Annotated in this window: 70 protein-coding genes; 27 read left to right on the forward strand and 43 right to left on the reverse strand. The window is 55.5% G+C overall.

Going from position 1 to position 89,010, the window contains the following annotated elements:
- Window positions 1-151: 151 nt before the first annotated feature.
- The 3 genes from rnc to AC01ZF_RS02750 form a co-directional block, all read right to left on the reverse strand.
- Window positions 152-841, reverse strand: coding sequence for a ribonuclease III (gene rnc, locus AC01ZF_RS02740; protein WP_424676239.1), 690 nt, complete (start codon window positions 839-841; stop codon window positions 152-154).
- Window positions 842-844: 3 nt separating this feature from the next.
- On the reverse strand, window positions 845-2,086 hold the full coding sequence (fabF, locus tag AC01ZF_RS02745; RefSeq protein ID WP_424676238.1) for a beta-ketoacyl-ACP synthase II: 1,242 nt from the start codon (window positions 2,084-2,086) through the stop codon (window positions 845-847).
- A gap of 162 nt (window positions 2,087-2,248) precedes the next feature.
- Entirely contained in the window at window positions 2,249-3,586 is a 1,338-nt protein-coding gene (locus AC01ZF_RS02750; protein WP_428113508.1) for an MFS transporter, read from the reverse strand.
- A gap of 320 nt (window positions 3,587-3,906) precedes the next feature.
- On the opposite strand from AC01ZF_RS02750, the gene AC01ZF_RS02755 reads away from it, so the two are divergent.
- Both AC01ZF_RS02755 and AC01ZF_RS02760 read left to right on the forward strand, forming a co-directional pair.
- Complete coding sequence (locus AC01ZF_RS02755) at window positions 3,907-4,458, forward strand: CvpA family protein (RefSeq protein WP_424676236.1); 552 nt, start codon at window positions 3,907-3,909, stop codon at window positions 4,456-4,458.
- A gap of 78 nt (window positions 4,459-4,536) precedes the next feature.
- Window positions 4,537-6,999 (forward strand): endonuclease MutS2, encoded by a 2,463-nt coding sequence (locus tag AC01ZF_RS02760; RefSeq protein WP_428113510.1) that lies wholly within the window; start codon window positions 4,537-4,539, stop codon window positions 6,997-6,999.
- 21 nt (window positions 7,000-7,020) lie between these two features.
- Here AC01ZF_RS02760 and AC01ZF_RS02765 read toward each other — a convergent pair whose 3' ends face one another.
- The 8 genes from AC01ZF_RS02765 to AC01ZF_RS02800 all read right to left on the reverse strand — a co-directional run bounded on the left by AC01ZF_RS02765 (window position 7,021) and on the right by AC01ZF_RS02800 (window position 18,663).
- Window positions 7,021-7,410 carry a c-type cytochrome gene (locus AC01ZF_RS02765; protein WP_424676234.1) on the reverse strand — a complete coding sequence of 130 codons (390 nt, stop codon included), beginning with the start codon at window positions 7,408-7,410 and terminating at the stop codon, window positions 7,021-7,023.
- Between the two features lie 194 nt (window positions 7,411-7,604).
- Window positions 7,605-8,966, reverse strand: coding sequence for a histidine kinase N-terminal 7TM domain-containing protein (locus tag AC01ZF_RS02770; RefSeq protein ID WP_428113513.1), 1,362 nt, complete (start codon window positions 8,964-8,966; stop codon window positions 7,605-7,607).
- 252 nt (window positions 8,967-9,218) lie between these two features.
- Complete coding sequence (locus AC01ZF_RS02775) at window positions 9,219-11,567, reverse strand: transglycosylase SLT domain-containing protein (RefSeq protein WP_424676232.1); 2,349 nt, start codon at window positions 11,565-11,567, stop codon at window positions 9,219-9,221.
- Between the two features lie 77 nt (window positions 11,568-11,644).
- The gene (locus tag AC01ZF_RS02780; RefSeq protein ID WP_424676231.1) at window positions 11,645-12,040 is read right to left on the reverse strand and encodes a response regulator; all 396 of its coding nucleotides are present in this window, start codon (window positions 12,038-12,040) and stop codon (window positions 11,645-11,647) included.
- A 36-nt stretch (window positions 12,041-12,076) separates the two neighbouring features.
- Window positions 12,077-14,809 carry a hybrid sensor histidine kinase/response regulator gene (locus tag AC01ZF_RS02785; RefSeq protein ID WP_424676230.1) on the reverse strand — a complete coding sequence of 911 codons (2,733 nt, stop codon included), beginning with the start codon at window positions 14,807-14,809 and terminating at the stop codon, window positions 12,077-12,079.
- Between the two features lie 3 nt (window positions 14,810-14,812).
- A complete protein-coding gene (locus tag AC01ZF_RS02790; protein WP_424676229.1) occupies window positions 14,813-15,877 on the reverse strand; it encodes a polyamine ABC transporter substrate-binding protein in 1,065 nt (354 codons plus the stop codon).
- Window positions 15,878-15,880: 3 nt separating this feature from the next.
- Entirely contained in the window at window positions 15,881-16,939 is a 1,059-nt protein-coding gene (locus tag AC01ZF_RS02795; protein ID WP_424676228.1) for an ABC transporter substrate-binding protein, read from the reverse strand.
- Between the two features lie 227 nt (window positions 16,940-17,166).
- Window positions 17,167-18,663: an aldehyde dehydrogenase family protein gene (locus AC01ZF_RS02800; protein WP_476575098.1), complete on the reverse strand. Its 1,497-nt coding sequence runs from the start codon at window positions 18,661-18,663 to the stop codon at window positions 17,167-17,169.
- A 120-nt stretch (window positions 18,664-18,783) separates the two neighbouring features.
- Between AC01ZF_RS02800 and AC01ZF_RS02805 the strand changes: the two genes are divergently transcribed.
- From AC01ZF_RS02805 to AC01ZF_RS02850, 10 genes are all read left to right on the forward strand, one after another.
- Window positions 18,784-19,545: a PP2C family protein-serine/threonine phosphatase gene (locus AC01ZF_RS02805; protein WP_424676226.1), complete on the forward strand. Its 762-nt coding sequence runs from the start codon at window positions 18,784-18,786 to the stop codon at window positions 19,543-19,545.
- A 21-nt stretch (window positions 19,546-19,566) separates the two neighbouring features.
- Window positions 19,567-20,958: an LCP family protein gene (locus AC01ZF_RS02810; RefSeq protein WP_424676225.1), complete on the forward strand. Its 1,392-nt coding sequence runs from the start codon at window positions 19,567-19,569 to the stop codon at window positions 20,956-20,958.
- A 23-nt stretch (window positions 20,959-20,981) separates the two neighbouring features.
- Window positions 20,982-21,533 carry a LysM peptidoglycan-binding domain-containing protein gene (locus AC01ZF_RS02815; protein ID WP_476575099.1) on the forward strand — a complete coding sequence of 184 codons (552 nt, stop codon included), beginning with the start codon at window positions 20,982-20,984 and terminating at the stop codon, window positions 21,531-21,533.
- Window positions 21,530-22,198, forward strand: a complete 669-nt coding sequence (locus AC01ZF_RS02820) for an alpha/beta hydrolase (protein WP_424676223.1) — start codon at window positions 21,530-21,532, stop codon at window positions 22,196-22,198. The genes AC01ZF_RS02815 and AC01ZF_RS02820 overlap by 4 nt, the downstream gene beginning before the upstream one ends.
- 367 nt (window positions 22,199-22,565) lie before the next feature.
- Window positions 22,566-23,258 carry a TFIIB-type zinc finger domain-containing protein gene (locus AC01ZF_RS02825; RefSeq protein WP_424676222.1) on the forward strand — a complete coding sequence of 231 codons (693 nt, stop codon included), beginning with the start codon at window positions 22,566-22,568 and terminating at the stop codon, window positions 23,256-23,258.
- Window positions 23,259-23,290: 32 nt separating this feature from the next.
- Window positions 23,291-24,391, forward strand: coding sequence for a tRNA-queuosine alpha-mannosyltransferase domain-containing protein (locus AC01ZF_RS02830; protein WP_424676221.1), 1,101 nt, complete (start codon window positions 23,291-23,293; stop codon window positions 24,389-24,391).
- Window positions 24,392-24,459: 68 nt separating this feature from the next.
- A complete protein-coding gene (locus AC01ZF_RS02835) occupies window positions 24,460-24,963 on the forward strand; it encodes a HugZ family pyridoxamine 5'-phosphate oxidase (protein WP_424676220.1) in 504 nt (167 codons plus the stop codon).
- Between the two features lie 124 nt (window positions 24,964-25,087).
- Window positions 25,088-25,759: a histidine phosphatase family protein gene (locus AC01ZF_RS02840; protein WP_424676219.1), complete on the forward strand. Its 672-nt coding sequence runs from the start codon at window positions 25,088-25,090 to the stop codon at window positions 25,757-25,759.
- Between the two features lie 4 nt (window positions 25,760-25,763).
- Entirely contained in the window at window positions 25,764-26,291 is a 528-nt protein-coding gene (locus AC01ZF_RS02845; RefSeq protein ID WP_424676218.1) for a DUF3090 domain-containing protein, read from the forward strand.
- A 70-nt stretch (window positions 26,292-26,361) separates the two neighbouring features.
- Window positions 26,362-27,105 (forward strand): SCO1664 family protein, encoded by a 744-nt coding sequence (locus tag AC01ZF_RS02850; RefSeq protein WP_424676217.1) that lies wholly within the window; start codon window positions 26,362-26,364, stop codon window positions 27,103-27,105.
- A gap of 54 nt (window positions 27,106-27,159) precedes the next feature.
- Here AC01ZF_RS02850 and AC01ZF_RS02855 read toward each other — a convergent pair whose 3' ends face one another.
- The 18 genes from AC01ZF_RS02855 to AC01ZF_RS02940 all read right to left on the reverse strand — a co-directional run bounded on the left by AC01ZF_RS02855 (window position 27,160) and on the right by AC01ZF_RS02940 (window position 50,291).
- Window positions 27,160-29,604, reverse strand: a complete 2,445-nt coding sequence (locus AC01ZF_RS02855; protein WP_476575100.1) for a glycoside hydrolase family 3 C-terminal domain-containing protein — start codon at window positions 29,602-29,604, stop codon at window positions 27,160-27,162.
- Between the two features lie 49 nt (window positions 29,605-29,653).
- A complete protein-coding gene (locus AC01ZF_RS02860) occupies window positions 29,654-30,493 on the reverse strand; it encodes a glycoside hydrolase family 16 protein (RefSeq protein ID WP_424676215.1) in 840 nt (279 codons plus the stop codon).
- A gap of 55 nt (window positions 30,494-30,548) precedes the next feature.
- Window positions 30,549-32,408, reverse strand: a complete 1,860-nt coding sequence (locus AC01ZF_RS02865) for a glycoside hydrolase family 3 protein (RefSeq protein ID WP_476575101.1) — start codon at window positions 32,406-32,408, stop codon at window positions 30,549-30,551.
- Window positions 32,409-32,417: 9 nt separating this feature from the next.
- Window positions 32,418-33,482, reverse strand: a complete 1,065-nt coding sequence (locus AC01ZF_RS02870; protein WP_428112531.1) for a carbohydrate ABC transporter permease — start codon at window positions 33,480-33,482, stop codon at window positions 32,418-32,420.
- Window positions 33,482-34,483, reverse strand: coding sequence for a carbohydrate ABC transporter permease (locus AC01ZF_RS02875; RefSeq protein WP_424676212.1), 1,002 nt, complete (start codon window positions 34,481-34,483; stop codon window positions 33,482-33,484). Before AC01ZF_RS02875 ends, AC01ZF_RS02870 begins: the two co-directional genes overlap by 1 nt.
- A 112-nt stretch (window positions 34,484-34,595) precedes the next feature.
- Complete coding sequence (locus tag AC01ZF_RS02880; RefSeq protein WP_428112533.1) at window positions 34,596-36,077, reverse strand: ABC transporter substrate-binding protein; 1,482 nt, start codon at window positions 36,075-36,077, stop codon at window positions 34,596-34,598.
- Between the two features lie 93 nt (window positions 36,078-36,170).
- Entirely contained in the window at window positions 36,171-37,184 is a 1,014-nt protein-coding gene (locus AC01ZF_RS02885) for a LacI family DNA-binding transcriptional regulator (RefSeq protein ID WP_428112534.1), read from the reverse strand.
- Between the two features lie 781 nt (window positions 37,185-37,965).
- The gene (locus AC01ZF_RS02890) at window positions 37,966-38,697 is read right to left on the reverse strand and encodes an ABC transporter permease subunit (RefSeq protein WP_428112536.1); all 732 of its coding nucleotides are present in this window, start codon (window positions 38,695-38,697) and stop codon (window positions 37,966-37,968) included.
- Entirely contained in the window at window positions 38,687-39,631 is a 945-nt protein-coding gene (locus tag AC01ZF_RS02895) for an ABC transporter ATP-binding protein (RefSeq protein WP_476575102.1), read from the reverse strand. The genes AC01ZF_RS02890 and AC01ZF_RS02895 overlap by 11 nt, the downstream gene beginning before the upstream one ends.
- Before the next feature lie 35 nt (window positions 39,632-39,666).
- Window positions 39,667-40,017, reverse strand: a complete 351-nt coding sequence (locus tag AC01ZF_RS02900; RefSeq protein WP_424675515.1) for a winged helix-turn-helix domain-containing protein — start codon at window positions 40,015-40,017, stop codon at window positions 39,667-39,669.
- Window positions 40,014-40,601, reverse strand: a complete 588-nt coding sequence (locus AC01ZF_RS02905) for a hypothetical protein (RefSeq protein ID WP_424675514.1) — start codon at window positions 40,599-40,601, stop codon at window positions 40,014-40,016. Before AC01ZF_RS02905 ends, AC01ZF_RS02900 begins: the two co-directional genes overlap by 4 nt.
- A 178-nt stretch (window positions 40,602-40,779) precedes the next feature.
- Window positions 40,780-41,892: a zinc ribbon domain-containing protein gene (locus tag AC01ZF_RS02910; RefSeq protein ID WP_424675513.1), complete on the reverse strand. Its 1,113-nt coding sequence runs from the start codon at window positions 41,890-41,892 to the stop codon at window positions 40,780-40,782.
- Window positions 41,893-41,930: 38 nt separating this feature from the next.
- Entirely contained in the window at window positions 41,931-43,007 is a 1,077-nt protein-coding gene (hisC, locus tag AC01ZF_RS02915) for a histidinol-phosphate transaminase (RefSeq protein ID WP_428112538.1), read from the reverse strand.
- Window positions 43,008-43,135: 128 nt separating this feature from the next.
- Entirely contained in the window at window positions 43,136-45,325 is a 2,190-nt protein-coding gene (locus tag AC01ZF_RS02920; protein WP_424675510.1) for an ATP-binding protein, read from the reverse strand.
- On the reverse strand, window positions 45,318-46,265 hold the full coding sequence (locus AC01ZF_RS02925) for an NAD-dependent epimerase/dehydratase family protein (protein ID WP_424675509.1): 948 nt from the start codon (window positions 46,263-46,265) through the stop codon (window positions 45,318-45,320). The genes AC01ZF_RS02920 and AC01ZF_RS02925 overlap by 8 nt, the downstream gene beginning before the upstream one ends.
- 124 nt (window positions 46,266-46,389) lie before the next feature.
- Window positions 46,390-47,637 carry an ABC transporter permease gene (locus AC01ZF_RS02930; protein ID WP_424675508.1) on the reverse strand — a complete coding sequence of 416 codons (1,248 nt, stop codon included), beginning with the start codon at window positions 47,635-47,637 and terminating at the stop codon, window positions 46,390-46,392.
- A 97-nt stretch (window positions 47,638-47,734) separates the two neighbouring features.
- Entirely contained in the window at window positions 47,735-49,561 is a 1,827-nt protein-coding gene (locus AC01ZF_RS02935; protein ID WP_424675507.1) for an efflux RND transporter periplasmic adaptor subunit, read from the reverse strand.
- Between the two features lie 208 nt (window positions 49,562-49,769).
- Window positions 49,770-50,291, reverse strand: coding sequence for a MarR family winged helix-turn-helix transcriptional regulator (locus tag AC01ZF_RS02940; RefSeq protein WP_424675506.1), 522 nt, complete (start codon window positions 50,289-50,291; stop codon window positions 49,770-49,772).
- Window positions 50,292-50,496: 205 nt separating this feature from the next.
- On the opposite strand from AC01ZF_RS02940, the gene purB reads away from it, so the two are divergent.
- Together purB and AC01ZF_RS02950 are read left to right on the forward strand one after the other, a co-directional pair.
- Window positions 50,497-51,894, forward strand: coding sequence for an adenylosuccinate lyase (purB, locus tag AC01ZF_RS02945; RefSeq protein WP_428112542.1), 1,398 nt, complete (start codon window positions 50,497-50,499; stop codon window positions 51,892-51,894).
- Between the two features lie 567 nt (window positions 51,895-52,461).
- Window positions 52,462-52,704: an NAD(P)H-dependent oxidoreductase subunit E gene (locus AC01ZF_RS02950; protein WP_424675504.1), complete on the forward strand. Its 243-nt coding sequence runs from the start codon at window positions 52,462-52,464 to the stop codon at window positions 52,702-52,704.
- An 80-nt stretch (window positions 52,705-52,784) separates the two neighbouring features.
- Here the strand turns inward: AC01ZF_RS02950 and AC01ZF_RS02955 are convergent, their stop codons facing one another.
- The 9 genes from AC01ZF_RS02955 to AC01ZF_RS02995 all read right to left on the reverse strand — a co-directional run bounded on the left by AC01ZF_RS02955 (window position 52,785) and on the right by AC01ZF_RS02995 (window position 63,874).
- Window positions 52,785-53,735: an ABC transporter ATP-binding protein gene (locus tag AC01ZF_RS02955; protein WP_424675503.1), complete on the reverse strand. Its 951-nt coding sequence runs from the start codon at window positions 53,733-53,735 to the stop codon at window positions 52,785-52,787.
- Window positions 53,736-53,762: 27 nt separating this feature from the next.
- The gene (locus AC01ZF_RS02960; protein WP_476575103.1) at window positions 53,763-55,649 is read right to left on the reverse strand and encodes a hypothetical protein; all 1,887 of its coding nucleotides are present in this window, start codon (window positions 55,647-55,649) and stop codon (window positions 53,763-53,765) included.
- On the reverse strand, window positions 55,646-57,370 hold the full coding sequence (locus tag AC01ZF_RS02965) for a PH domain-containing protein (protein ID WP_424675501.1): 1,725 nt from the start codon (window positions 57,368-57,370) through the stop codon (window positions 55,646-55,648). Before AC01ZF_RS02965 ends, AC01ZF_RS02960 begins: the two co-directional genes overlap by 4 nt.
- Window positions 57,371-57,463: 93 nt before the next feature.
- Entirely contained in the window at window positions 57,464-58,156 is a 693-nt protein-coding gene (cmk, locus tag AC01ZF_RS02970; protein ID WP_424675500.1) for a (d)CMP kinase, read from the reverse strand.
- A gap of 33 nt (window positions 58,157-58,189) precedes the next feature.
- Window positions 58,190-59,734 carry a glutamine-hydrolyzing GMP synthase gene (gene guaA / locus AC01ZF_RS02975; protein WP_476575104.1) on the reverse strand — a complete coding sequence of 515 codons (1,545 nt, stop codon included), beginning with the start codon at window positions 59,732-59,734 and terminating at the stop codon, window positions 58,190-58,192.
- Between the two features lie 96 nt (window positions 59,735-59,830).
- Window positions 59,831-60,226 carry an isoamylase early set domain-containing protein gene (locus AC01ZF_RS02980; RefSeq protein WP_424675499.1) on the reverse strand — a complete coding sequence of 132 codons (396 nt, stop codon included), beginning with the start codon at window positions 60,224-60,226 and terminating at the stop codon, window positions 59,831-59,833.
- A gap of 135 nt (window positions 60,227-60,361) precedes the next feature.
- Window positions 60,362-61,285 carry a branched-chain amino acid transaminase gene (locus AC01ZF_RS02985; protein WP_424675498.1) on the reverse strand — a complete coding sequence of 308 codons (924 nt, stop codon included), beginning with the start codon at window positions 61,283-61,285 and terminating at the stop codon, window positions 60,362-60,364.
- A 53-nt stretch (window positions 61,286-61,338) separates the two neighbouring features.
- Window positions 61,339-62,559: an MFS transporter gene (locus AC01ZF_RS02990; RefSeq protein ID WP_476575105.1), complete on the reverse strand. Its 1,221-nt coding sequence runs from the start codon at window positions 62,557-62,559 to the stop codon at window positions 61,339-61,341.
- 124 nt (window positions 62,560-62,683) lie between these two features.
- Entirely contained in the window at window positions 62,684-63,874 is a 1,191-nt protein-coding gene (locus AC01ZF_RS02995) for a class I SAM-dependent methyltransferase (RefSeq protein ID WP_428131492.1), read from the reverse strand.
- A gap of 133 nt (window positions 63,875-64,007) precedes the next feature.
- Between AC01ZF_RS02995 and AC01ZF_RS03000 the strand changes: the two genes are divergently transcribed.
- The 6 genes from AC01ZF_RS03000 (at window position 64,008) to hutH (ending at window position 71,458) form a co-directional block, all read left to right on the forward strand.
- The gene (locus tag AC01ZF_RS03000) at window positions 64,008-65,258 is read left to right on the forward strand and encodes a hypothetical protein (RefSeq protein WP_424675495.1); all 1,251 of its coding nucleotides are present in this window, start codon (window positions 64,008-64,010) and stop codon (window positions 65,256-65,258) included.
- A gap of 104 nt (window positions 65,259-65,362) precedes the next feature.
- On the forward strand, window positions 65,363-66,091 hold the full coding sequence (locus tag AC01ZF_RS03005; RefSeq protein ID WP_424675494.1) for an MBL fold metallo-hydrolase: 729 nt from the start codon (window positions 65,363-65,365) through the stop codon (window positions 66,089-66,091).
- 157 nt (window positions 66,092-66,248) lie between these two features.
- Complete coding sequence (locus AC01ZF_RS03010; RefSeq protein ID WP_424675493.1) at window positions 66,249-66,620, forward strand: thiamine pyrophosphate-dependent enzyme; 372 nt, start codon at window positions 66,249-66,251, stop codon at window positions 66,618-66,620.
- 291 nt (window positions 66,621-66,911) lie between these two features.
- On the forward strand, window positions 66,912-68,564 hold the full coding sequence (hutU, locus tag AC01ZF_RS03015; protein WP_424675492.1) for a urocanate hydratase: 1,653 nt from the start codon (window positions 66,912-66,914) through the stop codon (window positions 68,562-68,564).
- 3 nt (window positions 68,565-68,567) lie between these two features.
- Window positions 68,568-69,854 carry an imidazolonepropionase gene (gene hutI, locus AC01ZF_RS03020; RefSeq protein WP_424675491.1) on the forward strand — a complete coding sequence of 429 codons (1,287 nt, stop codon included), beginning with the start codon at window positions 68,568-68,570 and terminating at the stop codon, window positions 69,852-69,854.
- Between the two features lie 44 nt (window positions 69,855-69,898).
- Window positions 69,899-71,458, forward strand: a complete 1,560-nt coding sequence (hutH, locus tag AC01ZF_RS03025) for a histidine ammonia-lyase (RefSeq protein WP_424675490.1) — start codon at window positions 69,899-69,901, stop codon at window positions 71,456-71,458.
- 41 nt (window positions 71,459-71,499) lie between these two features.
- Here hutH and AC01ZF_RS03030 read toward each other — a convergent pair whose 3' ends face one another.
- From AC01ZF_RS03030 to AC01ZF_RS03040, 3 genes are all read right to left on the reverse strand, one after another.
- A complete protein-coding gene (locus AC01ZF_RS03030; protein WP_424675489.1) occupies window positions 71,500-72,555 on the reverse strand; it encodes a M29 family metallopeptidase in 1,056 nt (351 codons plus the stop codon).
- Window positions 72,556-72,566: 11 nt separating this feature from the next.
- A complete protein-coding gene (locus tag AC01ZF_RS03035; protein ID WP_476575106.1) occupies window positions 72,567-75,068 on the reverse strand; it encodes a U32 family peptidase in 2,502 nt (833 codons plus the stop codon).
- 61 nt (window positions 75,069-75,129) lie between these two features.
- Window positions 75,130-76,140, reverse strand: coding sequence for a radical SAM protein (locus tag AC01ZF_RS03040; protein ID WP_428112553.1), 1,011 nt, complete (start codon window positions 76,138-76,140; stop codon window positions 75,130-75,132).
- Between the two features lie 154 nt (window positions 76,141-76,294).
- Between AC01ZF_RS03040 and lepB the strand changes: the two genes are divergently transcribed.
- The 6 genes from lepB (at window position 76,295) to AC01ZF_RS03070 (ending at window position 82,408) form a co-directional block, all read left to right on the forward strand.
- Complete coding sequence (gene lepB / locus AC01ZF_RS03045; protein WP_424675486.1) at window positions 76,295-77,005, forward strand: signal peptidase I; 711 nt, start codon at window positions 76,295-76,297, stop codon at window positions 77,003-77,005.
- A gap of 15 nt (window positions 77,006-77,020) precedes the next feature.
- Window positions 77,021-78,169 carry a glycosyltransferase family 4 protein gene (locus AC01ZF_RS03050; protein ID WP_476575107.1) on the forward strand — a complete coding sequence of 383 codons (1,149 nt, stop codon included), beginning with the start codon at window positions 77,021-77,023 and terminating at the stop codon, window positions 78,167-78,169.
- Between the two features lie 121 nt (window positions 78,170-78,290).
- The gene (tatA, locus tag AC01ZF_RS03055) at window positions 78,291-78,479 is read left to right on the forward strand and encodes a twin-arginine translocase TatA/TatE family subunit (protein ID WP_424675484.1); all 189 of its coding nucleotides are present in this window, start codon (window positions 78,291-78,293) and stop codon (window positions 78,477-78,479) included.
- 310 nt (window positions 78,480-78,789) lie between these two features.
- Entirely contained in the window at window positions 78,790-80,109 is a 1,320-nt protein-coding gene (gene obgE, locus AC01ZF_RS03060) for a GTPase ObgE (RefSeq protein WP_424675483.1), read from the forward strand.
- Window positions 80,106-81,581, forward strand: a complete 1,476-nt coding sequence (locus AC01ZF_RS03065) for a S10 family peptidase (protein WP_424675482.1) — start codon at window positions 80,106-80,108, stop codon at window positions 81,579-81,581. Before obgE ends, AC01ZF_RS03065 begins: the two co-directional genes overlap by 4 nt.
- The gene (locus tag AC01ZF_RS03070) at window positions 81,578-82,408 is read left to right on the forward strand and encodes an alpha/beta fold hydrolase (protein WP_476575108.1); all 831 of its coding nucleotides are present in this window, start codon (window positions 81,578-81,580) and stop codon (window positions 82,406-82,408) included. Before AC01ZF_RS03065 ends, AC01ZF_RS03070 begins: the two co-directional genes overlap by 4 nt.
- A gap of 108 nt (window positions 82,409-82,516) precedes the next feature.
- Here the strand turns inward: AC01ZF_RS03070 and AC01ZF_RS03075 are convergent, their stop codons facing one another.
- Window positions 82,517-83,470 carry a tyrosine-type recombinase/integrase gene (locus AC01ZF_RS03075; RefSeq protein WP_424675480.1) on the reverse strand — a complete coding sequence of 318 codons (954 nt, stop codon included), beginning with the start codon at window positions 83,468-83,470 and terminating at the stop codon, window positions 82,517-82,519.
- 859 nt (window positions 83,471-84,329) lie between these two features.
- On the opposite strand from AC01ZF_RS03075, the gene AC01ZF_RS03080 reads away from it, so the two are divergent.
- Window positions 84,330-86,642 (forward strand): RNA-binding domain-containing protein, encoded by a 2,313-nt coding sequence (locus tag AC01ZF_RS03080; RefSeq protein WP_428112556.1) that lies wholly within the window; start codon window positions 84,330-84,332, stop codon window positions 86,640-86,642.
- A 57-nt stretch (window positions 86,643-86,699) separates the two neighbouring features.
- On the opposite strand, the gene AC01ZF_RS03085 is transcribed toward AC01ZF_RS03080, so the two are convergent.
- Entirely contained in the window at window positions 86,700-87,773 is a 1,074-nt protein-coding gene (locus tag AC01ZF_RS03085; RefSeq protein WP_424675478.1) for a DICT sensory domain-containing protein, read from the reverse strand.
- Window positions 87,774-89,010 lie beyond the last annotated feature (1,237 nt).

Consider the following 89,010-nt stretch of genomic DNA (forward strand, 5'->3'; position numbering starts at 1 on the left):
CCCGCTGGCAGCGGTGAGGTGCGGTGCGCCCGGTGCGGCCCGCTGGCAGCGGTGAGGTGCGGTGCGCCCGGTGCGGCCCGCTGGCAGCGGTGAGGTGCGGTGCGCCCGGTGCGGCCCTGTGTCTCCTCACACACCTTACAACCGCCTTGTGTTACCGGTCTATATCGGCAAGTGCCGCCTGCGCTGCTGCTTTTTTAGCGGCTTTCTTACTGGATCCGGTGCCGATATATTCGTGTCCTTCCACTGTTACCGCCATCACATACTCGCGCTGATGATCAGGACCACGTTCTTCAATCAGGTGGTACTTGGGTAATTGTTTATGTCGACTTTGAACAATCTCTTGTAAACGAGTCGTTGGGTCGAGTAGGGCTGTTTGAATTGTACCGATCCGTTCATGCAGAAACCGCTCAATAAAGGTACGTGCCGCTTCCAACCCTTGATCGAGGTAAATAGCCCCAATCACAGCTTCAAACAAATCGGCGAGTAACTTTGCCCGTTCTCGCCCCTTTGGTGTATCTTCACCGCGTGACAAGAAGGCATACTGACCAAGATTCAGGGTAGCGGCACATTCAGCTAACCCTTTCGTACTAACGAGTGCCGCGCGCCAACCGGTCAGGGTGCTCTCATTCTGATTGGGAAACTGCTGGAATAGCCACGTTGTTGTAACAAAATGCAACACCGAGTCGCCGAGAAACTCCAACCGTTCATTATCGCTAAGGCTACGGAGTAAGTGTGGTTGCTCGTTGAACAGCGAACGGTGCATTAGCGCCGTTTGGAGCAGTTTGCGATCACGAAATGTGATACCGAGCGCCCGTTCAAGCTCTGCTAATCGTTCGACCATACGTTATTCGTGATACTTGCGGAAGGCGAGGCAGACATTATGCCCTCCAAAGCCAAATGAATTGCTTAGGGCTACTTCGATCTGGGCCGGACGTGGCTGATTGGGCACAAAATCTAGATCGCAAGCCGGATCGGGGTTCTGGAGATTGATCGTGGCCGGCAACAGATTATGCTGCATAGCCAACACGGTTACGACCGCCTCAATCGCACCGGCTGCACCGAGGAGATGCCCGAATTGCGATTTGCTGGCGCTAACCGGTGGTGATTGCTCACGTCCGCCGAACACCTGCTTGATCGCCGCTGTCTCCACCGGATCGCCAGCCGGTGTTGACGTTGCGTGAGCGTTAATATAGTCAACTTCACTCGGTGCAATACCGCCGCGTTTCAACGCCAACCGGATCGCTCGCGCTACTCCTTCACCGTCTTCGGCGAGGTTTGAAATGTGGTAGGCATCGGAAGTTGCTCCGTAACCGACAATCTCGGCCAAGATCCGTGCTCCACGGGCAAGGGCAAATTCAAGGTCTTCGAGGATCAGCACCGCTGCACCTTCACCCATCACAAAACCATCGCGCTCGGCGTCGAAGGGGCGCGAAGCGTGGGCATAGTCTGCGTTGCGGGTCGAAAGGGCCCGCATCGCGTTGAAACCGGCCACACCGATGGGGGTAATACTCGCCTCACTACCACCGACGATCATCGCCTTTGCCCATCCGCGTCGGATCGTCTCGGCAGCTTCGCCAATCGCATGCGCCGAGCTGGCGCACGCTGAAGTTACGCAATAACTCGGCCCACGCGCACCGGTGATAATTGAGACCTGCCCCGCAGCAAGGTTGGTGATCATCGCCGGAATGAGGAACGGGCTGATCCGGCCTGGCCCGCGACTACGGAGCACCTCCAATTGCTCAGAGAGGGTGGCAATCCCACCGATCCCGCTCGCAATAAAGACGCCGATCTCATCGTGGTTGGCTGGGGTAATGTCTAACTCGGCGTCGCGCAGTGCCTCTTTGGTAGCGGCTACGGCAAACTGGACAAAGCGGTCGGTGCGGCGCGCCTCTTTGCGATCCATATAGTTGGTTGGATCAAACCCTTTCACCTCGGCGGCAAAGGTCGTATCAAACCCGGTTGGATCGAACAGGGTGATCGGACCGACGCCACTACGCGCGGTGACGATCCCTTGCCAGAGTTCAGCTACACTCAGACCAAGTGGGCTGATTGCCCCTATTCCGGTCACTACCACCCGTCGATCCATAGTGACTCCTTGTGATAACATACAAGATACAAGCTACCAACAACCATATCGGCGCGCATTATAGCACGTCACGACACGAGTGATGACAGCTTGCAGTTGTCCATAGTTGATGAAGTTGAGCAGCGACTACCGCTCTCTCGGTCTGACTATGCAATCCCATCATTAGCGTAAGATTCGCCAAAACACACCGGCCATTACCATCCGACCGAGCATGGTCAAGACAAATAACACGGCCAAACCACCGACTGTCAGTGACCCAAGGTGGAGCGTTGTTTGACTCATCATCTGACCGAGCGCACCTCCGGCTAATGAGGCTATGAGTGTACCAAAGCCGGTGATGAGACTAAAGATCGCCATCGCCGTTCCCCGTTGGGTTGCCGGTGCTCGTTCCATCAGCAGATTGCCGAGACCTTGGTTAACCCCCGGCCAGAAGACACCAGAAAAGATCGAGGTAAGCCATAACGGCACGATATTGTGCGGTATTGAGAGGACCCAACCGAGTGGCAATGGGATCGTCCCGATCACACAAACAGTCACGACGAGCCGGTATCCGTAGCGATCCATCAGCCAGCCGACCAACGGTGAAAAGACGAGCGCCACTGTAGTTGTTACGATACCGGTCAAGGCCAGCAGTGAGAAATCAAGTCGCAAGGTGGTAAGGCCGTAGATATTGAAAAACGGTGCAGCAATACCGGTCACGAGAGCCCACGCCGTAGCCAGCATGGTAAAGCGGCGGAAGGAACTATCGTGTAGCGGACTAAAGAGAAATGTGCCAATTCCTACCCACGGGCGTGGTGTTAAGGGTGGTTCAGGCTGGCGTGCGATAAGCAGGGCCGCGCCAAACGCTGCTACCACTGCGACACCGAAGATCACGGCGTACCCTTGGGCCTCCGCGTGCTTCATTCGAAAGTGATCGAGCGTTAATCCGGCTAGATAGACGCTCACCATGCTACTCAGACCGGCAATCGTATTACGCCAACCAAAATAACTGCCGCGCCGATTGGCCGGCACCAGATCGCTCATCCAGCTCATCCATGCATTACCGGCCATGCCGTTAAGCGCATACGAGCAACCGAGCGCGATAAAGAATATATTCAACTGCCACGCTGCCGGCCAGCCGGTGAAGGGTAACCAAAGGAGAAAGGCCCACACCAAACGTCCGGCTAGCGCTGTATATAACACGATTGGGCGGCGCTTAGCAAAGCGGGTTTCAAGGTACGCACTCAGAAACTGAAAGAACTGTCCGATAAATGGCAAAGCACCGAGGAGGCCGATCTGAAAGGTGTTCGCACCGAGCAAGAGTGCAAACCCGCTGAGAAATACACTGCCGCCGATTGCACCCGTAATACTGATGTGAATGTTGGCAATTGCTCCTTCCCAGATCGAAATGATCATGCCGCGCTGAACTTCTAACGGTGATAGTGGTGTGATCCGATCCGTAACAGCAGGAGAGGTGGATAGTTGCGTAGTTTCGGTTGTAGTGTTGGTGGTGCTGCTCATAACGATACCCTTGCAATCGACAAACAAGCGTTCATAGCGCCAGTGTTAGTGAATACTCTCTCACCGCAGTGAGGTAATGGGCTGAATCTCGATCTCAGGCATAGCAGATCGGTTAGCATTAGTGGAGATGATACCGCACGCAGTACAGCGGTAGCCTGATGCCGGCGTGGTGTCTGTAGGCGTCTCGTTGAGGTTGTGGGGGTGGTTGTTCCATAGATTGTTGCGCTGTCAACCGGAAGAATCGCAAGATAATGTGCTATAATCGCCCAGATGGTTGTTTGGTGCTCAACAACGGTAATTCATACCAAGGAGACTTTCGAATGAATGTTGTTGATCTGTTTTTTGTAATATTATTCTTTGGTGCGTTAGCTGCTGGTTTCCTTAACGGTACGATCCGTTTAGTATTGGTTATTCTTTCTTTTTATTTCAGTACCGTTATTGCAAGTTTATACTACCAAATACTGGCCGATATCTTTGTCCGTGAGCTTGGTGGACAACGTTTTGTTAGCCAATATGTGGCGTTCGCTTTGATTCATCTCCTTTGTTTTGTGGTGCTCACGATTGTCGGTATCTATAGTTTTCGCTATGTACAAACACCACATTCCATCGAAATGATTGACCGGATTGTCGGCTCAGTTCTCGGAGTTGTTGTCGGTGGTCTCGCCATTGGCTTAACAGCAGTTCTGCTTTGGAACCTCTTTATTGTGCGTGGTTTTGCTAATATCGATTACCCAATTACGCGCTGGTTGGGTGGACAAATTGGCACTTCCTTTATGTTACGTTTTTTTGCCAATGCAATTTTGCCGAGTTTGTATGATCTCATTGATCCGATCTTGCCTGATGCGGCTCGGATTATCTTTCAGGTACAATAATCAATCTCCAGGCTGATGGTGTTCACCCCTGATCGGTGATAGGCTGAACGGGGTACATTGCGCTACAACGATACAGCTATGTCGATTCCAGAAACATCGCTTCATACACTTGAATTTGATGCTGTGCGCGACCGTCTCGCACACTATACCGCGTTCTCGGCGTCGCGTGAATTGGCCTTAAGTCTGACGCCGTCCACCGATCTGGACGAGGTACGCCGCCGTCAAGCCCTCACGGCTGAGGCTCGGCTATTGCTCGAAGAATGGCCTGATCTCACGATTGGCGGTGCTCGCGATGTGCGCCGATCTGCTCATCATGCAGCACGCGGTGGGATGCTCGATGGGACGACACTCCGTGATATTGCCGCAACCCTGCGGAGCGCTGCCACGTTGCGCCAACGTCTCAGCCGACTCGATGATCGCTTCCCAAACCTGCGCGATCTCGGCTATACGTTACCTGCGCTACCACATCTGATCGAGGCTATTGAGCAGGCTATCGGCGATGATGGGCAAGTGCTCGATAGTGCTAGCCCGACCTTGGCCCGTCTCCGCCACGAGGTACGAGTGGCGTTCAATCGCTTGCAAGAGCGATTGCAGAGCATGATCCATTCCAGTACGTTGGCTGCTGCTCTGCAAGAACCGATTATTACTGTGCGCAACGGACGGTATGTGATTCCGGTCAAGGCGAGCCATCGCCGTGAAGTGCGTGGCTTGGTGCACGATCAGTCGGGTTCGGGAGCAACCCTCTATATCGAGCCGTTGGCGATTGTTGAGCTGAATAACCGTTGGCGTGAATTGCAATCGGCCGAGGCGGAAGAGGTGCAACGCATTCTCGGCACCCTCTCAGAGCAGGTTGGTGGAACGGTAAGTGCGATTGTTAGTACCGTCAATACGCTGGCCACGCTTGATCTGGCGTTTGCCCTCGCTCGGTACGCAATTGCTACCCGCAGTACTGCGCCGGAGATCGTTGATTGGCGACCCAATGACCCACCGTCGCCTGAGCCGCCGTTGCGCCTGATCCGCGCTCGCCATCCGCTTTTGCCGCCTGATAAGGTGGTACCAATTGATCTCTGGTTGGGTGGCACATTTTCAATCCTGTTGATTACCGGGCCAAATACCGGTGGAAAGACGGTTGCGCTTAAGACAACCGGGCTGCTTGCGTTGATGGCCCAAGCCGGTATGCAGATTCCTGCCGATCAACCTTCACGGTTGCCGGTCTTTCAATACATCTTCGCTGATATCGGTGATGAGCAGAGCATCGAACAGAGTCTGAGCACGTTCTCTTCGCATATGGCAAACATTATTCGTGTGCTCCAGACGCTGACGGAGGCGCAGTCGCTCCCCTCTGCTCCTGCCGATCAGGCATTGTTCGATGATCGGCGACCTGCGGCGTTGGTGCTCTTCGATGAGTTGGGCGCCGGTACCGATCCGGTTGAGGGATCGGCGTTGGCACGGGCGATTATCGGGCGTTTGCTGGAATTGGGTGTGTTAGCGGTTGCAACGACCCATTACCCTGAGTTGAAGGCTTTTGCTTACGCAACACCGGGGGTTGAGAATGCTTCGGTCGAGTTCGACATTGAGACCCTAGCACCGACCTATCGGCTGAGTATCGGTGTTCCTGGTCGCTCGAACGCTCTGGCGATTGCTGCGCGGCTTGGTCTCGATCCGGCGTTGATCGAACAGGCGCGTTCGTTTATCGACCGTAATGAGGCACAGGTCGAAGACCTATTGGCCGGCATCCAGCGTGAACGTGCAGCGGCAGCGGAGGAGTTGCGGCGAGCTGAAGAGTTGCGTGCTGATGCCGAAAAATATCGTGACCGTCTGGCCGCCGAGCAGCAAGCTTTTGCCGCTGAACGTGAAGTAGCACTGGCTGCCGCTCGCCAAGAGATCGAGACGGAGCTACGTGAGGTCCGCCAGCAGTTGCGTCGGTTACGTGAAGAGTATCGTTCGGTGAGCATTTCGCGTCAGTGGTTGGAAGAGGCTGAAAAGCGCTTGGTCGCTACTGCCGAGCAGGCACAGCAGGCTACCGAACGGTTGCAGCGACAAATGGCGCCGTCCGCTCCGCCACCACCTGCCGAGCGTCCGTTGCAGGTTGGTGATACGGTTCATGTGGCATCGGTTGGTCTCAACGGCGAAATTATGGCTATCGATACGGACGATGAGACGGCAACGGTGCAAGTCGGTGGTTTTCGTTTGACCGTCAAATGTAGCGAGTTGAAGCGTGCTAAGACGGCGGACAACGGTGAACACCGCTTTACGCTTCCAGAGCGACAGGTGAATCTGCCGTCAATGCCCGATGTCTCGATGACCTTCGATATGCGAGGCTGGCGTGTCTCTGAAGTGAGTGGTCAGCTTGACCGTTACCTCAACGATGCCTATCTGGCGGGTTTGCACCAGGTTCGCCTCATTCACGGTAAGGGAACCGGGGCTTTGCGCCAGGTGGTGCGTGATGTGTTAGCTTCCCATCCGCTGGTAGCATCGTTTACCGGCGGTGGTCGTGATGGCGGTGATGGGGTGACTATCGCTACGCTCGTGGATCGGTGATGTGGCTTGTGCGCCTATGAGTTATTTGAGACTCGCTAAGTACGCGATAAGTGCCTCTAGTTGCGGTGGGCGAAAATCGGTACCGTAGGTGCGCGGCATCAATCCCGCCGTGTAGCCCGGTGTCACGACGGCATCAGGGTCGATGATCGCACGCCGGAGCCATTCAGTTGCGCTCAGCCCTTCGCTATTGTTGGCAGCACGGGTGCCAATCCCGGCCAACGGTGGGCCAAGTGCAGTAGGCCCTGCCGGATCGAGGCTGTGGCAGCCTAGACAGTAGATGGTGTAGATGCGTTGACCCTCGGTCATTGGATCGGGTGGTTCGGTTTGATTACAGCCGCCAACGACTGCAATGATCATCAGACAAATGCTGTAGGACCTCAGATACTTCAGCAGATCGCGTTGGCCATTCATCGCTGATTCCCTGAGTGATTGGCGCAATGGAGGAAGCGGTGTTCCTTTGCTAAAACCAAATCGATAGCAGTAACCGCTGCTACAAGGCGCAAGAGTCACCGCTTACCGTATCGTGTTGGTTAGCAACGCTTTCACCCCGTCTTGTAACGTAGCAAACGAACGCAGGTCGTTCCATGTCCCACCGGTGTGGATCATCACCTCGGCCAAATCTGGTGGATGCCACACAAGATAATCTGCGTCCCCATCAGACGGGCGCCATCGCGCAGTTGGTACAACGTGTGGGCGAGGGTTTGGTCAAATGCCGTTAATCCGGTGAGATCGACTAACACCGTTTTTGCGTTGCGTTCGGCAATTTCCGGTAGGATGAGTTGAAGTAGGCTTTGACAGCGTGCCGCGTCGAATATACCGATCAATGGTATGACCACCATTGTGGCACTCAGCGGGATGATCGGTAGGCTCAACCGGCGGAGTAACTCGTCACGCTGTTGTAATTCGGCCAACGAACGTTCGAGCTCGGCGGTTCGTTCGGCGAGGACTGCGCGTGAGGCGATCAGCTCGGCCTGCTGTTGCTCCGCGCGGGTCACGTTACGGATGAGCACGACACTCGCGCCACCCTGTGCATCGTTGATCGTCACTTCAGTGGCAAGCAAGATGGTTTGATCGGTAGGTCGGACAAATCGCCGTCGCTGTCGCTCACGATCTTCGGTTGACGTCTGCTCGATGAACCCCACTTGGGCGAGGGCTTGCTCGAAGCTCTGCTGATTTCTATCGTTTCCTGTGATAATGCGTTGCGCCGCACGATTGGCGTAGCGTATCTGTCGTTGCGTGTCGAGCACGAGCATTCCGTCAGGTAGATGTTCGACCGCCGCTTGCAACGCAACTTGCGAAGGGCGAAAGATGCCGTAGCGTAGGGTGACCCACCCAAAAGACAAATGAAGTGGTAGAAGACTGACATAGGTGATGGCGACCATCCCAAGCTCGCGAAACACGTAACCCATCAGGAAGGTCAGCGTGGTACCGCCGATTAGCCAGCCGACCGGGCCGCGGGTTGCCGGATGTTGGACGGCAATAGTGCTCAGCATGATTAGCGGGGTCACAATACAACCGATAATGTAGAGAGCAAACACCGGCCAGAATGCCGGCCCACGCACGAATCTTAAAATACCGGTCTCTTCACGCAATACGTCACTGCCGATAAAGCCGAAGCGACCATACCAGTCGATTGCCAGGATTACCGCCATCAAGAGGTATGGCGCAATCGTGACCCATCGCACGAGCGGTTGGTGGTAACGGTGCGGCATGAACAGAATCATAATGAGCCAAATGAGTAGCCCAAAGATGGCTGCTTGTAATGAGGTAAGTAATCCCGATAGCCACCAAATCTCGTCAGGGTTGCGACTCGCAAATCGCACCGCACCAGCACACGTCAAGAGCAGCGAACTGCCGGTAAACAGGCTAAACAGGCGATTGGCCGTGCCGTGCCAGTCTTGCAGTAAGACGTAAACGATGCTGGCGGAAAGAATGACGAGAGTGAGTAAGACGAGGAGTAATTCCATTCGATACCTTCCTCGGAAGTAACCTTTTATATAACGTGATGGCGACTGACAGGCGAGATACGATTAATCCGATAAGATGGTATGTTCTTAAATGTAAAGGATAACGCAAAGACCCGGTGGGTGTAACGGACGCAGTAGATGGGCGACCGGCACATCGTGTCATCCGCCGAGACAAGTTCTGTGGATGCCCTACCTTGTGAGTTTGTATCATTGTGGTGACAACGTTGCCAACGTAGTAGCGCTCATCACCTATCACGGCCAACGATACAGGCTACAATACACGCCGTAAAATGCATACACACTCCATACGTAGTTGCGTGTCTCATTAAAGTCGATCATCTCGATGAAGCGGTCGGGATCGGTAACCGTATTGCCGCCGGCCCACCGTCGGGCATTCCCTAAGCCACCATTGTAGGCAGCCAGTGCGCCATGCAAACTGCCGTTCATGTCACCGATGCGGCGACCGAGATAGAACGCACCAAAGCGAATACTGATGTATGGGCGATACAGATCATCGAGCTGAAAGTTGCTCATACCGAGGTTTTGCGCAATCCCACGCCCGGTTTCCGGCATGACTTGGGTTAGGCCACGAGCACCCACCCATGAAGTTGCGGCCGGATTGAACAGGCTCTCCTGACGGATGAGGGCATACAACAAGAGCGGATCAACCCCAAATGCCGTAGCTTCCTGTTGCACCGTATCGGCGTATGGGGTAGGGAAACGCAACCGCAGCAGGCTCGTTGGGGGAGAGCCGGCAGTTTCCGGGGCGAGTCGGGCGAGCCGCTCGGCAGCCAGCAGTGCGTAGTATGTTGCACCGGCCTGATACGCGCGTTGCGCCAGATCGAGGGCTAAGACGGGCGACTCACCAATCTGCCGCAAACCGTCGAGCCATTCACCACGCGCTTCGTCTTCTAAGCCAACTTCCGCAAGCAACCGGGCGCGTTCAGCTACTGCGGCAAGGTTTTGGTTGGGAGATTCGGTGGGTGCCCAGCTCTGGACCCATTCTGCTAGTGTAAGCCAATCGTCGGATGCCATTGGTGCAGTGAATGAGATGTAACCGGTAGGAACAGTCCCCAATTCCTCGGCTGCCCGCACGGCATAAAAACTATCTGGCGCGCTTACCTGTGCCTGCTGAAACAACGCCGCTGCCGCCGGATCATCCAACGCTTGGGCCGTCTTACCGGCCCAAAACGCACCCAACGCTTGACCGATCCCTTGTCCGTGACGGGCAAGCGTTTGCCACAGTTCACCGGCGCCGGTCAGATCACCTGCATCGAAACGCGCCAGTGCTACGCGGTGGATCGCAGCGATCCCAAGGGTTGTGGTTGGGTAACGTTGGCCCAATTCGATCCGCACGGCAGTTGCCGTCGCGCTATCGCCGAGCCGGTCGTACAACTGAGCCGCCCGATCAAGGGCGACCGGTGCTCGCGGATCATCGGGCCACTCATCGGCATACTGGCGATACAGCATTGCGGCTTCTGCCGTCATTCCGCTCTGGCCGTAGGTCTGAATCCAATCGAGTGCTGCCTGACGGAAAGTTTCCGGGTTCGTAGCGCGTTCGCGGGCTGTAGCCAGATCGGTCAATGCCCCACTGAAATCACCGAGTGCGCGCCGGGCTAATCCGCGTTGGCGTAATGCCTCGGCAGGGTCTTGACCGGAGGCGATGACCATATCGAGCATTGCGATCACATCATCCCACCGTTCGACCGCGCCGTAAGCTTGGGCGGCAGCCAACGGATCGAACGCTGTGTCTCCAACAGCACGTAAGTCATCAATTGCCTGCACAGCAGCAGCACCGGCATAAGTAGTGATGGCCTCACGCCGCAAGGCACGAGCAGATTCATCATCACCTGCTGTAGCGGCGAGCGCCGCTGCCCGTACCAAGATGCGTGCTCGGTAGTCGGGTTGGGTCGCGAAACTCAAGATAGCACGAGCATACGCGACGCCATCGGCCGGACGATTAGCGATAACGGCAAGCTCAATTGCTTGTTCGTAAGCCGCGGCGCGTTGACCGGCAGCGATGGTGCTTGTCGCTGCGCGTAAGTAAGCGGCTTCTGCTTCGGCCAATCGCCCCAATACCCGTAATTGGGCGGCAGCCCGCAGTGCTGCATACGGCGCCAGGGGGGTTTGCAACGATTCGTACTCGCTGTAGGCAGCTACCGCCGCCTCATGGAGGCCGGCTGCTTCGTTGGCTCGTGCATTGAGGAAGAGAGCCGGTGCATATATTGGCTGCGTCGGATCGGATAACAACGGACGCAACACCGCTGCCGCCGATGTCCACGCGCCACGCTTGGCATACGAACGGGCCAGCAGCAAACGCGCCTGCGGTGCTTCCGGTGCTGCGGGAAAGAGTTGCAATAACTCGCTCGAGAGTTGCGCAGCGCTATCATCATCGCCGATTGTGCTGGCAGCAATGGCACGTTGCCAGAGTTCGATTGCCGTAATCGGCAGTGGTGTGGAGGTCGCCGGTAGCTCAGTCGGAGTGGCTGTAGGGTCTGATGAGGGTTGGAAGGCCGGAGTCGTACAGGCAACAAGCCAGCAACCCAGGAGACCGCAGACCCAAATCACTGCTCGTTGCCGAACTAACCACTTCGAGGCCATACATGCTCCTTTCACTACGGGAGCAGTATAGCATGGGTGATTGGGGCATAACAGGTATGATACGTTGTTTAGAATTTCTAAATAGTATCACCATCCGCTCGGTGGTTTGATCGTGCGAGCATTGCCGACACCTTCTCACGAAACCGTTCGATATCGATCGGCTTCGTCTCGAAATCGTCACAGCCAGACGACAACGCGCGTAGGCGGTCTTCGTTCAGCGCGTAGGCGGTCAGGGCGAGTACCGGGATATGGCTGGTGGTCGGTTGCGATTTGATGCGGTGGGTGGCTTGCCAACCATTCAACACCGGCAAGCCCATGTCCATAATAATCAGGTCGGGTTGCATACTACGGGCCAATGCGACTCCCTGCGCACCATCGTTGGCTAAGATTGGCTCATGGCCCATGAGTTGAATCAGCCGGGCAATCAAGTCGCGATTGTTCTGATCATCTTCTACAATTAGGATCTTAGCCATAGTGAAAAACTTTACCTTTAGGCACAAGAATGCTACTTAGTTAGAGATAATCGTTGATTTGGTCTGTAGAATGTCGCGAATAGACACGACAATCTGCTCGATATCAAAGTGGGCTTTGCTAAGAATAGCGTTGACGCTGCTTGCCAGTTGTTGTCGTTCGTCAGCCGAAAGATCGCGGGCCGTCATCAAAATGACCGGGATGTCCCGTCCAACCGGATCGGCACGTAATGCTTCCAGAAACTGAAGACCGTCGAGTTTGGGTAGCAGATAATCGAGCAAAATGAGACCGGGTGGTTTGCTCCGCACAGCAATCAGGCCGGCCTCACCATCCGAGACCACCTCAGTGTGCCAACCGGCTGTGTGGAGTGTGCGGGCAACCATCTCTGCCAATGCCTGATTATCTTCGACGATCAAGATGTAATCGGTAGCTTCATTGGGCGTGCGACGGCAATGCTGCTGCACCACTTGGATGAGTTTATCCGGTGCTACCGGTTTGACCAGATATTCAGATACGGCGAATGTTAACCCTCGTTGGGCCTGGTCGTCAATGGTCAAGACCACAATCGGAATCTTTGCCAGTGTTGGGTCTTCACACAAGCGTGCGAGTACCTCAATACCATGGAGATCGGGTAAGTTCATATCGAGCACGATCAATTCAGGTATCAAGTCGGTTGCCAGCCGTAATCCCTCGGCACCGGTATGAGCCACGACAACATACGCTTCGGTTTTCGGGATGAGGCGGTTGAACAGTTCACCGATCGTCGGATCATCATCGATGACCAGAATAATTGCCTGACTGATCGGTATTGTTGGATTATCGGCTGCCTCCGATACCATATGCTCATCTGCGCCAGAGCGATCGAGTGAGTGATCGGAGGATACCGGTGTGGGTAGACTCAGGTGGGCAGGCACTTCAATGGTAAAGACCGATCCGACGCCAACCGTACTCTGTACCGTGATCCGACCACCTACCAGCTCACAGAGTCGCTGGCTAAGGGCGAGGCCCAAGCCGGTGCCACCGTATTTGCGGGTCGGCGAATCATCGATTTGCGAAAAGGCCTTGAAGAGCTTGTCGATCTTATCTGGCGGAATACCGATACCGGTATCGGCCACAGTGAAACGAAACCATAACCGGCCCTCATCCTCATAGCGGGTGACGGTCAGCGTAACCGTCCCGTTTTCGGTAAATTTGGCTGCATTACTCAGCAAATTGATGAGTGCTTGCCGTACTTTGGTCGCATCACTGTTAAGCATACCGATGTCGGATGGACAATTGAGTTGTAGCCGGTTGTGGTTTTTCTCCATTTGCGGTAACACCGTATTTACTGCATTACGAACCAAATCGGCGACATCGGCATACTCGGCACTAACCGTCATTCGTCCGGCTTCGATCTTCGAGATGTCGAGAATATCGTTAATCAGGGTCAACAGATGGTTTCCGGCAGCCCGGATACGGCTTACATCATGAGCTACCGTCTCATAAATCCCCTTATCAACCAGTTGTTCTAAGAGTTGGCTATAACCAATGATCGCCGTCAATGGTGTGCGCAACTCATGGCTCATCGTTGCGAGGAAAGTACTTTTGGCGCGTGAAGCAGCCTCCGCAGCATCGCGGGCTCGGATCAACTCTTGTTCAATTCGGCGACGTTCTCGGACTTCAGCCTTCAGGCTTTCAGTCTGACGTACAATTTCAGCGTTACGTGCGCGTAACTGGTGCATCATCGTGTTGAATGCACTCGCCACTTGTGCCACTTCGCGTTCTTGCGGTACCGGGAGGGGTTGCGACAAGTCACCGCTGCCAATTCGTTCAGCTCCTCGACGCAGCTCTGCAAGAATGCGGAATGTGAATCGATCAAGCAGATAGTTGGTAGCGAGTAAAATGACGAAACCAGAAAGAATAAGGCTAATAGTGAAAATAATTCCTGAGCGGGTCGAGAGTTCAGTCGCTTCAGATTCTGGTATCTCGGCGATTAAACGCCATGGAGTAGTCGGGATGTTGAGGGCTACGCCGAGGGTCTCTTCACCGAGCAGGTTAATGTAGAAACGCTGGAAACCGTCAGGCGGAAATTCCCGAAACTCTGGCCGATTGCCGATGGAGGTATAGTTGAGCGCGAGCTGTGGATCTGCATGGGCAATGATAACGCCTTGATCATCAACAATATACGCTTGACCGGTGCGTCCGAAACGAATGGCGGCTACCGTCTCCCATAGTAAATTCATCCGTAGGCGACCGGCGACGACTCCGCCATCGTTGGCCGGGACAGCTACGATGATATACGGTTCGCTATTGAACGTCACCGATAATGGGCCGAGGTAACGCTGACCGGCGCGCGCTTGCTGAAACCAATTAGCCATCGGTATCGTCACCAAATCGCCCAACAACAAACGATCACGGGTGGCTTTGGCAATCACTCTTCCATCTCGGGTGACGCGCACAATCTCAATCCATGCCGGTGCACGCTCAAGCACCGTCGGCAACAATTCCGGCGAAGTAGCGACCTGTTCAGCCGAGAGGGCGCCAACCAGTGCTAATGTGTCTTCGATTCGCCGCAAAAAATCGTCAATGGTGCGGACCGCATTCTGGGCTGCTTCACGTTGCCGACCGGCCCAACCTTCTTGTTCAATCGACTCGATGAAGCGGAAGACGCCAAACGCCGCTACCAGCATAATCATAGTCAACATAAGACTCAGGAAAAACGACAGCTTAGCACGGAGGCTGGTGCTAAGATGTTGATGGAGACGTTGTTGCCATTCGTGCACGGGTTGCACACATCACCTCACACGTTGCGTGGTCGCTATTTGTTCCCAAAGCTGGTGGCGGTATGCCTTGATATCCGCCGGCGGTTCGGTTAAATACTCCGCTTCCAACATTATACGCCCGGGAAAGATCCACGGATGGTCTTGTAAAGCTGGATCGATCAACGGCATTGCTCGTTCGTTGGCCGTTGCGACGTAGATTTCATTAGTAATTTGAGCACTTATCTCGGGGCGTAAGACAAAATTGATGAACTGAAAAGCTGCTGCTTGACGTGTACTAGACGTAGGCACAATCAAGGTGTCGATCCAGAAAATTGGCCCCTCTTCAGGAAAAACGAACTCAACCGCCGGATTCAGAACATGGCCGGCTATCGCGTCGAACGACCATCCATATACAATTGGATACGTGCCATTGGCAAGGAGATCGGCGGCGTTAGGCATCATCGGATCAAGTGCAGTGATGTTAGGTAAGAGCGTGCTGATGCGCTCGGCTGCCTGGGCAAGAACACTGCGATCGGTTGTGTTTACTGGTTGCCCCATCGCTTTCAGGGTAATAGCAAACAGGTCGTCTTCCGTCACCCACATCGCAATTTTACCGGCCAGCGCTGGATCCCACAGATCGGCCCAACGTCTAATCGGCCGGTCGAGCAGGTCGGGCCGAACGATCAACCCACCGACACCCCACTGGTACACGACGGAATAGCGGCTACCCGGATCATAACTCAGATCGTGAAAATTGATGCTAATATTGCGATGGTTCGGAATCTGACCATAATCAAGAGGTGCGAGCAGGCCATCGTCGATCAACCGCGGTAAGAAAAAGCTTCCCATGACGACGAGATCGTAATCGGCGCCGGCGCGTAGTTGTTCAACGACCACTGCTTGGTCTTCGTAGATCACATACTCCACAGCAATGCCTGTCTCGGTGCTAAACGCATCGAGAATCGTTTGTGGCATATATCCGGCCCAGCCGGCAATCACCAGCTTGGTGGCATTTGGGGTGACCGGTGGCGAGACAAATGATCTACCACTGCACGCGGCGAGTATGATGAGTAAGATAATGAAGATAGCACGATACATAGGTTACGATCTCGTCAAGGTGAATACACGCCAAATTTCATGATGAAGTTCTTGGGTTGCCGGATCAAGTGGTACTTCCAATTCTGCGCGCTCGAGGATGGCATTGCTTGGGAAAATGCTGGTATCAGCTAGTAGCTCCGACTTAACCAACGACCACGATGCTTCATTCGCCGTGGCTATTGCCAACTCATTCGTCACGAGTGCGCTCATATCTGGTCGTAAGAAGAAATTAATAAACTGTTCAGCAAGTTTGGGATTAGGACTAGTAGTAGGAATGACGAAACTATCAAGCCAAATGAAGGTGCCATCTTCAGGAATAATAAACGTGATACGTTCATCCTGTTGCATAGCATCGTGAGCATCATACGCCCAAGCGAGAGCGACGGCATATTCGCCGGATACAAGGTACCGGGTAGCCGTCGCCACCTCGCTGTCCACCCAACCAACTCGTTGTGCCAGTGCGGGTGCGCGGGCTAGAGCGGTGGCGAGCTGATCAGTGTCTGTGGTGTTAATCGAGTAGCCGAGCGATTTGAGCAGCACGTTTATCGTATCACGTGGGATCGGCCACAGTAAGATTTTGCCGTCAAGTGCCGGATCCCATAGATCAGACCAACGCTTGATTGGGCGGGTGAGCAGATCGGTGCGCACAAGCAGGCCGGTAATTCCCCACTGGTAAATCACCGAATACCGTTCACCTGGATTGAACGCTAAGTCGCGAAAGGTTGCACTGAGATTGCGGAGATTGGGAATATGTGCTCGATTAATCGGAGCAATAGTACCGTTGTGTATCAATTCAGGGATGAACTGATAGCTTACTATCAATAAATCGTACTGTGCCCCTTGTTGCAACTGAGAAATTGCCTCTTCAGAGTTATCATAGCCGAGATATGTAACTTCGATACCGGTTTCGTTCTTAAAAGCATCGAGCAGTGCGGGCGGCATGTAACCGGCCCAGCCGGTGATGGTGAGTGTCGGCGGCTGAGGTGAAGGATTACTCACCGGTATGAAAGCACAAGCTGTCAGGTAGAATAGACAGATTGTTACAAAGCGTTGGCTGGGCATTTTTACCTCGTTTTTACCACCGTTATTTAGACATAACAAAGCGTACCGTATACGTGTTACCAGAATATTTCCATCGGCAATGTTAGAAGCTGGAAGGAAGTATGGCGGCCTTGCAAAGGTGTTCTCCGGCAGTTGGCATCATTCGCACAGGCGGTTGGTAGTTAGCAAAACTCCCCTTCATACCCGACGATAGTGAAGGGGAGTCGATGTATATGCGAGGAGATAGACTAATCGGCGTTATCAATCTGTGCGCGCTGCAATCTGCCGCTGTAGTCAATGTAGACGCTCTTCCACTCCGAGAAGACATCGAGCATCGTCGGGCCGGCTTCGCGATGACCGTTGCCGGTCGCCTTCACACCACCGAACGGCAGGTGAATTTCAGCGCCGATGGTAGGTGCGTTGATGTAGACGATCCCGGCTTGCAGCGCATGCATAGCGCGGAAAGCAGCGTTAATATCACGAGTATAAATTGCCGAACTAAGGCCATAGGCCACATCATTGGCAATTGCCACCGCTTCATCGAGACTATCAACCTCAATCACACTCAGCACCGGCCCAAAGATTTCTTCGCGGGCGATGCGCATCTGTGGTGTGACGTTGGTGAAGACGGTCGGCGCAATAAAATAGCCGTAGTCGTAATCGCCGCCGGTGAGTCGGTAGCCGCCACAGAGCAAGGTGGCTCCCTCTTGCTTACCAATCTCGATGTAATTGAGCACCCGCTGCATTTGTTTCTCGTTCACTAGCGGACCCATCTCGGTGTTCGGATCGAGACCATTCCCGATGCGGAGCGACTGGGCACGAGCGACGATCCGGTCAACCAGCTCTTTCGCAACGGTACGGTGAACGATCAGGCGACTGGTAGCAGTGCAACGTTGGCCGGTCGTGCCAAACGCAGCCCACAAGACGCCGTCGAGCGCGAGATCGAGATCGGCGTCAGGCATGACAATCAGCGGGTTTTTACCACCCATCTCAAGGCTGACGCGCTTGATCCGGCGTGCGCCTAGCTCATACACGAGTCGGCCGGTTTCGGTGCTCCCGGTGAATGAGATGACCGGTACGTCAGGGTGCTCAACGAGAGGTTGGCCGGCTTTTGGTCCGTAACCGGTCACGATATTGACGACACCAGGTGGTAGGCCGGCTTCCATCAGACACTGTACCAAATTGTAGGTACTCACCGAAGCGTCTTCACCCGGTTTGATGACAACCGTGTTGCCGCAGACAATCGCCGGTAGCATCTTCCACGAGGCAATGGCCATCGGAAAGTTCCACGGTGTAATCAGCCCGACTACGCCGATGGGTTGGCGAATACTCATCTGGAACTTGTTGGGCAATTCTGATGGCGTGGTTACGCCATGCATGCGGCGTCCTTCGCTACCGGCATATTGAGCCATCCCGATAGCCTCAACGATGTCACCACCGGCTTCAAACAGAGGTTTGCCCATCTCGCGGGTGAGATCGCGACTATACTGCTCTTTGCGGGCTTGGAGTAACTCGGCAGCGCGGAGCAGAATCTCGCCACGCTTGGGGGCAGGCACTTTGCTCCATGTGACAAAAGCTGCTTTCGCCGCTTCAACCGCAGCATGAACATCGCGTTCATCACTATCGGCGAACACACCGACCAGATCGCGGGTGTCGGCGGGATTGCGTCGCTCGAAGGTTTTGCCACTTTGGGCCGGTACAAACTCGCCGCCGATCAGATTGTGAAAGGTCCGCGTTGCGGCCATTGTTGTCCTCCTTGACATAAACGTACTTGTGACGTTGAACCGGTAATGTCTTGATTATAGCACGAGGTAAATTGTGGTATGCTGTAACGGATACAGGGCAAGTGAGAGGGGAAGAGTGCAATGGCCGATTTAGAGATGTACGTAGCAGTTGCCAAAGTTCCCCGCTCTGGCGAGCTAGAGAGCGGCGATACGATTGAAATGATCGAGCGTCCGGGAGGCGGTTTTTCGTTTGTCTTGGTTGATGGGCAAGGGAGTGGGCGTGCGGCGAAAACCCTATCGCATCTGGTGGCGACTCGTGCGATCACCCTATTGAAGGATGGTGCTCATGATGGAGCAGTGGCACGTGCTGTCCATGACTATCTCTATACCTACCGGATGGGTCAGGTTGCAGCAACGCTCAACATCCTCTCGGTTGATTTTGCCGCTCACAAAATAATTGTGACGCGCAATAACCCGGCGCCGTTTTTTGTGCTGACGCCACAAGGGATGCGCAGTTTTAGCGCTCCATCGGAGCCGATTGGGTTACAGCCACTGATCAAGCCGCAGATGTGTGAGTTGCCGATTACGGCCTACACGTATGTGGTGATGTTTACTGATGGCTTGTTACGGGCCGGCGAGCGGCGGGGGGAAGATCTGGGATTACCGAACTATCTGGCAGCGTGGCCGGCCCATGAGGGGCGCGATCCACAAACGCTCGTCGAGAGTATTATGCAGCGGGCACTAATGCTTGATGAGGATGAACCGAGTGATGATATGAGTGTGGTTGTGCTCGGTATTTTGCCGGCAGATGATGTGCCCGGTTTGCGTCGGTTGATGGTGAGTGCGCCGATTATTGCGACCGGTCCCTCCGAGCCGCCTGAGGAACCAGATGTGGTAAAGTAGCCGGCTGGGGTAGTAAGGGCTATGGATCGGCGTCATGATGAGCGACAACGATCGGCACGCCTGAGTGCTCGTGAGCGAGTAGCTTATCTGCGGGCGCAACACTGGCGTCGCCGCCGGCGCATCTTGATCGTGAGTGGTCTGGTGCTGGCGGCGTTGTTGGTGATCTGGAGCGGATCGTTGATCTGGCACACGGTTGTGGCCGAGATGCGCTTGCGCGATCCTCGCCCGACGGCAAATGCTGCGGTACCGGCTCATACAGTTTTTCGCCAACCTTTTACCGTGTTGCTGTTGGGAGTCGATCGTCGTGCCGATGGTACCGAGGGTGTGCGCAGCGATACACTGATGTTGGCCTACGTTAATCCCAACGAGCGGTGGGTGAGCTTGCTCTCGATCCCGCGCGATACGGTGGTGATGATCCGGGGGTTGGGTGAGCAAAAGATTAATGCTGCCTACAGTTATGGCTATCAACATGCCACCGATTTGTACGGTGTTGGTACCGATGTGGCCGCAGCCGGTGCGGCGCTGGTTGCCGAGGCGGTCACGACGTTGCTCGATCTGCCGGTTGATTATGTCGCACAGGTTGATTTTGCCGGATTTGAACGGCTTATTGACACAATCGGTGGTGTGGTGATAGACGTGCCCACTCCACTGCTCGATAGTAGTTTTCCGACGGCTGATTATGGGTACGAGCGTATCTTCATCCCTGCCGGTCTGCAAGTGTTCGATGGGGCGACGGCGCTACGCTATGCTCGTTCGCGCCACGGTTCAAGTGATTTTGACCGCATTCGTCGTCAGCAGTTGATTGTGCGTGCAGTGTTTGAAACGGTTCGTTCGCGTGGGTTACTCGAGCAGACCGCAGTGTGGCGGACATTACTCGAAGAAGTACGGCGCAGTGTGAAGACAACACTGCCGATCGATGATCCGACGGCGCTCCGCGAATTGCTGACGTTGGCTCAGACTATCGATCCGAGTCGGGTGGATTCGTTTAGCATTCATCCGCGTGAGGTTGCGGTGGTGGCTGAAATCGGTTCAGATATCTATTGGAATCGACGCGATCTTGCGGCGCTGGTAGCGCGTGTCAAGACCGGGCCGCAGTCGATCATCGAGCAGGCTTATGTCCAAGTCCTTAACGGTACGCCGGTTAATGGGTTGGCAGCACGGGTGAGCCGATCGCTTGAGCAGGTCGGTTTTCGGACGTTACCACCGAGTAATACCGACCGTCGGGAGACAACGGTGTTGATCGACTATACCGGTAATCCGGCAGCTCTGGTCCGTCTTGCTGCGCATTTGGGCTTGCCGGAACAATACGTTTTTGCTACGCCACCCACTGATGCACCACCACAACCGTTGGGGGCCGATATTGTGTTGGTGCTGGGGCGTGACTACAATCCGGCGTGGGCCTTGTCGCCGTGATGAGATGAGGCGGTAGATTAGGTATGTTGTCGGAAACGCTCTTGTGGTTGTTGTTAGCATTGACCTTCGTTGTGCCTACGCTCGGTGCAATCTTGTTGCGGTTGTTCGAGCATCGGATCGGTGACATAGGTATGGTGGTAGGGTCAAGCCTGTTGTTGCTCATTGCAGCGGTAGCATTGCTGACAATCGCCCGCTCTTCGTTGCCACCGCTGCGGATCGGTGATTTTACGCTGTTGCCGGCCTGGTCGCCGGTTGCCGAGATAGAAGAAGATGTCGTTCCGATCCTGCCAACGACCCCACCGTTGCCGACGTTGACGCCACGACCAACGGCAACCCCAGAGCCGACAGTAACTCCAGAGCCGACAGTAACCCCGGAGCCAACAGCGACCGCAGAACCGACAGTGACCCCAGAATCGGCAGGAGTCCCGCGCCGCTACACCGTACAATCCGGTGATACACTACGGATCATTGCCGAGCGATTCGGTGTTTCGATCGAAGCGATCTTACAGGCCAATAATCTCACACCAGCCCAAGGGGACAACCTGCAAGTCGGACAGGAATTGGTGATTCCATGACAACCATTCGAACGATTGAACGACGACCGTTGATTGAGACCGGTCCTGCCCCATTATTGCTGATGCTGCATGGCTTTGGCAGTAACGAGCGCGATCTCTTCGAGTTAGCGGACCTGATCGACGACCGTATGCATATTGTCAGTGCGCGTGCGCCAATCGCTTTGCCATGGGGTGGATTCGCGTGGTACGAGCTGAGTGGCGTACCAGGTCGTCTCGTTCCCGATCCGGTAGGGCGGGCACAAGCCGTCGAATTGTTAATCCAGTTCGTGAGCACCTTGCCGGAACGGGTTGGTACCGATCCACAGCGAACCTATCTCTTTGGTTTTAGCCAAGGTGCGATCCTGAGCCTGGCTCTCGCGTGGCGGATTCCCGAACGCCTGGCCGGAGTTATCGCCGCCAACGGCTATCTCGATCCGGCGCTGGCGATCCAGCCACCGGCGCCAGCGTTAGCTCAGTTGCCTATCTTGCAGTTGCACGGTACGTATGACGATGTCATCCCGGTGGAGCAGGCCCGTGCAACTCGTGATGTGCTGGCTCAGCATGCGCTGCGTCACCGTTATCACGAAGATCCGGTTGGGCATAGTCTGCATCCCAATGGTCTCAGCCTGTTGCAGCATTGGTTGGCCGAGCAACTCGATGGGCCGCCGCCTCATGGCGATGGGTGATGGTTGGTTACAAAGCCGTATACTTTCTATAATGTGGTTCGGGTGTCATTTCGAGGGCGCGCCAGCGCCCGAGCCATCTTCCGTGTGGAAAGATGGCTTGCTGCGCTCGACATGACAGAAGGGGACGCGCGCGAACCGTCTTGTTTGTCATTTCGAGGGCACGCCAGCGCCCGAGCCATCTTCCGTGTGGAAAGATGGCTTGCTGCGCTCGACATGACAGAAGGGGACGCGCGCGAACCGTTTTCTTTGTGAGTGTGAGCGACTGCGCAATCTTGGATTGAAAGTGCTATGCTATCTATTAGGTGATACGAGCAGACGATGTACCTTTGTTGCGTGACAAAGTGCATCATCGGTCAAGGATATGGCTATGGTGGTCGATCACACGCGCTGTGCCAGTTGTGGTCAACCGTTAACCAACGGTTACTACGTGTTGCTTGATCGGCCTGAGCGATTTTGCCCCCAGTGTATTGCGACCCGACCGCGCTGTGATACGTGTGGTGCACCGTTGAGCAATCGATTCTGGCAGTTGCACGATGGTCGCCGCCAGTGTGATACATGTCATGCAGTGGCGGTCTATCATCCCGACCACGCTGAGCAACTGTTTCGGCAGACGGTAGGAATGTTAGCCGAGGGGATGGGATTACGCTTGAGCGTGGGCGTAACATTTCGTATGGTGGATGCACTAACAATGGTCAAGCTGCGTGGTCCCGCGATCGACACTCAACATACCCTTGGCTTGTATCAGCGCCAAGGTCATCTACGGATGATCTACCTGCTCTATGCCTTACCGATGCTGATCTTTCGCATTACGGCGGCTCACGAATATGCCCATGCGTGGCAAGCCGAGCATTGTCCACTGTTGCGCAATGACTTTCTCCGCGAGGGCCATGCCGAATGGGTTGCCTATCACCATTTGCAACAATTGGGAAGCCACAAGGCGGCGGCGCGGTTGCTCGATGAGCATCAGCCGTACCATCAACCGTTGCGGTATTTCTTGCAACTAGAGGCGCAGATGGGTGTGGCGGGCGTCAATACATATCTGATGCGGGTTGATGCGTAAAGGGAAGGACCTCGCTGGTGCGAGATAATGCTATGCACATCTGGTGGATCGATCCGTTTCATGGTGGATCGCACGCGGCAGTAGCAACCGGTTATGCCGCGCACAGCCAACATCGTGTTACCCTCATTACGTTGAGTCAAGCCGGGGGGTGGCGGTGGCGTATGCGCGGTGCCGCGTTGACCTTGGCGAGGATGGTTAGCGAACGGCACGATGTGCCCGACCTGATCGTCACGACCGATATGCTCGATCTGGCGACGTTTCGGGCCTTGACCCGGCGCTGGTTGGGGCACGTGCCGATGGTGATCTATTTTCACGAAAATCAACTGACCTACCCATTACCGCCGGGCCGTAAGCGTGATGATGCGTTTGCGTGGATCAATCTGACCAGTGCGTTGGTTGCCGATGCGGTGATCTTCAATTCAGAGTTTCATCGGCGTGATTTTTTGACGGCGCTGCCGAGCCTGTTACGACGCTATCACGATTATCATGAACTCCAGACGGTTGGTCAGATTGCAGCAAAAGCGCTGGTCTTACCGCCAGGCCTCGATCTGCCGCCGTTACCGCCACGACCACCGCGTGATCCGACGGCTCCGCCGGTCATTGTTTGGAATGCACGTTGGGAATATGACAAACAACCGCAGGTCGTGATGGCAGCGCTGGAGTATCTGGCAAGACAGGGGATCGACTTTCGCCTCATCGTCACCGGCGAGCATATCGATCCCGTAGCCGATGATTTGGTGGCGGCGCGGCAACGGTGGGCGGCACAGACGATCCACTGGGGGTACGCTGTAAATCGTGCAGCGTATCTCCATTTGTTGCAACAAGCCGATATTGTAGTTTCGGCGGCTATCCAAGAGTTTTTTGGTCTGGCCATTCTCGAGGCGATGGCGTGTGGGTGTGTGCCGGTACTGCCGGCGCGGCTCAACTATCCTGATCTGATTCCACCAGAATGGTACGCCGACTGTCTGTATGCCGACGATACCGAGTTACCGACGACATTGGCGCGCACGGTGGCACGTTTGCCGGAGTTGGCCCAACGTGATTGGGCAGCGCTGGCCGAACCGTACTGCTGGCCCAACCTTGCCCCGCGTTACGATGCGGTACTGGCCGATCTTGCCGCTCCTGTGTCTTAATTCGGTGTTGGTCGGGAGCACGGTTGCTGCGGTTGCGTGTCTGGGTCCAATGCGAAAAGAGGCAGACGATGCGATACGAAGATCAACGAGCCTTACGAACATTGATCGATCACCATTACACTGCGGCGCTGGGTACGATCACTGCCGATGGGGCGCCGTTTGTGTCGTATGTCTTATACGCGGTCGAGCGGCGTGCAGGGTATGACCCAACGTTCTTACTCCTCCTCAGCCGATTGTCGGTGCATACCAGTCATCTGTTGGCCGATCCACGCCTTTCGTTGCTCATTACCGCCGTACCAACGAGTGTTGCCGATCCGCAGGCTCTGGCGCGGGTGACGATCCAGGGTGAGGCGACGCCGATTGCGCGCGAGGCGCCCGAATACTCAGCGGCGAAGGCGTGTTATTTGCACCAACTTCCCGGACAAGAGCATCTCTTTGCGCTGCCCGATTTCACGTTGTTTCGCGTGCAGTTGTACGAAGCCCGCTACATTGGCGGGTTTGGCCGCGCGTTTACCCTCGATACCGCCAAACTCGCCGCCGTATTAACCATGAATATCGCAGGACCGGCCTGATTGTCATCGGATAGCGTGCTATCCGTGGTATCATGCACTATAGCATGTTGAATATGGGTATGTATCGTGTATTCGCCGCATTATCGGCAAACACAGAGGTCTTGTGTCAGAGAAACCACACCGCGTGACCACACTCCTTTTGATCCGCCATGGCATGAACGATTGGGTTCATGGCCGCTTAGCCGGCTGGTTGCCGGGAGTACATCTGAGCGAAGAGGGTCGCCGGCAAGCTGTAGCGCTAAGCGAGCGACTCGGTGATCTACCGATTACGGCGCTGTATACCAGCCCTCTTGATCGCTGTATCGAAACGGCGCAGGCGATTGCCGAACCGCGTGGCTTACTATTGCGGATCGTCGAACAGCTCGGCGAAGTGCGGTACGGCGAATGGGAAGGTGCTGAACTGAAAGAACTCTATAAACACGAACTGTGGCCGGGGGTACAGCATTATCCCAGTGGGACGCGCTTTCCCAAGGGGGAGACGCTAGGGGAAGCACAAATGCGTATGGTAAGCGCACTCGACCAATTGCGTGCGCGTCACCAAGGGGAAATGATTGCAGTCGTTTCCCACGCCGATTTGATCCGATTGGCGTTGGCGTACTATATTGGTATGCACATCGATCTGTTTCAGCGGCTAGTTATCAATCCGTGCTCACTGAGCGCCGTTGCATTCGAGCCGATGGGTCCGCGTTTGTTAGCCTACAATGAGACTGGGTCGTTAGAACACCTTCGTCCGAAACCGCCGACACCTCAGGCTGAACAGGCAGCGGCGTCCCCGTCGTCAACGGAGGCACACTAGGACCATGGCAGAGTTTACCTTTGATCTCGAATCGGTGCATCGGATTACTGCCGGAGCAGTAGGGCCACGTGGCCGGCGCGTCTTTTATCTTCAAGCGCGACGTGGTAACCGGCTGGTGACGTTGCTGGCCGAAAAAGAGCAGATCCGTGAGTTGGCGAACGCTATCAATCGTTTACTAGAAGCGATTAGTGAACGTAATCCGCGCTTGGCAACCTCCGACGATCTGCTCGTGACCGATATGAGTCTGGAAGAGCCACTCGAACCGGAGTTCCGCATTTACCAGTTGGGCTTGGGCTACGATAGCGAGCGTGATCGGGTCGTGTTGCTGGCCCAGGGGATGCCGGAGGGTGGTGATGATGAGCCTCTCTCAGCTCGCTTTTCCGCTACCCGTGAGCAGATGAAGGCGTTGAGCATCCACGCCGAGCAAGTCGTAGCCGCCGGGCGCCCGATCTGTGGTAATTGTGGTCGTCCAATTGATCCGAGTGGCCATTTCTGTCCTCACCGCAATGGTCACGGTCCGGTGTACAGTTGATCGGTAGATGGTGGGGAGGATGTGCGTTGCTCATCGCTAGATCATAACCCATCAGCCATAAGGGGACGGTATGGAGAACAGCTTCTCGCGAGAGTTGAGCGTTACCCGTGTCCTCACGGCGCTGGCCCAGGGAGAGATGAACGTTGAGGCGGCCATGCCGTACAGTAGTAATTACACCCTGCTGACCAGCATCGTCCACGAGGATCTTCATCTGTTGGCGGTGTACAAACCGCAGCGTGGCGAACGGCCGCTGTGGGATTTTCCACGTGGTACGCTCTACCGACGCGAGGCAGCGGCTTACCTTGTCAGCGAAGCGCTAGGCTTTCACCTCGTCCCACCGACGGTGGTACGTGATGGGCCTTACGGGATCGGTATGGTGCAGCTCTTTATCGACAACGATGAAGAGGTGCATTTGTTTACGATGTTGAAGCGGGGTGGCTACGAACGCGAAATTAAGCAGCTCTGTGCCTTCGACTGTCTCGTCAACAATGCCGACCGTAAGAGTGGTCATTGCCTGCAAGGGCGTGATGGCCGGTTGTGGGCTATCGATCATGGTATCTGCTTCCACGTCGAGCCTAAATTGCGCACTGTGTTGTGGGATTTTGTCGGTGAACCGCTCCCCGATGAGGTTATAACGGCGTTTACCGGTTTTCGCCAACAGCTCGACCACAATCCGCAATTGACCGGTGCGCTCTATCACCTGCTCGACCGGTCAGAGGTACGTGCTTTGCGCCGTCGTTTGGACAATCTGCTTGCCAGCGGGCGTTATCCACCACCCGGCCCCGGACCGCATGTGCCGTGGCCACCGGTATGATCACAGGGGAGGGGCGGTTTCCCTCCCCTCCTGCTGTGAGGCGAGTGATCTTGCTCATCTTTCGGCGACCAGCTCAAATGAGGCCTTCAGCCGAATATCGACCACCGATCGGCCAACGAGCACGGTAAAGATGCCCGGTTCAGCAACCCAACCGGGGACGGCCGGATCGTAATAACTCAGTGCCTGTTGGTCAATGGTAAACGTTACCGTCGTGGTTTCACCCGGTTGCAGTGTCACCTTGGCAAAGCTCTTCAGTTCCTTATCGGGTCGCACCAGTCGGGCCACCTGGTCGTGGATGTAGAGCTGGACAACCTCCATTCCCGGACGATCACCGATGTTCGTAACATCGACACTGACGGTAATGGTTTCATCTGGTCGCATCGTCGGGGCAGAGAGGTGAAGCCGATCATAGGAAAACTCGGTGTAACTCAGTCCAAACCCAAATGGAAAGAGCGGTTCGATGCCTTTACGGTCGTAGTAGCGATAGCCGACGAATAGGCCTTCGCCGTAGAGGACGTGCCCGTTTTCGCCGGGATAATTGATGTACGCCGGATTGTCGGCCAGTCGTTTGGGGAAGGTTGTCGGTAATCGTCCACCCGGATCGGCGTCGCCGAAGAGTACATCGGCAATCGCATTACCCGCCTCTTGGCCGCCGTACCACGCTTGGATCACAGCCGCTACTTCGTCAATCCACGGCATATGTACGGGTGATCCGGCGTTGAGCACTACGATTGTGCGCGGATTGACCGCCGCCACTCGGCGAATCAGTTCATTTTGGCAACCGGGGAGTTCCATATCAATCCGGTCGAATCCTTCGCTTTCCCACTCTTTGGTTAGGCCGGCAAACACAATCGCTACATGCGAGCGAGCAGCCAGCTCTACCGCTTCCGCGATGGGATCATCTTCCCGTTCCGGCCAGAGACCAACCTGCACGGCACGCCAGTTGCCGGGCGTTGGCCAGCGGAACTCAACCACCAGCCGGTGGCGGTGTCCGGTTTCGAGGGTTACCATTTGGCGCTGCTCATTGCCGTCCATGAGTTCTTTTTCCCACCGGTCAAGCACTAATTCACCCTCGAGCCAAACCCGGGCTTGCCCGACGCATGACAGCCCAATGTGGTAATGACCGGTATGAGGCGGTAAGAGATCGCAACTGAGTTTGGCAGCGAAGGTTGTGAGGTTGAGATATTCGATCCGGTCGCCAAACCAGCTCGCTTCGAGGGTCGTCAGGTAGTCGGTGCGTACCGGCTCACCACCGAAGTCGAGATCGGTGTAATAATCAAGCTGCACTCCCGGTCGGTCGCTAGCGGGGATGCGCACCCATGCTGGATCAATGTTCGGCAAGCGACGAAAAATGGGGGTACCGATGGCGTAGTCCACCACGCACTGCTCGCCGGCGCGCGCTCGAATGCCCTGTAACGGGGTGACCACGTAGTGCGGTGCGACTTCCGAGCTACCGCCGCCCATAATCGCCGCCCAATGCGCGTTGGCGCCGATAACGGCAATAGTTTGTCCTTGGGCGGGATTCAACGGAAGGACCCGTTCGTTGTTCTTGAGGAGCACGATTGATTCAACACCGGCGCGCCGAATGAGGGTCCGATGCTCAGGCCGGTCGTTGGCCTGTTCGATTGCCGGTGTGGGGTTCGCGAAGCCGCCGACCCGTTCGATAGTCCGTAACAAACGACGCACCTTATCGTCGAGATCGGCTTCACGCAGATCACCACGCTCGAGCGCAGCCAAGACGTGCTCACGGTTCAACCAACGTGCTGGCCCCGGCATTTCAAGGTCAAGACCGTTGTGGGTAGCGCGAGCGCTATAGGTGCCATACCAGTCTGACATCACCAGTCCATCGAACTGCCATTCGCCTTTGAGGATTTCGAGCAATAACCGGCGATTTTCACTGGCCCATACCCCATTGATCCGGTTGTAGGCCGACATAATCGACCACGGTTTTGCCTGCTTGATCGCTATCTCGAACGGGCGGAGATAGATTTCGCGCAATGGGCGCTCACCAACATCGGAACTGATACTAAAGCGCTCAAATTCCGAGTCGTTGCACACGAAGTGCTTGATACATGCACCGACGCCACGGCTTTGCAAGCCGGTAATGTAGGCCGCTGCCATCACGCCGGTCAGGTAGGGGTCTTCAGAAAAGCACTCGAAGTTACGCCCGGCCAGTGGTGAGCGGTGGATGTTAACCGTCGGCGCCAACAGAATATGCGCTCCTTTATCCTTCGTCTCTTCGGCTAAGGCTTCACCGATTTGCCGAACCAGTGCCGGGTTCCACGTGGCTCCCATCGCAACACCAATCGGAAAACAGGCAGAGGTGTGGATGCCGTTGCGGCTCACGCCGCGCGCACCGTTGGGGCCGTCGGTGACTTTGATGGCAGGGATGCCGAGGCGCGGAATGGCGACGGTATGCCATGCATCGGCGCCGGCAAGTAAGGCGATTTTTTCGTCAAGCGTTAGTTGACGTACCAGATGTTCGATGTGATTTGGCATAAGGTTCCTCTGCGTATGTAGGATAAGCGACGGAGTAAGCGGGCATAGGTTAGGGCTGCTGATACACGCGCACATAATCGACCCGTAACTGCTGCGGGAAGACGGTTGTTTCGTCGGGATACCCAGGCCAGTTGCCGCCGATGGCAAGGTTGAGAATGAGAAAAAAGGGATGATCGAATACCCACTCTCCGGGGACCTGGTCGCGGCGTAACGTGTGGTAGAGCTGATCGTCAACGTACCAGCGAATTTCATCCGGTTCCCATTCCACAGCGTAGATGTGAAAATCGTCGCTCAGTGGTTGGGAACTAACGAAGGGTTTGGTAATGGCGTTACCACCTGAATAACCGGGACCATGGACCGAACCGTACACCATCGTCGGATTACCGATGTTTTCCATAATGTCGATTTCGCCGCAGTTGGGCCAGCGTGCTGTGGCGATATTCTCACCTAGCATCCAGAAGGCAGGCCAAATCCCTTTACCTCCTGCCGGTAACTGCATACGTGCCTCGATCCGGCCATACGTCCATGCGTGCAGATAATGCGTCTTGATCCGGGCCGAGGTGTATTCCCACGCCAGATACTCTTCCTGACGTGCTTCAATCACCAACACACCTGCTTCAATCCGCGCATTTTCTGGGCGGTTTGTGTAGAATTGCAGTTCGTTGTTGCCCCAGCCGCCGGCTCCCTTATCGAACAGCCAATTGCTTGGGTTGAGTGTCTCGCCGTCAAATTCATCACTCCACACGAGCATCCACGGTGATACGGTTGGCACCGGTGTGCTAGTCGTACTCGGTGTAGCTGATGTCAGCGTGCAGCCGGTCGGGATCAGGAGTATCACTCCAAGCAGAAGGAGCCGACGAACGACAATACCAGAAACCCTCTGATACACAGCAATTCCTCTCCTTTGCGGTGAGGGAACCACCGCAGGTTGTCACAACTCTATATTATGGGGTCAGCCCAAATCCATAGGGAAAGAGTGGGTCACCGTTTCCTGATCCGAGCGGTAATTGATCGAGGCTGCGCGGCCACGTCACCGGCAATCGCCCGCGAAATGGTCGATCTCCGAACAAAACATCGGCGACACCGGCCCCTTCGCTCCCAGGCAGCCACGCGGCAACAAGCGCATCCCAACGAGGTAGATCGTCGGTGATGATCAGCGGACGGCCACTGACGAGTACGACGACGAGGCGGGCGCAGCTCTCCTCCATACGACGCAGTGTGCGCTGTTCGTTCGGTGGTAAGCGCAAGGTTGCGCTATCACCACGTCCTTCGGCGTAAGGCAATTCGCCGACAACCGCAATGCAGACGGCATCGGTAGCCATCGGATCACCGCGAAATCGCCCATGTGGATCGTACTCAATGACCGTTTGCGGTGTAACAGCGGCGTGAATCCCTTCGAGAATCGTCGTTCCCGGGATAATCGCACCTGGCTTCCCTTGCCACTCAATCGTCCAGCCGCCGGCTTGGATACCGAGATCGTGAGCAGCCTGCCCACCGATGTAAAGATGGGCAACATCCTTCGGTAAAGGGAGGAGGTCACCGTCATTTTTGAGCAAGACCAACGATTGGGCAACGGCGGTACGGGCTAATGCGCGGTGGGCCAGACTACCGATGTCGCCCAGTAATTCGGTGTGGGCGAAGGGTTGATCAAATAACCCCATCACAAACTTGGTCGTCAAGATTCGTCGCACCGCATCGTCAATCCGCGTTTCGCTCACCATACCGGCATTGACGGCGCGAGTCAGTGTCTCGATGAAGCGCACCGCATCGTAAGGCACCATATTCATATCGATCCCGGCATTTACGGCCGTCACCACCGCCCGTTCATAGTTGGGATCAATCTGATCGATGGCTTCCCAATCTGAGACAATAAAACCGGTAAAGCCGAGTTCTTCTTTCAGCACATTGGTGAGCCAATACGAACTGGCGTGCATCTTCTGCCCGTTCCAACTCGAATACGACGCCATAATCACATGCGCACCGGCAGCGATGGTCGCGCGGTACGGTGGGAGATGCACGGTTCGGATTGTGGTTTCATCACCAAACGTCTCCCCCTGATCGAGTTGATAGTTTGCCGTGGTTGACGTGCCCCACGTCGTGCCGCCATCACCGACATAGTGTTTGGGAGTGCCGATGACCCGGTTTGGTGCCGCAATATCGGGAGCTTGCAAGCCACGCAAGAAAGCGACTGCCAACGATGCAACGTGTTCAGGGCGTTCGGCATAGCTTTCGTAGGTACGCCCCCAACGCACATCTTGCACCACCATCACCCCCGGCGCGTAGTTCCAAAAGACACCGGTAGCGGCCATCTCGTGGGCCGTCACCCGCCCGATCTGCTCGACCAGTGCAGGGTCATTCGCTGCCCCCAACCCGATGTTATGCGGAAAGATGACTGCGCCGTAGAGGTTGTTGTGTCCGTGAACACCATCAGCCCCATAGATGATCGGAATGCCGAGCCGGCTACTCAATGCCGCCTGTTGCAAGGCATTGACCATCTCCACCCACGCCATCGGCGAGTTCTCGTCGCGTGGATAGCCACCGCCACCGCTGAGTACACCACCGATGGCCAATTCACGTACCTGATCGGCGGTGATGCTATTTTTTTCGATCAGCGTCATCTGGCCGATCTTCTCGGCCAATGTCATCCGCTGTAGCAGATCCTCGACCCGCTCGGCGATAGGTGCTGCCGGATTACGGTAGAGCGGTATGACCGGTGTCGGTGTAGCGGTGGGTGCATTCAGCGTCCCACAAGCGCCAAATACGCCAACCAACATCACAAGACAAAGCAAATATTGCAGACGCATGCGCGCACTCTATTTCTCAATGTTAGTGATCACCACGCCCTCAAGGAAGATACGTTGGGCGAAGAAAAAGACTACAATCGGAATAATCGCCGAGATCAGTGATGCCGCCTGGATCAGATTCGTCGATTGCGAGTAGAGATTGTTGAACGCGGTTAGCCCCACCGTAATCGGGAACTTATCGGGATGACCGGCCAGATAGATCAATGGGCCGAAGAAGTCATTCCACGCCCAGAAAAAGTGAAAGAGGGCGACAGCGGTCAGGGCCGGGCGTGACATCGGCAAAATGATTGAGAAGAAGATTCGCAACGGGCTAGCACCGTCGATCTGGGCAGCCTCTTCGAGATCACGCGGAATGCCGAGGAAGAACTGACGCAACAAGAAAACGTTAGTGCCCCACGAGAAGAACGCCGGCACGATCAGCGGCAGCCACGTCCCCACCCATCCGATCTGCAAGAAGACGAAGTAGGTTGGAATGAGTGTTACTGCACCGGGTAAGATCACGGTCGAGAGCATGATCATAAAGAGGATATTCTTACCGGGAATACGAAAACGAGCGAAACCGTAAGCCACCAGCGCTGCCGATAACACTGCGCCGAACGTGGTGATGCCGGCATACATCAGCGTATTGCGCAGCAGATTAGGAAAGTTGATCGTATTCCAGGCACGGGTGAAATTGCCCCACTGAATATCGAGCTGCCACACCCGTTCGAGTTGCCGCCACTGACCTTGCCACTCAAACGGGCCTGCCGCCGGATTTTCCGGGTCTACAAACCAACTGCTTTGGCGTCCAGGGCGGTACAGGGCCAGTTCACGGATTTCACCATCAATTGGTACCAGATAGACATCGTACAATTTTCCCTCATATGCAAACGTGCGTTCGCTTGCCGGCCACCACGGGGCGCCGGTTTCGGCGATTTGGCTGTCGGTCTTGACCGCAGTCGTAATGCCGTAAACCATCGGGATCAAGAACAGCGCGAGCACGGCGAGGGTAAGGCTGGTGAGCGTGATCCGCGCAATAGCCTCGCGGGTTGATTTAGACAGCGGATTACCGCGAGCACGTTGTGAGAGTATCATTAGCGTTCCTCCCCTGCGTAGAAAACCCAGAATCGCGAGGTGCCAAAGAGAACAATTGTAATAATCATGGCGATGATGAGCATCAGCCATGCCAGGGTTGCGCCGTAGCCCATACTAAAGAAGCTGAACGACTGCTTGTAGAAGTAGACCATGAAGAAACGGGTCATTCCTTCGGGGAAGCCGGTGCCGCCGTTGAGGACAAAGGGGGCGAGGAAGTATTGCAGCGAACCGATCACTCCCAGCACGAGTTGGTAGAAAATTACCGGGGTGATGAGCGGAATGGTAATGAAGATCAGGCGGTGAAACCAGTTGGCCCCGTCGATCTGAGCTGCTTCGTAGAGTTCCGTCGGCACACCCTGTAGGCTGGCCAGAAAAATGATCATGGCATTGCCAACACCCCAAAGACCAAACATTGTATAGGCGTAATAGACAAGCTTGGGGTCGGCCAGCCAACGCAAGCCTTGCGTGCCGGTCGCTTTGATGCCGGTCAATCGTTCAATGATCACGTTGATCCAGCCAGACTGCTCGTTGAGCACGCCGTTCCAGATCAATACCGTTGCCACCAGCGGGATCATGGTCGGCATGTAGAACAAGGTGCGGTAGACACTCTTGCCGAGAACATGCTCTGAATTCAACAAAATAGCGAGAAACAGTGCAAACAGCAGCGAGATCGGTAGGGAAATGGCGGCGAAGTGCAGAGTCCGCCTCAACGATAGCCAGACCTCCTGATCCTGAAAAAGGGCCCGTTGCCAGTTGGCGAAACCGATAAAGCGGGCTTGATCGGGTACGGCCGGGTTGAAATCGTAGAGTGAGAAGCCGAACGAAGCCACCATCGGTAAAAAGTAAAAGAGTAAGAACCCTACTATCCACGGGCTGATAAAGAACAACCCCCACGTAATCTCCTTCTTTTCCAGCCTGCTCAACGTTCGTCGCTGAGCCTGTTTGACGCGACCACGCCGCAAGTTTCGCCACACACTGCTCAATTCCGGTAAGGGGGCCATAGCGTTGCCTCCTTGTTGGCGACACCGCTCTCTCTGCGGCTATCGCACGTAGTGTTTGTGAGAAGGGGCGGCTGTCGCGGGCCGCCCACTTGTCCTGACAACCAATACCTAACTATTTTGCTGCGTCGAAGATCTTCTGCAAATCGGCTTTCAGCTTCGCTACCTCAGCTTCGAAATCGGCATCGGGCGTGTTGGCGAGGTAGTTCCAGAATTCGTTGTAGCGGTCGGTCGTCTCTTGGAAGCTGGGCATCCAGCTCTCGTGGTTGGGATTGTCGGCGTAGGCCATCGCCTCCACGACCACGTCCCAGTTGATGTCGGTCTTATTGGGGAAGCTGGTCTGATTATACTGCGCAAAGTAGTTGTCTTGCAGCGAGAGACGGGCCGGCATACCGCCGTAGATGGTCAGCAGCTCGTTGACGTGCTCGGCACTGAGCATGTAGCTCAACACCTCGAAGGCGGCATCAGGGTACGGGCACCCTTTGAGGATGCCAAAGGTATCGGCGTGCATCTTGGCCGTGATTGTGCCGTTGTAGCTGGGTGTCGCAGCTAGATTCCAGTCGAAATCAACATTACCGAGTGCCCATGGCGCGACGTACCACATATGGATGTGAATCATCGCCAGATTGCCCGACGAGAAGGGACCACCGGGGCCTTGCAGGAAGTCGGCACCGCCGTAGGGGCCGTTCGGAATGAACCAATCCTTCCACCAGCCGTCGTAAGTCCACTTCCATGCTGCCTTCCAGTGTTCGGGGATCTGCGCATTACCGTTCTCATCGACCAGCGAACCGGCGCCGAAGAAGGTACCAATACCGCGCGGGTCGGTCCATTGGTTCATCCAACCAAACTGCACAATTTTGGTCGGATCAAAATCGGGCGACGTAGCATCGTTGCCGTTGACGTCAACCGTCAGCTTCTTGGCCAGTTCGGTCAGCGTCTCGATGTTCCATTCACGCGCGACGCCGTTCTCGTCAATCCATGGCTCACCATGGCGTGCGGGTGGGTAAGGAAGACCGGCTTCATCGAACAGATCTTTGTTGTAGATGATGAACGAGGGGAAGATGGCGAATGGAATGCCGAGTTGGCCCTCCTCCTTCACCTGATAGAACTTGACCAGATTGGGATCGAAGTCGCTCAGATCGTAGTTGTATTTATCAATGAGCGGCTGCAAGTCAAGCCACGCACCTTTGAAGCTGTCGCGTCCACGGATGCCAACTGGGCCGACGATGCACGGGGCGTTGCCGGCAGCAATCTGGGTGGCAAGAGTGTCGAAGGCGACGTTGTTGTCAACGATCTCAAGCACCAGTTCGATCTTGTCTTGGCTGGCATTAAATCGTTCGACAAAGGCATTCTGGGGCGGAATAGCACCTTCATCTGTGCCGGCGCCCAAGCCGACGAACCAGCGCACTTTGATGCGGTCACCGGTGGTTGCTTGCGTCGCAGCAGGCGCTGAGGTGGGAGCAGCAGCAACGGTTGGTTCGGCAGGTGCAGAAGTGGGTTGGCTCGAAGGGGTTGTCGGGCTGTTGCCGCATGCTGCATTAACGAGGGCAACGACGATCAACGTGAAGCTGACGAGTAGCATTTTCAAAGATTTCATTGGTTCTCCTCCTCTGGAATAGGTACGCCATCGTCATTCAAATATCAACCGAGCGTAGGCTACATGACCGTGTTGTATCACCTCCTTTCAACATTACCGAACGCAGCTCTCGCGAATCACCAATGTGGTCGGCAATATCACCCGCTCGACGGTGAGGTCGCGGGCTGCGGTAGTGATGCGGTCGAGTAGCAATCGTGCCGCCGTTTGACCAAGTTCGTTGATCGGTTGGCGCACGGTGGTAAGAGTCGGTGTCATCGCTGCCGCTAGTGGAATGTCGTCAAATCCTCCTAAGCCGATGTCGTCAGGTACGCTTAGTCCGGCAGCGCGCAGCGCTTTGAATGCGCCCAGGGCCATCATGTCGCTCGCGGCAAAGACCGCATCAGGTCGTGGTTCTCGTTGCAAGAGGCTCTGCATCGCGCTAAATCCACTTTGCTCGCTGAAGTTACCTTCAACGATGAGTTCGGGCAACAGTGGCAAGCCGGCAGCGTCGAGGGCATCACAGTACCCGGCAAAGCGATCACGCCCGGCCACGATATTCATCGGGCCGGTAATCGTCGCAATCCGGCGATAACCGCACCATAGCAAGTGCTCGATCATTATCCGCGCACCTTGGCGGTTATCTACATCGACGTAGGGAATTGCCGGATGGGTGCTAATCCGGCCAACCGAGACCACCGGAATGCTCTCTTGGGCTAACCATTGACTGAGAAAGTGATCTTCGATGGCTGAGGCCACGATGGCGCCGTCGAGAAAACCTTGCCGGCCAATGTGCCGGTATGGATCGCCGGTTGGGTTGGTAGCCAGTTCCAGCATGATCGAAAATTGCCGTTCGTTGCAGACTTGGGCAATTCCTTCGATCAACAATGGGAAGTAGGGATCGGCGAAGAGGGTATGGATCGGCTGCGGAATAATGATCCCAATCACCTGCGAGCGGCGGCTGGCCAGTGAACGCGCCGGTAGGTTGGGCTGGTAATTGGTTTCGCGGATGGCCTGCCACACCCGTTCGCGTACTGCCGGATTGACGTGCGGATGGTTGTTGATGACCCGTGAGGCGGTCGAGCGTGAGACTCCGGCCCGCCGAGCAATTTCATCGAGTGTGATATGCATAGCCTACTGCCACTGACTGGGAACGCTTCCAACTAAGCCTATAGTACTCGCCCGGGGCGATGGCTGGCTTTTCAAAAAGCGCGAAACACTTGCACAAAACCGTGAAAGCGCTTCCAGAGTTGCGGTTCCGTGGCGTTATGCGAGGTACAAGCAGAACAGGTGGCTAGAAACCTCGTATGCTGCGGATTCGGTCGCGTGGGACAAACAAGCCGGTGCATTGCGTCTAGGGTTTGATCATACGTCCGGCGTGACAGCCGACCGTCTGCCGGTGGATGTGGCCGTAAACGGCAACCGCTGGGTGATCGAAGCAGTAGTGAATGCAGTATTGGAGGACGTATGCCCGAACCGTTGCCCACGTGCCCTCTGGCTATCCTGCTGTATCTGCCGATGCCGGGGATGGTAAGTGGCAATTTATCACAATGGTTGCGCTCGTTTGTTTGACATTGCGCTGAATTTTCTGGCTGCCGCAAGAGGCAAATGACTTAGATGGACCGGCTGCCTCTCGTCAATTGCTGGTGGCCGCGCGGCGTGGGTGTTTCGCAGTATGGGCGTTGTAGCGTGATATGAGCGTCGCCGGTACAACCTAAGGTCGAATCTGAAGCTTTGACCACCGAGTTGTACCGGGTATTGAGCGTGGTAAGTAGCTACCGTATATGCGCGCGTAAGTTGCCCCATACCGGTTGGTGAGGTTTGGTGCATTTCTACGGGAATAGAGTTCAACCCTGCCCATGTGACAATGACAACCGGTAACATCCGTATGCCCGGCTTTTGTGGAAGTGCCTCATTCGGAGACCAGCCGTGTCCGCTGGAAGCGACGCATTGCCGCGCCGATCAGGATGCTGTCGATGACGACCAGTACCACAATCGCCGTCAACACCGTTTGCGTCACATCCCAATTGGCGACACTCTTCAACAGCCGTTCTTGCCATGCTGCCGGCAGCATCTGCAACCCAAACGTAGGCAGGAAGATCAGTAACATCACGGCAATACTAAGCAGTTGCGTGACTTGCTGCACCGTCTTGGCCCGCAACGACACCAATACTCCCGCACCCGCAGCGAGGCCGCCGCTGAGGAGCGAGATGCTGAGCACGGCGAATGCCACATCCGGCGGGTAGAAGATCAAGCTTCCTGGGCTATGCACAAGATTGATCGTGATCAACCCTACCAGCAGACTTATCCACGTCAGTCCGACACCATACGTCAGCGCGGCCAGCAGTTTGCCGAATAAAATGGCCTGATCGGGCAGCCGGCTAGCAAGCAACGTTTCGAGCGTATGCCGTTCGCGCTCGCCAGCAAATGAATCGGCCACGACGGTAATGACCTGAAAGAGCGGTAACCAGGCCCAGTAGATGAGCGTGATCGGCGACTCGATCCACGATCTGCCCATCTGCCATGGCAATAGTATGCCAAAGGTGACGATCATGAAGAGTATACCGATTAGCCCAATCCGTTCGCGAACGTTTGCGATTTCCTTCAGCTCTTTGCGCATGACTGTCCAGATGTCAGTGAGCATACGTTGTCTCCTCTGCCATCAAGGTCAAAAAGACCTCTTCAAGGCTTGGATTGCTGCTGCGGTGTACCTCTTCAATCTGCCCACCGTGTTCGATCACCAGTTTTACCAGTGGAGCCGGATCACTTGAAGCAGCAAGGTCGATCAATAAGCGCGTATCGCTGGCTTCCACCTGCCGCACAATCGGTTGCGACCGAAGCGCTGCTTCGACTGAGGGTATAAAGTTACGCCCAACGATTTCGAGGCGCAACACATTGTGATGTTGGATCTCGGCTAGATTGCCTTGCGCCAGCAGCCGTCCCTGTCGGATAATACCGACCCGGTGACACAGTTTCTCAGCTTCGTCCAGATTGTGCGTCGTGAGGAAGACTGTCACACTTTCACGTTCGGCGAGCGCACGCCGATCATCACGGAACGCAGCAGCAGCAATGGGGTCAAGACCGGCGGTTGGTTCATCGAGGAAGATGAGTTGGGGACGATGCAAGAGGGCGCGTGCAATTGCCAACTTCTGCTTCATCCCACGACTCCACGTCTTCACCAGTTCATAGCGTCGTTCCCATAGTCCCACTTGTACCAGCAATTCGCGGATGCGTTCGTGGCGTTGAGGAGTCGGTATGTGCCAGATCCGCCCGTAATAATCGAGATTGTCGACGGCGCTCAGGCGTTCGTACAGACCAGAGTGTTCGAGGAGTACGCCGGTGCGCATTCGTACCTCAGACGCTTGCTGCGGTACGGCAAAGCCCAAGACCTCAATTTGGCCGGCATCGGGTTGTAATAGACCGAGAAGAAGCCGAATGGTCGTCGTCTTGCCTGATCCATTCGGGCCCAGAAAGCCGAAAATCTCACCTTGCCGGACCTTTAGCGTCAATTGATCGACTGCCCGTATCGCGCCAAAGGTACGGGTCAGGTTGTGCGTGCGAATTGCGACGCTATGCATGATAATCCTCCGATAGGTGGACTGATATTCGGCCGCTACTCTGCCGGAGCGAGACTCAAAGCGGGTGGTACATCGTCGTCGGTGGCCGTTACCAGATGGAGTATATTTTGCCGGTAACGCTGAAACGCTTCCCGTCCGCTGTCAGTCAATGCGCAGAGAGTCAACGGTAACTTGCCGCGATAGGTTTTCTTGATCTGTACGTAGCCGGCCTGTTCAAGCTTGCTCAGATGAACCGACAAATTCCCTTTGCTGAGACCGGTTGTACGCTGCAAAAAGAGAAAGTCAGCCTCCTCAACTGTGTACAGTAGGGTCATGATCATCAGCCGTGCCGGTTCGTGGATGAGTCGGTCTAAGGTGTTCAGTTGCTGCATGTCGAGTTTCTTCATAATGACTCTGTCTGCGTGTATCGAAGATAACGGTAGAGCGTAATACTGCCGGAAACTAGTATCCAGACGCCTACTGTCGTGATCACCAGACTCGTGGCAAGGAAGGGGTCAATTGGCAACCAGTCCATCAGCATGCTGCTGACAGCGATGAACACCGCAAGAACGTAGAAACGCCGCATACCGAGGTAGACGCCGAAATAGCCGATACCGGCAGCTAAGGTCATACCGGTAAGCACCGGTAGCCATGTCGCTACGATCTGGGTTTGAACCCAGGTCGTTAACACAATCCCTGTCCCTATGCCCACCAACCCACCTAATGCCTTCTGCCATAGTTGTGGTTGGCGGTAGGAGACATAGCCGGTGCGCGGATAGGTAATGTGCATTTTGAGGGTATGGAGAAACCGTCGTCCCCACAGCATTGCCGGAATCATCATGCATGGGAGCAGCAGATTGGCCCAGCCGGCAATACCAACCGGCGTAACGAGTGCGATGAGCTGGATGAGACCGGTGAGCAGGAAGATACTGCCGATCAACAATTCCGGGAGGCCGTCAATCAGCCAATAGCGCCGGATACGTTGATCCATGTCGAGATGAGGGAACGTCGCTTTTGTCTCTCTGTAGACTAGTTTATATTGTAAACTACTTGTTAGTATAGAACAACGAACGCCGTTTGTCAAGTTTCTCCGTGACGATCATCGTTAACAAGACAAAACGATCCCCTCCTTGCCCGTTGGGCGAGGAGGGGATCGGCAACCGGTCATCTTATCGCTGACTGATCGTTATCTCTTCAAATCCGACAACCGCCCCACCTTTATCAAAACTGGTGACCGCCAGTGCTACGTTACCATCGGTAAACGTCGGATCGCGCGTCTGATCGATCTGTTTATTATTCACATAGAGCACAATCTTATCGTTGCGTAATTCAACTTTGATGCGGTTACGTTCAGGGTCGATGGCTTGATGCTTGGTCCAGTCGATCAGCGTTGTCCATTGGTTGTTTTGGAGTAGCTCGAGAGCGTAATAGCCATCGTTCGAGACGCTAAACAGGTAGAAGTTGTCTTCGTCTTGGTAATGAAAGATCAGACCTGCGGCAACGTTTGACGTGTTGCGTGGTGTGATGTAGCTCGCTTCAATCGTGACGTTGCGGTATGTCCCATCAATCAGTGACCATACGAGTAGCTCTGGTTGTTTGACCTCAATGACATAGCGGCCCTGTTCGTAAGCATAACGCGAGTCGTTGTCTTCACTCGTGGGCAACGCACTCGACACCGGATTGTCAAAATTGTCTTGGAACAGAATCTGCCCCTCGCCCACCGAACCGCCGGTTCCACTCCCACTGGTTGGCGGACTATTTCCCGCCACAGGTGTGGTGCTGCCGCTTGTTGTGTCTGTCGCAATTGTGGAGAACGCTACCAACGCAAGGACACACACTCCGACAAAGATCAGTAGAAGACACCCAATCCCGCCTACCAGTAACCAAGCTATGCCCCTGTTCGGCTGCGTAGTGGAAACACTTGGGGTAGCAGGTATCTGGAACGGCGGTTGCTGGCTGACCGGTGGGTGGTACGTCGGCGGCGGCATAAAGGGATCAGGTGGGGCGCCGGCACTTTGTACCGGTGGAACAACGGGCGGTGTTGGTGTCGGGATCGATGATGGCTGTGTAGGAGGCAGACTGGTTGGTGGTGCAGTCGGCGGACGACTTGGCGGAAGAACCGTTGTGGGCGGCGTGGCAGGCGGCTGATCGGGTGGGAGTACGACAGTCGGCGGTGCGGCTTTTTCTGGTACACGAGTGCCGCAGTTCGGGCAGAAACGATCGGTTGGTAGGAGTGGATGTCCGCAGTTAGAACACACCTTTGGCTGTTGCGACTCACTCATTATCTTCTCCTTTGCTGCGCGAGCAGTCAACTACAAGCCTAGCTGTCCGATACAGCAGCTTGCAGTGCGGCAATGCAGGCGTCGTTTTCTTCCTCTGTCCCAAATGATATGCGGATCCAGCCCGGCAATCCCCAACCGGTTAAGGGTGTCACCAGTACACCGCGTCGGGCCAGTGTTGCCGCAATTGCCTGATCGTCGTGGACGGCGACAGCGATGAAGTTCGTCTCACCGGGGATGACCGTCAAACCGAGCGCGCGTAAGGCGTTCGTCAACCGGGTGCGGCTCGCATTGGCGTGGGCTAACGAACGAGTGAGATGGTTGGTATCGTCGAGCGCAGCCAGGCCGGCAATCTGGGCCAATGCGTTCACATTGAACACCGGGCGTGCTCGTTCAAGGTAGGCAATCAGATCGGGCGTACCAAACGCATAGCCGAGACGTAACCCGGCCAGGCCGTGAATCTTGGCAAAGGTGCGCAACAGCAGCAGATTATCGCGTCCGTTGCGGATCAAGGGCAGCAGATCGGGAAAGTCAGGGCGGGTGACAAACTCAATGTAGGCTTCATCAACAACCACGAGCACATCATCCGGCACTTGGGCGAGAAACGCTGCCATCTCAGCCGCACCGACGGTCGTGCCGGTCGGGTTGTTAGGATTACAGACGAAGATCAGGCGGGTGCGTGGCGTTATTGCTGCGGCCATCGCCGGTAGATCATGGGTCATCTCACGTAACGGGATTTGGCGGGCAATAGCTCCTTGCGTCTGGATGCGTCGTGCATAGCTGACAAATGAACCCTGCGCCAATACCGCTTCGTCGCCCTCACTCAGCATCGCGTGGCAAATCAACATAATGAGTTCATCAGAGCCGTTACCCAACATCACATGTTCGGGCGACAAGTCGTTACGTGTTGCCAGGGCATAGCGCAGAGCGGCACCGCCGGCATCGGGATAGCGGTGAATTTCATTGATAGCGGCTTGTACTGCTGCGACCGCGCGTGGTGATGGACCCAATGGGTTTTCGTTGGCTGCCATGCGGATCGGTGGTGGACCGTCGGCAGCAAGGCGCGGCGGGGGGGCCGGTGGTAACGCGGCGAGAAACGGCTTTTTGTGGATCGGCACAGGTGATTCTCCCCGTTCTGTACAGTCGGCTTCGGTATGATCGTAGTTCTGTTAAAAAACGCAGTTAACAACTCTAAAATTGCAATCTGCAACCCTGTTCTGTGCGCTCCGCTTTACTCGCTAAGGTTTTACCCTTGCGGCCGCTCAATCGGTAAGAGCACCATAAACGTACTTCCCTGCCCTTCATGGCTCTCGATCCAAATCTGCCCACCATGCAACTGCACAATCTCCCGACTAAGATACAACCCTAGTCCCAGCCCTTCACCGCGCCGACCCGGCGACCGATAATAGCGTTGGAAGACTCGTTCTTGCTCACTCGCCGGAATGCCCGGTCCCTGATCGCTCACACTGATCAGCGCCGCTGGAGCATTGTTCGCGGGTAACGAGGCACTGCGGACACGCACACTGACCACGCTACCGGCTGGGCTGTACTTAATTGCATTGTTCAGGAGATTAGTCAACACTTGTCGGATGCGCATTGCATCACACGAGATCCACAATTCTGGCGCCTCAGTCTCGAGCAACAATTCTCGGTTGTTGGCGCTTGGTCGTTGCTGATCGATGACTTGCTGCGCAAGCGTCACGAGGTTCACCGTCTGATATTGCAGATCGAATTGACCGGCATCTAGACGAGAGACATCGAGCAAATTGTCAACCAGTCGTAACATATGGGACACTTGCTGAGTCAGAATCGTCAAGCCGTGAAGATCACGGGCATCGCCTTCGCGTTGCTGTTCACGCCGTAGCAACAGATCGGCGTAACTCCGAACGGCCGCCAGCGGACTACGGAGTTCGTGGGCAGCCACGGCCAGAAATTCGTCTTTGGCTCGTTGCACCTTCTGGTTAGCCGTAATATCGCGTAACGTGATCACCGCCCCTTCAACTTCACCTTGTTCATTAATGGCAGGTGCACCGGTAAAGCTGAAAAATCGTTCGCTCCCATCGGGTTTCCGCCGCATCAGCCGGTAGTCGTAGAAGGTATCACCGCGCAGCGCGCGCGTAAACGGCAAATCGTCCGGCGTGAGCGGATTGCCGTCGAGATCGCGGAGATCGTATAGTTCAGGGATTGAAGCTAATGGTGTCTCGAAACTCAGCACTGCCTCATCAATCAGTTCTTGCGCTGCTTGATTGGCGAGCGTCAACCGTCCATGCCGATCACAGAGCAAGACCCCTTCAGCAATCGATTCCACCACAGTGTGCAGCTTACGTCGTTCGCGCTGGCTATCTTCGTAAAGGCGCACGTTCGCGATGGCAAAACCAACCTGATTACAGATCGGCATCAGCATATCCTTATCGAGCGAACGGTTGAGATTGACTTCGCCAAACAGGGCCAGCACTCCGGTAACCGTACCACCCGCCAAGAGTGGTAAATAGGCGGCCTCTACCATACCGGCTGCGAGCAACGCCTCTTCGCCGCGCTCACTCAACAGCGGACGGAACGCTGGTTGTCCATAACGTACCACCTCGGCGCACGGACTAGTATCGACCGGCACTTGATCGAAACTGCTCAAGACCGCTCGATCAAGGTTACGCCACGCACTAAGCTGGAGGCGCTCTTGGGCCGGATCGAAAATCAAGAGTGCGCCGCTACGAGCCGGAGTGAGTTCGAGCACCACCGTCAGCACACTTTGCACGAGATCGGGCAGGTCGGCAGCCGTACTAATCGAAGTCACCACCGCATCGAACGCCTTGAGCCGCCGGTTGCTCCGTCGAATCTCATCGTACAACTGGGCATTGCGAATCGCTGCGGCCACAATGCTGCCGATCATATCGAGATCGTTCGACTCGAGATCGTTCGACTCAACATCGAGCGCTTTCGCATCGCTACCGATCAATTCCAAGACCCCAACCAGCATGTGACCGGCACGCAATGGCGTCGCAGTAACGGTCAGACTCCGCGGCAACAGGTCGCTCATTGCCTGAAAGATAACCTGCACGTATGGTGGCGCCAATCCTTGTAATTCACGATAGCCATGCTCGCCATGTTGCTGGACGATAGTCTCCCGCTGCCACGCCAAACCGGCCACCCCTTCACCCGGTCGCAGTTTGATCTTTAGCCACTGCTCAGCCAAGACAGCCGGCATGGTTAAACCTGCTTGGGCGACCGGTTGTAAACTACTTGCACTCACCAACCAGAGAATGGCTGCTCGTATCTCTGGCAGTACTTCGATGAAACTATACGTCAATGCTGGAAACAGCCGCTCCGGCTCTTGTAATGCCAGCCATGTCGCGCTTGCTCGCATCCAACGTTTTATCCGTTCGGCAGGGATGACATGGATATTCACACCAAGGCTCAGTTCACGCTGTGGTTCAGTCATTCCGTTTGTACTCCAGGGACCAAGCAACGGCGCGCCGGATGCCTTCGGCCAAAGGTACTTGCGGGTCGTACCCCAGTAACTCGCGCGCCCGCCCGATGTCGGCAACGTAATAACTCACTTCGCCGACCCGTTTGGTTGGTTGGACGATAATGTCAGGATGACGGCCTAAAGCAACGCCGATCAGTTCGGCGGCCCGGATCAGCGTATTCCCCTCACCGTAGGCCAAATTAATCGTGCGGTTGACCACCTCACCATGGATTAAACGAACAATTCCCCGCATAATTCCATCAATGCAATCGTCGATGTAGGTAAAATCGAGCACTTTATCACCACCATAGACGGTTACCGGTTCACCCCGTCTGATACGGTGAATAAACAGTGGAATAACCCGCTCCATGCGCGATAGATCATTGTCATAGCGACCGTAGACGTTTGAGAAGCGAAAAATGATGTAGCGCAGCCCATAGCAACGGGCATACGCATAGATCAACGCCTCACCGGCTATTTTCGAGGCCGAGTACGGGCTTTCAGTGAAGCTAAAATCGGCCCGCGTCTCTTCGGTGATGTAACGGTGAATATCACCGTAAACCTCACGCGATGAGGCAAAGATGAGCGGTAGATCGTGGGTGCGACAATATTCGAGGACGTTATACGTGATATTGATATTTTCCAGGGCGCGGTACGGTTCGTTGACCAAATCATGCACTTTAGCGTTGGCGGCGAGATGGACAACCAAATCGGATGGGGGGTATGGTGCTCCGCCAATACCGGACCGAAAATCACGCTGTGGTATTGAGAGATCTTGTAATAGGGTGGGGATGCGATCAGTCCATGGGTTCACACGCCTGTCAATTCCAAACACCTGATGACCGGCCTCGAGCAAGCGTAGGCCGAGATTAGTGCCGATCATGCCTGATGAGCCGGTAATGAGGATATGCATGCTCGCAGTATTGGTGGTGCAACACGGATACTAGCGCGTAGATAACGACCGAATGCGCACCACATTACCTAGTCTTATGAACTATACGGCCATTATCTACGCCACCAGTATAGCATGTGCGTCACTACTCGTACCGCAACGCTGCAATCGGATCAAGCCGCGCTGCCCGATCCGCCGGGTAGAGGCCGAAGAAGATACCGACGGCGATTGAGGTGAGTGTTGCAAGCAGAATGGCGTTGAGGCTGACTTCGGCGCGGGCATTGGGTGAAAAATTGGCGAGAAGAGCCGTACCGATAGCCGAGACTATATAACCAAGCCCAATGCCGAGCAGCCCACCCAGGAGACTGAGCACCGTTGCCTCCACGAGAAATTGTAAGCGGATGTCGTTGCGCCGTGCGCCAACCGCTTTGCGTAACCCGATTTCACGGGTGCGCTCGGTGACGCTCACCAACATAATGTTCATGATCCCGATCCCCCCCACCACCAACGAGATCGCGGCAATTGCGCCGAGAAAGATGGTAATGGCGCCGGTGATCGTGGCAAATGAACTGACCAGATCTTGTTGGGTGATGATCGTGAAATTGTTGTCCTGGTACGTTAGACCGTTGCGTTGACGGAGAACCGCCGTCACTTGATCGATCAGAGGATCGATGCTGTTCTCATTGCGAGCTTGAAGATAAACGACCGATACCTCAACGCGGCGGGTAGTATTTTGGCCGGGTGGGAAGAGGCGTTCTTGGGCGGTCGTAATCGGGACAAAAATCTGATCGTCTTCATTCGAGGCAAAACTACCACCGCGCTCGGCCATCACCCCGATGACTTGAAAGCCGATCCCGTTGATGCGAATCCGTTTCCCAAGCGGGTCTTCACCGTTGGGAAAGAGTCTTTGGGCAACCCGATGACCGAGGACCGCTTCCCGTGATCGTAGCTCGACCGCCCGTGTGTCGAAGAAAATACCTTGCGCTACTTGCGCATTACGGACTTGGGGATAGGTCGGGCTTACCCCGGCAATCAGAGCGTTGTAGCTCAGGCCACCGTAAGTTGTTAACGCTCGTCGGCTGTATTCAGCGCAAACGGCGGCAACTGCCGGTACGTTGAGTGGATCGGCAATCGCTGCCACGTCCTCGTTCGTTAGGCGTGGCGGGACGCGACGGTCGTTTTCGGGATCATTGGTGCCAGGAAACAGGAAAACTAGGTTACTTCCCAGCCCTTGTAGCTCACTGGTGACGAGTGTTTGAATTGCACCGCCCAACGCGAGCAGCGCAATAACTGCACCAACCCCGATGATGATGCCGAGCATCGTCAAAATGGACCGCAGCTTGTTCGCCAACAAACTGTTCAGCGCGATCCGAATTGCTTCAAGGATGTTCATAATACTTGCTTTCCACCCTATACACTTCTTCGCGCCCTTTGCGGCTTCGCGTTCCTGTTCTTGCGGTCTCCCAGTGGTTCCCTGACAGAGAGGTTCATTAGCGATTCCGCACCCCCGGCGGTGGTCCTCCACTAAAGAAATTAAAGCGGGCATCGATGCCGGGTACATAGATACAACTATTTTCATCGAGATTCCCAGAAGTGACCTCGATAATCTGCTCGTTGCTGAGGCCAAGCTGCACAGCAATTGCTTGCGTAACCGGTTGCAACGGCCGTTGAGCAATATCGACCGCACACAGCCCCGGATCAGCAGTCACATCGACGAAGAATTGACCGCGTTCTGCACGGATCGCGCGTCGCGGCACAACCAATGCCTCACTCTTCTCCGCTACAATAATATCGGCACTGGCCGACATACCCGGTCGCACTGCCGCCGGTGGATCGTTGGTCACGATGCGGACGGTATATGCTGTCACTCCCGATTGAACGGTTGAGAGTGGATTAATCCGCGCCACCGTTCCCTGCAACTCAAGATTGGGGAGGGCGTCGAGGGTCAAGATCACCTGTTGACCGACCGCGATCTGCGCGACATCAATCTCATCAACCGTCACATCGACGTAGTAGCCGCTCAGATCGGCCAAGACAATAGCCGGGCGTGCGGCGTTATACAGTTCACCGACTTCAAGATTTACTTCGGCAACCACCCCGTTGATCGGTGCTACCAGGGTAGCGCGTTCCAGGGCCAATTGGGCTTGGGCCAGACTGGCCCGCGCGTTGGCAACTTGAGCTTCAGCACTTGCCAGATCGGCATCGCTCGGTGGTGCTTTGACCCGTTGCAAATTGGCTTGAGCACTCGCTACAGCCGCTTGGGCGGCAGCCAAACTGCCTGCCCGTTGATCACCGAGTAACTTGTTCAGATTCGCTTCAGCTTGTGCCGACTGAGCACGTGCTGCCGCAATTTGATCGGGATCGGCCCCGGCCAGCACCCGATCAAGGTTAGCCTGCGCACTGCGCACCTGTGCCTCGGCTTGAGCGATACCGGTGATCTCGGCTTGCTTTGCCTGCTCGTAGGCGACCTGCGCTTGACGCATTTGCTCCTCAGCATTTTGCACAGCACGTAGCGCTGCTGCCTCGTTATCCAGCGCCGATTGGGGCAACGATTGCCCGAACCGCGCCAATTGTTGTTCGCGTTCGCGATTTTCGTTGTAGATGCGGCTATACTCCGCTTGTCGGTCGCGGAGTGTATTAGCGGCCTGAAATAACTGTGATTCGGCGCGCGTCTTGGCCGCCGACAACGAATCGCGTTGTGATTGCAATGCGGCGATCGCTTGATCGACTTGCGCTTGGGCCTGGATGACCTCACTGGCTTTTGGTCCACCCAGGAGCCGTTCAAGGTTTGCCCTGGCCTGTTCAACTTGGGCGCGCGCAGCGGCCAAATCTTGTTCGGTAACATTCCCCATCGTCTGCCGAAGCTGCGCTTGCACCTGGGCCAATTGGGCCTCGGCGGCAGCGATATCGGCTTCGGTCGGGCCGGCACGTAGCCGGTCGAGGTTGGCTTGCGCCTGCGCTAGTTGGGCAGCCGATTGCTCAACCCGTAATTCCAGATCGCGGGTGTCGAGCCGTGCTAACGGCTGGCCGGCACTGACAGTATCGCCAATCTTGACCAGCACCTCGCTGATCAGGCCACTGCTGGTAAATGTCAAATCAAGTACTTGTTGTGGCTGGATGGTACCGCTTGCGTTGACAACGGCACTAATCGGGCCTCGCTGTGGGCGGGTGAGTGCATAGTTCAGTCGTGGGTTGGTCGACGATGGATTGCGGTTAAACCAAAAAAAGCCGGCGACCAATCCGCTGATGACAAGCAGGATACCAATGCCCCAACCAAGACGGTTTGGCCGGCGACGTGGACGTAACGATTCACTCATAGAACCCTCCTCTCTGACGCACTCTTGAGTGAGTGGATGCGTTTGATAAGCAAGGCGTCAATATGACGATATGATACTTCAAATAGTTTCACCGGCAAACCATTATCAACGATGATCTGCACAGCCGGTGCTAGCCACAAGGGATGGTTGTGGGGTTCCACATGGTGTGTCTCAAATCACTACGTTGGAGCCATAGCGCCGGCGTTGCCTAGGCATCGCGGCTGATTGAAGATATGTCGATCTGACCGTTGGTATGCCGGGTGAGTTCACGCTCGCCGATTAACTCATTAATTCCGTCGAGCAGAAGTTGGAGGAGTTGTTCGAGATGATGTAACTGTTCAATACTAAAGCGCAACAGAATACGTTCCATATCGGCACGACGCGCAGCTTCGACGAGTGCTAGCCGTTGTTCGCCTTGCCGTGTCAACATCACTTGCACGACCCGCCGATCTTCAACATCACGCACACGCCCAACGAGATGTTCGGCAATCAGGCGATCCACGATGCCGGTGAGCGTTCCCGCCGATTGTTGTGTGATCTCGGCTAGATCACTCATACGGCAGACCCCTGCTTCCCGAATAGCAAAGAGCGTTACCATCTGCGGTAATGTGAGATTGATCTCAGGCCGGCTGAGGGTTTGCAATAACTGCTTCTGGCTCTGCCACGTGATTTGGCGAACGATGTCATCAATTGCACCGGTATAATGAGTGCGCGGATCGTGTTCGTGCATACGCTGCCTTGTTGGAAAAAGATTGTTGAGATATGAATTATTCGTTCAACAAATATTTAGAATTCTTATTACCATCGTACCCGATTCAGCATGGAATGTCAATGACTTGCACAGAAGATATCCCGTTTTTTTGCGTGCCGCAATCGGTGGGTAGCTTTTGTGGTACGCTGCGTAGCGGTGATGTAAGCATACGGTGGAGGCTTTCATGACGAACGATATGGCTCGCTTGGCTGCGCTCGGCCCGCTCGATGGCCGTTACCGTCCTGATGTGGCGGCACTGGCCGGCTTTTTTAGCGAGGCAGCACTCTTTCGGTATCGGGTCCGGGTCGAGGTTGAGTATCTTATTTTTTTGTCGCGTGCTCGCGGGATCAGTTTTGTGCCCCCGTTGGCCCTCTCACAACAGGCTGCCCTGCGTGCGTTGTATCGTCAGTTCGGCGACGATGATGCGTTAGCGATTGCCGAATGGGACCGGCGAGTAAATCACGATGTCAAGGCGGTTGAGTATTGGTTGCGCGAGCGTCTAACAGCACTTGGTCTAACATCGCATCTGGAAGCGATCCATTTCGCAATTACCTCCGAAGATGTCAATAATTTAGCCTACGCGCTGATGGTCAAGGAGGCGCGTGAGTTGGTGATGTTGCCCGCGCTTGAGGCGATTCTCGAACGGTTACGCCAATTGGCCGATGAAGAAGCAGCGACGCCAATGCTGGCGCGTACCCATGGGCAGCCCGCCACCCCAACCACGTTCGGCAAAGAGATGAATGTGTTTTATATGCGGTTACGACGGGCGCTCGCCGATCTGATGGCTATTCGAATCACCGGTAAGTTGAACGGTGCCAGTGGTGTCTTTGCTGCCCATCACGCGGCCTTGCCGCAAGTTGACTGGTTGAAGTTTTCACGGGCCTTTGTTCGCTCGCTCGAACTTGAGCCGATCTTGCTGACCACCCAGATTGAGCCACACGATACCCTGGCCGCCCTGTGTGATGCGTTCAAGCGGATTGGTGCTATTCTGACCGACCTGAGCCAAGATTGCTGGCGTTATATCAGTGATGGCTATCTGGTGCAGGCGACCTATGCCGGTGAAGTTGGTTCTTCCACTATGCCGCACAAGGTGAACCCAATTGACTTTGAAAATGCTGAGGGTAATCTCGCCGTCGCCGGTGCATTGCTCGAGCTGTTTAGCCGTAAGTTGCCGGTGTCGCGCTTGCAACGCGATTTGTCCGATAGTACCGTCTTGCGTAACCTTGGGTTGGCCTTCGGCTACTGTCTCCTTGCCTATCAACGGTTGCTGCGTGGTCTCACGAAGGTAGCAGTAGACCGATCGCGGCTACGTCGCGATCTCGAAGCTCATCCTGAAGTGTTGGCCGAAGCGATCCAGACTATTCTCCGCCGTGAAGGGTTTGCGCAACCCTATGAGTTGCTGAAAGATTTTACGCGCGGACGAGCACTAACCGCCGAAGAATTGGCTCGCTTTATCACGAGCTTGCCGGTGAGCGATGCTGTGCGTGCTGAGTTGCAGGCGCTCTCCCCAGCCGCGTATATCGGGCTGGCCGTGAAGCTTGCCCAACTTCGCGATGAGGCGACGGTCGGTAACTGGGGGTAGTTCTCCCATCGGTGCGGGTTGGTGATATGTAGATGTGGAGGTGAACCGTTGTTCACCTCTACGCTCATACTCCTCCGGTGCCAGATAATTCCATTGTGCTGAGGGTTTCGTCCGAACGCTATGCTCGGTTGTATTCCGATGTGTGCAGAATTTTGTATTTGCAATCTATTGACAAAGAGTGTACACTAGGAACATACATTGTGCCGGTTTGCACAGCATTATCTGATGGTGTCCTGATAAAGTATCTGTGAGCGGCAGTGTGTTAGTGGAGTGTGCGGACTGTAGCCTGCGGCAGTATGGTCTGTGTATGGCTTGCAGCAGTAAGACTACTGCATTCCACAGCATGTATGTTGAAAGGTTAATGACATCTCGGTTAAGCCGCCCTTGGTGTTCCCCGTTCCCCTCCAAGAGCGGTACCGGCAGTAACCGACAGTAATCGCTAGATGGTACGCTACGTGATCAATTCGATGCGGAACGTTCTCGTTTACTCAATCGGAGCCTCGCTGAGTTGTTGCTGTCCGTGCTCACCTTCGAGTCACTGCCTGGATCAAGAAAGGAAGGCAGGCGATGGCCGCTATTGAACTAACCGTCTGCCGGCTTTGTGCCCGCAGCCGACCTGATCTGTGGCAAACGTTAGCCCGCCTGCGTGCTGATCATCCTGGCAAACTGCGGGTTGTTGAGCTAGATTGTATGGCTGCGTGCGATGATGTGCCTGCAATCATGATCGACTTCGATTATTTCCCGCGGGTTACTCCCCAACAATTGATCGAGTTGGTGCAGAGCAGGTTGCGTGAGGTAAAGGTTGAGTAGACCGGTCGTTTATGCGACGACGGTGCTGCGGCGCGTTGGAGCAGGCAGGTACTACGTTGATCCGCTCATCCTACGCCTGCCTATGAGCCTACGATGCCCTCGGTCACTTTAAGGAAGATTTCTTCCAAATTGCCGGTCTGGGCAGCGAAATGAATGATCGCAGTGCCATTGCTCACCAAGCGTGCTAGCAATGCACTCACCGCATGATCATCGCCGTCAATGTCAACTTCGATCCGGGGTGGGCCGTCGTCATTGATAGTACGTACCGCCAGAACATGATCGGCGGTGCTGGCAATCTCGGCAGCGGTTGCGATGTCGCTAATGACGTGGATCGCAAAAGTACGATGCGGACGCAATGAGCGCATGATCGTTTCGACATCGCCCGATGCCAGTAATGTGCCTCGTTCGATAATACCGATGTGCGTACACATCTCGGCCAGCTCGGTGAGAATGTGCGAGCTGATCATAATCGTCTTGCCGAGCCGGCGTAGTTCGCGGAGCAATTCGCGCAACTCCACCCGTGCGCGTGGGTCAAGACCACTAGCCGGTTCATCGAGGATCAGGAGTGATGGATCGTGAATGAGGGTACGGGCAAGGCTGAGACGCTGCTTCATCCCCCGTGAAAGCGACATAACATCGTTATCGCGTTTATGGGTGAGATCGACCAGTGCTAATAGATCATCGATCAAGGCTCGCCGTCGTGCCGGTGGTACGTGGTAGGCGGCGGCAAAAAAGTCGAGATATTCGGCAGCGGTCATGTTGTTATAGAAGCCAAACGAGTCGGGCATGAACCCAACGACACGTCGTACCTCGGCCCGTTGCTGAGTTACCGATAGTCCGGCTACCCACGCTTCCCCTCCCGATGGCTGCAAGAGAGTCGTGAGAATTCGCATCGTGGTGGTCTTACCGGCGCCGTTAGGCCCGATAAAGCCGTACACTGCCCCGACCGGTATCTGGAGATTGAGATGGTTAAGTGCTCGTTGTTCGCCGTAGTAGCGGGTAAGATTTTTGGTTTCAACCATCGCCGTCATACGTTTGTCCACCAACCGCTATCAGTATCACCGTTGCTGTAGGGCTACGATGTACAACGTCTCACCACGGGTCCGTGTCTCGACACCGTCGATCTGGAATACCGGTGTGGCTTGCTCACTCCAGCCGATCAAGTACAGACTAGTACCGGGCATGCTAGGTAGTTCGTCAGGTGGTATAAATCGGTTCGTTGTCTGACCATACCAAAACAAGTTCTCTAGCACAAACGTGTGGTTCAGCAAACTATGCTGATCGTTGGGGATGAATTCGCGCAGGAAATTACCTTGATTGGAGTTGAGCGAGATCGTTGCCTCAGCGCCGGGTGGCAAGTCGCCGATCCACTGCATATTGTTCTGCCAGACCACCATAACATCGCGGAGTGGGAATTTGCCGATATTGGTTACACTTCCATTCCAAGCCTGGCCCTCGCGCGTGATTTGCGCACCGATCTGTACCGGATTGGGGCCTCCTTCCTCGGCGATCCATGTCTGAAATGCTGACGCATCGAGTTGAAGATCGGGGATGGTCACTGCGTTGTCGTCGCGTTGTGTCTCGACCTGCCCGACATCGGTACGCATTGGGGTGACGAAGGTCGTATTGGGGATGGTCAGCGTATAACGTTCCCGTTGAGGGGAAAAGATGCCGGCAAATGTTGTCGTGATGGCCGTCTCACTTTCAGCCGCGGTTTGTACAATGGTGAGTTGAACGATCTGCGTTTGGGTACCACGAAGGGCGAAGCTCATGCCATAAGTGCCGAGCAGAAAGATAACGATCAGCAGTGGTGTGGTCAGCCATGCCCATTCAAGCCGACGTAGTTGACGTAAAATGAAGAAGTGAAGTGGCCCGATCACGATAATGTACAAGCTGATAAGGCCGAGCATCACCGTCGTTGATGGTAGCTCAAACAGTGGTTGATTCAAACTACTTTGTAACAGATCGTTAAAACTAAAACGGAACGTTGCCCCGATGTCAATTCGGGGTTGGAACGCGAGAACCTTCGCCCACAGTTTGGCCTCACCCGGCCAGGCCCGCAATGTGGCAAGATCGAACGCGGCGAAGATGATTTTTCCCACTCCTAGCTCCATCTGGCTAATCAGCGTATCATTGGTCAGTGCATAGGCATTTGCCCGTAACGTGACGGTATGTGCCGTAAGTTGGGGGACGCTGTTGCTTAACCCACTCAAACCGATAAGTTGTTCCAAAGCGTTGACCGGCCAATTCCCCTGGAGCGGCCCAACGGTGACTGGGAGCACATCGGCAAAGGTACGGATGGCCGTTTCGCCGACTGCTCCACCGCCTATCAGTAAGGTGCCGCCCTGTTGCACCCATGTGATCAGAGCCTCCCGCTGTTCTGGACGCAGTTCGGCGGTGAGTTCACGCACGGCGATCACATCAATTGCCGTCAGTAGCAGTGGGTCATCGACCATCAACGCCGGTGTCAGCGGGATAATCGTGGCGCCGCGGGTTGTTCCGAAATCGGCAATCGTCAAGCTACTCAACACAGTGGGATCGGTACTTAGCAAGCCGATTGCTATCTGATCATCAGGCAGTTGCTTGAGGAAAACCCGCTCGCGAAACACCTGTACGCCGTTTGCCGTCGCAGTCAAGATTGCGCTACGAGAGGTTTGGATAACCGGTAACACGATCTGCTTGCGCGCACCGCCGGGTAGATCAAGCACATAGCTTTGGGTGAAAGACCCTGTGCTCTGGTCTCGCCATTCGAGCTTGATCTGCTGGTCTGGCCCGTCATTGGCAAGCGTTACGAAGACCGGTATCCAGTATTTGGGACGAAAACTTCCCTCGCCGTCAAGTCCTACCTGTACGGTGATGCTAATTGGCGATGATTGTTGGGCAGCCGTGCTGATTGGTACCAACGTGAGTACCAGTATAACTATGAGGTACAGGCGTGCTCTCATGCTGATGACTGCTCTTTTCCAGGACGAACAGAATGTACAGAGTCGGTTGCCGTCTGGGTCACGGCCAGATTGGGGTCTGTTGCCGGGTGTAACTGCTGTTCGGTGGAAACCGGCATCGTTGCCGCGGTTTGCACGGGAGAAACGGCGGGTGCCAATACCGTTGCTGCCGTTGTTGGTGGTGCCCCGGCAAGAGATTGCGTAGCCGGTGTAGGTTCGTTCGCCCCAGTGCCATTCATCGGGAGGAGTTCGTGGTGCCGTTGCTGAGCCAAATGGTAATGGCGGAGCAATTCAAGCATGTCGTTGAGTGAACGTTCTTTCTCAGAGCGCTTAAACATCACGTAGTATTCATTGACCATCGCCACTACGTCACGTGGGTTTGGCACGTGGTTGAAGGTGAACTTGCCACCGCCGCCCGCCGTTTCGACTACCACATTACCATAACCCAGCAAGTTACTAATAAAGGTCGTCTCAAATGAGACGTTGGTAATTGCCCCAAGACTGGCGGTACGCCGATCTTCAGGACCAAGCGGCTTCTTTTCAACATCAATAATGTTCGTTGGTGTCAAGATGTAAATATCGTTGCGATAATCTTCTACTTCCCACAGCGACCACAGCACAAAGGCGATCAGTAGCGCACCGATCAGCACCGTCATCCATACCGTCGGTAGGAGCCCCCAACTACCAAGAAGCACCACGATTATCCATCCGACAAAGAGCATGGCGAAAGGCGGGAATAATCCGCGCAAGAGAAAAACCCAGTGCTTGCGCCAAATGACCGTCTCTTTTTCCGCATTGACTTCAGGGTTGGCGGGTAGCAGCCAACTCAACCAATCCCACCGAGGTTTGACCGGCGGTAACGGTCGTTTGACTTTCGGTGGTGGTTCATTGTAGACCCGCGCTTCGACCATCTTTTCGAGATCGGTCTCGGTACGTTTGCGTCGGTTTTCGTTCACCTGTGCCATAATACGGCGCTGCATCTCTTTCGGATTACGCGCGCCGTGGAATACAATATTGCCGCCGATCCGTGCCGACTTAATCGTGATAGTGCCGTATTGGAACCAGTGTTGCAAGTAGGTCTTCGTGGTTGCAACCACGTCTTGAATCTCTTCGATAAAGATTTGCTCCTGTACCCGCCGTTCAATCAAGCGCGGAATAAAGACCTGATCATTATCGTACACGACCCGGCGGTTGGTGAGGATCAGTTCATCGTTGAGCCAATCGTAGACGATAAGGAAGATGGAGAAGAGACTGACGATAGCTAGACTGATGAACACCAGATTGAGCGGATCGAAAGCTTGCCCGAAGAACCGTCCGGGATCGATATAGAAAATGCGTCCACCGTTATAGCGAAAATAGATCAGAGCGAGCACAGCCAGATTCGCGGCCAACAACACTCGCCCCGGATTTGGGTCTTTGCCACCGCGCACCCATAGTGCGACCCAGAAGAGCAGCAAAACCGCTTCAATCAGGACCAACAGGATATTGAACAAATCAAAACCGATTGGTTCGCCGGTATCGGTGACAAGAAAGCCACCACCAATCGCACGATAAAAAGCAATGCCACCGAAGAGACCGATCCCGATTAACGGAATGATCAGCCGCGCCATCAAGATGAGCCAATGGCGCCCGGTAACGTAGAGGATCTCCTCACTCGGTGCCAGATCAAGCGCTGCGTCAGCGTCTTCGTAGAGTAGCTTATCGATGGCTTTACCGATTTTCACCGTACAGCCCCTCTCGTATCGGTCAACGGGCAGGAAGACCAGCGTTCCCCAGCGTATGACTGGCTAAACGTGCGAGGCATAGGTCAATCTACATTAATGGCCATTCTCCAGCGCCTGTTCGCTATACACAAAACGGTTGAGCACCAATGCCACCTCTTCTGCCGGGGTCAACCCATCGTTAACGAGAATGATCGCATCGGCAGCCGGTTGTGAAACGTGGGCATCGAGCGCATCGCGTTCGGCCAGGGCAGCGGCAATTTGTTCGAGGGGCATGTCAATATTCCGGCTGCGCAACTCGGCAGCCCGCCGGCGGGCACGTTCGGCCAATGACGCTTGCAAATAGATCTTCAGATCGGCGTCGGGCATGACCACGGTACCAATATCGCGCCCTACCATCACCACTCGTCCGCGCTGACCGATAAGTTGCTGTTGACGAACCATTTCGCGTCGCACCGAAGGGAAACGAGCGGCGCGTGAGACGATCCGCTCGACTTCGGGGCTGCGGATTGCCCACGTTACATCTTCACCGTTGACCAAAACGGTGTACTGCCGTCCATCGGCGACTGTCGGTTGGGTGACATCAATGACTAACTGATGGGCCAATTCGCTCAGGGCTGCTTCATCGTCGGGATCGATACCCGCCCGTAATGCGGCTAGTGCTAGTGCGCGATACATCACTCCGGTATCGAAATAGAGATAGCCTAGCGCCTCGGCCAATAAAGCGCCGAGTGTACTTTTCCCTGCTGCCGATTGACCGTCGATTGCGATGGTTTGTGGTACACGCATGGCTTTATTGTAGCATACCGGCAGCGATGATCGCTACTCCCACTCGATAGTAGCCGGTGGCTTTGACGAAATATCGTATACGACGCGATTGACGCCTTCGACCTCATTCACAATTCGGCTACTGACGTGTGCCAGTAATTCGTAGGGTAAGCGCGCCCAGTCGGCTGTCATGTAGTCTTCGGTGGTAATCGCGCGCAGTGCGATAGTGAACCCATAACTACGCCCGTCCCCCATCACACCGACGCTTTGCACCGGCAGAAGAACGGCGAATGCCTGTTGGGTTGCACGGTAGTAGCCGCTTGCCCGCAGCTCTTCAAGGAAGATGCTGTCGGCTTTGCGCAATGTCTCTAGCCGTTCCCACGTTACGGTACCGATGATCCGCACGGCGAGACCGGGTCCGGGGAAAGGATGTCGCCATACCCACTCTTCGGGCAAGCCGAGTTGCAGCCCTGCTGCGCGTACTTCATCTTTGAAGAGGTAGCGGAGCGGCTCAACCAGCTTCAGTTGCATGTCGGCGGGTAGCCCGCCAACGTTGTGATGCGTTTTGATCTTCGCTGCCTTCGGTCGGTCCGGTGCAGTCGATTCGATCACATCGGGGTAGAGCGTCCCTTGAGCGAGGAACTCCACGCCTGCTAACGCACGCGCTTCGCGCTCGAAAATGCGAATAAACTTCTCACCGATAATCTTGCGCTTCTGCTCAGGATCAACCACACCATCTAATGCAGCGAGAAACTCTTCACGCGCATCAACCGCGATCAGCGGTACGTGAAAATGTTCGCGGAAGGTGTTGATGACCTGATCAGCTTCGCCGGCGCGCAAGAGGCCGTTATCAACGAACACGCAGGTCAACCGGTCGCCGATAGCGCGATGGATGATCAGGGCCGCCACTGCCGAATCAACCCCGCCGGAGAGGGCGCAGATAACGCGCCCGTGTGAGCCGACCTGTGCTCGGACCCGTTCAATCGCTTCGGTGACAAAACTGCTCGGCTGCCATTCGGGTTTTGCCCCGCATAGTTTGGCAAAGTTGGTCAAAAGTGCTCGCCCATACACGGTATGCACCACTTCCGGGTGAAACTGGACACCGTACCAGCGTCGGTGGTCGTCGGCAATGGCGGCAAACGGCGTGGCCTGGCTGGAGGCAATTGCCGTAAAGCCGGCGGGCAACTGCTCGATCCGGTCACCGTGACTCATCCAGACCGGCTGTTCGGTGGGGGTATCGGCAAAAAGTGGGTGGGGTTGGGTGACGGTGATCATCGCCGGGCCGTACTCACGCCCAGATGGACGACGCACCATACCGCCGAGGGTGTGGCTGATCAGTTGCATACCGTAGCAAATTCCAAGCACGGGTAGCTTGCTTTCGAGGAGCCATGGCGGTAAGGTTGGTGCCCCCGGTTCATACACACTGGCCGGCCCACCACTGAGGACAATTCCAACCGGGTTTAGCGCACGGATCTGCGCTTCCGGCGTATCGTGTGCGAGCAACTCGCTATAATAGCCCAATTCGCGTAGCCGTCGCACGATCAACTGCGCCGTCTGGGAACCAAAATCGAGCACCGGAATACTATGAGTCGTCATCATGTACCTGATCTATCTGTCTTGTAAGTACCGATAGACAAAAGGGCGCAGGTTGCTGCGCCCTTTCGCGTCGCTATCGGCATTATAACAAACTTTGCTTCATCCGGTTGAGACGTGCCGTAGGCGAGGGGGGTGTTTGGGCAATGGGGTCAAGATCGGTTCACGGACAGCCCGTTCTTCGTCGGGGGGAAGGTGGGCAAAGATAGTTGTATCTACCACCGAGTTGTCACCACCGTAGGGGTTTGGTACATAGCCGTCGGCGTTCCAGTCGTTATGCCATTCGTTGTCGTTGACGAGATAACGGTATTGGTAGGTGCGCCCAGCTTCAAGGTCGAGCGTTACCATCCAACCGTGTTCAGTGGCGCGGAGGGGAGTTGCATGACGATTCCAACCGTTGAAATCACCGACGAGGTAGATGGTGTCGGCCCAGAGAGCGGCGGGTAGCGAGAAGGTCACCCGCACTTTGCCGGTAGGACCGAGACGTTTCGTAATCATGGCCAAACTCCTTTGTCGGGCCGTTATGCTGACAACACTGTCAAAGGTTATACGTATTATAACATGTGCTTTGTGCCACGTCGAGATACGGAATAGTTGGTTGCCCTCCTCAACAGAGAAGGGCAAGAACGCCTTTTAGTTGGCATACACCGGCGTACACCAGTGTCGGTAGGCCGCGATCCGTCCCCGTACCACGTCCGCGTACAAATTGACCAGCATCGTGCCGATCGGGCCGATGGTACCGTTCCCAATAGGACGGCGGTCAATCTCAACAATCGGTTTGATCTCGACGCCGGTGCCGCAGAAGAAGGCTTCGTCGGCGACGTACAACTCAGTTCGATCAATCGGCGCTTCTTTTACCGGCAAGCCTAACTGCTTGTGTGCCAGCTCGATTACGACTTGTCGCGTGATCCCTTCCAGAATATCGCCGCTGGTTGGCGGAGTAATCAACACACCGTTACGCACGATAAACAGATTCGCTGCCGATGCCTCTGAGACATGGCCGTCGCTGCTCAGCACAATCGCCTCATCGTACCCGTTGAGCAAGGCTTCGCTCTTCGCCAGCGCCGAGTTAAGGTATGCACCACACGCCTTCGCCCGCGATGGGATGATGTTGTCATCGATCCGTCGCCACGAGGAAACGCACACGCGAATGGACGAACCACTGAGATATTGCCCAAAGCCAAGCGCAAACATGGTGAAACTGTCGGTGAGACCGTGCATTTGTACCGAGATGGCCGGATCACTCTTGTACAGCAGTGGACGAATGTAGACATCTTCGCGGAACTCTTCGCGCCGCAACAGATCGATGGTAATCTGGCATAATTCGTCAACACTGTAAGGCATCTTCATCATCAAGATGCGGGCCGAGCGGTGCATACGCTCCAGATGTTCGCGCAGACAAAAGACGTAGAGCTGTTGATGATCGGGATTCCAATACCCACGAATACCCTCAAAGCAGCCGGTACCGTAGTTGAGCGCATTGGTCATCACACTGACTTGCGCTTGCTCGATCGGAACGATGTCGCCGTTAAAGAATGCGAAACGGTTGTTGGGCATAATGCTCGTCCTTTCTAGCCAAATCAGGGGCAGTGTGTCTATTCTAAACCAGCTTACGGCGATGATTGCTGTTGGGCGTTGACGGCGATGTTTGATTGTCGTTGCAACTTACGATCGAGGATGACGAGACCGGTAGCGCTAATAAGACCAATCGTTGCAAAAATGATCCACGGGAGTGCCGGGAGATGGAGAACGGTAGCGAGATCGATCAACAGACCACCGCTCAGGTTCCCTAGTCCGCCGCCAAATGCGAGTGCCAGGGCATTAACCCCGAAGTATGAACCAAGTGCGCGTGGGTCGGCGAGTGCGGCAGTTACGCTCTGTTGGGATGGGGTGGCAAGCAAGGTGCCGATGGTAAAGATAACGACACAACCGATGAGCCATGGAAACGTCTCGGCGATGGCAACCATTCCCAGACCACCGGCCATCAACGCAATCCCGAGGATCAGGATGGTGGGTGGTCGGAGGCGTCGTTCAACCAGCCCCATGATCGGTATTTGCAAGAGGACGGTCATCCCCGCATTGATACCATAGATCCACCGCACCGCATCGGCAGCATTGGCTAATCGCTCGCCGGCCAGTGGTAAGCTGATCGTCAATTGGACCCACATAGACCAGTAGCCCATTAGTAAGGCTGTAAAGATCAGAAAGGGCCGGTCGCGCAATGCCAACCCTAAACCAAACCCTAGCCGTGTCCGATCACTTGCCGTCTCAAGTGGCGGCAAGAGTAAGCTGAGCACGCCGATCAGGGCAAAACAGATGGCGGCTGCCAGGGCTACCGTAGTAAAGCCAAAATCGAGCAAGAGTGAACCAACGAGCGGCCCGACTACCATACCTAAACCACTGCCCACTCCGTTGATCGAAAAGGCATGGGCGCGTTCGTCAGGGGTTGTCAACGCAGCAATTCCGGCTCGACTCGGTGCTTCAAAGAGTGCTCCACCGAGCGCCGAGAGTAGCATCGCGGCGAAGAGCAGCAATGGTGTGTTGGCAAAGGCAAGGCTGACGAACCCAAGAGCGCGGATCAAGACGCCGGCGGTAATCAGGCTACGTCCGCCAAAGCGATCTGAGAGCACCCCACCGCCGACACTCACCCCTTGCTGAACGAGTTGGCGCAACGCGAGCGCCATCCCGACCGTCACTGCGGCAAAGCCCATCGTTTGGACATAATGGACTGATACGAGCGGGATGACCATGAAAAAGCCGGCGTACATCATGAAGTTAATCACGATGAGGATGCTTAAGCCCCGATAGCGAGTGTGCTGTGCGAGGGTCATTGTGGTAAACCTTTTGCTGAGTCAATAATTCCTTGGCATAAGGTAGCATGCTTGCCTTAGGTTTGCCATCAATCGCAAGGTGGACCGTGCAGGAGTGGGTTCCTTCGAGTTGCTGGGTTTGCTCTTACCGATTGTCGTTTGCGATCATTTCATCACATATCACTGCAATAGGGCCAGAGGGGAGTCGGGTTAGCACGACCACGAGCCGACGATTGCCATTGCCGCTGAGCTGGTGGGCCAGTGTCGTTGTATCGAGCGGTGAACCTCGCTTCTTGACGGTGACCGGGCCGGCGTCAAGGTCGCGCAGTAGTGCCCGGAGCCGCTTCAGTTGAAAGGGCAGCCACGTAACAATCGGCCATGGGCGGGCGAATGGTGTGGGGTGATAGGTCGTGGTGGTGAGGTAGGCAATATCGGGTGAAAGTTGGGCAGCACCGAGTTGAGCGGCCAGTTCGGCAATTAGCCCGGCCCGGATGATGGTGGGGTCAGGTTCGTAGAGTACGGTCTGCGGTGTACTCAAGGGTGGTCGCGGTGCTGCGCCGGTGGTCAGCGATACCGCGTTGCCTGCACCGTTCAATACCGTTGCTCGCCGTTCGGTCGTCGCTAAAGGGCCGCACCAGAGCACTGCCTCCTTCAATTCACCGTCGAACGAGACAAACTCCAGTTCTGCCTCTGCCGGTATGTGGTTGCGGTCAATGCCGGGCGCCAACTTGACCACGAGTGCCGGATTGTGGCGCTGCCAGCCTAGCACGTGAGTCAGCGGTGGCTGAAACGCAGCCGGATCAAAGACCCGTCGGTCGCCGATGCGACGAGCCGGGTCACAGAAGAGCGCATCGGCGTGCGGTGGCGGTTCGTGCAACAGGTCGCGTTCGAGCCACAGCACCCGCTCATCCAGCCCTAATGCGGCGAGATTTGCTTGCGCCAGTGCCAACCGAATCGGATCGCGTTCCACCGCGATCACCTGTATGCCGGCAAGGGCCATTGCAATCGTATCACCGCCGATCCCACAACCTAGATCGGCCACTCTGCTCTGGCAGACTAATCGCGCAGCACGGTGTGCGGCTACCGGAGCCGCCGATGCCTGTTCGAGGGCGTCGCGGGTAAACAGCATTCGGTCGGCATACGGAAACTTCGCGATGGCTTTGCGCCGTAGCAATGCTTGTTCAATCGCCGCTCGCGCTCGTTCAGCAGGTAGGTGGCGACGAAGCCGGTTTAGTTCGGCCAAGAGGTCGGTTTCGCGTAGCTCGCGAATAGCAAGTTCGGCCAAGATCGCCTGACCTTCTGCCGAGTGTAGCCATTCGATGAGTGTAAGATCCATGCGAAGCAAAGATAGAATGGATAGATTCTCAGTTCCCTATCACGACCATTTCTCTCGCCGTAGTATATCCCATAAGTATCCTGAACGCGGTACAATATCGTGAGATACCTAAATAGTTGCCCTGGGAGGTTATATGTTACGCATCGGAAGTTGGTTGATGCTGTTGCTTGTTGTTTTGACAGCATGTACACCCCAAACAGTGCAAACGCCGGCCAGTACCGTTGCTGAACCAACAGCAGCACCGACCGCTGTTGTCACATCGGTACCACCAACGGTTGCACCGGCTACCGACACGTTGACGCCGGAAGCGGTGTCTGCCGGTATTCAGCAAGTACTCGATGATTATGTTGAAGCGTACAATACCAACAACGTTGAATTACTCCGCTCAGTCGTTGATCAGACCAATGCGCCTTTCCGTCGGTTGGTGGAAGAACGGTTCAACACGTTTCAGGAGTCATCGTTCAGCGGTTCACGGTTTAGCCGTATGCGTGTGCTCGAGGTCAAACCGCGCGAGCATGGCTTTTGGCAGGCTGCAATTGATGACGGTGGCTACCGGCGCGATCTGCTCTTCCGCCAGATGGAAGACGGACGTTGGGTGATGAGCGAGCCAACCGAGGAGCAGTTGGGTGCAAAGATCAAGATCGACAATGAGTATTTCACACTCAACACCTACGAATGGTCGGCAGAAGTCAACACTATCATTGAAGATATGGTCCTGCGCGCCCGCCAGCAAGTAATCGACACCCTTGGTCGCACGCCTGAGAACAAGTTCAACGTCTATCTCCGCCCGATCTTTGGTATTACGCCACCGGTCAATCCCAACTCATTAGCTTGGTATTCGGCAGGTTCACGCCCCCGCAACGACCGCGTCGATATTTTTGCGCCCTTCTCCTATGCCTTTGGCTTCTACGACCCGAATGTGGGTTGGGAAGCGGAGCTGTACAGCACGATTGTGCATGAACTGACCCATTGGGCGTATACCCGTGCATTTGCCCAAGAGTATCGAATCACTGACTGGATGAGTGAGGGTTTGGCCGAGTATGTCTCAAACAATCCGCGGCGCAATGCAGTGAGTGCCGCAGTACGCCGGGGCCGCATTATCCCGTTGGTCGACCCTAACGGTGGCGTTCGTCCGCAGGACATGGACCATATGACGACGTTGGAGGTTGATCGGAGCCTTGCCTACGGGTTTGCGTACTCGCTGGTCGCATATATCGTTGAGACGCAAGGTGGGCTGGATGGGTTCTGGCGTTTTGCGGCTGCGGTGCGTGATACGCCGGGTACTGGGATCGAGTTTTACGATAAGGCGTTGCAAAAAGCGTTTGGCATAACCTACGCCGAATTCGATGCTGGTTGGCGGCAGTGGCTGAAAGAGAATTACTGAGCAGAGATGGTAGCCACGAGGGTCGTCCTGTTGGGGCAACCATTGGGGCAACCACAAGGGTTGCCCCGACCCCGCGCCTAATAATGGAAAGGGTATAGACCCATATGCCAAAACCGCGTCTGCTGGTTCCCGGATTGTACGAACTCACCCTACCGATTCCCCTCTCTTCAGTCAACGTCTTCTTTATTCTGATGGCCGGTCACGTCACCATTATTGACACCGGCTACCCCGATCAAGGCGCCCGAGTATTGGCTGCACTGAACTTCCTTGGGCGTTCTCCCAAACAAGTACAACATATCATTGTGACGCATCACCATATCGATCACGCCGGTAATGTGGCTGCGCTGCAAGCACAAACTGGCGCGACGGTCTGGATGCATCCGCTTGATGCCGAATTGGTGGCAGCCGGCCAAGCGATACGCCCAACAACCGTCAGTTCCCCCGGCTGGTTTAATCGGGTTGCGTGTGGTGTTGCCAAACGGTTTATGCCGTCAACGTTTTCGCCGGCGTGTGTTGACCGCTTGGTCACCGATGGCGAAACGATCCCTGTGGCCGGTGGTCTCGAAGTCATTCATCTACCCGGCCACAGTGCCGGTCAGATCGGGTTGTATTGGTCGAGCCAACAGGTACTTTTTGCTGCCGATACAGTTATGCATCGAGGAAAAAGTTTACAGCAACCCATCGTGCTCGAAGATGCCACTGCGTTGGTCCACAGTGTACACCGTCTAGCCCAACGTCAGTTTGCAACACTCTGTTTTGGCCACGGCCCGGCGTTGTCGGGAAGGGCCGCCACCACTGCATTGCATCGCTATGCAGCGGCAAGCGCACGCTGATGAGAGTGCCGCAAGGTGAGTCTCGTCTTGGCACCGGCGATCACTTGTTGGAACACGTATTTCGCGCTACTATATCATCACTGCGACAACAAATGCCGAATTCATACAAGGAATGGTCACCCACGGTAACGCTCAAAGATGTAAGGAAGTTCTCTGTATGAAATTAAAATCTCGTTTCATGATCTTTATGGGTGCACTGAGTGGCGCGATGATACTTGGAGCGACGGGAGGTGCCTTGGGCTTGCTAATAGGACGCTTCCTCTTCAGTGGCTCAATGTCAATGTTAGATTTGGGGCTAGGTGTGCTCGGCTCAATCCTCGGTGTGATGGTGGGTAACGGACTAGGTGCTGCTATAATGGCAAAACGTCAGGGCAGGAGACGCAAAGCCTGGTTCTTCTGGCTGATCGGCGCGGGTGCGGTGATTATAGTAATGCTGTTGGCCGAACCGTTGCGCCTGAACCAGAATACCGGACTGATGATGGTTATCCTCTTGCTGTTTCCTCCGCTGGTCGAGAGTATGGTTGCCTGAAATGGCATCGTCTTGCAGGCTTGCAATTCTTCACTCCATTCAGGTGTTTGTGTCGTACTCTTGCTGCTTCTTCCCCAAGACCGGTTCTGTTGCTGTCTTGCGATGATGGACAAGGGATGGGATGCTGCCGCCGCTGCATTGTATTGCCATGCAGCAGCGAGCGCACGCTGATGAAGGGTGCCGTAAGGTACGTCTCGTCTTGGCGCCGGCTATCGCTTGTCGGAATACGTATTTCGCGCTACCATATCATCACTGCGGCAATGAATGCCATGCTTGTACAAGGAGGTACGCATGTCTCGGATTGTTCGCGCCCCTCGCGGTACGTCACTCACCTGTGCAAATTGGCAGATCGAAGCGGCATACCGTATGATCCAAAATAACCTTGATCCCGATGTCGCCTTCGATCCAGAGCATTTGATCGTCTACGGTGGGCGTGGGCGTGCTGCCCGCAATTGGGCTTGCTTCGACGCGATTCTCGCTACCTTGCGCCGTCTTCAGCCTGACGAAACCCTGATCGTACAATCGGGTAAGCCGGTTGCCGTCTTTCGTACCCACCTCGATGCACCACGGGTCTTGATCGCCAACGCTCATCTCGTGCCGGCATGGGCTACGCAGGCCAATTTTGACCGTTGGGAAGCGGCCGGGCTGACGATGTACGGGCAGATGACGGCAGGGAGTTGGATTTATATCGGCACGCAAGGGATTTTGCAAGGTACGTATGAGACGTTCGGCGCACTGGCCCGCTCGGCCGGTTGGGGGACGCTGCGTGGCAAACTGGTGGTGACTGCCGGTCTTGGCGAGATGGGTGGTGCGCAGCCGTTGGCCGTGACCTTGAACGAGGGCGTGATTATTGCCGTAGAGGTTGATCGTTGGCGGGCTGAACGGCGTCTCCGTCTCCGCCAAGTTGATCGCCTGAGCGATGATCTCGAAGAAGCGATGACGTGGGCAGAAGAGGCGCGGGCAGCCGGTACTCCTCTCTCAATCGCGTTGATCGGGAATGCGAGTGAGGTGTTACCCGAAATGCTTCGTCGTGGTGTAACACCCGATGTCGCTACCGATCAGACAAGTGCCCACGATGTGCGCTACGGTTATATTCCGGCCAGTCTGTCGTTGGAAGAAGCGGCTGCGTTGCGCGAGCGTGATCCTGACGAATACGATCGCCGGGCATTGGAGTCGATGGCTGAGCATGTGCGCGTATTGCTTGAATGGCAACGGCGTGGCTGCATCGTGTTCGATTACGGCAATAATCTGCGTCAGCGCGCGTTCGATGCCGGCGTTAAGGATGCTTTTAGCTACCCCGGTTTCGTGCCGGCCTATATCCGCCCTTTGTTTTGCGAAGGTAAAGGCCCGTTCCGCTGGGTGGCGCTCTCCGGCGACCCCGAAGATATTTACATTACCGATGGTGCAATCAGCGAGTTGTTCCCCGATAATGAGCATCTTGGTCGTTGGCTACGGCTGGCCCGTGAATACGTCACGTTTCAAGGCTTACCGGCTCGCATCTGTTGGCTTGGCTATGGTGAACGAGCAAAGGCCGGTCTTCTGTTAAACGATCTTGTCGCCCGTGGAGCGGTGAAAGCACCGATTGTTATCGGGCGCGACCATCTCGATGCCGGCTCGGTGGCGAGTCCCAACCGTGAAACGGAAGGTATGCGTGATGGTTCTGATGCCATCGCCGATTGGCCATTGCTCAATGCCCTGCTCAATGCGGTTGGCGGCGCGACGTGGGTCAGCATTCATCACGGTGGTGGCGTCGGTATCGGCTACAGCATCCACGCCGGGCAAGTGATCGTCGCCGATGGTACCCCCGAAGCCGCGCGCCGGATCGAGCGGGTGCTCACCACTGATCCCGGTATGGGCGTTGTGCGCCACGCCGATGCTGGTTATCCAGAGGCGATTGCATTTGCTCGCCGGCACGGGATCGATATGCCGATGTTGGGGCAGTAGCGTATGATAGAACCCTGTGACCTGCTGATCCACTCGGCCACACAACTCGTAACGTGTGCCGGGCCGCCCGGTTTGCGTCGTGGCCCGGCGATGCGCGAATTGGGAGTCATCCGCGACGGAGCAGTCGCTATTCGTGGATCGACCATTGTGGCCGTTGGTCCTGACACCGATGTCCGCCGTCGCTTCCGTGCGTCCCATGAGATTGATGCCCGTGGACGGGCCGTGTGTCCCGGTTTGGTCGATTGTCATACCCATATCGTGTACGCCGGTGATCGGGTTGAGGAATTTGAACAGCGCTGTGCCGGCGCTACGTATCAAGAGATTATGGCCGCCGGTGGTGGTATTTTACGCACCATGCGGCTCACCCGTGCGGCGACAACTACTGAACTGGTTCATGCGGCACTACCTCGCTTGCGGCAGATGTTGTCGTTCGGGACGACTACCGCCGAAGTGAAGACCGGTTACGGTCTTGAACGCGACGCAGAATTACGTCAATTGGCAGCTATTGCGCTGCTTGATGCGGCACAACCGATTGAGCTTGTCCCTACCTTTCTCGCGGCGCATGCGGTGCCACCAGAGTTTACCGGTCGAGCCGATGCCTACATTGATCTGGTGGTCGAGTCGATGTTGCCGCTCGCTCGCGACTGGTATGCTGTCTCATCATTCGCTGCGCGCGAGATTCCGCTCTTCGTTGATGTCTTCTGTGAGCGCGGTGCGTTCGATGTGGCGCAGAGCCGGCGAGTGTTAGACGCAGCACGCAATTTGGGCCTGCTGCGCAAAGCCCACGTCGATGAGTTTGTCGAGCTGGGTGGGCTGGCAATGGCGCTTGAACTGGGCGCCACGTCAGTCGATCACCTCGATGTCACCAGCCCGTCGGCCTTTACAGCACTTGCAGCCAGCTCGACCGTCGCCGTCTTGTTACCGCTCGTCTCGCTCAATCTCGGTCTGAGCCATTTTGCTGCTGCGCGGGCAATGATCGATGCCGGCGTTGCCGTTGCGCTCAGCACCGATGCCAACCCCGGTTCGGCGCCATCGCTGTCATTACCGTTGACAATGGCAATCGCCTGTCGCTATCTGCGCATGCTTCCTGCCGAGACATTGATTGCAACGACGGTCAACGCTGCCTATGCGATCGGTCGCGGTGGGCGTGTTGGAGCATTAATGCCGGGCATGCAGGCCGATCTGCTCATCTTGGCCGCCGATGATTATCGCTGGCTGATGTATGAGTTAGGTGGAATGCCGGTGGCACAGGTGATCAAACGAGGGCAGGTCGTAGTTACCAATGATTAAGCATGGTACCGAGCGTATTGTAACGTTTACGATGGTTGAAAGCTATGTCTGGTGACGAAGTGCTTCTTGATGGGGCAAGCCTTACTATCGAGCAGGTTTTGGCCGTAGCCTATGGTCAACCCGGTAACCCGGCGGTACGCCTGGCCCCCGTAGCGCGCGAGCGAGTAACCCGCGCAGCCCAAGCTGTTCAAGATTTACTCGCTCGTGGCGTGGTCGCCTATGGGATCACCACCGGTTTTGGGGCATTCAAGGATCGGGTGATTGCGCCCGAACAAGTCGAACAATTGCAGTACAACATTCTGGTCAGCCATGCTGTAGGAGTGGGGCCGGTCTTCGATCTGCCTACGACGCGGGCCATTATGCTCATCCGTGCCAATACTCTCGCCCGTGGTCATTCGGGTGTGCGCCTGGAAACGCTCGAACGGCTGATCGATATGCTCAACTACGGTGTTCATCCGCGCATCCCTGGTAAAGGTTCGCTGGGGGCGAGCGGTGATCTCGCGCCACTCGCCCATATGGCGTTACCGATGCTCGGGTTGGGAGAGGTCGAATGGCATGGAGAGGTGATGCCGGCAACTGTCGTATTGCAACGGTTAGGCTGGCAACCGCTCCACTTGGCGGCAAAAGAGGGTTTGGCACTCACGAACGGAACGGCAGTCATGTGTGCGCTGGGCGTGCTCGAAACAGCACGTGCCGAGTTGTTGAGTGCGACCGCCGATATTGCCGGTTGTCTGAGCCTTGAGGCTCTTCACGGTACACCGGCAGCGTTCGATCCGCGTCTCCATGCGCTACGTCCCTTTCCGCGGCAGATCGAGTGTGCCGCTCATCTGCGCGACTTACTCGCCGGTAGTGAGTTTGTGCGCACGAACGATCCTCGTCACGTCCAAGATGCGTACACGTTACGCTGTATTCCCCAAGTCCATGGTGCTGTCCGTGATGCGATTGCGTATGCACGATGGGTATTCTCCATCGAACTCAATGCCGTGACCGATAATCCACTGATTTTTGTCGATGATGATGGTAACGTTGAGGTAATCTCCGGTGGAAACTTTCACGGTGAACCCCTCGCGATTGCGTTAGATTACCTCGGCTTAGCCGTTGCCGAATTGGGCAACATCGCTGAGCGACGTTTAATGCGCCTAACTGACGAAGCTTCCAACACGCACGTATTACCGGCGTTTCTCACCCGTGACGGTGGTCTCAACTCAGGATTTATGATTGTCCAATATACCGCTGCTGCCTTAGCCACTGAAAATAAGGTGCTCGCCCATCCGGCCAGCGTTGATAGTATTCCGACCTCGGCCAACGTCGAGGATCACGTGAGTATGGGTCTAACCGCCGGTCTTAAATTACGTTCGATCCTCGATAATGTCGCTCAGATCTTGGCGTTGGAGCTATTTGCCGCCGCACAAGGCATCGATTTTCGCCGTCAAGCCTTGGGTTCAGCAGCACGACTTGGTCGCGGCACCGGCCCGGTGTATGAGTTGATCCGTCAACACATCCCGTTTATCGCCGAAGATACGCTGCTGCATCCCTACATCATCACAATGAGCGAATTGGTAGCGAAGGGTAAGATCGTCGCAGCAGCGCAACAAGGTAGGTGAAGACGCTCCTCTCCCCCCACAGGGGAGAGGAGCGAAACCTCTCACCCTACCAGCTTCCCCTCTGCCACAATGAGCCGATCATCGGCGCGCAAACTAGCCGAGGTTGTGGCAACATCGATGTTCAGCCACGAGTGATATGCGTTACCGGCGGTGAAGGTCGTGAAGATCGCGCCCTGAACGTGCTTATCAACGATTGACCAGCCGAGCGGTTGGCATAAATGTGGGTTCAAACCAATGCCGATCAAGCGCATCCGACGTGACGTGCGGTTGAGCAGATCCGTGAGCTGTTCTCCACCATTTGCCGCCTCGATCTGGATCAACTGCCCTTGAGCGAACGTAAGCCGGACAGCGCGGGCCGGTCCGGCTACCGGCAGGAAGAGCGTTCCCTCAACACTCTCTTCATCAACCGTGGTGGTTAGTGCGCCGGCCGGTACGTTAATCACCGGCTGGCCGGGTCGATCAGAAACCGTTTCCAGTCGTCCAAAATTGCGCAACCATGGTTGCGCACTGCGCCGCATCCGTAGCTCGCAATCTGCCCCACTCGTGATGGTAATAGCAGTTGCCGTTTCTACCATGCTTGCTATGCGCTCGCCCTGTACGGCCAGATCGGTTAGTTCAACCAGCAATGCCGGCATCACCCGCAGCTCTAGCTCCTCGTGGCTGATGCCGAGTTGAGCCGCTTTGCCGATAGTGGGAATGGCCGCAATGACCTGTGGAATCCGCCGTTCTGCTCTGATTGCTGCGAGCCGATCATATACCTCGGTAAACACGCGACGGGCTTCCACCGGTGCAGTTTGTACATTCGGTTGGGCGCCGATCAACGTGAGTGAACGTTCAACCTGACATAGCCACTCGGCCCGTCGCCGATCACGTTCGGCTAAAATTGCTGCCGGTACGGTAGTCAATAACCGTTCGACGTTGTTGGGTGGCAATATTTGCACCAGTGGTTCGGCGCCAACGCTCTCAATCGCCCATAAGATGGCATGCAGGAGACGTTGATTACCCGCCTCATCGCGTACTTCGATCAACTCACCGCGCTGCGCACCAATCGCGTCAACCAGTCTTCGTGCCAGTTGATCCCACAAGCTGGTGACCATAGTCCATCTCCTCACATCAGTGGAATGTACTGATAATTTGCCGGTAGGAAGAAACTACCTTCGGTGACGCCTTGTGGTGCGCTTTGTTGCCAACGTCGCCCTAGTTCAGCAGCATCAATCTCTTCCTGCAAATACGCACGGAAGGCTTCTGTCACCGCAGTAATCTGCGCTGCTGTTTCGTGGACAAATTCGAGCCGGTAGTGAGCAATCCCGGCAGCGTGCCAGCGGTCGAGATATTTGCTCACTTCTTGCGCTTCAGCCCCAAAGACCGTGTTGCGGCAACCAACATCAGCAATGACCGGGTGCGCCCGACCATGAGTGTCGCGCAGCGCAACGTGGTGACGTTCACACGGGCGACCGCAGTCTTTGTAACTGGTTCCAGTTGATAAGAAACGACAAAAGACACAGTGCTCGGTATGAAAGACAGGGAGATGGTGATAGACGATGGCTTCTAGCCGACTACCACCGATCCGTTCGGCTAAGTGCGCGATCTGCTCGGCGTTGAGATCGTGGGTCAGCGTGAGCCGTTGTAATCCTGACCGCAGCAGCAGATCGGCGGTGAGGATATTGGCTGCGTTGAGGCTAAAATCACCGGTCAACTCAACCGTCGGATCGTCGCGCAGCATGTCGAGCAAGCCGGTCGAGCGCACGAGCAGCGGTACATTGAGTTTACGTAAAAAGCGGGTAACTCGCTCATCTTCCGGTTTGAGCACCCGCGGTGCGGCAACACGGACTGCAATCCCGGCAGCGCGCACGTGGGTCAGGGCCGGCTTCAACCCTTCAAGGTCGAGATAATCGAGCGTGATACTCGCTGGCTGTAGTGCAATCGCCGCTTCGAGTTGATCGGGTGAACGGATCAGGAGGTGAATCTGAGCAGTGTCCGGTGGTGCGGATGGGGCCACGGCAGCAAGCATGGTAGATAACACCTGCTCCGGATCAAGGATGTTCATTGCCGGTGGCCGTCCTTGCAACTCGGCGAGCGCAGCGGTGGCTTGCCGGCGCAATTGGTTGAGCAGCGATACCGGCACAAACGGGTTGCCTTCAATGACCGCGTTGAGTTCGGTCAATTGGTAGGGAGTGTCGCCTAACCGCCCCAATTGCTCTCGCAGCGTCGTTTCATCGAGTGGCCGATTCTGGGCTGTGGTCAGAGGTGTCGGACTCTGTACCGTTACGGTCAAACTCGGTTGGGCAATAAGCGACCAATGCAGTTCAAGCGGCGCACCGGCGCGTACCAGCGCTGTGACGCGCACCGGTTGGCGGCGTACCGGTGCAGCCGGTTGGACGAAGGGGCGGGCTATTCGCTCGGTTTGCGGATCACTTGTGCGCCACAGCAGATCTCCAGCGCGAATACGGCGTGGATTAATCGCCCCCTTTGCGAAACGAATTGCCAGCAAGCCATCACCGACCGGTTCAACCGTAAAGATGCGACCACCCTCTTCTGGCTCTTCCGGGCTGCGCCAATCAGCGGCATCAAAGACAACACCATCGCCAGGCTTGAGCGGTGCCGCCTCGCGGCCCGGTTCAGGTACGATAATGATCGCGTCTGCACGCACACGCACCACCCGTCCCATCAACAAACCGCGGTGGCGAGGGGCGCGTCCTTCAACGACAGCCTGATGATTCGTGCCGCGCAAAAAGTGCGGTCCCAAACCACGAGAGTACACTTGTTCGAGGTACAGCCGGTCGGAAACGGTCAAATCGGAAGGAAGCCCGGCCCATGCCGCATCGAGTGCGCGGCGATATGCGTTGGTTGTGATCGCAACGTATTCAGCATTTTTATACCGCCCTTCGATCTTGAGTGCACTCACGCCCAGGCGAGCGATAGTCGTCATGTCATCAATAGCGGCCAGATCGCCGGGTGAGAGCAAATAGCGCGCCGCGCCGAGGGGTCGCGGTTGTCCGTCGACGATCAACTCGTAGGGTAGGCGACAGGCTTGCGCGCATTGACCACGGTTCGCACTGCGCCCGCCCCATGCCTCTGACGAAAAACACTGTCCCGAATACGAGACGCAGAGGGCGCCATGGACAAAGATTTCGAGTTCGATAGGGCTACGTGAACGAATGGCGGCAATCTCGGCCAGCGACAACTCGCGGGCCAATACCACCCGCGAGACGCCATAGCGTGCGGCAAAAGCTACTCCTTCCGCACTGGTGATACTCATCTGCGTGCTGCCATGAATAGGGAGATCGGGCACAATCTGATGGGCCAGTGCTGCGATACCGAGATCTTGCACGATGATCGCATCGGCGCCGGCTGCGGCAATCGCTGCAAGAGTTCTTGCCGCCGTGCGTAGCTCGTGGTCGAACACTAAGGTATTGAACGTAACGTATCCTTTAACGCCGCGGCGATGGAGTGTCTTCATCACCTCCGGCAACTCATCGAGCGTAAAACCGACCTTCGCGCGTGCCGTGAAATGTGTCAAACCAAAATAGACGGCATCGGCGCCGGCCTCAATCGCGGCATGGAGTTGCGGCCAATAGCCGGCCGGACTCATAATTTCGGGTTTATGCATGGTGTGTACCGATTGGTTGGTGGTCATACGTTACCGAAGTGGCAACTGTCGGTTGTTGTACTCACGTCTCGCTCTCTCGATGGTGTTTAAAGATCGACAGATAGAAGTTCGCCGCGTATCCACAGTTCGTACAACGATTGCCGTCAAGCCCCACCCGACGACTCGTTCCCTGTTGCCGGCTGATTAACGTTGCGTGACACAGCGGGCAGCGGGTAGGCTGGTTTGGTTCAGCACCGTAAATGAACTGTAATCCGCCCTCGTGACCGATACGGCGTGCGCGCATAGTGGCAGCCGCCGTTTCGCTCCCGGCATCACCCGGTAAGACATGCCACGGCGTCTCCTCACCGAGCGTCGTCTTGATCCAATGCACCAACTCACGAAGTTCATCCGGGTGATCGTTCACACCGTGGTGGATGCGGGTGGTTATCTCGATATGACACTTCCAACGCTGCTGGGCCTCTTCGGCAAAGCGCAAGATCGGACGCCAATGGCTGATCCCGCCAAGCCGTTGATAGGCATTGTCGGAAAAACCGCGCAGATCAAGACTAATACCGTTGAGATACGGGCCAAGTTCGGCGAGGGCTTCGCTACTCAGAAGCCCACTGGTGACAATCGCTGTATAACGACTCGCTGCCCGACTGAGTTGCATGAGTGCCAGAACGTATTCAAAGTTGACCGCCGGTTCACCAAAAGCCCACACCACGCCTCGGCAGAGCCGTTCAAGCGCGAAATCGGCTGCTCGTTGTGGATCGAGACGCCGCCGCTTGGCCGGTTCGACCGGTAAAGAACCGTATTGCCCACGTTGTTGATCGAGCGGCAAGGCGTATCCCCAGCCGCCAATTGCGAGGACGGTGGTGTCGGGAAAAAAGTGCCAGAGCCGATGGTCTTCGATAGGGCCAATTGCCGCACCGCTGATCATTCCATGATTGAGCAGCTCAATGCCGTCAGTTCGTCCGACTCGCATCCGGCAGCGTCCTGGCTCATCTGCAGCTAGGCTGCATTGCCATTGACAAGCGAGACACTGGAAGCGTCCGTCGGCGAGCGGTTGTGCTAAAGTGGCCAACGATGACATAGGTTTAAATAATCCTTAAATGGTTTCAGGTACTGGCAATTTACAGTTCGTTCGAGTATAATGCCAGAGATTATGGAGGAAAACCTTCCCTCTGCCGGTGATCCTAGATTGCACCTTACCCTGTAGTGTAGCATAGAGCGCGCAAAACGGTGCTATGAACGATCTACATTCACCATCTGAATCGGTTCCTACACTGCCAGAAACCGAGACAGTGCGCCATCCACGTGCCCCATTGCGGTACGTTGTGCGCGAGTTACTTGAAACGGCGATTTTTATTCTGTTGGTATTTCTGATTGTGCGTAGTGTGGTGCAAAATTTCAAGATCGAAGGCTCAAGTATGGAGCCGACGCTTCACACCGGTCAATATATTTTGGTCAATAAATTGATCTATTTTCACTTTGATCTCAATGCCCCGTTGCGGCTCCTCCCCGGTCAGTCCGATCTACCGCCACGGATTGTCTATCCCTTCCGTCCACCCCAACGTGGCGATATTATTGTGTTCGAGTATCCCCGTGATGTGCGCCGTGATTATATCAAGCGGGTGATCGGGCTACCAGGTGATGTGATCGAGATTCTTGAGGGCAAAGTCTACGTCAATGGCGTCTTGCTCGATGAACCATACTTACGCGGCGCATTTACCTACTGCCTTGGTGGGTATCCGTGCGCTCAAGGGCCGGTGACGGTGCCGCCTAACTCGATCTTTGTGATGGGTGATAATCGGGGGAATAGCTCCGACTCACGTGAATGGGATGCCCTGCCTCTTGATCGGGTTATTGGGCAGGCGTGGTTGATCTACTACCCCTTTAGCGATTGGGGGTTGGTGCCGCACCATCGTTACAATACAACGACGGTTGCCACCCCTTGAAACGGTTCGATCGGTATGCATGTTGCAATTAATGCTCATCTCTTGGCCCATACTACCTCGTTTCGTCGTGCTGGTGTCTCGCATTATATCGAGCAAGTTCTGCTCCATCTTGCCCAGATCGACCACGAGAATCGGTATACGATCTACACGACGCGCGACCTCGATCAAGCGGCATTGGGTTTGCCACCCAACTTTGTCGTCAAACCATCACGGTTGCCGACGATCAACCCGCGGATCCGTATTCCATGGGAACAGGGTATCGCGCCGTTCCTCCTGCGCGGCAAGGTCGATCTCTATCACGGGTGTCTTAACGTAGCTCCGTTGCTGAGTCCAGTACCTACCGTTATCACAATTCACGATCTGGCCTTTATTCGCTTTCCCCAAACCTTTCGTGCCTACAACCGGATCTATCTTGATCTGGCGACCCGGCTGAGCGCACGACGGGCCAGTCGGATTTTAGCCGTGTCTGAACATACCAAACGCGAAGTAGCCGGCTTGCTCGGTATCCCACCAGAACGTATTGTCGTGACGCCAAATGCAACGCGCAGCCATTTTCGTCCATTCGCAGCGGACATCATCGACCAATTTCGTGCTCGTAAGGGGTTACCCGCTCGCTGTATCTTGTACGTCGGCACCCTTGAACCACGCAAAAATTTGACGACGCTGCTCGAAGCGTTTGCCCTGGTCAGCCGTCGTGTTCCCTCAGTCCCATTGCTGATCGGTGGCGGGAAGGGGTGGATGTATCAACCGATCTTTGCCCGTCTCGCGCAATTGAACCTGCAAGACCGAGTGAAGTTTGTTGGCTATATTCCCGAAGAGGAATTGCCGCTGTGGTATGCCGCTGCTACTATCTTCGTTTTCCCGTCGATTTACGAAGGCTTTGGTATGCCACCACTTGAGGCAATGGCATGTGGAACGCCGGTGATTACCTCCAATACGTCAAGCCTGCCGGAAGTGGTTGGCGATGCCGGTTTGATGGTAGATCCTGCCGCCCCTGCCGCGCTCGCCGATGCGATGATGCAGTTGCTTACCGATGCCGATCTGCATGCCACCTTACGCCAACGTGGTTTGGAACGTGCTCGTCGCTTCTCGTGGGCCGAAACTGCTGCCAAGACGTTGGCGGTGTATCGGGAAGTGAGCACCGAAATGGCGTATATACGCTGAGATACCTGTCCCTGTTCTGCGTTGTTGGTAGCTTCGCGTTGACACCCCCTTGCACTGGAGTATAATGATTCGGAATGCGTAACGCTGTTGCGCATGGGTGGCATGCGGAAGGAGTGTAGTTATGATTGGCGGTCTTGGCTGGGGTGAACTGTTAATTATTCTGATCATTGTGATCGCGATTTTTGGTGCCGGAAAGCTGGCCGGTTTGGGTGGCGCGCTCGGTAGTAGCATTCGCGAGTTCCGTAAGGCGGTGAAGGGCGACGACGAGCCGCGGAGTGATACCAAGACTGAGGGTGAAACGAAGGCGTAACATTCGACGGTATCTTCAATCCTCGCCGATGCTATGGAACGTTGGTATTGGTTCCTTGGGTAACCATTGGCGCGGTTGAACAGCATCCTTACTCGGTTGTATCAACAACCCTCGTTCGCCTTCCTCAACGGGAGTGTTGTTTTCGTGTCGCGAGGGTGTATCATCTACCGTTGACGGCAACTCCTGTAAAGCGATACTATATCACGGTGATTTGGCAACATGAGCCGGCACCGGTAAGGTTTTACTTCACCCGAAAGATGAGACGTGTAAAGGAACGGGGCGCGTAAGCTGCGCCCCTCGACTGTTTGCTATGGCAACGGAAACTGACTTTTTCGATCAGGCAACAATTGTGGTGCGCGCCGGTAATGGTGGTAACGGTGCCGCAACGTTTCGGCGTGAAAAATATGTGCCACGCGGTGGCCCCAACGGTGGCGATGGTGGCCGTGGTGGACACGTCTATCTCATCGCCGACCCAGAGTATAATACGCTGCTCCATTTTCGCTATCAGCGCAAGTTTGTTGCCGAAAATGGTGGTCATGGCGGTAAGAATGCCATGCATGGCCGCAATGGGGCCGATGTTTACGTACCGGTACCGCCCGGCACCGTCGTGCGCGCGACGATCAACGGAGTGACTTACACGGTCGATCTGGCCCGCCCCGGTCAACGCCTGCTTGCTGCTCGGGGTGGACGCGGTGGGCTGGGGAATATCCATTTTGCTACCCCGACCCGCCAAGCCCCACGTTTGGCCGAACTGGGTGAACCCGGCCAGGAATTGACCCTTGAACTAGAATTGAAGATGCTGGCCGATGTCGGTCTGGTAGGTTTTCCTAACGCCGGTAAATCAACGCTATTGTCCGTGATTAGTGCTGCTCGCCCCAAAATCGCAGCCTACCCCTTTACCACGCTGACGCCTAACCTTGGAATTGTTGAGGTGGGGGTGCAGCGATTTGTGGTGGCCGACATTCCCGGTCTTATCGAAGGTGCCCACGCCGGCGTCGGTCTCGGTCACGATTTTCTTCGCCATATCGAGCGGACGCGTTTGCTCATCCATATTATCGATGCTGCCGGTGTTGATGGTCGTGCCCCATGGGATGACTACGAGCAGATTAATACCGAGCTACGCCTGTATCAGCCTGAATTAGCGCAGCGTAAGCAGGTAGTGGCGCTCAATAAGGCTGATTTACCGGCTGCCCAGGCTAATCTACCTATCTTGCGTGAACGCCTACCGGTAGCGCCGGAAGATTTGTTTGTCATCTCCGCTGCTACCCAAGCCGGTATTGAACCACTCTTGCAGCGGGTGGCTGAGTTGCTGCGGGCCGATCCACCGCCCCAGCGCGATCCCGTCGATCCTGATGAGCCGCCACTTGAGTGGCCGCTGCCGCCGGTTGATGAGAATGCCTTTACCATCGAACGTGAAGGTAATGCGTTCCGAGTACGAGGGGTGAAGATCGAACGCTTGATTGCGATGAGTAATCTGGAACAAGACGAGGCTATCGACCGCATTCAGCGCGTGCTTGAGGCGAGCGGGATTAACGAGGCCCTGATTGCTGCCGGTGTGCAAGACGGTGATGTGGTACGCATTGGCCGTGCCGAATTGGTTTGGGATGACAGTGGACAGCATGCACTATGACAACAACCACTCCTCCAGCTACCCCGCCGGCAGACCGGATCGTCGAGACGACGCATAGGGTAACGATTAACGGAGTTGAAATCAGCTATACCGCCACCGCCGGTGTGATCATTATGAAGGAGGAGGTGGAGAAAGATGGTGTCAGCTCCGGTGAACAGGCACGCGCCGGCATCTTCTTTGTCGCCTATACCCGCGATGGGGTTACCGACCTCAGTCGTCGTCCGATCACGTTTGCCTTCAACGGCGGCCCCGGATCATCGTCGGTGTGGCTCCACTTTGGCATGTTTGGTCCCCAACGGGTATTGATGAGCGACGAGGGGTGGCCGCTACCGCCACCCGGTCGGTTTGTGCCCAATCAGTATTCGCTCCTGGATGTGAGCGATCTGGTGTTCATCGACCCGGTCAGTACCGGCTATAGTCGTGTGGTCGCCGGCGAGTCGGCCAAACAATTTCACGATTTTCGTAAAGATATTGAGTCGGTAGGCGATTTCATCCGGCTGTATACCAGCCGTTATGGGCGATGGTTGTCACCAAAATATTTGGCCGGTGAGAGCTACGGTACGACGCGGGCCGCCGGTTTAGCCGGCTATCTGCAAGAACGGCATGGGCTTTATCTCAATGGTCTAATTCTTATTTCGGCAGTTCTCCATTTTCAAACCCTCTCATTCGACCACGGTAATGATTTGCCGTACATGCTCTTTCTGCCGGCCTATACCGCTACTGCGTTTTACCATCGCCGTCTCGAACCAGAACTGCAACGCGATCTAGTGGCTACCTTGCGCGCTGCTGAAGCTTTTGCGCTTGATGATTATGCTCTCGCTTTGTTGCAAGGCGATCGGCTAGATGACACCGGTATCGAGCGGATCGCGACCCAGTTGGCCCGCTACACCGGCCTTAGCCGCGATTACATCATTCGCTCACACTTGCGCATCCGTGATGACCGGTTTGTGAAAGAGCTGTTGCGCGACCGTCAACGCACCGTCGGGCGACTCGATAGTCGCTTTACCGGGTGTGACCGCGATGCAGTTGGCGAGACGGCGGAATACGATCCGAGTTTGGCGGCAATTACCGGGCCGTACACGGCTGCTTTGAATGATTACGTCCGCAGCCGGTTAGGGTTTCACAGCGATTTGCCCTACGAAATTCTCACCGAACGAGTTTGGCCATGGAGCTTTAACGACCACCAGAATCGCTATGTGGATGTGGCCGAGACGCTACGCCGCGCGATGCATCGCAATCCGGCGTTACGGGTACACGTCGCGAGTGGCTACTACGATTTGGCAACTCCGTACTTTGCGACCCGCTATACGTTGTCCCATCTTGGTCTTGACCCGGCACTGCGTGGCCAGATCAGCGAGAGTTTTTACCCCGCCGGTCACATGATGTACATTCATGAACCATCACTTGCCGCGCTCAAAGCGGTGTTAGCCGAGTTTGTTACCGCTGCTGAAGCTATAGGAGATCATGTATGACCGATCCATGCCAGATCACTGCTCGTCGCACGACGATTCAACTGGCCCACGGGCGGATCAGTCTGCTTGAGTGGCCCGGTACCGGACGCATGGTCGTGCTGTGTCATGGGATTACCAGTAGTGCAGCGACGATGTGGCGGTTAGGGCGCGATCTGGCTGCCGAAGGCTGGCGGGTGATCGCACTCGATATGCCCGGCCACGGGCAGAGCGATCTCAGCCCGGCGTATGATATTGATACTGTGGCCAATATCATTGGTGATGTGATCCAAACACTTGGGCTGGCAGAAATTACGCTGATCGGTCATTCATGGGGCGGAGCGACAATCTTAGCCCTACTGAGCGGTACGCACCCGGCACGTACCGTAGTGCAGCAGGCCGTGCTTATCGATCCACTGGTGCGTCAGGATGCGGCTGTTGCCCCCTCGTGGTTGCCGCAGTTTAGCCGTGGGGTAGGTCAGCCGCCGAGCGAAACTCTCCCGATGCTGCACGAAGTTAATCCCGATTGGCACCCGTGTGATTACCATTGGAAGGCGCAGGCACTGGCTGAGTGCCGTTACGAGCAGGTCGCCGGTCTCTTCCGCATCCCGGAAGATTGGACGCTCGTGCCTCGCATCGCACGGGTGCAAGTCCCGGTGTTGATTCTATTGGCCGAACCGGAATATACCATCGTACCGCCTGATGTCCAACAGGCGTTGCGTGCCGCTGCACCACCCACGTTGGTGCAGATGCAGCTTATTCCCGGCACGAACCATAATATGCTGCGTGGGCCGGGGTATGAGCCGACGTATCGTGCGCTGCGTGCATTTCTCGACGCATCTGCTGGGTAGGACGGAAAATAGTTAGAAGTCCTAACTAATTGATTGGCCCAATCCAACAAAAAGGCGGCGTGCAAACGCCGCCGGTTTACACCGAACATACCGGGCGCAGACAGGGCGCTACATCACCTCGCGCTGTGACGGTACTTGGAGGCTGGCCGGTCGTTCGGCAGCATGATGTCGGTTTCGTACCAATTCGGTATAGCGGCGGGTCGAGCGTGGGTCACGATGACCGAGAATACGCCGAACCACTTGTTCGGGGTAAAACGCTACCAACTTAGTGGCCGCAGTATGGCGCAGATGGTGCAAGGTGTAGCGCGGTTGTTCACGACCATCGACCACATCAATCAGGCGGGCTGCCTTACACACTGCGACCCAACGGCGGTGGAGCGTGTCGTATGATGCCCGCGTACCGCGCGACGAACGGAACAATGGTGTATCGGGTGGCAAATGGTCCATTTCACGCACCCAGTGCCGCAGCCCTCGTAGCGACCGGGGCATAGCATCGGGTGTCAAAGCAATCATTCGCTTACTACCGCTCTTGCTGTCGCGTACCAGCAACATCTCGCGTCCCGGTTCAAGGATTACATCGCCGAGGTTCAAGTTTAACACCTCATCGGTGCGAATACCGATTTCCCGGAGCAGCGTAAAGATCAAACGGTACGGTTGCGGCGCCGCAGCAATTGCCTGGTCAAGGGCGCGAAGTTCGTGCTCGTTGGCGATGGGTTGGGGCCGGTGCTCGGTGGGGAGACGACCACCGATCTGTTCTACCGGATTGTGCGTGACATAACCACGCTCTTTGGCCCACCGAAAAAAGCGGTTGAGGCTCGCAATGCGACGGTTTGTCGTGCCGGGTTGCTCCTTCCGGCTGGCAAGAAATTGCTGAATATCATGCGCCGTAATGGTGCTCAGTTCCTGACACAATGCCAATCCTGCGGTACGCAAATCGCAGCGGTACGAAGTAATAGTGTTTTCGCTCAGCCTATCTTCTTGTCGTAACTCGGCAAGAAAATCCTCTAGTTCACCTAAAATGGTTAGCGCAGGCTGCTGACCAAATCCATTCGCATCAGACATAGGACTCTCCTCTCTGCCGCGCTGACGATGTACTGTATTCACGCAGAGACGTAACACCTCCTGTCTCGGAAGTGCTCGTGGTTGCCACGGTCTCGCTCATGCTGTGCGTACACGCGCTCGCTCCAACCTCCGATCGCGTTGCTGTGCGTATCTAGGTCATTGTGATGAAAACATTGCTGGTACACCAGAACTGTCTGTTGGCAAGGCAATGTACCGGTGTCATGCTCAACACACCAGTTTAATGTACGCTGCATGGACATCATCATCATGGCCGGCGTTGATTGCATTATAGCAAATGATTTGACGTTATGCTAGTTCTAAAAATGAAAATTTTTCTTGTGAATTAAAACTCCTTCACCCTTCTCACAAAATGATTAAAGCTACCTTAATGGTAGCATAAAGATGTTGGGAATCATCGTCCTTCTGTCGATGACTGGGAGACAACTAAGTAAAAATTTGAACTGTCGGATTATGAGAGAGAGCAGTAATTCGGTGTAAAACTATTGTTGGGCAATTGCTGTGATAAGGATTGGTTAGACGTGTGCAACGTGGTGCATTCGTTGCACACCGTGTGCGCGCGGTACCGTTGTTCACGCTATCGCCGTGGTCTGTGGGTTGCCCACGCTTTGCATGTGTCACACTGTGTGCGCTCGGTACCGCTGTTCATCGTTGTACGCTATTTGATGCGAATCTGGTATACTATCACTACGAAGTTGTTCAGATCATCTGACTGCTGGGTTGTATCTGCATATAGGGAAGGAGGCGTTTCGCACGAAAAGACGGACATAGAAAGATCGTTGAAAAAGAAATTCAAAACAAAATACGGTAAAAAGATCTGAATATCTAAGGTTTTGACAATATGAGTACAGTGAGAGAAGAGCGCAACGGAATGCGCTGGATTCGGATTGATTTACACCTGCACACGCCTGCATCTGAGGATTACGCCGAACCAAACGTTTCTTACCTTGACATTCTTCAAGAAGCTGAGCGTCGCGGTCTTGAGATTATCGCCTTTACCGACCACAATACGGTTGCCGGCTATGAGCAGTTTCAACGCGAGATGGAGTTTCTGACGACCCTGGAAAAGGCCGGACGGTTGACCGATGATGAAGCGGCTCGTTTGGCTGAGTATCGTCGGTTGCTCGATAAGATCACCGTCTTGCCTGGCTTTGAGTTTACGTCACACTTCGGTGCCCATATCCTCGGTATCTTTCCGCCGAACCGCCCGCTTAGCTTGATTGAGGCTACGTTGTTGCAGCTCGGTATTCCCGCCGACGATCTGAAAGGTGGGGTGTGTAGCGTCGCCAATACCCGGCATGTGACCGAGGCATACGAGATTATTCATCGCGCTGGCGGTCTTGTGATCGCGGCGCATGCCAACGGGCCAAACGGAGTGATTACCGAAACCCTCCGTATGGGGACAAGTGGCCAGGCACGGGTGGCGGTGACCCAAAGCCCCTATCTCCACGCACTGGAGTTTATCAATTTCTATACCGATCATGAGAAGTTTACCTCACCCGGTTTTTACAACGGTAAGACCGAGCATTACGAGCGGCGGATGTTCTGTATTCAGGGTAGCGATGCACATCGTCTGCGTCGCTCTGCCGATTCTGATGCCCAGGTGACCCACCGCCACGGCATTGGTGACCGCTATTTTGAGGCGCTGTTGCCCGACCGTAGTTTTGAAGCCTTGAAAGCGCTCTTTGCTAGTCAGGATTTTGACCGAGTGCGGGTGCCGAAGCGTGATCAGAAGCAGTGGTCACTCGATGTCGTGCGCTTTAGCGGGAGTACCGACCGCCAAATCTTGCGCGCCGTTCCCGATCCGACAACGGCAGCCGCGCTCTGGTCTGATGTGGCGGCGTTGGCAAATATCGGTGGTGGGGTGCTCGTGATCGGCTGTGAGCCTGGGGGTAAGGTGATCGGTGTTGAACGGCCCGATCAGCTTACCGAGTCGTTACGGCAAAGTGTGCAAGAGCATATTACGCCGCTGCCCTACTTGTCGTTTGAGTTGATGCACTACGAAGGGCAAGACGTGATCCGCGTTGAGGTCAAAGCGCAGGATCCACCACCTTATGTGGGGAGTAACGGCACGATCTACATCCGGCGCGATAACGAGACGTTTCCTGCGAACCGCAGTGAAATTATCCAATTGTGTCGCCAAGCGATTGCATCCGGTGAACCTTCATCACTCGATAACGGCGAGACATTGGAACTACCGCGTTCGGGCGTCGAGATTGTCAGTAGCCAGCGTCGTGGTGGTACGTGGGTGTATGAAGTGCGCGATCTGCGTACTACCGCCGGTGTGACCCGTGATCGTGCCCAAGGGTTGTGGGCTTACGCAATCGATCGCCACGAAGATTTGCGTGATGGTCGGCTCGATCTCCAGAGCCACGTGCGTTGGCGTGGTCGGCTTGGTCTCTGGCGTGCGTATCGCCAAGGTTCGCGTGTGAAGTACGATCTGGTCCATCGTGACCCGAATGGTGTGATTGATCATATTTTCTACGGTGTGAGCGATTGGGGTCTCGGTGAAGCGTGGATGAGTCTCTTGAATGAAGCCGGTGTGCGCATTGAGACGGAGACAACCGATTTCGATCAGGAAGAGGAGATAGAGGTGCCGTCGCCACCAGATATTGAAACCTGGGGGGAACGGCGGATCCGCTGGCGTGGTCGGGGTGGCTTAGTGCGCATTTTCCTCGGTGACGATGGGCAACCGCGATTCGATTTGGTGATGAAGGATAAAGAGACCGGTGCCGTGCAAGAATACAATAATGTGCCGCGTGAGAAGCTTTCCGAGGCGTGGCTGGCGTTGATCCGCGTTGCCCGTCCGCGTACCGGTATCGAGGTGGTAAGTGCTAGTCGGAGTGAAGATGGCGATTGGCTCTACGTCTTCCGTAATTTGCGTACTGGCGAGATTAGTAGTGCGCCGTGGCGGTTACAAGATATCGAACCCGGTACGGTGCGTGAGTATGCCGCTCGTATGTATCACCAAGATATTCCGCTCGATCAAGAGAAAGTACGCTGGTGGGGAAATATTGGCTATTTGCGCCCAATGCGGTCGCAGGTCGATTTGGTCTATGTTGATGAGTACGGCATGACTCACGTCTACTACGCTGCCCGGCGTGATGAATTGACCGGTGAGTGGCGAGAGTTGCTCCAACTGTACGGCGAGTAGTCGGTTGGGAGGTATACATAGGTCTTGCAGGTGTCGTCCTCTGCAAGACCCGGCTCTTTAGTCCGCCGTTCCTTTACGGTGAATTTCATACCCCAATAATCCAAGGGCTGCTTCAATTCCTTCTCGCAGGGTACTGCGGGTGATGATTTGACTAAAATCGATCCCGAGATTGATCATTGCCTGTGCGACTGAGGGCCGAATCCCTGTAATGATGACCTGTGCGCCGACTAAGCGGGTTGCCCGGATAGTTTGTAAGAGGTAATTAGCAACGGCGGTGTCAACAATCGGCATCCCGGTGATGTCAATGATCGCAACATCGCTCATCCGCTCGGCAATGCCGGTTAAGAGGTGTTCCATAATGAGTTGCGCACGACGCGAGTCTACATTGCCGATGATGGGCATGAGGATGACCCCTTCAAGGAGGGGAATCACCGGCGCTCCGAGATCGGCAATCATGGTTTCGAGTACCTGCTGTTGCACCGAAAGGGCTTGGATTTCCATCACTAACCGATGCTCTCGATTGTATCGACGTTGGAGATGGGCCACAATCTCGCTGACGATCTGGGTAATATACGGCCCTCTCGGTGGACACGGTGGGAAGCTTGTGCGGGCCTGTACCAGTTCGGCGGCTCGATCTGGGCGATACCGCTCGACTACCGGTATCAGTACCTCGAGTGCTTGCGTAATTGCTTCTGGCTGGAAGGTCAGTAACGTCTCGAAACTGCGGTCGGCTTCGCGCTCAGCCGGGTGCTGTTGATCGAGACCGCACAAAAGTGCGCAAAACCATTCGGTCAGCACCAACAAAAACCACTCTTGCCGCAGCGGATCTCCGGCCTCTAACGTAACTGCGATGTGTTGCTCGCCGGGAACCGGTGGTATTCCGCCGGCAAAGATACAAATCGTGCTGGCGATGTTGGCTAACTCTAGATAACGTTGGGTCTCTTTGCGCCAGTGGCTGCTCTCTTGGAAGCCGGTAAAGATGACGCTGGGTAGTTGGTTGCGCAGGATACAATCTTCGAGCGTGTGACTCAGATCAACCAACGTAGCTTTGGTAGCTATAAACGGTACGATATCGGGGGCTATATGCTCACGTATTAGGTGGAAGAGTGAGGGCACGCGGGGGGATACCACAGTGAACTCCTTTACAAACCTGCTGAAGTTCTTTCAATTATAACGAACAATTATAACGAATCTTTTTCGGGTTTTCATTGCACCGCTCACGCAGACGACTGCCGGCGAATTGCATCGGATTGCTCCGGTGGAACCAACACACGAGGTTCAACCGCCACGACGCGATACGACCCAACCCGTCGCCATCGGCGTTCCATTCGCCTGCAAGGGGTATAACCGATAACGCAAAGACGCGAAGGGCGCAAAGACGTGAAGGGCGCAAAGACGTGAAGGGCGCAAAGACGTGAAGGGCTACTGCAAGGGGTACGAGTCCACCCAACTGAGGGTGTATTTCATCTCTATCTGCACCCAAGAACGTGCGTCCCGGTTCGGTCATGTGGTGGATGGGGAGATGCCATTGAGGGTGTATTTCATCTCTATCTGCACCCAAGAACGTGCGTCCCGGTTCGGTCATGTGGTGGATGGGGAGATGCTATTGAGGGTGTATTTCATCTCTATCTGCACCCAAGAACGTGCGTCCCGGTTCGGTCATGTGGTGGATGGGGAGATGCTATTGAACACCTGGGGCGACATTGTCCGCGAGAAGGACCATCGATGGACGGCCACCACTGAATATACCCCCACGTAACTTAGTTCCCTACAAGCCAAGGTTTCCTTCAAACCACGGCTGTTCGGCGATCCAAGCCACAGTAGCCGCCCATCCGCTGCTTCGTTAACAAATTGCGCGACCCCCCATTGTTATCGCGCGGGCGCGCCAGCGCCATCGTGAGGTGGGCAGCTTTCTCGCTGCGCTCGCAATAACAGGTGGTACTACGCTTCCCTAACCCCTACTGTCATTTCGCGGGCGCGCCAGCGCCCGAGAAATCTGAAGATTGCTCGCTACGCTCGCAATGACAGGATGCCTGTACTGCGCGCGCACTGCCTGTCACGCACCTCCATTGTCCTTTCGCGGGCGCGCCAGCGCAGGGTTTGTGTCCTTTCGCGGGCGCATTAGTGCAGGGTTTGTGTTCTTTCGCAGGCGCATCAGCGCAAGGTTTGTGTCATTTCGAGGGCGCGCCAGCGCCCGAGAAATCTGAAGATTGCTCGCTACGCTCGCAATGACAGATGGTACTGCGCGCACTGACCGTCACACACCCCCATTGTCCTTTCGCGGGCGCATCAGTGCAGGGTTTGTGTCCTTTCGAGGGCGCATTAGTGCAGGGTTTGTGTCATTTCGCGGGCGCGCCAGTGCAGGGTT

The organism is Chloroflexus sp., assembly GCF_056331925.1.

Bases quoted from the DNA above. Each gene is read 5' to 3' on its own strand.
- rnc (WP_424676239.1), bottom strand. From the start codon at position 841: ATGGTCGAACGATTAGCAGAGCTTGAACGGGCGCTCGGTATCACATTT.
- fabF (WP_424676238.1), bottom strand. From the start codon at position 2,086: ATGGATCGACGGGTGGTAGTGACCGGAATAGGGGCAATCAGCCCACTT.
- AC01ZF_RS02750 (WP_428113508.1), bottom strand. From the start codon at position 3,586: ATGAGCAGCACCACCAACACTACAACCGAAACTACGCAACTATCCACC.
- AC01ZF_RS02755 (WP_424676236.1), top strand. From the start codon at position 3,907: ATGAATGTTGTTGATCTGTTTTTTGTAATATTATTCTTTGGTGCGTTA.
- AC01ZF_RS02760 (WP_428113510.1), top strand. From the start codon at position 4,537: ATGTCGATTCCAGAAACATCGCTTCATACACTTGAATTTGATGCTGTG.
- AC01ZF_RS02765 (WP_424676234.1), bottom strand. From the start codon at position 7,410: ATGAATGGCCAACGCGATCTGCTGAAGTATCTGAGGTCCTACAGCATT.
- AC01ZF_RS02770 (WP_428113513.1), bottom strand. From the start codon at position 8,966: ATGGAATTACTCCTCGTCTTACTCACTCTCGTCATTCTTTCCGCCAGC.
- AC01ZF_RS02775 (WP_424676232.1), bottom strand. From the start codon at position 11,567: ATGGCCTCGAAGTGGTTAGTTCGGCAACGAGCAGTGATTTGGGTCTGC.
- AC01ZF_RS02780 (WP_424676231.1), bottom strand. From the start codon at position 12,040: ATGGCTAAGATCCTAATTGTAGAAGATGATCAGAACAATCGCGACTTG.
- AC01ZF_RS02790 (WP_424676229.1), bottom strand. From the start codon at position 15,877: ATGTATCGTGCTATCTTCATTATCTTACTCATCATACTCGCCGCGTGC.
- AC01ZF_RS02795 (WP_424676228.1), bottom strand. From the start codon at position 16,939: ATGCCCAGCCAACGCTTTGTAACAATCTGTCTATTCTACCTGACAGCT.
- AC01ZF_RS02800 (WP_476575098.1), bottom strand. From the start codon at position 18,663: ATGGCCGCAACGCGGACCTTTCACAATCTGATCGGCGGCGAGTTTGTA.
- AC01ZF_RS02805 (WP_424676226.1), top strand. From the start codon at position 18,784: ATGGCCGATTTAGAGATGTACGTAGCAGTTGCCAAAGTTCCCCGCTCT.
- AC01ZF_RS02810 (WP_424676225.1), top strand. From the start codon at position 19,567: ATGGATCGGCGTCATGATGAGCGACAACGATCGGCACGCCTGAGTGCT.
- AC01ZF_RS02815 (WP_476575099.1), top strand. From the start codon at position 20,982: ATGTTGTCGGAAACGCTCTTGTGGTTGTTGTTAGCATTGACCTTCGTT.
- AC01ZF_RS02820 (WP_424676223.1), top strand. From the start codon at position 21,530: ATGACAACCATTCGAACGATTGAACGACGACCGTTGATTGAGACCGGT.
- AC01ZF_RS02825 (WP_424676222.1), top strand. From the start codon at position 22,566: ATGGTGGTCGATCACACGCGCTGTGCCAGTTGTGGTCAACCGTTAACC.
- AC01ZF_RS02830 (WP_424676221.1), top strand. From the start codon at position 23,291: ATGCACATCTGGTGGATCGATCCGTTTCATGGTGGATCGCACGCGGCA.
- AC01ZF_RS02835 (WP_424676220.1), top strand. From the start codon at position 24,460: ATGCGATACGAAGATCAACGAGCCTTACGAACATTGATCGATCACCAT.
- AC01ZF_RS02845 (WP_424676218.1), top strand. From the start codon at position 25,764: ATGGCAGAGTTTACCTTTGATCTCGAATCGGTGCATCGGATTACTGCC.
- AC01ZF_RS02850 (WP_424676217.1), top strand. From the start codon at position 26,362: ATGGAGAACAGCTTCTCGCGAGAGTTGAGCGTTACCCGTGTCCTCACG.
- AC01ZF_RS02855 (WP_476575100.1), bottom strand. From the start codon at position 29,604: ATGCCAAATCACATCGAACATCTGGTACGTCAACTAACGCTTGACGAA.
- AC01ZF_RS02865 (WP_476575101.1), bottom strand. From the start codon at position 32,408: ATGCGTCTGCAATATTTGCTTTGTCTTGTGATGTTGGTTGGCGTATTT.
- AC01ZF_RS02870 (WP_428112531.1), bottom strand. From the start codon at position 33,482: ATGATACTCTCACAACGTGCTCGCGGTAATCCGCTGTCTAAATCAACC.
- AC01ZF_RS02875 (WP_424676212.1), bottom strand. From the start codon at position 34,483: ATGGCCCCCTTACCGGAATTGAGCAGTGTGTGGCGAAACTTGCGGCGT.
- AC01ZF_RS02880 (WP_428112533.1), bottom strand. From the start codon at position 36,077: ATGAAATCTTTGAAAATGCTACTCGTCAGCTTCACGTTGATCGTCGTT.
- AC01ZF_RS02885 (WP_428112534.1), bottom strand. From the start codon at position 37,184: ATGCATATCACACTCGATGAAATTGCTCGGCGGGCCGGAGTCTCACGC.
- AC01ZF_RS02890 (WP_428112536.1), bottom strand. From the start codon at position 38,697: ATGCTCACTGACATCTGGACAGTCATGCGCAAAGAGCTGAAGGAAATC.
- AC01ZF_RS02895 (WP_476575102.1), bottom strand. From the start codon at position 39,631: ATGCATAGCGTCGCAATTCGCACGCACAACCTGACCCGTACCTTTGGC.
- AC01ZF_RS02900 (WP_424675515.1), bottom strand. From the start codon at position 40,017: ATGAAGAAACTCGACATGCAGCAACTGAACACCTTAGACCGACTCATC.
- AC01ZF_RS02905 (WP_424675514.1), bottom strand. From the start codon at position 40,601: ATGGATCAACGTATCCGGCGCTATTGGCTGATTGACGGCCTCCCGGAA.
- AC01ZF_RS02910 (WP_424675513.1), bottom strand. From the start codon at position 41,892: ATGAGTGAGTCGCAACAGCCAAAGGTGTGTTCTAACTGCGGACATCCA.
- AC01ZF_RS02920 (WP_424675510.1), bottom strand. From the start codon at position 45,325: ATGACTGAACCACAGCGTGAACTGAGCCTTGGTGTGAATATCCATGTC.
- AC01ZF_RS02925 (WP_424675509.1), bottom strand. From the start codon at position 46,265: ATGCATATCCTCATTACCGGCTCATCAGGCATGATCGGCACTAATCTC.
- AC01ZF_RS02930 (WP_424675508.1), bottom strand. From the start codon at position 47,637: ATGAACATCCTTGAAGCAATTCGGATCGCGCTGAACAGTTTGTTGGCG.
- AC01ZF_RS02935 (WP_424675507.1), bottom strand. From the start codon at position 49,561: ATGAGTGAATCGTTACGTCCACGTCGCCGGCCAAACCGTCTTGGTTGG.
- AC01ZF_RS02940 (WP_424675506.1), bottom strand. From the start codon at position 50,291: ATGCACGAACACGATCCGCGCACTCATTATACCGGTGCAATTGATGAC.
- purB (WP_428112542.1), top strand. From the start codon at position 50,497: ATGACGAACGATATGGCTCGCTTGGCTGCGCTCGGCCCGCTCGATGGC.
- AC01ZF_RS02950 (WP_424675504.1), top strand. From the start codon at position 52,462: ATGGCCGCTATTGAACTAACCGTCTGCCGGCTTTGTGCCCGCAGCCGA.
- AC01ZF_RS02955 (WP_424675503.1), bottom strand. From the start codon at position 53,735: ATGACGGCGATGGTTGAAACCAAAAATCTTACCCGCTACTACGGCGAA.
- AC01ZF_RS02960 (WP_476575103.1), bottom strand. From the start codon at position 55,649: ATGAGAGCACGCCTGTACCTCATAGTTATACTGGTACTCACGTTGGTA.
- cmk (WP_424675500.1), bottom strand. From the start codon at position 58,156: ATGCGTGTACCACAAACCATCGCAATCGACGGTCAATCGGCAGCAGGG.
- guaA (WP_476575104.1), bottom strand. From the start codon at position 59,734: ATGATGACGACTCATAGTATTCCGGTGCTCGATTTTGGTTCCCAGACG.
- AC01ZF_RS02980 (WP_424675499.1), bottom strand. From the start codon at position 60,226: ATGATTACGAAACGTCTCGGTCCTACCGGCAAAGTGCGGGTGACCTTC.
- AC01ZF_RS02985 (WP_424675498.1), bottom strand. From the start codon at position 61,285: ATGCCCAACAACCGTTTCGCATTCTTTAACGGCGACATCGTTCCGATC.
- AC01ZF_RS02990 (WP_476575105.1), bottom strand. From the start codon at position 62,559: ATGACCCTCGCACAGCACACTCGCTATCGGGGCTTAAGCATCCTCATC.
- AC01ZF_RS02995 (WP_428131492.1), bottom strand. From the start codon at position 63,874: ATGGATCTTACACTCATCGAATGGCTACACTCGGCAGAAGGTCAGGCG.
- AC01ZF_RS03000 (WP_424675495.1), top strand. From the start codon at position 64,008: ATGTTACGCATCGGAAGTTGGTTGATGCTGTTGCTTGTTGTTTTGACA.
- AC01ZF_RS03005 (WP_424675494.1), top strand. From the start codon at position 65,363: ATGCCAAAACCGCGTCTGCTGGTTCCCGGATTGTACGAACTCACCCTA.
- AC01ZF_RS03010 (WP_424675493.1), top strand. From the start codon at position 66,249: ATGAAATTAAAATCTCGTTTCATGATCTTTATGGGTGCACTGAGTGGC.
- hutU (WP_424675492.1), top strand. From the start codon at position 66,912: ATGTCTCGGATTGTTCGCGCCCCTCGCGGTACGTCACTCACCTGTGCA.
- hutI (WP_424675491.1), top strand. From the start codon at position 68,568: ATGATAGAACCCTGTGACCTGCTGATCCACTCGGCCACACAACTCGTA.
- hutH (WP_424675490.1), top strand. From the start codon at position 69,899: ATGTCTGGTGACGAAGTGCTTCTTGATGGGGCAAGCCTTACTATCGAG.
- AC01ZF_RS03030 (WP_424675489.1), bottom strand. From the start codon at position 72,555: ATGGTCACCAGCTTGTGGGATCAACTGGCACGAAGACTGGTTGACGCG.
- AC01ZF_RS03035 (WP_476575106.1), bottom strand. From the start codon at position 75,068: ATGCATAAACCCGAAATTATGAGTCCGGCCGGCTATTGGCCGCAACTC.
- AC01ZF_RS03040 (WP_428112553.1), bottom strand. From the start codon at position 76,140: ATGTCATCGTTGGCCACTTTAGCACAACCGCTCGCCGACGGACGCTTC.
- lepB (WP_424675486.1), top strand. From the start codon at position 76,295: ATGAACGATCTACATTCACCATCTGAATCGGTTCCTACACTGCCAGAA.
- AC01ZF_RS03050 (WP_476575107.1), top strand. From the start codon at position 77,021: ATGCATGTTGCAATTAATGCTCATCTCTTGGCCCATACTACCTCGTTT.
- tatA (WP_424675484.1), top strand. From the start codon at position 78,291: ATGATTGGCGGTCTTGGCTGGGGTGAACTGTTAATTATTCTGATCATT.
- obgE (WP_424675483.1), top strand. From the start codon at position 78,790: ATGGCAACGGAAACTGACTTTTTCGATCAGGCAACAATTGTGGTGCGC.
- AC01ZF_RS03065 (WP_424675482.1), top strand. From the start codon at position 80,106: ATGACAACAACCACTCCTCCAGCTACCCCGCCGGCAGACCGGATCGTC.
- AC01ZF_RS03070 (WP_476575108.1), top strand. From the start codon at position 81,578: ATGACCGATCCATGCCAGATCACTGCTCGTCGCACGACGATTCAACTG.
- AC01ZF_RS03075 (WP_424675480.1), bottom strand. From the start codon at position 83,470: ATGTCTGATGCGAATGGATTTGGTCAGCAGCCTGCGCTAACCATTTTA.
- AC01ZF_RS03080 (WP_428112556.1), top strand. From the start codon at position 84,330: ATGAGTACAGTGAGAGAAGAGCGCAACGGAATGCGCTGGATTCGGATT.